The sequence below is a fragment of the Citrobacter sp. C5_2 genome (assembly GCF_014596845.2).
GTDB lineage: Bacteria > Pseudomonadota > Gammaproteobacteria > Enterobacterales > Enterobacteriaceae > Citrobacter > Citrobacter werkmanii.
Genome location: NZ_CP115032.1, coordinates 4,261,106 through 4,376,448, shown reverse-complemented (window position 1 = coordinate 4,376,448; position 115,343 = coordinate 4,261,106). Strand labels below are relative to the sequence as shown.

Here is a 115,343-nt window from a genome sequence, read left to right as displayed (position 1 = left end):
GGGCCACTGTTTCTGGCACGCCGCTTGCTCTGTTAACAGCAGTGGAATCTGTTTTCAGAGGTAAGGATGAAGAGACAGTATATTTTTGCCAGTCACGGCACGCTTGCCAGCGGCGTTTTAAATTCCGTTGAACTGATTTTAGGTAAACGCAATAACGTGCTAACGCTGTGCGCTTATGTTGAAGAAGGTGTGGATTTAAGCCAACAGGTTGATGCGCTGATGGCGCAGATTCCGCAGGACGCTGAGGTGATTGCTCTGACCGATATCTTCGCGGGAAGCGTCAACAATGAGTTCGTGCGCTATTTATCACGCGATCATTTTCACCTGCTGGCCGGAATAAATCTGCCATTGGTGATTGACCTGTTTATGTCGGAAGAGGAGGGCAATGCCGCACAGGTCATTTCCGCCGCGCTGATGAACTCAAAAGAAAATATTCAGTATTGCAATCAGACCATCACCAGCGCCATGCACGGCGATAAAGACTTTTAAGGGGAGGGAGAATCATGATTGTATTTCTTCGCGTGGATCATCGCTTATTACACGGTCAGGTGGCGTTTTCATGGACGCAATATGTTGACGCTGATTGCATCCTTATTGCGAATGACAGCGTACCCAACGATGAATTACGTAAAACGACCATAAAAATGGCTAAGCCACCGGCGGTTAAATTAGTCATTAAAAATATTAACGATGCGATTGAAGCTATTAAGAGCGGCGTTACTGATAAATATAAGCTGTTTATTGTCGTGGAGTCGGTCACCGACGCCTGGCGTCTGGCACGTGAGTTGCCCGAAATAAAAAGCATCAATCTCGGCGGCACCAAAGTCCGTGAGGGAAGCCAGAATATTTCCAAAGCGATCAATCTATTACCGGAAGAAGTGGCCCAACTTCAGGAGCTGGTGGCTGCCGGCGTTGAGGTTGAGATTCGGCTGGTGCCCAACGATCGCAAACAACGCTTTGCCTGAACGGATTACTTCCTGAGGATACATTATGGTAGAGGCACTTTTACTCGGTCTGGTGGCGTTTATCGCGCAGTCTGAATATGCGCTGGGAACCTCGTTGATCTCCAGACCTATCGTGACGGGACTACTGACGGGACTGGTATTGGGGGATATGGAAACTGGTATTGTGATGGGGGCGACGCTTGAACTGGCGTTTATTGGTTCGTTCTCGGTGGGAGCATCGCTGCCGCCGGACGTGGTAACCGGCGGTATTTTGGGCGTTGCTTTTGCGATTAACTCAGGAGCGGGCGCAGAGACCGCATTGTTGCTGGGTCTGCCCATCGCCACGTTGGCGCTTATCGTAAAAAATATCTATAACGGGATGTTCATCCCGCTGCTTTGTCATAAAGCCGATGCGTACGCTGAAGTGGGAAATACCCGCGGTATTGAACGGATGCACTTAATTTCCGGAATTGGGCTTTCGCTGACGTTGGGAATTATTGTCACCGTCTCTTATCTCGCCGGTGTGAATGTGGTGAAAGGTTTTCTCGATGCCATTCCGGAATTTATTAAGCATGGTTTAAGCGTTGCCACCGGGATTATTCCGGCGCTTGGTTTCGCCATGCTGGCACGTTTGTTAATTAACAAAAAAGTGGCCCCTTATTTTTTTCTCGGTTTTGTATTAATGGCGTATTTGAAAATACCAGTCACGGGTATCGCGATTCTCGGCGCGATTGTCGCCGTGGTGATGGTTAATATGCCGAAAATAAATCAATCTCAGACTGCACCCGCACAAGGAGCGCCTCATGACGATGAAGATGATTTCTGAAGACGATCGCCAGCAGGTGGACACCGCAGGAGAAGTGACCGCACGCGATCTCCGCCGTGTTTTCTGGCGCTCCTTCATGATGGAGTTTTCCTGGAATTATGAACGACAGATGAACCTGGCGTTTGCGTATACGCTTATTCCGGTACTGAAAAAGCTCTATACCCGCAAAGAGGATTTGGCGCAGGCGCTGAAACGCCACCTCGCTTTCTTTAATACCACGCCGCATATCGTCACTCTGATCCTTGGGATCACCGTGGCTATGGAGGAGAAAAACAGTCAGCAGAAAGGTATGGATGCGACATCCATTGATAACGTTAAGGCATCGCTGATGGGGCCGTTGGCAGGAATTGGCGACTCCTTTTTCTGGGGAACGCTGCGCCTGATTGCCACCGGTATCGGCACCAGCCTGGCGCTAAAAGGCAATATCCTGGGCCCTATTCTGTTCCTGCTGGTCTTCAATGTGCCGCATATTCTGGTGCGCTGGCTGTTTACACGCTGGGGATATGTGCTGGGCACCGGCGTGCTGCAGAGAATACAGCAAAGCGGCATGATGGAGAGCCTGACTTACGGTGCTTCGATTATTGGCCTGATGGTAGTGGGTGCCATGACGGCGTCGATGATTGATATCACGATCCCCATCACCTTTGGTACGGGTGAGGCGAAAACCCATGTGCAGGACATTATCAACGACATTATGCCCTGCCTGTTACCACTGGTGAGCTTTGCCATCGTTTACTGGCTACTTGGCAAGAAGGTTAAGCCATTAACTATTATTGGCGGTATCGCATTGGTCGGTATTTTGGGTTCCTGGATTGGTCTTTTTTAAGAGGGAAAAATGATGTCACCAACCATGCTGACGTATATCAATGAAGAGTCTGCAACGCTGGTCCGCATCCTGCGCGAATATCGTCAAACGCTGGCCGATATTTCCGACTTTGCGCACCACCGCAAAATAGAACGAATCACGATACTGGCTACCGGTTCGTCATTAAATGCGGCATATTGCGCCCGTTATTTTTTCGAAAAGTTCGCGATAAATATCGATATTAAAGAGCCGTACACCTTTACCCATTATGAGAATCTCGACCCGCAGGCTGACATGGTGATTGCGATTTCACAAAGCGGTAAAAGCGCCTCCACGCTGGATGCCATGCGGAAGGTGCAAGCGCAGGGGATTCCGGTTTTTGCACTGACCTCCGATCGGCAGAGCCCTGTTGGGCTGGCCTGTGACTATCCGCTGGATATTCTTACCGGCATTGAGACGGTCGGATTTGTTACCCGCGGATTCAGCGCCACCGTGCTTAATTTGCTGCTGGTGGCACTACTGCTGGCCCGCCAGCAACAGCGCCTGGATGAGCGCGAAATGGTGGATTATCTGGCGCAGCTTGAGCGCATCGCGGTGGAGATTCCTGACGCGATCGCGCGCACTGAAGCATTTATTCATACGCATCAAACCATATTGCAACAGGGAAAACGGTTTGTCGCCATCGGCTATGGCGCGCTGGTGGGGGTGGCAAAAGAGTTTGAAACCAAGTTCACCGAGACGGTGCGTGTGCCGTCTGCCGGATTTGAGCTTGAGGCATACATGCATGGGCCTTATCTGGAGGCCAATGCGGAGCACGTGATGTTCTTCTTTGACGACGCTAGCGACGAGCGCTCCCGGGCGCTGCGTGGCTATATGTCGCCGGCGGTGGAGCGAGCCTTTAGGGTGACTCTGGCGGCACAGGCGCAGGATGACGAGACGTTGGCTCTTGGTGTGGATGTGGATCATTTTTTATCGCCGCTGTTACTCATTGTGCCGGTACAACTGCTGGCTTTCTATATTGCATCGCTGAAAGGCATCGACCTTTCTGTGCGTATTTTTGACGATTTCGATCGCGTATTAAAAAGTAAAATCTAATTTATCAGGAGAGAAAATATGTTGGGTTTTAATCAGGACGAGTACCTGACGAGTGCTCGTGAGATAATTGCTGCGCGCAAAAAAACAGAACAGGTGGCGGATGATATTCATCAGTCGGGCTTCAGTTCTTTATTTTTTGCCTCCGTAGGGGGCTCATTAGCGCCCATGATGGCCATAAATGAATTCGCCAAAGAATTAACCGGTCTGCCGGTTTATATCGAACAGGCGGCAGAATTAATTCATAAAGGTAATAAACGGCTAAATAAAGATTCGGTGGTAGTGACGCTATCGAAATCAGGCGATACCAAAGAATCGGTCGCTATCGCTGAGTGGTGTAAAGCGCAGGGCATTCGCGTGGTGGCAATTACCAAAAACGCCGACTCACCGCTGGCGCAGGCGGCAACATGGCATATTCCGATGCGCCACAAAAATGGCGTGGAATATGAGTATATGCTGCTGTATTGGCTGTTCTTCCGCGTTCTCTCTCATCATGGTGACTTTGCGGATTACGAGCGGTTTGCCAGCCAGCTGGAGACATTGCCTGAGCACCTGCTGCAGGCGAAGCAGATCTTTGATCCGCAGGCGGACCAGATCGCCAGTCGTTACCATCGCAGTGACTATATGATGTGGGTCGGCGGAGCAGAGATGTGGGGTGAGGTCTATCTGTTCTCGATGTGTATTCTGGAAGAGATGCAGTGGAAACGCACCCGGCCAGTGACCTCAGCGGAGTTCTTTCACGGCGCGCTGGAACTGCTGGAGAAAGATGTACCGCTGCTGCTGGTGAAAGGGGAGGGGAAATGTCGGGCGCTTGATGAACGCGTGGAGCGTTTTGCCGCGCAGATCACCGATAATCTGGTGGTGATCGATCCGGCACGTTACCCGATGCCGGGCATCGACGACGCTTTCCGCTGGATAATGGCGCCTTGCCTGGTCTCGACGCTGCTGGTTGATCGCCTCGCGGCGCACTTTGAGCACTATACGGGCCACAGCCTGGACATCCGCCGTTACTACCGCCAGTTTGAGTACTAACAGAAAAGGGAGCAATGCTCCCTTTTTTTAACCCTGAGCTGCCACCACTTTGATTTCAACCATCCCGATCCCCAGCTTCCGCGGCGAGTGGCCGAGAATATTGCCCTCGTTGGTGGCGACCGGATCGGGTGGGATAATCACCAGCGTATCGGCATCCGCCGGGTTTTCAAAATGTAAGGTAGTGGTGCTGATATCATGGCTTAACACCAGCGTCTGTTCCTCATTGCCAACGCGCACGGGTATCGGGCGATTGGCGTTATCGCCATAGGCTTTGGCGGTGATGACCAGATCGAATTTTTTCGGCAATGGCGCTTTGTATTCGATTTTTACCTCTTCACTGAGCTGCGCATTGGACCAGCGTCCCCAGGATTCGGGGCGTGAAATACCACTAAATTGTTTCACCTCTTCCGGCGCGCCCGCCACGTTAAAGACGAAGCTGTCGGCTTTGTAGCGAATATCGTTATCGACAATTTTCAGCGTATCGACGTTTCCTTTGTAGCGCTCCATGTCGATCACCGTGTCTTTAAAGACGGTTTTGCTTTTCCATTTGGCTTTGTCAACGTGTTGCACAATTTGTTGCCCGCCCAGTTGCCCCTGAGAGACGCACCAGTCGGTGGAAAGCGCCAACTCCGGCGCCCACAGCTGCGCCATTTTGTAGCAGCGATCGACCCAGACAAAGTTATCGCGCGGCGCGAAATCCGCCAACTGGAAGCGCAACGGCGCCGAGTATTCGCTTTCTGGTAGTGGTTCGACGCGTTTATCCGATACGCGCAGCAGCAGTGGCAGGCGGAAATGACTGCCGGAGAACGCGATCATGTTCTTGTCCTGGTCAATGGTGAACTCTTTCATCTCTTTCGGGAAATTCCACAGGCGGATGATATCGGGCTTCCACGCCAGCATTTTTTCTTTGATGTTGAGGAATACTTCCGATACGGATTCGCCCGACAAACTGCTGCGGCCAAGGCCGATAAAGTTATCGCCGCCCAGAATATCCAGCACCGTTGCGCCGTTATCCATCGTGTTACGTTTCACCGCCAGCGTATCCTGTTGCGGTTGGTCGCCGCGTAACACGAAGAACAGGTTGTTGCGATCCTGCTTGTTCAGATACTTCCAGGCGGTGTTGTTCATTGCCAGATGATCGGACGAAACCACGATCACGGTATCTTTAAACCACGGGGATGCTTTGATTTTATTAATAAATTCAGCGATGTTTTCCTGACTGCAGCTCACCGCGCTGAAAGATTGATTGGCCTTACCGTCGATGTCATAACGTTTACGGTTACAGCTACGAGAGATAAATCCATCCGGATGATGGGTATCCACGGTCAGGGTAAACAGTGAAAAACGTTGTCCTGAACGCGATAGTTCTTCAAATTTTTTCCATGCTTCGTCCAGCACGGTGTCATCGTAAAAGCCCCAGTCGTTACGATATGCGGGATCCGCCACCACGCTTTTTAACTCTTCTGCGCCGTACAGATGATCAAACCCGTGAGATTTCAGGAACACATCCTTCCCGGCAAAGCGCAGGTTGGCCCCCTGCACAAAGTAGTTTTGGTAGCCGGAGTTTTTCAGGATATCGCCGAGACAGATATTGTTGGGGAAAAAGCTGGAAACCGATGCCGAGGCGTTGCCTTCAAATGGCGCAAATAACGGGATGCCACATTGCGAAGCGACCATGCCAGCGATGGTGTAATCCGTCCCTGGTAGCTGCATGGTGTTGCTGAAATCCATGCCTTCGTTTTTCAACGCGCCGAGCTCCGGGGTCAGATCCGGGAACGCCTCGTTATTAAAGTAGGTGCGTTCGAGACTTTCGCCATAGATATAAACCAGGTTCAGCTTCGGATGAGGGATGGTTTTCGACGGCTCTTTATAATAGGTCAGGAAATCCGGATCGCCATCGCGCGACTGAGATTTCACCAGTTCAGTTATCTGGTGAAACGCCGGGCTGGCGTCAACGGAGGCCAGCGCCAGCAGCAGGGCCAACAGGCTGTAACCCACGTGATGCGGGTGATGGCGACGGCGGCGAAGGATCCAGCCGAGGGCGACGAAGACGGTCGTCAGCGCCAGCGCAATGCCGACGCCAGGCAGAATATATTTCCCGATACCTGCGCCGGTCAGGCTGTTGGTCAGAGTATAAAGCACCGCGTCGTTGATTCCGTCGCCGGTGAAATAGTCACTGGCATACAGTGTGATATTTAAGACAATAAAAATCCCCAGCACCGTTAACGTGGCGGCAAACCACCAGGTATTGCGACCCGCTTTCCAGGCATAAATCAGCACTGAAGCGAGAAACAGAGTGATGGAGATTAATTCTGACACGGTCGATCCTCAGTAAACCGGGCACATGCCTGGCAGGCTAATCATTTGGTAAGAGAACAATGTAATAGCGTTGTTATATTGCTGCAATTGTAGTGACATTAAATTACGTTGTTATTCAGAATTGGTTTAGATATGCGCGTTTTTGGCGGGTAATTACGGCTTTCGTGATGGCGGTCTGTATCGGCAGGAATAGGGGGATGCCGCGCAGGGGATACGCGGCATTTAATGCCTCAGGAAATGAAGTTCATACCCTGTTTTAACACCAGATCGCAGGCCTTGGTTTTTACCTGCTTCGCCAGCGAGCTATTACCAATCGTGTTCAGGTCCAGCTGTTGGCCATCTTTGGCGTTGAGCAGGCCCTGAATGCCGTCCATGTAATTGGTGTCTTGTTTCTGCTCTGGGGCACTGAGGCCGAGTTTATCCAGCACCTGGTTTTTGACATTTTGCGCGTCGGTGACCGAGGCCAGTTTCTGTTTGGCGCAATAGTCCAGGATCCCGGCGGCGTTATTCATGCTGCTTGAGGTCAGTGACTGATTGCTGCCATTCAGCAGACTGGTCAGGGAGGAGAGCGACGAGCTGCCCTGCGAGCCGGAGCTTTGTTTGCTCAGTTCGCTGGCCGCGCTGGAGAGCGAGTCCTGCCAGGAGGCGGCAAAAACGCTGGTGGAGATGAGCGTACTGGCGGCAAGCGCACAGCACAGCAGACGTTTGGTTGTTTTCATCATTATATGCAACTCGTGTTATGCCTTTTCAGCGCAGTATAGCGCTGGCAGCTTTAGGAGTGGTCCTAATACGTTAATACTCTTTTCCTGTTACCCGGCTACGGTAGCTGTCCCAGTTAAAAATCACCCACAGGCTGTTACCGAGACGCATGCGATCCATCACGCGCTCACCCAGCAGTTTGTTCATTTCATCCATATTGCTGTTGGTTAACATACCGGTCGGGCGTTTTGAGGACGATCGGCGATCGACGATCTGATTGATGATCACTTTTTCATAGCGGGATTCGGTCTGCATGCCGATCTCATCGATCACCAGCAGATCTACATTGCTAAGATCGTTGAGCAACTGTTCTTCGCTGGTTTCACGGTTACTAAAGGTTTCTTTCATCGCCGACATGATATCAGCCACGGTAATGATCAGTACCGACTTACCGCGGAGCAGCAGTTCGTTGCAGATAGCTGCCGCCAGATGGTTTTTGCCGGTGCCGGGTTTGCCCGAGAAAATAAAGCTGGCGATGTTGCCGTCAAACTCATCAACGTACTGGCGGGCTTTGCTCAGGGCGTTCATCTGACCTTCGCATTCCACCCGATAGTTATCGAATGAACAGTTTTGGTGCAGCGGACGGATACCGGAGCGGTTGAATGTGCGCTGCATTTTCATGGCCCGGTTTTCGCGGGCCAGCGCTGCGGCACGAATTTCACCTTGCTCTTTTTGCCATGCCAGTAGCTCTTCGCCCGTTTTAAAGGCAGGCTCGACATTGGGCGGCATCATTTTTTGCAGACGTTTCATCAGATCGCCAACGTTTTTCATCGTTATCCTCTAAAACCTGGTGGAATATGGCTGTCAGGTTCGCTGACACTGTTCACATCGCGCTTTGGCATTCCGCCATTGCTGGCCCGGCCAATCTGGATGCTACGCGCCAGTTTTTGCTGCCACTGAATATGGTGAAAGACTTTGCCTTCTGCCTGCCAGTAGGCGACGAATGAGGCCAGTTCCTCGGCGGTGACCGGTTCTCTTAACGCCACGCCCCACAGAGCGGCCTGGCGCTGAAAGTCGGCATCGGGCTGCCAGTCAGCGTACATCGCAAATTTCCCCATTGGCACGGCCACGGGCGCAGCTTGCGGCTCTTCATAAAATTGCGCATCCAACGTCACATCGCTTCCTGGACGTGACAGCTTCTCTTCAAGCGCCAACAACTGAGCCAGTCGCGCAGGCGTCAGCGCGTAAAACGCTGGCGCATTGTTGGCGAATACCGCTACGGCGCCACCCGCAGACTTTGCCAGTACCGCGTGGTGATCGTGTAGTAAGGCGTCAATGCTGATGACGTCCGGCGTCAAAATTTTGCAGGGCATAATGTTTCTCAAAACTGAACAACAACCGAGAAGGGACTGCTTTTATAGTAACACAGAGAACCATGAGAGCAGCAGATGAGGGGGAGATTCCCCCTCTGCGAGGCGCTAAGTAATTACCGCGCTAGACGCGTGGGCGTTTGCGATACAGCCATAAGCCTGGTACGGATAAGCCGATAGAGAGCGCACCAACAATTGATGAAGCTTTCAGGAAATTGGTTAACAGGGTAATCATCAGCGCTTCGCTATAGCCGAAATGGCCAATTTTTACCGCGGAGATCATGGCGGTGTAGGCGGAGATCCCGGGGAACATAGGGATCACAGCCGCAACGGTGAAAACTTTCGGATGCGCCAGATACCAGCGCGACCACTGGATCCCAATGCAGCCAATCAGCAGCGACGCCATAAAGGTTGACCATTCAATATTAAACCCTGCGCTCATCATCACCATTCGTGAACCATGGCCCAGCGCGCCGAGTAACGCACACCAGGGAAGCGCGCGGTGCGGGACGTTAAACACCATGGCAAAGCCCAGAGCCGGGATCGCCGACAGGATCATGTCCTGTATCAGCGCCAGAATGAAATCGATCACGCCCATCCGCGCAGCCCCCATAAGGTCATCGACATAACCACCCCAATGCAGGTTGCCAACGTCAGGAGACTGGCAATGGCCCAGCGAGCCAGCCCGGTATTAATGTGCCCCTTAAACATATCCGCGACAGAGTTGATCAACGGAAAACCCGGAACCAGCAGCAGCACGCTGGCAGCCATGGCGATGGTTGGGGTGTGATTAAAGGTCGGCAGCGTCAGCAACAGGCCGGATATTGTGGTCGCTACAAAGGCAGTGATACAAAAGTTGATTTGCGGATGCAAATGCCGTGACGCCAGAATCTGGCGGATATACATCGCCACCATGCTGGCGAAAAAGGTGATCACCGCGCCGTCCCATCCGCCGTTATTGAGTTTGCAAAAGCAGGCGCAGGACAAACCGACCATCAATGCGACCAGCCATCTTGGATAGCGTAGCGGCTTAATCTGGCTGAAGCGCTTCTCAACGCCTTTTAGATCCAGTAGTTTGTGTTCCGCTAAAATAACGATGTGCTGCACTTCCGTCACGACGTGCATGTTAATGCCGCGATCATGATTTTTTCGGGTCGACGTCAGGCATTGCCCATCTTTAATGGTAGTCAGGACAATCGCGTTGGAGGAGATGGCGCTTTCTACGCTATCCATGCCAAGCGCCAGGCCGAGGCGAGTGGATAACTCGTCAACCAGCGCGCTTTCTGCACCATGCTGGAGTAAAAAAAGCCCACATTGTATACATAACCGTGTAACCGTTCGCTGTGACGACTGCTCTGTTTGCATGGTTCGCTCTGACTGAAAAGGATCTCATTGAATAGTGAATGTCTTCTTTTTATCATGAAGCATGAGCCAGTTGGCTCTGGCAAGATCAATCTTTGTGTTGAAAAAAGACGCAGGTCGTACTCGCTTACATGCCTTACCTGCTAATCAATAAAAACAGTATCACATGATAAGATAGTTTTATTTATCAGGATGGCAAATACGTAAGCAATTCTAATGTTCTATTTTAGTTCTTTTAATTGTACATAGAATGTATTTATGCGTAATTTTGTAATAACGGTTCAATAGTTTGAACGCTATTGGGATTATAGCGCCATTATTTTAATGTTTGAATGAAATCCAAGGATAAACAATTCACCTCGTCTATTGTTTAGGGATTTTCTGTTAATTAATACGTTTAATTTATCAGGGATCTTCTAATAAATGCGAATACGGACTGGTGAATGTGGAGGGGATATGTTGCCAGGACGCTGCAAAAACGCAATTATTATTAGCAAATTACCGATCGTACAAACTGGGCTTAAAGGTGTAATGCAAGAACAGTTTGCTGATTACGAATTGACTTACTGTCGTTCTGTTGAAGAACTGACATTGTTGCAGTTGCGGTGCGCTGACTTGGTGATTGCTGATTTATCAGCAGACTGCAATCATCCTCGCTCAGTTTGCGAACAATTTTATTCTTTATTATCTCAATACCGTGATATTCATTGGGTGTTTCTTGTCTCTCGTGTTTTTTACCCTCTCGCCATCGAACTGCTGATGTGCCCGATCAGTTCACTGTTATCTGATGCTGAGCCGATTGAAAGTTTAGTGAATGTAATTCACGCGGGAAATACCCGAGCTGAGAGGATAAGTAAATCTCTGATTTCCCCTCCCGTAATGCCAGAGTTGGCTGACAATAGCGCCCGCTCAATTGCACTTACTCTCTCGGAGAGGAAAGTGCTGAGACTCCTGGGAAAAGGTTGGGGAATTAACCAGATTGCATCGTTACTTAAGAAAAGTAATAAAACAATCAGCGCCCAAAAGAACAGCGCCATGCGTCGCTTATCAATACATAGCAATGCAGAAATGTACGCATGGATAAATAGTTCTCAAGGATCGCGAGAACTGAATTTACCTTCAGTATATGGGGAGACCACGGAATGGAAAGCAGAAGCATTAAAAGAAACGTCGCACTTGTAGAAAAATGTGCGATGAGTCGTGTGGGTATTGAGAGTTTATTTAATACCATGCCGGATGACCAATACGCACTTCATCTCTTTTCGAACCAGCCTGCTTTTAGTCAGGCGATGTTAAAAATGTCATTTTCGGCAGTAATTTTTTCTCTTTCTGCTATCAGAACCGATCGCAGAGCAGGACTCGCCTATCTGACGGAGATGGCGATAAATTTCCCTCGCATCAGGCGTGTGGTGATTGCCGATGACGATGCTGAGGCACGTTTAATTGGCTCTCTGTCACCATTGCCGCTGGATGGGGTCGTTAGCAAAGCCTCTTCGTTAACTGTGCTGCAGGAAGCTTTGTTTACGTCGTTGAATTGCCCTACCCGGACAACCGAAAGCGCGAAAAACCATTGGTTTATCAATCAAAGCCGTGTGCTTAGCCCCACAGAACGAGAAATACTGCGTTTTATGTCAAATGGCTATTCGATGCCGCAGATTGCCGTTCAGCTTGAACGGAATATTAAAACCATTCGGGCGCATAAATTTAACGTAATGTCCAAGCTGGGCGTGAGCTCAGATGCGGGTTTACTGGATGCTGCCGATATCCTGCTGTATCTGCGCGCAGGCGAACCGACACCCATTCTACAAGCGGCGTCGTGACGGCCAACGTAGACGTATTTTGTGTCGGGTTCAGTCACCGGCCCGGGGCGTGAAACATCATTGGCACACATCAACCCAGGTGGCTGACGTTAGCTCAGCCATCCTTTCCGGCGTGATGCGAACAGCGCTGTGAATGGCCCCTGCCGCAGGCAGCACTTCAGCATAGTGCTTCAGAGAGACATCGCAATAAACCGATATCGGTGTTTCCAGCCCGAAAGGACAAACGCCGCCAACGGGGTGACCCGTCGCATTCACGACCTCATCACTACTCAGCATACGGGCTTTGGCGCCGAATGTGCTCTTTAGCTTTTTATTATCCAGCCGGGCATCGCCTTTGGCGACGACCAGAATGATGTCGTTCTTCACTTTTAGCGAAAGTGTTTTCGCGATCTGACCGGGTTCGACATTATGGGCTTTTGCTGCCAGCTCGACGGTTGCCGTGCTCTGATCTAATTCGATGATCTCAATATCTGGGGCATGTTGCGCCAAAAATTGGCGTACTGATTGCAAACTCATTCTTCTCTCCAAATCGCCTACGGGCAGCTCCATACAGCAGAAAACCGCATGGCGTAATTTGTCATAGGGGCAAGCTCGCTGTAAATATTTTATTGTAACAACATGGCAACATTGGCAGTTTTTCGATCATCTTCACAATCAAGGAAACCGGTTACAGTAACCGGTTGCAGAATGTTGAAATGACGATTAATACTGAAGTTGTCACTTCCTCTGTATCACATAATAAGAGCCATCTATGAAACTTAACTCAAAATGCAGTAGCGCTGGTGTTCTTCCCGGCACGGTTGCGAAAAAGTGTAATGAGCTTTGCGTGGTGGTGTTGATGCCTGCATGGCTGCAGGGTTTTGCGCAACGGGAGAGCGGCTATGTCTACTAATCATGCTGTGTTTAATGTGATTTTCCGTTTTGTTGAAAACTACGTCAGCCCTGTCGCCGGACGAATCTCTTCACAACGTCATGTGATGGCAATCCGCGATGGGTTTATTTCGGCTATGCCCTTTATGATCGTCGGTTCATTTCTGCTGGTTTTCGCCTACCCGCCATTTTCTCCTGATACCACATGGGGATTTGCCCGTGCATGGCTGGATATGGCAAAACAGTTTGAAGGCCAGATCCTCACACCGTTTGATATGACGATGGGGATCATGTCGGTCTACATCTGTGCGGCTATCGCTTATAACCTGGGTAAGCACTATGTGAAGTCGCATCAGTTAGATCCGTTTATGTGCGCAATGCTGTCCATCATGGCTTTTTTGCTGATTGCCGCGCCGAAAACCAAAGGCGCGATGCCCGTCGATAGCCTGGGTGGGACGGGGATTTTCACTGCTATCCTCGTGGCGATTTACTGTGTGGAAATGATGCGTTTCCTGAAGGCGCACAACATCGGCATCCGTTTACCCGATCAGGTGCCGCCAATGATCAAAAACTCCTTCGATCTGCTGATCCCGGTGCTGGTGGTGGTGCTAACGCTGTACCCTCTGAGCCTGGTGATACAGTCGCAGTTTGACATGCTAATTCCGCAGGCCATTATGGCTATCTTTAAACCACTGGTATCCGCTGCTGATTCTCTCCCGGCGATACTACTGGCCGTGCTGATTGGTCATCTACTGTGGTTTGCTGGGATCCATGGTGCGGCGATTGTTTCGGGGATGCTGCAAATGTTCTGGCTAACCAATCTCGGAATGAATCAGTCGGCGCTGGCACAGGGCGCACCTTTGCCACATATCTTTATGGAAGCATTCTGGACGTTTTTCATCGTGGTTGGTGGGTCCGGCGCGACGATGGGGTTAGTGATTTGCTATCTGCGCAGCCGTTCGGCGCATTTACGTTCGATTGGGCGTTTGAGTGTGGTCCCCAGCATTTTTAATATTAACGAACCGGTGATTTTCGGTACGCCGATTGTCATGAATCCCGTGTTCTTTATCCCGTTTCTGCTGGCCCCGATGGTGAATGCGGTGCTGGCCTGGGCGGCGATGAAGCTGGATTTAATTGGACGGGTGATTTCCGTCGTTCCCTGGACGGCCCCGGCACCGGTTGGCGCGGCATGGGCGTTAGGCTGGGATTATCGCGCGGCCATCCTGGTCGTCCTGCTGGCGTTGGTGTCGGCGATCATCTATTTCCCATTCTTTAAGGTCTATGAAAAGCAGCTATTGGCGCAGGAAAAAGAAGAAGCACAGCGTATAGAAGAGGAAAACCAGCAGGTTGCATAAATTGTTGACGAGGGGCTACGGCTCCTCGCTTACTTCAGCGTACAGTCACCGCATTGCTGAACGTCGGGCAGGCGGTAACGCTGGCAGCAGGTTCTGCGCACCAGTAATCCTTCGCGTGGAACAACGGTACGCCACAACGGATTATCCTGACCGCAGGAGAGTTGTTTCTCAAAAAAGCAGGTTTGCCGCAGTGAGTTCAGCAGCTCTTCACCTAACAATGGCTTCATTTCCGTTAAATACCAGTGAATTAAATATCCGGTATTGCTCCAGATAAGCCTGGCGTTGATCTCGCCTGTTGCTTCCAGCGCCTGCACAACCGGCGTTAGTGCCGAGAGAATCAGCGTTTCCATGCGTTGTTGAGGCGACAGGGCTGTAGTCTGGTGATCCTGGTGGACGTCAATCCAGAAGCAGGCTGCACGGCCCGTTTCGTGAAACTCAACGCGCATGTGTTCAGGTGAGACGTCAATGGCCTCTTTTTGCGTTAGCAGGGCTACCATGAGTGGGGGCATCATCAGCCCGATATACCATTGCGCCCAGAGAGAAATCAGCGGCTTATTTTCGCGTGTCAGCGTGGGCTGGTTGCGATAGATATGGTCTGAATAAACGGCCAACAGCGAACTGAGCGTCGCTGGTTGCGTCCATTCATGTAGCGTCATCGCGCCCGGTACGGGGATTTCGTCAAGACGAATAAAGTCCAGCAGGTGCTCACGAGTTTGGGCTATCGTTTCGCGTACAGCAGCAGCCAGCGAGGGCATCTTTGCTGGAAGGTGGCTACGCCAGATGACATCTTCAACGATCGGTGCGGAACGATAAGCCATGGCAATATAAGGATGTTAATCTAAATGATAATGATTGCTAATCCTATAGTTGACGATGAACGATGGCAAGATCTTTGTCGCGATGACGGATGCCACCGCACAGATAGCTCAGAGTGAAGGGCGGTTTACCCTCAGTTCATCGCTGACCAGCGTGTTATTACGCCCAAGATTTTTCGCCTCGTACAGGGCTTTATCCGCTCTGGCGATAGCGGCCTCAATATCCTGCTCTACCAGCGGCGCAATGCCGATACTGACGGTCACGTTGGTTGCCACGTTTTCGTTAAACATGTGGGGTATTTTAAGGTCGTACACTTTCTGACGAATACGCTCGGCGGCGGCCTGTGCCTGCTGCGGATCGATTGCGGTCAGCAAAACCATGAATTCTTCGCCGCCGAATCGCGCCACCACATCCCGGGATCGTACGGAATCTCGAATGGCGGCTGAGACGCGGATCAGCGCCTGGTCGCCCATCATATGCCCGTAATGATCGTTATAGGCTTTGAAGTGGTCGATATCCAATAACAGCACGTAGTGTTTCGAGTTGCTCAGCGCCAACAGCGTATCGAGTCTGTGTTGCAGTCCCCGGCGGTTATACAAACCGGTAAGCGGGTCAAGCATGCTGAGTCCGTTGAGCGTTTCCCGTTCCTCAAGCAGTTTGTACATCAACTGCTGGGCGAAACCATCGTAGCGCTTTTGTATCACATGTTGGATGGCGATCCCGGCCATCGGTAACGCCATAAAATAGAAAATTCGTAAACTATGCTCGTTGCCGCTAAGCCATAAACAGACGGCGACGGAGGGGAGAGAATGAAGCGTAAACGCGATGATATTATTGGCGAAAGCAATAGATCCAATAAACAGCACGCTGAGCAGTGCGATTAACAGAAAATAATAGTCATTATGACCGAGAGTGGAATATTTCTGAAAAATATGGAATGCCCATAACAAGCCAAAGATTATTGAAATAAAAGGGAGATTAATTTTTTTATCCGTGTATTTACCATGCCATATAAGCAGCAGCGTACTGGTGATCAGTATCAGCAGAGCCGGTACAGATAAGGCTTTGACGGCAAAAAGTGGGAAAAAAAGCGTAAACAGCGCGGAGACTGCGTTGAGAAGCAGAAACAAACGCAAAGAGAGTTGATATTTTTTAGTGCGCAGAGTTCGCCAGGATTGTACTGTCATAGTAAATATTGTTAGTTATCTGTAATATACGAAGATGTGTTGGTAAATAAAACAAATAACGAACGGGGTATCATTCGCTGAGGTCTTTATTTTTAGTTGAAGCGTTAACCGGCGAGCAATTTATCACCTTAGATTATTCATGTCATCAATCGTTAAGTAAAACTCATATAATTGATAGTGCCTCCCAGCTGACAAATGAGAAAATATATCATATGATATTGGTTATCATTATCAATGTCGTAGGTGGAACCATGTTGCAACGTACGCTGGGCAGTGGATGGGGAGTTCTGCTGCCGGGGATACTCATTGCCGGGATGGCATTTACCGACCTGTCGGTCAATGTATGGAAGGTAATGATTGTATTAGGATTACTATTGACTTCGCTCATGCTATACCACAAGCGCTTACGGCATTTTATTCTGTTACCTTCATGTGCAGCGCTGATTGGCGGCATTGTGCTGGTAATGATGAACTGGAATCAGGGATAAGCAAAACAGGGAATAAGAGAAGGAAATAAGATAATTGGTGCGAGGGGGGGGACTCGAACCCCCACATCCTAAGGACACTAACACCTGAAGCTAGCGCGTCTACCAATTCCGCCACCTTCGCACAGTCATCTTATTTTTTTGATATCGCCTCGTTGGTGCGAGGGGGGGGACTTGAACCCCCACGTCCGAAAGGACACTAACACCTGAAGCTAGCGCGTCTACCAATTCCGCCACCTTCGCCCAGTGCGAGCAATATCAACGTGGATTATGGTGCGAGGGGGGGGACTTGAACCCCCACGTCCGAAAGGACACTAACACCTGAAGCTAGCGCGTCTACCAATTCCGCCACCTTCGCATACCATCGACACTCAAAAAGTATCGTTACCACGGAGGCGAATTCTAGAGATTTTATGCAGGGCGTCAACAGTTAATTATCGAACTTAACGTGATTGCCGAAAAAAAAGGCGTTTCTACGGTTTTTGGCGTTTTATCCAGGCCGGATAAGCAATAGCGCTATCCGGCGTTGCTCAGTGTCACGTCTGGCGGCAGCGTAAATGCCTTATCCAGCCTTGATCAGTTAGGCTTTTTTCGCCTGACGCGTCATGATGGTGCGATAGACCTTGAAGCGTCCGGTCTGTGCGATAACTTCATGGAATCCGAATACCTCATCCAGCACCTTCGGATAGGGCAGGAAGGCGTTCGCCACGATACGCAGTTCACCGCCGCTGTTGAGATGACGCACCGCGCCGCGAATCAGCGTTTGCGCGGCATCGAGGCTGGTCTGCATCCCATCATGGAACGGTGGGTTGGAGATGATCATATCAAAGCGGCCCGTAACGTCAGAAAAAACGTTGCTGGCGATCACATCACCTTCAATACCGTTGGCGGCAAGCGTGGCGCGGCTGGCTTCAACAGCGGCCGCACTTACATCACACAGGGTTAAGCGGACTTTGGGCGAATGGCTGGCTAAAGCGACGGAGAGTACGCCCGCGCCACAACCGACATCCAGAACTTTACCTTTGGTATGCGGCGTCAGTGTGGAGAGCAGCAATTGGCTGCCAACATCCAGGCCGTCACGGCTGAATACGCCCGGCAGCGTTTTGATGGTCAGATTATCAACCTGATATTCATCCCAGTATTTTTCTGCATCAAAGACCGGCTGTTTTTCCAGACGACCGTGGTACAGGCCACAGCGACGCGCGCTGTCGACTTTATTCAGCGGTGCGTATTCGGCCAGCATCTGCTCTGCGCTACGTACGCCGCTGCGGTTCTCACCCACAACAAAAACATCGCTGCCCACCGGTAACAGCGACAAAATGTTCATCAGCTGGAACTGCGCTTCCGGCTTATTCTTCGGCCAGTAGTAGATTAGCGTATCGCTATCGGCAACGTCATCGGCCTTAGCGACGAGGCTGAAACGGACGTTGTCACCCATCTGGCGGTTCAGCACCTGCCAGTGGTGAAGTTGTTGAGTGTGCGCACGGCTGGCGGCGCTTTCGAAGTGGGCAGGCAGATCATCCTGCAAATCACCGGCAAACAGAATACGGCTTTGTTCGAAATCATCACTGTGGCGCAGCAAGACTTCACTTGCCGGGGTAAAAGCAGACATGGAGTGCTCCTTAAATTGTACAGCCGGGGATTATAGTTGTTTGATGGCACGGATTCGACAAATTTGCTATATTTGCGCCCCTGATAGACAGGAGTGTTTCGCTATGACATCCCGACGAGACTGGCAGTTACAGCAACTGGGCATTACGCAGTGGTCGCTGCGTCGTCCTGGCGCACTGCAGGGCGAAATCGCGATCTCCATTCCTGCGCATATCCGTTTAGTGATGGTTGCTGCACAGCTACCCGCGCTAACCGAACCGTTAATGAGCGATATTTTACGCGCAATAACCGTCAGCCCGGATCAGGTTTTACAATTGACGCCTGACCGTGTCGCCATGCTGCCGCAGGGCAGTCGCTGTAATAGTTGGCGGCTGGGAACCGAAGAGCCGCTGCTGCTGGAAGGCGCTCAGGTCGAGAGTCCTGCGTTTAATGAATTACGGGAAAACCCAGCGGCCCGCGCCGCGTTATGGCAACAAATCTGCGCATATGAACACGATTTCTTCCCTCGAACCGACTGATTTACCTGCAGCATTTCAGATTGAAAAACGCGCCCACGCTTTTCCGTGGAGTGAAAAAACATTTGCCAGCAACCAGGGCGATCGCTACCTCAATTTTCAGTTGAGGGTTGACGACGTGATGGCCGCCTTTGCGATTACGCAGGTGGTGCTGGATGAAGCTACGCTGTTCAATATCGCCGTCGATCCTGACTTTCAGCGCCAGGGCCTGGGGCGCGAGCTACTAGAGCACCTGATCGATGAGCTGGAAAAGCGCGGCATTTTGACGCTGTGGCTGGAAGTGCGTGCCTCAAATGCTGCCGCTATCGCGCTGTATGAAAGCCTGGGCTTTAACGAGGCGACGATCAGGCGCAATTATTATCCGACGGCCGATGGTCATGAAGACGCCATTATCATGGCATTGCCAATCAGCATGTAAGACAAGGTGTAATGATGAAGAAGTGGGACTGGATTTTCTTTGATGCCGACGAAACGCTGTTTACGTTTGACTCGTTTACCGGCTTACAGCGGATGTTTCTCGACTATAGCATTACCTTTACCGCTGAAGATTTTCAGGACTACCAGGCCGTGAATAAACCGCTATGGGTGGATTATCAAAACGGCGCGATTACGTCATTACAATTGCAGCATGCCCGTTTCCAGAGCTGGGCTGAACGCCTGAAGGTCGAACCAGGCCAGCTTAATGACGCATTTATCAATGCGATGGCTGAGATCTGCTCGCCGTTGCCAGGGGCGGTCTCTCTGCTCAATGCGATTCGTGATAAAACGAAAATTGGCATCATTACTAACGGCTTTACGGCGTTGCAGCAAATCCGCCTTGAGCGGACGGGGCTGCGCGACTATTTCGATCTGCTGGTGATTTCTGAGCAGGTTGGGGTGGCAAAACCCGATCCCCGTATTTTTGACCATGCGCTGGAGCAGGCGGGCAATCCTGACCGTTCCCGCGTGCTGATGGTGGGCGATACCGCAGAGTCCGATATTCTTGGCGGCATTAACGCCGGGCTATCCACCTGCTGGCTAAATACGCACCATCGCGAGCAGCCAGCTGGCATTCAGCCGACCTGGACGGTCGCGTCATTAAGCGAACTGGAGCAGCTCCTGTGTAAACACTGATTGCCTCCCCCCCGTTGATGGGTAAAATAGCCGCAATTTTTCGTATTCAACTTGCACGGCCCGTTGCCGTGCTTACCTAAGAAGATTTGACTATGACGTTGTCTCCTTATTTGCAAGAGGTGGCCAAACGCCGCACTTTTGCCATTATTTCTCACCCGGATGCCGGTAAAACGACCATTACTGAAAAGGTGCTGTTATTCGGACAGGCGATTCAGACCGCCGGTACGGTAAAAGGCCGTGGCTCCAGCCAGCATGCGAAATCTGACTGGATGGAGATGGAAAAGCAGCGTGGTATCTCCATTACCACCTCTGTAATGCAGTTTCCGTATCACGACTGCCTGGTGAATCTGCTGGACACCCCGGGGCACGAAGACTTCTCCGAAGATACTTATCGTACCCTGACGGCGGTAGACTGCTGTCTGATGGTTATCGACGCCGCGAAAGGCGTTGAGGATCGTACCCGCAAGCTGATGGAAGTTACCCGTCTGCGCGATACGCCGATCCTGACCTTTATGAACAAACTCGACCGTGACATCCGTGACCCGATGGAGCTGCTGGATGAAGTCGAGAACGAGCTGAAAATCGGCTGTGCGCCGATCACCTGGCCGATTGGCTGCGGGAAGCTGTTCAAGGGCGTTTATCATCTTTATAAAGACGAAACTTACCTGTACCAGACGGGTAAAGGCCACACCATTCAGGAAGTGCGTATTGTTAAGGGGCTGAATAACCCGGAACTCGATGCCGCCGTAGGTGAAGATCTGGCGCAGCAGCTGCGCGACGAGCTGGAGCTGGTGCAGGGCGCGTCTAACGAGTTCGACCATGATCTGTTCCTCGCGGGCGAAATCACCCCGGTCTTCTTCGGTACCGCGCTGGGTAACTTCGGCGTTGACCATATGCTGGACGGCTTAGTGGAGTGGGCGCCTGCGCCGATGCCGCGTAAAACTGATACCCGCACCGTGGAAGCCTCAGAAGAGAAGTTCACCGGCTTCGTGTTTAAAATCCAGGCCAACATGGATCCGAAACACCGTGACCGCGTGGCGTTCATGCGCGTGGTTTCCGGTAAGTACGAGAAAGGCATGAAAATGCGTCAGGTACGCATTGGTAAAGACGTGGTGATCTCCGATGCGTTGACCTTTATGGCCGGTGACCGTTCTCATGTGGAAGAAGCGTATCCGGGCGATATTCTCGGTCTGCACAACCATGGCACTATTCAGATCGGCGATACCTTCACCCAGGGTGAAATGATGAAGTTCACTGGTATTCCGAACTTCGCGCCGGAGCTGTTCCGTCGTATTCGCCTGAAAGATCCTTTGAAGCAGAAACAACTGCTGAAAGGGCTGGTTCAGCTGTCGGAAGAGGGTGCGGTGCAGGTCTTCCGTCCAATTGCTAATAACGATCTGATCGTGGGCGCTGTTGGTGTGCTGCAGTTCGACGTGGTGGTTTCGCGTCTGAAGAGCGAGTACAACGTTGAAGCGATTTATGAGTCTGTCAACGTGGCGACCGCGCGCTGGGTAGAATGTTCTGACGTGAAAAAATTCGAAGAATTTAAGCGTAAAAACGAAGTTCAGCTGGCGCTGGATGGCGGCGATAACCTCACCTATATCGCACCGACCATGGTTAACCTGAATCTCACCCAGGAACGTTACCCTGACGTTCAGTTCCGCAAAACGCGCGAACACTAATCGCCTTCCGGGGCACGGTATTCGCCGTGCCCTGCAACTTTCCCTGTCTTTTAAATCCCTTGCGGAATGTTCTTAAAACCTCTCGTTTTTCTGTTGTTTGCCTGTTTTTTAGTCAATCCGGACTGCGATCACGAAATCCTGAACTATATTTAACAATGTGATGACATAAATATCGGCGTTAAATGCTTTTTAGGCTGCCTGTTGCAGCTTCTATTGCTGATATTTATTCCACTTACAAGATTAGTTGCTGGTTAACGCCGTTTTACGGCAGACCATCGCTTTTAGCAAAACATACAGGAATACATCGATGACAATGACAGGACTTAAGATTTCTAAAACGCTGCTGGCCGTGATGCTGACCTCCGCTGTTGCAACGGGTTCTGCTTTTGCAGAAAACGCCACGACGGATAAAGCGCAATCTGGTGTCGAAAGTGCGGGGCAGAAAGTCGATAGCTCTATGAACAAAGTCGGTAATTTCATGGATGACAGCACTATCACAGCAAAAGTAAAAGCTGCGCTGGTGGATCACGAAAGCATCAAGAGCACCGATATTTCTGTGAAAACAGACCAGAAAGTGGTGACGTTAAGCGGGTTTGTTGAAAGCCAGGCACAGGCTGAAGAAGCCGTGAAAGTGGCCAAAGGCGTTGAGGGCGTAACCTCAGTGAGCGACAAACTACACGTACGCGACAGCAAAAGCACATCCGTAAAAGGCTATGCGGGCGACACGGCAACCACCAGCGAAGTTAAAGCAAAACTGCTGGCTGATGACATTGTCCCTTCCCGTAAAGTGAAAGTAGAGACCACTGATGGAGTGGTTCAACTTTCCGGCACCGTTGACTCAAAAGCACAAAGCGATCGTGCTGAGAGCATCGCCAAAGCCGTTGATGGCGTGAAAAGCGTCAAAAACGACCTTAAAACTCAGTAATTCGACTTAATTCGTCCTCCTGATGTTTGTCGGGAGGCGTGTTGTGCACCACACTAAAAATATCGCCGATGAGCAACCTGAGCGCTCATAACAAGCGGTGACGTTAACTATGGTAAAGGAGAAGCGCATGTTTCGATGGGGCATCATATTTCTGGTTATCGCGTTAATTGCCGCCGCACTGGGTTTTGGTGGACTGGCTGGTACCGCTGCAGGCGCAGCGAAAATTGTTTTCGTGGTGGGGATCATTCTGTTTCTGGTCAGCCTGTTTACAGGGCGTAAACGACCCTAGTCAGTAAACCGTAAAGATAACTTGCTACCAAGCCAGTCCAGTGGACTGGCTTTTACGGTTTTAGCGTCAGGCAATTTGCGTTACTTTGTTGTTCCAGTACAAAAATAACAGGAAGGCAGAGGTGGGGCAGAGAATACCCGTCACGCTCGGTAATATTGCGCCGTTATCGTTACGTCCGTTTCAACCAGGCAGTATGGCGCTGGTGTGTGAGGGTGGGGGACAAAGAGGAATCTTTACCGCTGGCGTACTGGATGAGTTCATGCGTGCGCAGTTTAATCCCTTTGACCTTTACTACGGGACGTCCGCCGGGGCGCAAAACCTTTCAGCCTATCTTTGTAACCAGCCCGGTTATGGTCGTAAAGTCATTATGCGTTACACCACCCGCCGTGAGTTTTTTGACCCGGTGCGCTTTGTGCGCGGGGGAAACTTAATCGATCTCGACTGGCTGGTGGATTCGACCGCATCCCAAATGCCGCTGGCGATGGATAACGCCGAGCGCCTGTTTGCCTCAGGGAAAGCGTTTTATATGTGCGCCTGCCGGGGTGATGATTATACGCCTGGTTATTTTTCGCCAAACCGGCAAAACTGGCTCGATCTCATTCGCGCCTCCAGCGCTATTCCGGGATTCTACCGCACTGGCGTTGCGCTGGACGGTGTGAACTATCTGGACGGGGGAGTCAGCGATGCCATACCCGTACAGGAAGCGGCGAAGCATGGCGCAAAAACGCTGGTGGTGATCCGCACTGTGCCTTCGCAAATGTACTACACCCCGCAGTGGTTCAAACGTATGGAGCGCTGGCTGGGCGAAAGCAGTCTGCAACCGTTGCTGAATTTGGTCCAGCACCATGAAGCCAGCTATCGCGCGATCCAGAATTTTATTGAAAAGCCGCCGGGTAAGCTGCGAATCTTTGAGATCTATCCGCCTAAACCGCTCCACAGCATGGCGCTGGGCAGCCGTATTCCGGCGCTGCGAGAAGACTATAAGACCGGGCGTTTGTGTGGTCGTTACTTCCTGGCCACCGTCGGCAAGTTGTTGGCGAAAAACGCGCCATTGCCTCGTCAGACGCCGAAGATTGTCGTGCCGGGACCGGTGGTGGTTCCTCCCGCACCGGTGGCCAACGATGCCCACGCGCCCGTGGTGACCAATGCGCCTCAGGCTAACGATACAACGTTTGATAGCGAGGATCTGGCGTGAGTTTTCGTTTCATTGATACACATTGTCACTTTGATTTCCCGCCGTTTACCGATGATGAGCCCGCCAGCATTCAACGTGCCGCGGCGGTCGGTGTGAATTGCATCATTGTTCCGGCGACGCAGGCGGCAAACTTTTCCCGCGTACTGGCGTTAGCGGAAAAGTATCCGCCGTTGTTTGCGGCTTTGGGTCTGCATCCGATTGTTATTGAACAACACGGCGATGACAGTCTGGACCAACTGCAGCAGGCGCTGGATACGCGCCCGCAAAAGCTGGTAGCCGTAGGCGAGATTGGACTGGACCTTTACCGGGACGATCCGCAATTTGATAAACAAGAACGGGTGCTGGACGCGCAGCTTAACCTGGCGAAGCGTTACGAACTGCCGGTGATCCTGCATTCGCGACGGACTCATGACAAGTTGGCGATGCATCTGAAACGCCATGCTCTGCCACGAACCGGCGTGGTGCATGGTTTTTCCGGGAGTTTGCAGCAGGCGCAACGCTTTGTGCAACTGGGGTACAAAATTGGCGTTGGCGGCACCATTACCTATCCACGCGCCAGTAAAACCCGTGAGGTGATGGCGCAACTGCCGCTGGAATCACTCCTGCTGGAAACCGACGCGCCGGACATGCCGCTCAATGGTTTTCAGGGGCAGCTCAATCGCCCCGAGCAGGCCCTCAGAGTGTTTGAGACATTATGCGAACTGCGTCAAGAGCCTGCGGACGTGATAGCAGATGCGCTGTATCGCAATACGACCGCGTTGTTTAATGTGTGATTGTTGGGCGCCGGATGGCGGCTGTGCCTTATCCGGCCTACCTATGATGCCGTCGCATCCGGTAATCACAGATACAGCGCCGGGAAAATCAGGTTATCCACCCCACGCTCGCGCAATCCTGCCGCCAGTTGCTCCACATCCTCTGGCGTTGCGCTCGGCCAGTCTTTTGCTTCGCCATACACCCCATGCGCATGAAAGGCATTCAGTCGCACCGGTACCTCGCCTGACTGCTTAATGAACGCCGCCAGCGCATCAATATGCTGCAAATAATCCACCTGACCGGGGATCACTAACAGGCGTAGCTCAGCAAGCTTTCCCTGCCTTGACAGAAAGGTAATACTTTGTTTAATCAGCGTATTATCTCGACCGGTAAGCTGGCGATGGCACAGGCTATCCCAGGCTTTTAAATCGAGCATTACCCCGTCGCACACCGGCAATAGTTTTTGCCAGCCGGTTTCGCTCAGCATGCCGTTGCTGTCGACCATGCAGGTCAGATGTTGCAGCAGAGGATCGCTTTTGAGCGCGGTAAACAGCGCCACAATAAACGGCAACTGGGTAGTCGCTTCACCACCGCTGACCGTAATTCCCTCAATAAACAGGGCTGCCTTGCGAATATGCTGCAGCACCTGATCAACGCTCATGGTTTGCGCCATCGGCGTCGCCTGCTGCGGGCACAGGCGCAGGCAGGTGTCGCACTGCTGACACACATCGGACTGCCACCATACTTTTCCTGCACTCAGGCTTAGCGCTTCATGCGGGCAATGCAGCACACATTCTCCGCAGTCGTTGCAGCGCCCCATCGTCCATGGATTGTGGCAGTTCTTACAGCGCAGATTACACCCTTGCAGGAACAGAGCCAGGCGGCTGCCCGGCCCGTCGACGCAGGAGAAAGGGATCAGTTTACTTACTGAAGCGCATCTGCTGTTCATGGCTTATCACACGAGGTTGTCGTTCCAGAATGCGTGTATTGCGTGCGGCCTCTTCACCAAGCCAGGTGGTGTTAGTGCGAGATCCTTCGGCACGATATTTTTCCAGATCCGACAGGCGCACCATATAGCCCGTGACGCGGACCAGATCGTTGCCGCTCACGTTGGCGGTGAATTCACGCATTCCGGCTTTAAACGCGCCGAGGCACAGTTGCACCAGCGCCTGTGGATTACGCTTGATGGTTTCATCCAGCGTCAGGATATCGCTGATCCCGGCGTGATAATATGCGTGATGCGGCGCGACGGTTTGCAGGTGGGTGATCGGGTCAGGTTCATCACCATAAGGCAGACGCGCGCCGGGCGTAGTGCCGATGTCAGAACTGATCCCCGACTGCGCATGCAGCATCGCGCGCTGCTGCCAGCCATACTTCACCGGCGTGCGTTCGACAAACTCCGCCAGTTGGGCGCTAATGCGATACCCGAGCTGATTGGCGAACGCATCTTTCCCGTAGCGGGCGCTTTGTCCTGCCTTTTCGCACAGCAGGTTTACCGCTTCCGCCAGACCATACATCCCGAACATCGGCACAAAACGTTCGGGATCAATCAACCCTTCCTGCACGAGGAAGCTATTCTCAAAGAAATGTGATTTCGTGTAGAGGAATTCACATCGTGAATCAATGATGGCGATTTGCTGCTGGCAGTAGTGCGGTAGGGTGCGTGTAAAGAAGTCATCGACAGAGGTGCTGCGCTCTGCGATGGCTTTCAGATTGAGCCTGACCAGCGTGCTGCCGCCCCCGGCGAGCGGTAAAGAGTTGTAACAACTCACGACGCCATACTGACCTTTTGTGAAAATTTTATCATTTGCGGGGCCGTTGGATATGTGCGGCTTACTGCACTCGCAGATATTTTGCGCCACGTTGAGCAGCAGATCATCAGGGGTAATTTGCGGATCATAAATGAATGTCAGATTCGGTGACACCTGCTTTAACTCTGCATCTGCGCGTAAAATTGCGCGGGTGACTGGCGTATCGGCAGGGCCGATATTGGCATGCATAAACGCGTCTGGCAGGGTTCTGTCGAGATAACGCCAGAAACGTTTTATTCGAATATCGATCTCTTCTTGTGTTAGAATTCTAACATATGGTTGCAACAGAGCGTCGAGCTGACCGAGGTAGACCGGCATCGAGGTCACTGACGGAACGTGGTGATACAGGATGGTGAGCAAGGACAACGCATCATCAAGGTCGCTGGCGCCTTCAAGCTCCAGCCATGAGGAACCGTTGGCCAAAAAACGCGCGTAATCAGGCAGCACATAGCGCGGTTTGAACGGGGCATGACCTTCGTACATATCGCAGATCACCCCGTCATCCAGCGCCTGGCGGGCCTCAGCGGACAGTGGCGGATAAGGCAGCGCGTTTTCAGCCTCCAGCGCCAAAAAGTGGCGTTTCTGCTCAGGGCTGAGCGTCGGGCTGGTCACGATTTGTTGGCACCGCTGTTGCAGCGCGAATTCGCTTGAAGTGGGCATCGTTGGTTCCTTTATGTGCCGAAGGTATAGCGCCATTGTAGAAAGCTATGCCGCCGCAACCTTTGATCCGGATGCGTCTGATGCCACCGCAGCTGTGGTGTAAAGGTGAATTATTTGAAGTAGATCTCATTAGAGTGATGCAAATCTGTATGTGGTTTTCATTAACTGTGATGTATATCGAAGTGTAATCGCGAGCGGATGTTAGAATACTAACAAACTCGCAAGGTGAAATTTTATACGGCGATGCCGTTGGAGAATGTTATGACCGATTTAACAGCAAGCAGCCTGCGTGCACTGAAACTGATGGATCTGACCACCCTGAATGACGACGACACCAATGAAAAAGTGATCGCGCTGTGTCATCAGGCGAAGACCCCGGTTGGCAATACGGCAGCAATTTGCATCTATCCACGTTTCATTCCTGTTGCGCGTAAGACCCTGAAAGAGCAGGGCACACCGGATATCCGTATTGCCACCGTCACCAACTTCCCGCACGGCAATGACGACATTGAGATCGCGCTGGCTGAAACCCGCGCGGCGATTGCCTACGGTGCTGACGAAGTTGATGTGGTGTTCCCGTATCGTGCGCTGATCGCGGGTAATGAGCAGATTGGTTTTGATCTGGTTAAAGCCTGTAAAGATGCATGTGCGGCAGCAAATGTGCTGCTGAAAGTGATCATCGAAACTGGTGAGCTGAAAGAAGAAGCCCTGATTCGCAAAGCGTCTGAAATTTCTATCAAAGCGGGTGCTGATTTCATCAAAACGTCTACCGGTAAAGTACCGGTCAATGCGACGCCGGAAAGCGCACGCATCATGATGGAAGTGATCCGTGATATGGGCGTTTCTAAAACCGTTGGTTTCAAACCCGCTGGCGGCGTGCGTACTGCAGAAGATGCACAGCAGTTCCTGGCGATTGCTGACGAACTGTTTGGTGCTGACTGGGCAGATTCCCGCCATTACCGTTTTGGCGCATCCAGCCTGCTGGCGAGCCTGCTCAAAGCGCTGGGTCACGGCGACGGTAAGAGCGCAAGCAGCTACTAAGTTTGAATTGCCCATCGTAGGCCGGATAAGGCGTAAGCCGCCATCCGGCATCAATACGACTAGCCGGGGAGCGCACTGCTTACCCGGCCCATAATCGGGAGGTTACCGTGTTTCTCGCACAAGAAATTATTCGTAAAAAACGTGATGGTCATGCGCTGAGCGATGAAGAAATTCGTTTCTTTATCAATGGGATTCGCGACAACACTATCTCTGAGGGGCAAATCGCCGCCCTGGCGATGACCATTTTCTTCCACGATATGACAATGCCTGAGCGAGTTTCGCTGACCATGGCAATGCGTGATTCAGGAACCGTGCTGGACTGGAAAAGCCTGCAACTGAACGGCCCGATTGTGGATAAACACTCTACCGGCGGCGTGGGCGACGTAACGTCGCTGATGTTAGGCCCGATGGTGGCAGCCTGTGGCGGCTATATTCCGATGATTTCCGGGCGCGGCCTGGGTCATACCGGCGGTACGCTCGATAAACTGGAAGCGATTCCTGGGTTTGATATCTTCCCGGACGACGCGCGTTTCCGTGAAATTATTAAAGATGTGGGTGTGGCGATTATTGGGCAAACCAGCTCGCTCGCACCGGCGGATAAACGTTTTTATGCCACCCGCGATATTACCGCGACGGTGGATTCCATCCCGCTGATTACCGGCTCTATCCTGGCGAAAAAGCTGGCGGAAGGGCTGGATGCGTTGGTGATGGATGTGAAAGTAGGCAGCGGCGCGTTTATGCCGACCTATGAACTTTCTGAAGCCCTTGCCGAAGCAATTGTCGGCGTGGCGAACGGGGCGGGTGTACGTACCACCGCGCTGTTAACTGATATGAACCAGGTGCTGGCTTCCAGCGCAGGTAACGCGGTAGAAGTCCGCGAGGCTGTTCAGTTCCTGACAGGTGAATACCGTAATCCACGTCTGTTAGATGTCACCATGGCGCTGTGCGTGGAAATGCTGATCTCCGGCAATCTGGCGAAAGATGACGCCGAAGCCCGTGCGAAATTGCAGGCGGTGCTGGACAACGGTCAAGCGGCGGAAATTTTTGGCCGTATGGTTGCGGCGCAGAAAGGCCCGACCGACTTCGTCGAAAACTATGCGAAGTATCTGCCGACGGCAATGCTCAGCAAAGCGGTATATGCTGATACTGAGGGTTTTGTCAGCGCGATGGATACCCGCGCGTTGGGTATGGCAGTCGTTTCCATGGGCGGTGGACGCCGTCAGGCATCGGATACCATCGATTACAGCGTCGGCTTTAGCGACATGGCCCGTTTGGGCGACAGCGTAGACGGACAGCGTCCGCTGGCAGTGATCCACGCGAAAGATGAAGCCAGTTGGCAGGAAGCGGCGAAAGCGGTCAAAGCGGCAATTAGCCTTGACAATAAAGCGCCAGAAATTACACCGACAGTCTATCGTCGTATAACCGAATAACTGTATACTGATCTGATCGCTTTTTTGCGGCGCAGATGTATGGAGAACAAGATGAAACGTGCATTTATTATGGTGCTGGACTCCTTTGGTATTGGTGCGACTGAAGATGCGGATCGCTTTGGCGACGTAGGCTCAGACACTATGGGACACATTGCAGAAGCCTGTGCGAAAGGTGAGGCTGACAATGGTCGCAAAGGCCCACTGAATCTGCCTAACCTGACCCGTCTGGGCCTGGTGAAAGCTCACGAAGGTTCTACCGGTAAAATTGCTGCTGGTATGGACGGTAATGCGGAAGTCATTGGCGCCTACGCATGGGCGCATGAACTCTCTTCCGGGAAAGATACGCCGTCTGGCCACTGGGAAATCGCCGGAGTGCCGGTTCTGTTTGACTGGGGTTACTTTAGCGACCACGAAAACAGCTTCCCGCAGGAACTGCTGGATAAGCTGGTAAAACGTGCCAACCTGCCGGGTTACCTCGGTAACTGCCACTCTTCCGGTACCGTGATTCTGGATCAACTGGGCGAAGAACATATGAAAACCGGGAAGCCGATTTTCTATACCTCCGCTGACTCCGTGTTCCAGATTGCCTGTCATGAAGAGACCTTTGGCCTGGATAAACTCTACGAGCTGTGCGAAATCGCGCGTGAAGAGCTGACCGAGGGCGGTTACAACATCGGTCGTGTTATCGCGCGTCCGTTTATCGGTGATAAAGCCGGTAACTTCCAGCGTACCGGTAACCGTCATGACCTGGCCGTTGAGCCGCCAGCGCCGACCGTGCTGCAGAAACTGGTTGACGAGAAAAAAGGTCATGTTGTGTCTGTCGGTAAGATCGCGGATATTTACGCCAACTGCGGTATCACCAAAAAAGTGAAAGCGACCGGCCTGGATGCGCTGTTCGACGCCACGATTAAAGAGATGAAAGAAGCGGGTGACGAGACCATTGTCTTCACTAACTTCGTGGACTTCGACTCTTCCTGGGGTCACCGCCGCGACATCGCGGGCTATGCCGCTGGTCTGGAACTGTTTGACCGCCGTCTGCCGGAGCTGATGGAGCTGGTGGGTGAAGATGACATTCTGATCCTCACCGCCGACCACGGCTGCGACCCGAGCTGGACCGGTACCGACCATACCCGTGAGCACATTCCGGTGCTGATCTACGGTCCGAAAGTGAAACCGGGCTCTTTAGGTCACCGTGAAACCTTCGCGGATATCGGCCAGACGCTGGCGAGCTACTTCGGTACGTCGCCAATGGAGTACGGTAAAAACATGCTGTAATGCCCGTTGCCGGATGGCGCTACGCTTATCCGGCCTACCAGGAATCGTTTGTAGGCCGGATAAGGCGCAGCCGCCATCCGGCAAAAACAACAATGTAAAAGGAACTGAAGATGGCAACTCCACATATTAATGCAGAAATGGGTGATTTCGCTGACGTCGTATTGATGCCGGGCGACCCGCTGCGTGCAAAACATATTGCTGAAACTTTCCTCGAAGATGTTCGTGAAGTGAACAACGTTCGTGGCATGTTAGGTTTCACCGGTACTTACAAAGGCCGTAAGATTTCTGTTATGGGCCACGGTATGGGTATCCCATCCTGCTCCATCTACACCAAAGAGCTGATCACCGATTTCGGCGTGAAGAAAATCATTCGCGTCGGCTCCTGCGGCGCTGTGCGTATGGACGTCAAACTGCGCGACGTGGTGATCGGTATGGGCGCCTGCACCGACTCCAAAGTGAACCGTATCCGTTTTAAAGATCATGACTTTGCGGCTATCGCTGACTTTGACATGGTACGTAACGCGGTTGATGCGGCAAAAGCGCTGGGCGTTGACGCGCGCGTAGGCAACCTGTTCTCCGCTGACCTGTTCTACTCTCCGGACGGCGAAATGTTCGACGTGATGGAAAAATACGGCGTACTGGGCGTGGAAATGGAAGCGGCGGGCATCTACGGCGTTGCTGCTGAATTTGGTGCGAAAGCGCTGACCATCTGCACCGTGTCCGACCATATTCGTACCCACGAGCAGACCACGGCCGCTGAGCGTCAGACGACCTTCAACGACATGATCAAAATCGCGCTGGAATCTGTTCTGCTGGGCGATAAAGAGTAAGAGTGTGTGATGCCCGGTGGCGCTGCGCTTACCGGGCCTCGCGATCGTAGGCCGGATAAGGCGTAGCCGCCATCCGGCTTTTTTTATTAACGCACCGCTCCGGCAATCCACGCCGACAGTTCTCGTAGTTCTTTTTCTTGCTCCGGGAAATCAACCAGTAGCGCCTCGCACTCCTGTTGCAGCATATCCGCGCGATACAAACACCCTTGCAACCGCCCCGCCAGCGCTTCCAGTGGCGCGGGATTGAGGCTGTCGGTAAAGACCTGTGCACGGGTGATATGACCTTTTTCGACGTCGAAGTGTAGCTCGACGCCGCCCCAGGTGAAACGCTCGTCCAGCAGATGGCTGAACGCTGGCGCCTGGCCGAAATTCCACTCCCAACTACTCTGGCGTGCAAAGGTTTCGGCAAAATTCGGCAGATCCGGCGTTTTATCCGGGGATATTACTTCTGCTTCGACGCGCTCGCCGTAATGGGCGAAAAAGGCGTCCGTGACCGCCTGGCAGACCTGTTCATGGGTGATGCCCGGTAATAGCTCGGTAAGATTGGCCACGCGGGAGCGAACGGAGGTAATCCCTTTCGCCGCGAGTTTCTTTTTATCCGGATTCAGATAGTTCGCCAGGCGGCTGAGGTCTGCATTCAGCAGCAGCGTACCGTGATGGAAGCCGCGATCTTTGGTTTCGCGATAGGCTGAACCAGAGACTTTGCGATCGCCGTCCGGCGTTTTCACCACCAGATCGTTGCGTCCCGAAGCATCGGCCATAACGCCCAATGAATTCAAAGCATTGAGTACGATAGCGGTAGAGATAGTTTTGTCGTATTCCGGTTTGCCGGCCATAAAGGTAAAGCAGGTATTGCCTAAATCATGGAACACCGCGCCGCCGCCGCTGCTGCGACGGGCAAGCCGCACGTTATCCTCTTCCATACGGCGGGTATTACACTCTTTCCATGGGTTTTGCGCCCGGCCAATCACCACCGTATCGGCGTTACGCCATAAGAACAGAACGCGTTGCGTAGCGGGCATCTGGCGAAATATGCACTCTTCAACCGCCAGGTTAAACCACGGATCGTAAGAGTCTGAGATAAGCAGACGCAGGGTAGTCATAGCGATTTCCTTTTCTTAATCATCTTTATCTTCTTCCTGCACCGGTTTGTTGGCGGTAAGCAGGAACGGCGATTGTTGCCAGCGGGTGCGCTTACCTTGCAGTAAGGTGCGGGTCAGCACCACGCCAATCGCCAGTGACAGGAGCAGCATAAGGCGTAGAATGTTGGTGGTGTTATCCACCTGTTTGGCCTCGGTGGCGAGCGTGTGGGTATCCAGCGTCAGGCGCAGATAGCCCAGTGGACCATTTTTGCCTTGAATGGGTTCGACAATCTGCTGGTTAAAATAGCCCCCGGCTTTTTTACCGTCCAGCGCCAGTCGGTCACGAACGTTGACGCTCTCACCGGTACGAGTAATCAGGTCTCCCTGTTCATCGTACACGCCCGCATCCAGAATACGGCTGCTTTCCGTCAGTTGCGTGAGCACTGCTTTAATGCGCTTTTCATCCGGCGTTTCGGTATGCATCAGCGGCGCGACGTTTAATGCGACCTGACGTGCCAACGTACGGGCCAGCTCTTCCAGTTGCGGATTACGTTGTTGCTGGTGGCTTTGACTAAACCAGGATGCGCCCTGCATCAGGGCGACGAGCAGCGCCAGGCAGGACAATACAATCACTGCACGATGTAGTCGGAATTTCAGTTTTGTGCGAGCCATATTCCACCTGCTGAAAATTTGAGACTTAATGTTGCCAGAAGCGCTGGTTACAGGGTAGCCTCATGCGTTATTTTCCCCTGGATGATTCCGACCCGAACGATTTTACAGGAGCTTTAATGCCTAACATTACCTGGTGCGATCTACCTGAAGATGTCTCTCTGTGGCCAGGTCTGCCCCTCTCTTTAAGTGGCGATGAAGTCATGCCGCTGGATTACCACGCGGGCCGTAGTGGCTGGCTGCTGTATGGTCGCGGGCTGGATAAACAACGTCTCACGCAATACCAGAGCAAACTGGGCGCGGCGATGGTGATCGTGGCCGCCTGGTGCGTTGAGGATTATCAGGTGATTCGCCTGGCGGGTTCGTTAACGCCGCGTGCGGCAAAACTGGCGCATGATGCCAAACTGGATGTTGCGCCACTCGGCAAGATTCCACATCTGCGTACGCCGGGTTTGCTGGTGATGGATATGGATTCAACGGCGATCCAGATCGAGTGCATTGATGAAATCGCGAAGCTGGCCGGCACCGGTGAGATGGTTGCCGAAGTCACTGAACGTGCGATGCGCGGTGAACTGGACTTTACCGCCAGCCTGCGCAGCCGTGTGGCAACGTTGAAAGGCGCGGATGCCAATATTCTGCATCAGGTACGCGAAAATTTACCGCTGATGCCTGGTCTGACTCAACTGGTGTTGAAGCTGGAAACGCTGGGCTGGAAAGTGGCTATCGCCTCCGGCGGGTTTACTTTCTTTGCGGATTATCTGCGTAATAAGTTACGTCTGACGGCGGCTGTAGCAAACGAGCTGGAGATCATGGACGGGAAATTTACCGGCAATGTGATCGGCGATATCGTCGATGCGCAATACAAAGCCAATACGCTGACCCGTCTGGCGCAAGAGTATGAGATCCCGATGGCGCAGACGGTGGCGATCGGCGACGGCGCGAACGATCTGCCGATGATCAAAACCGCAGGGTTGGGCATTGCGTATCATGCCAAACCCAAAGTGAATGAAAAGACAGAGATTACTATCCGTCACGCCGATCTGATGGGGGTGTTCTGCATTCTCTCCGGCAGTATGAACCAGAAATAGTGTTGATGCCGGATAAGCGTCAGCGCCATCCGGCAAAAGCGTTAACGAAAGAGGTAAAACGTGGCAAAAGCTCCAAAACGCGCCTTTGTTTGTAATGAATGCGGGGCCGATTACCCGCGCTGGCAGGGGCAATGCAGCGCCTGCCAGGCCTGGAACACCATTACCGAGGTGCGCCTTGCCGCGTCGCCGACGGTGGCGCGTAACGAGCGGCTCAGTGGCTATGCCGGGAATGCGGGTGTCGCAAAAGTGCAGAAGCTGTCTGACATCAGCCTTGAGGAATTGCCGCGTTTTTCCACCGGATTTAAAGAGTTTGACCGCGTGCTGGGCGGTGGGGTGGTACCTGGCAGCGCTATTCTGATTGGCGGTAACCCTGGCGCGGGCAAATCGACGTTGCTGCTGCAAACGCTGTGCAAGCTCGCCGAGCAGATGAAAACGCTGTACGTCACCGGCGAAGAGTCGCTACAGCAGGTGGCGATGCGCGCGCATCGGCTTGGCCTGCCGACGGCGAATCTGAACATGCTGTCGGAAACCAGCATCGAACAAATTTGCCTGATTGCCGAAGAAGAACAGCCGAAGCTGATGGTGATCGACTCCATTCAGGTGATGCACATGGCGGATATTCAGTCTTCGCCGGGCAGCGTGGCGCAGGTGCGCGAAACGGCCGCTTACCTGACGCGCTTTGCCAAAACGCGCGGCGTGGCGATTGTGATGGTAGGTCATGTGACGAAAGACGGATCGCTGGCCGGGCCAAAAGTGCTGGAGCACTGTATCGACTGCTCGGTGCTGCTCGACGGCGATGCCGACTCCCGTTTCCGTACCCTGCGTAGCCATAAAAACCGCTTTGGCGCGGTGAATGAGCTGGGCGTCTTTGCCATGACCGAGCAGGGCCTGCGTGAAGTCAGCAACCCTTCCGCTATCTTCTTAAGCCGTGGCGATGAAGTTACTTCCGGTAGTTCGGTGATGGTGGTCTGGGAAGGTACGCGTCCGCTGCTGGTAGAGATTCAGGCGCTGGTCGATCACTCAATGATGGCGAACCCGCGTCGCGTGGCGGTCGGTCTGGAACAGAACCGTCTGGCGATTCTGCTGGCGGTGCTGCATCGTCACGGCGGCTTGCAGATGGCGGATCAGGATGTGTTCGTCAACGTGGTCGGTGGTGTCAAAGTCACCGAAACCAGCGCCGATCTGGCGCTGCTGCTGGCAATGGTCTCCAGCTTACGTGACAGACCGCTACCGCAGGATTTAGTGGTCTTTGGCGAAGTGGGACTGGCGGGCGAGATTCGCCCGGTGCCGAGCGGCCAGGAACGTATTTCTGAAGCGGCGAAGCATGGCTTCCGTCGGGCGATTGTGCCTGCCGCCAACGTCCCGAAAAAAGTGCCGGAAGGGATGCAGGTTTTTGGCGTTAAAAAGCTTGCAGATGCGTTAAGCGTGTTTGACGACTTATAATCCTCTGTATGCAGTGATGTTGTATAATTTGCCGGATGGCGACGCAATGCGTCTTATCCGGCCTACGGATTGATATTGTAGGCCTGATAAGCGAAGCGCCATCAGGCAGTGTTACACGATTTTTCCAGCAGGAGGCTCTTGTGTCATCGTTCGACTATCTCAAAACCGCCATAAAGCAAAAGGGCTGTACCCTGCAACAGGTGGCGGATGCCAGTGGCATGACCAAGGGATATTTAAGCCAACTGCTGAATGCCAAAATCAAAAGCCCCAGCGCGCAAAAGCTGGAGGCGCTGCACCGTTTTCTCGGGCTGGAGTTTCCGCGCCAGCAGAAAAATATCGGTGTGGTATTCGGTAAGTTTTATCCGCTGCACACCGGCCACATCTATCTTATCCAGCGTGCCTGTAGTCAGGTCGATGAGCTGCATATCATCATGGGTTATGACGATACGCGCGATCGCAGCCTGTTTGAAGACAGCGCCATGTCGCAACAGCCGACGGTGCCCGATCGTTTACGTTGGCTGCTGCAAACATTTAAATATCAGAAAAATATCCGAATTCATGCCTTCAACGAAGAGGGCATGGAGCCGTATCCGCACGGTTGGGACGTGTGGAGCAACGGCATCAAAACGTTTATGCAGGAGAAGGGGATCCAGCCAAACTGGATCTACACCTCTGAAGAGTCAGATGCCCCGCAGTATCTGAAACATCTGGGGATCGAAACGGTGCTGGTGGATCCGAAACGGACGTTTATGAGCATCAGTGGCGGGCAAATCCGCGAAAACCCGTTTCGCTATTGGGAGTATATTCCCACCGAAGTGAAGCCGTTTTTCGTGCGCACCGTGGCGATCCTTGGCGGGGAGTCGAGCGGAAAATCCACGCTGGTGAACAAGCTCGCCAATATCTTTAACACCACCAGTGCGTGGGAATACGGGCGTGATTACGTCTTCTCCCATTTGGGCGGCGACGAGATGGCGTTGCAATATTCCGACTACGATAAGATTGCCCTCGGACAAGCGCAATATATTGATTTTGCTGTCAAGTATGCCAATAAAGTGGCGTTTATCGATACCGATTTCGTGACCACTCAGGCATTCTGTAAAAAGTACGAAGGGCGTGAACACCCGTTTGTGCAGGCGCTGATTGATGAGTACCGTTTTGACCTGGTGATCCTGCTGGAAAACAACACCCCATGGGTGGCGGATGGTTTGCGTAGCCTTGGCAGCTCGGTTGACCGAAAAGCGTTTCAGTCGCTGCTGGTCGAGATGCTGCAGGAAAACAATATCGATTTCGTGCACGTTCAGGAACCTGACTACGATGGTCGATTCCTGCGCTGCGTGGAGCTGGTGAAAGAGTTGATGGGCGAGCAGAGATAGGTTAAATGCCGGATAGCGCCGCGCTTATCCGGCCTGGAAGTTGCATTAACCTCGTAGACCGGATACGGCGCTTAACGGTAATTACTTAGAAATACGCTTGTACTTGATACGCTTCGGCTCCAGAGCATCTGCGCCCAGCGTGCGTTTCTTATACTCTTCGTATTCGGTAAAGTTACCTTCGAAGAACTCAACCTTACCTTCATCCTGGTAGTCCAGAATGTGGGTGGCGATACGGTCGAGGAACCAACGGTCGTGCGAGATAACCATCGCGCAGCCCGGGAACTCCAGCAGGGCGTTTTCCAGCGCGCGCAGGGTTTCGATATCCAGGTCGTTGGTCGGTTCATCGAGCAGCAGCATGTTGCCGCCAACCTGCAGCAGCTTCGCCAGGTGCAGACGACCGCGCTCACCGCCGGACAGTTCGCCCACGCGTTTACCCTGATCCACGCCTTTGAAGTTAAAGCGGCCTACGTAGGCGCGGCTTGGCATTTCGGTGTTGCCGATCTTCATGATATCCAGCCCGCCGGAAACTTCTTCCCACACGGTTTTGCTGTTATCCATTGCGTCACGGAACTGGTCAACGGAGGCCAGCTTCACGGTTTCGCCCAGCGTGATGGTGCCGCTGTCAGGCTGTTCCTGGCCGGACATCATGCGGAACAGCGTCGATTTACCCGCGCCGTTCGGACCGATGATGCCGACGATAGCGCCTTTCGGTACCGAGAAGCTCAGGTCGTCGATCAGCACGCGATCGCCGTAGGATTTACGCAGATTGCTGACCTCAACGACTTTATCGCCCAGACGAGGTCCAGGTGGAATAAACAGTTCGTTGGTTTCGTTACGCTTCTGGTATTCGGTGTTATTCAGCTCTTCAAAGCGCGCCAGACGGGCTTTGCCCTTAGACTGGCGGCCTTTCGCGCCCTGACGCACCCACTCCAGCTCTTTCTCGATAGATTTACGACGAGCGGCTTCCTGAGAAGCTTCCTGCGCCAGACGCTGATCTTTCTGCTCCAGCCAGGAGGAGTAGTTGCCTTCCCATGGAATACCTTCGCCGCGGTCCAGCTCCAGAATCCAACCCGCAACATTGTCGAGGAAGTAACGGTCGTGGGTAATCGCCACGACGGTACCCTCGAAGTCGTGCAGGAAGCGTTCCAGCCAGGCGACGGATTCGGCATCCAGGTGGTTGGTTGGTTCGTCGAGCAGCAGCATGTCTGGTTTTTCCAGCAGCAGGCGGCACAGCGCGACGCGGCGGCGTTCACCACCGGAAAGGTTCTCGATTTTGGCATCCCAGTCCGGCAGACGCAGGGCGTCAGCGGCACGCTCGAGCTGCACGTTCAGGTTATGGCCGTCGTGCGCCTGAATAATCTCTTCAAACTTGCCCTGCTGCGCGGCCAGTTTATCGAAGTCGGCGTCCGGTTCTGCGTACTTGGCATACACTTCATCCAGGCCTTTCAGGGCGTTAACGACTTCGGCCACCGCTTCTTCAACAGACTCACGGACGGTGTGTTCCGGGTTCAGTTTTGGTTCCTGCGGCAGGTAGCCGATTTTAATGCCCGGCTGTGGGCGAGCTTCGCCTTCGATTTCGGTATCAATGCCGGCCATGATGCGCAGCAGGGTAGATTTACCCGCGCCGTTCAGACCGAGTACACCGATTTTGGCGCCAGGGAAGAAGCTCAGTGAGATGTTTTTAAGAATATGACGTTTCGGCGGAACGACTTTGCCGACACGATGCATGGTATAAACGAATTGAGCCACGTGGACTTCGCCTCTTTTATAGTGATGAATAGAGTTATCAAAAGCGAAGTGTAGCCTTTTTCATTGCCCAATCCCAGCCAGCAGATCTCACTCGCAACAAAAGTAAAAAAGTGTCCGTGACGTGGCGCATTCTGCAATGTCTGGTTAGCATGAATGAATTAAGCGGCATGATGCTGCACAGACGTAACATGACAAGAGGAAGAGCTTGTGGACAAAGCCAAACAATTTACCTGGCGCCTGCTGGCGGCCAGCGTATGTCTGCTGACGGTCAGTCAAGTGGCGCGAGCCGATTCCCTGGATGAGCAGCGCAATCGCTATGCGCAAATTAAGCAGGCCTGGGACAACCGACAGATGGATGTCGTAGAGCAGATGATGCCCGGCCTGAAGAACTATCCTCTGTATCCCTATCTGGAATATCGTCAGATTACTGACGATCTGATGAATCAGCCGACTATTACCGTCACCAATTTTGTGCGCGCCAACCCGACGCTGCCCCCGGCGCGTACTCTGCAATCGCGTTTTGTGAATGAACTGGCGCGACGGGAAGACTGGCGTGGACTGCTGGCGTTTAGCCCGGAAAAACCGGGTACCACGGAAGCGCAATGTAACTATTACTTCGCGAAATGGAGTACCGGACAAACCGAAGAGGCCTGGCGGGGCGCGAAAGAGCTGTGGCTGACCGGGAAAAGTCAGCCGAACGCCTGTGACAAATTATTCGGCGTATGGCGCGCCTCAGGCACTCAGGATCCGCTGGCTTATCTGGAGCGTATTCGTCTGGCGATGAAAGCGGGCAATACGGGGCTGGTCACCGCGCTGGCCGGGCAAATGCCTGGGGAGTACCAGACGATTGCGTCGGCAATCATCGCGCTGGCTAACGATCCAAACACCGTAATGACCTTTGCGCGCACCACTGGCGCAACGGATTTCACCCGGCAGATGGCGGCGGTGGCTTTTGCCAGCGTGGCGCGTCAGGATGTCGAAAACGCCCGCCTGATGATCCCCTCTTTGGTGCAGGCGCAGCAGTTAAATGACGAGCAGACTCAGGAGCTGCGCGACATCGTCGCCTGGCGTCTGATGGGCAATGACGTCACCGACGAGCAGGCGAAATGGCGTGATGATGCGATTATGCGCTCAAATTCCACCTCGCTTGTGGAGCGTCGCGTGCGGATGGCGCTGGGAACTGGCGATCGTCGCGGCCTGAATACCTGGCTGGCGCGTCTGCCGATGGATGCAAAAGAAAAAGACGAGTGGCGCTACTGGCAAGCGGATCTGCTGCTGGAGCGCGGACGCGAGGCGGAAGCGAAAGAGATCCTGCATCAACTCATGCAGCAGCGCGGTTTCTACCCGATGGTGGCGGCGCAACGCCTCGGCGAAGAGTACGAGCTGAAGGTGGATAAAGCGCCAGCGAACGTTGACTCTGCGCTGACTCAGGGACCGGAAATGGCGCGCGTACGCGAGCTGATGTACTGGAATCTGGATAATACCGCGCGCAGTGAATGGGCAAATCTGGTCACCAGCCGCACCAAGTCCGAGCAGGCGCAGCTGGCGCGCTACGCGTTTAACAATCATTGGTGGGATCTGAGCGTACAGGCGACGATCGCCGGTAAACTATGGGATCATCTGGAAGAGCGCTTCCCGCTGGCCTATAAAGATCTGTTTACCCGCTATACCAGCGGGAAAGATATTCCGCCAAGTTATGCGATGGCGATCGCGCGTCAGGAAAGCGCCTGGAACCCGAAAGTGAAATCGCCGGTTGGCGCCAGTGGGCTGATGCAGATTATGCCGGGCACCGCAACGCACACGGTGAAAATGTTCTCGATTCCGGGTTACAGTAGTCCGAGTCAACTGCTGGATCCTGATACCAACATCAACATTGGCACCAGCTATTTGCAGTATGTTTATCAGCAATTTGGCAATAACCGCATCTTTGCATCGGCGGCCTATAACGCCGGACCGGGGCGTGTGCGCACCTGGCTGGGCAATAGCGCAGGTCGGATCGATGCCGTGGCGTTTGTCGAAAGCATTCCGTTCTCAGAGACGCGTGGTTATGTGAAGAACGTGCTGGCTTACGATGCGTACTATCGTTATTTCCTTGGCGATAAACCGGAGCTGATGAGCGACGCAGAATGGCAACGTCGTTACTGATCGCATCGGTTGTGTTATGCTATCGTACTCGTTAGAGAGTACAAAAAGGGGAGGCAAGCACGCTTCCCCCACAACGATGGCGATATCTTATGACTCAGCAATCACCCTATTCAGCAGAGATGGCAGAACAGCGTCACCAGGAGTGGTTACGTTTTGTCGACTTACTTAAACACGCCTATGAGCAAGATTTACATCTGCCGCTACTCAATTTGATGTTGACGCCGGATGAGCGCGAAGCGTTGGGCACGCGCGTGCGTATCATTGAAGAGCTGTTGCGCGGCGAGATGAGCCAGCGCGAGCTGAAAAATGAGCTTGGGGCGGGCATCGCCACCATTACGCGCGGTTCGAACAGCCTGAAATCCGCGCCGGTGGATCTGCGCCAGTGGCTGGAGCAGGTACTGCTCGGGAAAAATTGATCCGCCGGATGCGGCTTTGCCTTATCCGGCCTACGATTGAACATCCGGCACAATGCTATAAATACACCGCGTTATGAAACGGACTAAGCGCCAGAATGACCGCCTGATGGTAAACGCTTGAGCGCGTCAGCTTACCCGCGGTAAATACGCCAATCGCGCCCTCTTTACGACCAATCTCATCAATGCCTGTGTACTGCGACATCACCGGGCCAAGCGCTTCTCCCTGGCGGACTCTGTCGAGAATAACGGCGGGCAGCGGCAGCGTGGCCGATCGCGCTTCACCGCGCTGAACGCCGTTATCAATTACCACCCAACTGAAGGTGGCGTCATCGTCAATTCCAGCTTCGATGGCTACCCAGAAATCAGCTTGTGGATGCAGGCGGCGCGCATTATCCACGCGATTTCGTGCGCCAGTGCGCGTTTCCTGGCTTCCAAAAGGCTGTTCCGGTACGCCGCTCTCGACGGCGACGGGTTCGATATGGCAGGATCCTTCCCCGAAAATCTCTTCAAATGCCCGGAGAATTGCCTGAATTTTGGCAGGATTGGTGGTAGCAGAGATAACCTTGTGCATAATAAAGCTCAGTTTGAAAATTCATCGCATCGCAGTATAACGGAAAAAAAGCATGTTACAGGTATACCTTGTTCGCCATGGTGAAACGCAGTGGAACGCCGAGCGACGTATTCAAGGCCAGTCAGACAGCCCACTGACCGCTAAAGGTGAGCAGCAGGCCATGCAGGTTGGTGAACGCGCCCGCTCATTGGGTATTACGCATGTCATCAGTAGTGATTTAGGTCGTACACGACGCACAGCAGAAATCATCGCTCAGGCTTGTGGTTGTGATATCACTTATGACTCCCGGCTGCGTGAACTGAATATGGGCGTGCTGGAAAAACGTCATATCGACACGCTGACGTCTGAAGAAGAGGGCTGGCGTCGTCAGTTGGTGAACGGTACGGTTGATGGGCGTATTCCGGAAGGGGAATCGATGCAGGAGTTGAGCGATCGCGTCAACGCGGCGCTGGCAGCCTGCCTGGACCTTCCGCAGGGGAGCCGCCCACTGTTGGTGAGCCACGGTATCGCGCTGGGCTGCCTGGTGAGTACGATTCTGGGATTGCCGGCATGGGCCGAACGTCGCCTGCGTCTGCGCAATTGCTCTATTTCCCGCGTTGATTACCAGGAAAGTTTATGGCTTGCGCCGGGATGGGTGGTTGAAACGGCAGGGGACATCTCACATCTGGACGCCCCTGCGTTGGATGAGCTGCAGCGTTAGCGGCGAATCGGTATCAGGAATTCGCAGCGCAGGTTGATCGGGCGATCTCCCGCTTTGGCATCTTCTGCCGGGTAGTATCGCTCGATATCCTGCCCTTTACGGCGGGTCAGGTTTAGCATCGGCATGCAGGTGCCGTATACCGTCAGGATAAACTCCTGTACGCCAGTCCCCAGCCCTTCATAGGTAAACATCACGTACTCGCCGCCCTGCAGCAGGATAGGCTGCGCCGACGGTACATAGCCATTGGCTTGTTCCGGCGTCAGTGCCGTGGTGTAAAACACTTCTTGTTCGTCGTCCTTTTCAATGCTCGGACGCGTTTCGTTCAGCCCGTACAGCACCGGCGGGATTGAAGGCGCATGGCCAAGGAAGTCGCGCCAGAACTGAATACGCATTTCATGACGGAAATCTGAAATCTGTTCCAGCGAGCAGGAATAGCTTTGCGTGGTGCCCAGCAGTTGCGTATCTTCCAGCGTCACAAACTCGTGCGCAGGCATAGCAAATTCACCGAGTCGCATTGGCGGGCGAATACCAAAAGCGCTCCATTCCGGCGAGCGGCGATACAGCGCTGGCGTCTGAGAAAACTGTTTCTTGAACGCGCGGGTAAAGGTTTGTTGAGAGTCGAAGCGGTATTGCAGGGCAATATCCAAAATAGGGCGCGCAGTCAGGCGAAGCGCCACTGCGGATTTCGATAAACGACGGGCGCGGATATAGGCGCCAATAGCATGGCCCGTCACGTCCTTAAACATTCTCTGCAGGTGCCACTTGGAATAGCCTGCTTTTGCCGCCACATTGTCAAGCGACAAAGGCTGATCCAGATGACCTTCCAGCCAGATTAATAGGTCGCGAATAATGCCAGCCTGATCCATAAAATATCCTCATCCTTTCAACAACGAGTACCTGACGTCAGGTATGAGGATAATAGCATTTTTTGTTGTTTTAGCATTCAGTGTTTTTTTTGCTCATAAATGCTTTTTTTGGACATTCGAAAGCGTGATTATTGTAATCCTGTGATCTGTATACGTTTTATCTTAGAATGTCGAATAATTACCCAGAGTAACTTTTAAGAATGGTAACAATATGAAATATAAGAGCTTAGCCATTTCCTCAATTTTGCTGATGTTGGCGCAAGTCGCCCATGCGGAGCAGATTGGATCTGTCGATACGGTGTTCAAAATGTTTGGGCCGGACCATAAAATTGTGGTCGAGGCGTTTGACGATCCGGATGTGACCAATGTGACCTGCTACGTGAGTCGTGCCAAGACCGGCGGCATCAAAGGTGGGTTGGGGCTGGCTGAAGATACCTCTGATGCCGCCATCTCCTGCCAGCAGGTAGGACCGGTGGAACTGAGCGACAGAATCAAGAACGGTAAAGCGCAAGGCGAAGTGGTGTTTAAAAAACGGACCTCGCTGGTGTTTAAGTCCTTACAGGTCGTACGTTTTTATGACGCAAAACGTAATGCGCTGGCCTATCTGGCCTATTCAGATAAAGTGGTTGATGGATCGCCCAAAAATGCCATCAGCGCTGTGCCCATTATGCCGTGGCGGCAATAACAAGGAAGCAAAATGCAACAGCCGTTGATCTGGTTGGTTGAGGATGAGCAGGGCATCGCGGATACGCTTATTTACATGCTGCAGCAGGAAGGCTTTCGCGTAGAAGCGTTTGAGCGCGGGCTGCCGGTGCTGGAAAATGCGCGCCAGAGATGCCCCGATGCGATAATTCTGGACGTCGGCCTGCCGGATATCAGTGGTTTTGAGCTGTGTCGACGCCTGCTGGAACGCCATCCGGCGCTGCCGATCCTCTTTCTCACCGCGCGCAGCGATGAAGTGGACCGCCTGCTGGGGCTGGAGATCGGCGCGGATGATTATGTTGCCAAACCCTTCTCGCCGCGTGAGGTGTGCGCCCGCGTACGTACACTGCTGCGGCGGGTGCAAAAATTCGCCTCTCCTTCCACAACGACGCGCTGCGGGGATTTTGAGCTTAATGAGCTGGCCGCGCAGATTACCTGGTTCGGTATACCGTTAACTCTGACGCGCTATGAATTCCTGTTGCTGAAAACACTGCTGATGTCGCCGGGGCGCATTTACTCTCGCCAGCAATTGATGGATTTAGTCTGGGCCGATGCGCAGGACACCTTCGACAGAACGGTCGATACCCACATCAAAACGCTGCGAGCCAAACTACGGGCGATCAACCCTGAGATCTCGCCCATTAATACGCATCGCGGTATGGGATACAGCCTGAGGAGCGTCTGATGCGCATTGGTATGCGTTTGCTGCTCGGCTATTTCCTGATTGTCGCCGTTGCCGCCTGGTTCGTGTTGTCGATCTTTGTGCAGGAAATTAAGCCTGGCGTCCGCCGGGCGACTGAAGGCACATTGATTGATACCGCCACGTTGCTGGCTGCGCTGGCGCGTGATGATTTACTCTCTGACGCGCCCGCCAACGGTAAGCTGGCGCAGGCATTTTCCCAACTGCATAACCGCCCATTCCGTGCCAATATCAGCGGCATTAACAAAGTGCGTAATGAATACCATGTCTATATGACGGACGCGCAGGGTAAGGTGCTGTTTGATTCCGCTAACCAAGCGGTCGGCCAGGACTATTCCCGTTGGAATGACGTGTGGTTAACGTTGCGTGGGCAGTATGGCGCCCGCAGTACGTTGCAAGATCCGAACGATCCGGAAAGTTCGGTAATGTACGTTGCCGCGCCGATCGTTGACGGCGGGCGTATTATCGGGGTGCTTAGCGTTGGCAAACCCAATGCGGCGATGGCGCCGGTGATTAAACGCAGTGAACGGCGGATGCTGTGGGCCAGCGCGGTATTGCTGGGGATCGCCTTAGTGATTGGCGCGGGGATGGTATGGTGGATCAACCGTTCTATTGCCCGACTGGCGCGCTATGCCGATTCCGTTACTGAGAATCGCCCCGTCCCACTACCTGATTTAGGCAGCAGCGAGCTACGTAAACTGGCGCAGGCGCTGGAAAGTATGCGTCTGAAGCTGGAGGGTAAGAATTATATTGAGCAGTACGTTTATGCGTTAACGCATGAACTCAAAAGTCCGCTGGCGGCCATTCGCGGCGCGGCGGAAATTTTGCGCGAAGGCCCGCCGCCGAACGTGGTGGCGCGTTTTACCGATAATATTCTGGTACAAAATGCGCGCATGCAGGCGCTGGTTGAAACCTTGTTACGCCAGGCGCGGCTGGAGAATCGCCAGGACATTACGTTGACGCCGGTGGCGGTAGATGCGCTGTTTGCCCAGCTCAAAGAGGCCCGGAGCGTGCAACTGGCGGCAAAAAACATCACGCTGACCATTATGCCTTCATCGCTTAGCGTTGATGCCGATCCCGCGCTGCTGGAGCAGGCATTGGGGAATTTGCTCGACAACGCTATCGACTTTACGCCGCAGGACGGGACGATTGTGCTCAGCGCGCATCAGCACGAGGATCAGGTCACGTTGCAGGTTACCGACAGCGGCAGCGGGATCCCTGACTTTGCGTTGCCGCGTATTTTTGAACGCTTCTACTCGCTGCCCCGTGAAAATGGGCTTAAGAGCAGCGGATTGGGACTGGCGTTTGTCAGTGAGGTTGCGCGACTGCATGCAGGCTCGGTGACCTTACGCAATCGACCGGAAGGTGGGGCACAGGCTTCGTTTACGCTTCACCGTCACTTCACATAACTTCAAATTCCCCGCACATAGCTGTTCTACCTTGCTGGTATTGCAAAGGAGAACGCTATGTTGAAATCACCCCTGTTCTGGAAAATCGTCACCTTAGGTGGCGCCATGCTGTTGCTGTTAATTCCCCTGACAATGGTCAGGCAGATAATCGTTGAGCGATCGGACTATCGCCATGACGTTGAAGATGCAATCCGCCAGAGCACCAGCGGACCGCAAAAGATGGTCGGCCCGTTGATTGCCATTCCGGTGACGGAACTTTATACCGAGCTGGAAGAGGGTAAAGAGGTCCAGCGTAAACGCAGCTATATCCATTTCTGGCTACCGGAATCGTTGGTCGTCGAGGGAAGCCAAAACGTTGAAGCGCGTAAAATTGGTATTTATGAAGGCCAGGTCTGGCATAACGATTTGGCGGTGAAAGCCGAGTTTAACGCTGAACGTTTGAGTGATTTAAACCATCCTAATGTCAGTATCGGCAAACCGTTCATAGTGGTGGGCGTGGGGGATGCGCGTGGGATCGGCGTGGTGAAAGCCCCCCTGGTCAACGGCACGTCGCTGGCCGTGGAGCCAGGAACAGGTCTGGCGGGTCGTGCTCAGGGGATCCATATTCCGCTACCCAACGCGAGCTGGACGGCGCAAAATCTCAGCATGGCGCTGTCGCTTAATTTGAGCGGAACCGGCGACTTCTCCGTCGTTCCGGTTGGCCGTAACAGTGAAATGACCTTAACCAGCAATTGGCCGCATCCCAACTTTCTTGGGGATTTTCTTCCGGCTAAGCGCGAAATCAGTGAGTCTGGATTCAATGCCCAGTGGCAAAGCAGCTGGTTTGCTAATAACCTCGGCGAACGCTTTGATGGTGAAAAGATTGGCTGGGAGGGAATGCCTGCATTTAGCGTCGCTGTCGCCACCCCTGCGGATCAGTATCAATTGACGGACAGGGCGACAAAATATGCCATTTTGCTGATTGTGCTGACCTTTATGTCTTTCTTTGTGCTTGAAAGCATGACCAGCCTTCGACTGCACCCGATGCAGTACCTGCTGGTGGGGTTATCGCTGGTGATGTTTTATCTGTTGCTGCTGGCGTTGTCAGAACACATTGGTTTTACCGCCGCGTGGATTACGGCAAGCCTTGTGGGCGCATTGATGAACGGTGTATATCTGCAGGCGATATTACAGGGTTGGCGCAAGAGTATTTTGTTCACCGTAGCGCTGCTGGGGCTGGATGGCGTGATGTGGGTGTTGCTCCGTTCGCAGGACAGTTCTTTACTGCTTGGCACCAGCGTGCTGTTATTCGCGCTGTGTGGCGTGATGTTCCTGACGCGTCATCTTGACTGGCACTCGCTGGCGCAGCCAAAACCAATGTCGAAAGCGCTTCCTGAGCCGCAACCCGATGAGAGTGATGAATTACGTATATGGAAATAGCGGAGCGGTGAAATGAAAAACGGCGCATAAAGCGCCGTTTTTATACATGTAAGGATCGAATTAATCCTGCAGGTCGCCGCAGAAACGGTAGCCTTCACCGTGGATGGTAGCGATGATTTCTGGCGTATCCGGCGTTGATTCGAAATGTTTACGAATGCGGCGGATAGTCACGTCAACGGTACGGTCATGTGGCTTCAGTTCGCGACCGGTCATTTTTTTCAGCAGTTCTGCGCGAGACTGGATTTTGCCAGGATTCTCACAGAAGTGAAGCATGGCGCGGAATTCGCTGCGTGGCAGTTTATACTGCTCGCCATCAGGACCAATCAGAGAGCGGCTGTTGATGTCCAGCTCCCAGCCATTGAACTTGTAGCTCTCGACGCTACGGCGTTCTTCGCTGACGGTACCCAGATTCATGGTACGCGACAGCAGGTTACGAGCACGGATAGTCAGTTCGCGCGGGTTAAACGGTTTGGTGATGTAATCGTCGGCGCCGATTTCGAGGCCGAGAATTTTATCGACTTCGTTATCACGGCCCGTCAGGAACATCAGCGCAACGTTAGCTTGTTCGCGGAGTTCGCGCGCTAACAGGAGACCATTTTTCCCAGGCAGATTGATATCCATAATCACAAGGTTGATGTCATATTCAGAGAGAATCTGATGCATTTCCGCGCCATCTGTCGCTTCGAATACATCATAGCCTTCTGCTTCGAAAATGCTTTTCAACGTGTTGCGTGTTACTAACTCGTCTTCAACGATAAGAATGTGCGGGGTCTGCATGTTTGCTACCTAAATTGCCAACTAAATCGAAACAGGAAGTACAAAAGTCCCTGACCTGCCTGATGCATGCCGTAAATTAACATGATCGGCGTAACATGACTAAAGTACGTAATTGCGTTCTTGATGCACTTTCCATCAACGTCAACAACATCATTAGCTTGGTCGTGGGTAGTTTCCCTCTGGACCCGACAGTGTCAAAAACGGCTGTCATCCTAACCATTTTAACAGCAACATAACAGGCTAAGACGTACCGGACACCCAATAAAACTACGCTTCGTTGACATATATCAAGTTCAATTGTAGCACGTTAACAGTTTGATGAAATCAACGCATCCAAATGTTTGCTTTCATCACAAAATTGCAATATTACAACTAGTTGCACGAGCTAATTAATAAATGTAATGAATCCAACCAATGCTATCCATTTTAAATTAAATTATCATGGATAAACAGCAGGATATGCAACTTTTGTTAACATAAAAAGCAATAGTACAGGTTGGAAATAGTTTAGCATTTTTTATTGGATGCGAAATCCTTTTTCAGTGATTTCTGTTAAAAATATGTAAATTCGCGCTGCGTAATATGTTGATGTGCGTCACATTATTACCTGCCGACTGGCCAAAAGAGTATCGAAATGCGTTTAACAATTATTCTGGTTGCCCCTGCCAGAGCGGAAAATATTGGTGCGGCTGCCCGCGCGATGAAGACCATGGGATTCACTCAATTGCGGATCGTGGACAGCGAGGCCCACCTGGAGCCTGCAACGCGATGGGTCGCACATGGTTCGGGCGATATTATTGATAATATTAGCGTTTTTCCAACGCTAGCCGAAGCGTTGCACGACGTTGATTTTACCGTGGCGACCACGGCGCGCAGTCGGGCGAAGTTTCATTATTACGCCACGCCGGTCGAACTCGTTCCTCTGTTGCAGGAAAAATCCGCGTGGATGGATCACGCCGCGCTGGTGTTTGGGCGCGAAGATTCCGGGCTGACCAACGAAGAATTAGCACTGGCGGATGTCCTTACCGGGGTACCGATGGTGGCTGACTACCCTTCACTCAATCTGGGACAGGCGGTGATGGTGTATTGCTATCAATTAGCAGGTTTAATACAACAACCGGCCAAAAATAATGAGGTAGCGGATGAACTTCAGTTGCAGGCATTGCGTGCGCGCGTTTTACGTTTATTAGCCACGCTGAACGTTTCTGACGACATCAAACTCACCGACTGGCTGCAACAGCGAATGGGCTTATTAGGGCAGCGAGACACGGCAATGCTGCACCGTTTTTTACATGATATAGAAAAAAACATAACAAAATAAAATGCTGGTTAATGTTTTATCATTGGCGTTTTGTTTTGGTTTCAAGTGGGTCGGACATGCTGTATTGGTTGAAAGTAAAAGGGCAAGCAGTGGCTCATGAACAAGTTTCGGAATGTGATCAATTTAAAAATTTATTGACTTAGGTCAGCAGATACTTTAACCCTAAAAGAATACAAGACAGACAGATAATAATTACAGAGCACACAACATCATGAAACGCATCAGCATCACCATTACCACAACCATCACCATTACCACAGGTAACGGTGCGGGCTGACGCGTACAGGAAACACAAGAAAAAGCCCGCACCTAAACAGTGCGGGCTTTTTTTTCGACCAAAGGCAATGAGGTAAACCATGCGAGTGTTGAAGTTCGGCGGTACATCAGTGGCAAATGCAGAGCGATTTCTGCGGGTTGCCGACATTCTGGAAAGCAATGCCAGACAGGGGCAGGTCGCGACCGTTCTCTCTGCCCCTGCCAAAATTACCAACCATCTGGTGGCGATGATTGAAAAGACCATCGGTGGTCAGGATGCTTTAGCCAACATCAGCGATGCCGAACGCATTTTCTCAGAGCTTTTAGCTGGTCTTGCCGCCGCGCAGGCGGGTTTCCCGCTGGCTCCGCTCAAAGCCTTGGTTGAACAAGAATTTGCTCAGATTAAGCACGTCCTGCACGGTATCAGCCTGTTGGGGCAGTGCCCGGACAGCATCAATGCCGCGCTTATCTGCCGTGGCGAAAAAATGTCGATCGCCATCATGGCTGGCCTGCTGGAAGCGCGCGGGCACAACGTGACGGTCATCGACCCGGTTGAGAAACTGCTGGCGGTTGGCCATTACCTCGAATCTACTGTTGATATCGCCGAGTCTACGCGCCGCATTGCCGCCAGCCGTATTCCAGCGGACCATATGATTCTGATGGCCGGATTTACCGCCGGGAATGAAAAAGGTGAGTTAGTGGTGCTGGGGCGTAATGGCTCTGACTACTCCGCCGCCGTACTGGCCGCCTGTTTGCGTGCGGACTGTTGCGAGATCTGGACCGATGTCGACGGCGTATATACCTGCGATCCGCGTCAGGTACCCGATGCCCGACTGCTGAAGTCGATGTCTTATCAGGAAGCGATGGAGCTTTCTTACTTCGGCGCTAAAGTACTACATCCGCGCACCATTACCCCTATTGCCCAGTTCCAGATCCCGTGCCTGATTAAAAATACCGGCAATCCGCAAGCGCCCGGTACGCTGATCGGTGCCAGCAGTGATGACGACGACTTGCCGGTAAAAGGCATTTCTAACCTCAATAACATGGCGATGTTTAGCGTCTCCGGCCCTGGAATGAAAGGTATGGTGGGCATGGCGGCGCGCGTTTTCGCCGCGATGTCGCGTGCAGGCATCTCGGTGGTGCTGATCACGCAATCCTCTTCTGAATACAGCATCAGCTTCTGTGTCCCGCAGGGCGACTGCGCGCGTGCGCAGCGCGCGATGCAGGATGAATTCTATCTCGAGCTGAAAGAAGGTCTGCTGGAGCCGCTGGCGGTGACTGAGCGTCTGGCTATCATCTCGGTGGTTGGCGACGGTATGCGCACGTTGCGCGGCATCTCGGCGAAATTCTTTGCCGCGCTGGCTCGTGCGAACATCAATATCGTGGCCATCGCCCAGGGGTCTTCTGAGCGTTCTATTTCGGTAGTAGTGAACAACGACGACGCCACCACCGGCGTACGCGTGACCCATCAGATGCTGTTCAACACCGACCAGGTGATTGAAGTGTTTGTGATTGGCGTCGGTGGGGTGGGCGGTGCGCTGCTGGAGCAGCTTAAACGTCAGCAAACCTGGCTGAAAAACAAGCATATCGATTTGCGCGTGTGCGGCGTGGCGAACTCGAAGGCCCTGCTGACCAACGTCCACGGTCTGAATCTGGAAAACTGGCAGTCTGAGCTGGAGTGTGCGAAAGAGCCTTTCAACCTTGGGCGTTTAATTCGTCTGGTGAAAGAATATCATCTGCTCAATCCGGTGATTGTCGACTGTACCTCAAGCCAGGCGGTGGCGGATCAGTATGCCGACTTCCTGCGCGAAGGCTTTCATGTGGTCACCCCGAACAAAAAGGCCAATACGTCGTCGATGGATTACTACCATCAACTGCGTTTTGCTGCGGCGAAGTCGCGACGTAAATTCCTGTACGACACCAACGTGGGCGCGGGCTTGCCGGTTATTGAAAACCTGCAAAACCTGCTCAGCGCAGGTGATGAACTGCAACGATTCTCCGGCATCCTTTCCGGTTCGCTGTCGTTTATTTTTGGCAAGCTGGATGAAGGCATGAACTTCTCGCAGGCGACCACTATGGCGCGTGAGCTGGGCTATACCGAGCCCGATCCGCGTGATGATCTTTCCGGTACAGATGTGGCGCGTAAGCTGCTGATCCTGGCCCGTGAAACCGGCCGTGAGCTGGAGCTGTCTGACATTGTCATTGAACCGGTCCTGCCAACAGAATTTGATGATTCCGGTGATGTTCCCGCGTTTATGGCGAAGTTGTCGCAACTGGATGACGCCTTTGCCGCGCGCGTGGCGAAAGCTCGTGATGAGGGGAAAGTATTGCGCTATGTTGGCAATATTGAAGAGGACGGCGTCTGTCGCGTGAAAATTGATGCAGTAGACGGCAACGATCCGCTGTTCAAAGTGAAAAACGGTGAAAACGCGCTGGCGTTCTATAGCCATTACTATCAGCCGTTACCGTTGGTGCTGCGCGGATACGGCGCAGGTAATGACGTAACGGCGGCGGGTGTATTTGCCGACCTGCTACGTACCCTTTCATGGAAGTTAGGAGTCTGACATGGTAAGAGTTTATGCCCCGGCTTCCAGCGCCAATATGAGCGTCGGATTTGATGTGCTCGGGGCGGCGGTAACCCCCGTAGACGGTTCGCTATTGGGCGATGTGGTCTCTGTTGAGCCAGCCGACCAGTTCAGTCTGAATAATCTTGGGCGCTTTGCTGACAAACTGCCTTCTGAGCCGCGAGAAAATATCGTCTATCAGTGCTGGGAGCGATTCTGTCAGGAACTGGGTAAAACCGTTCCGGTGGCAATGACGCTGGAAAAAAATATGCCGATTGGCTCCGGGTTAGGTTCCAGCGCCTGTTCCGTTGTGGCGGCGTTAGTCGCCATGAACGAGCACTGTGGGAAACCGCTCAACGACACGCGCCTGTTGGCGATCATGGGAGAGCTGGAAGGACGTATCTCCGGCAGTATTCATTACGATAATGTTGCCCCGTGCTTTTTGGGCGGTATGCAGTTAATGATCGAAGAAAACGGCATTATCAGCCAGCAGGTGCCAGGCTTTGATGAGTGGCTGTGGGTACTGGCGTATCCGGGGATTAAAGTGTCGACGGCGGAAGCGCGGGCCATTTTACCTGCGCAGTATCGCCGTCAGGACTGCATCGCCCACGGGCGGCATCTGGCAGGGTTTATCCATGCCTGCTATTCCCGTCAGCCTCTTCTGGCCGCGAAGCTGATGAAAGATGTCATCGCTGAGCCGTATCGTACCCGCTTGCTGCCAGGCTTCAGCCAGGCGCGTCAGGCGGTAGCGGAAATCGGCGCGTTGGCCAGCGGGATCTCCGGGTCAGGACCGACGCTGTTCGCCTTGTGCGATAAGCCGGATACGGCGCAGCGTGTTGCAGACTGGCTGGCTAAACATTATCTGCAAAATCAGGAAGGCTTTGTTCATATTTGCCGGTTGGACACGGCAGGCGCACGGGTACTGGGATAATCAATGAAACTCTATAATCTGAAAGATCATAACGAACAGGTCAGCTTTGCGCAGGCCGTCACGCAAGGGCTTGGCAAGAATCAGGGGTTGTTTTTTCCGCACGATCTGCCGGAATTCAATCTGACAGAAGTGGATGAGATGCTGAACCAGGACTTCGTTAGCCGCAGCGCTAAGATCCTTTCCGCATTTATTGGCGACGAGATCTCGCAGGAGATCCTGGAAGAGCGCGTACGCGCGGCGTTTGCATTCCCGGCGCCGGTTGCTCAGGTTGCAGCGGACATTGGCTGTCTGGAGCTGTTCCACGGTCCTACACTGGCATTTAAAGACTTTGGCGGGCGCTTTATGGCGCAGATGCTGACGCACATCAGCGGCGACAAACCGGTAACGATTCTGACGGCGACCTCCGGCGATACCGGTGCTGCGGTGGCGCATGCGTTTTATGGTCTGCCGAACGTTCGCGTGGTGATCCTCTATCCGAGCGGCAAGATCAGCCCATTACAGGAAAAACTGTTCTGTACGCTGGGCGGTAACATTGAAACCGTCGCTATTGATGGTGATTTTGATGCTTGCCAGGCGTTGGTGAAACAGGCGTTTGATGACGAAGAACTGAAGGTGGCGCTGGGGCTGAACTCGGCTAACTCAATCAATATCAGCCGTCTGCTGGCGCAAATCTGTTACTACTTTGAAGCTGTGGCTCAACTGCCGCAAGAAGCGCGCAACCAGCTGGTTATTTCCGTTCCCAGCGGCAACTTTGGCGATCTGACCGCCGGACTGCTGGCGAAATCGCTGGGCTTGCCGGTGAAGCGCTTTATTGCGGCGACCAACGTCAACGATACGGTTCCACGCTTCCTTGCAGAAGGCGAGTGGGCGCCGAAGGCGACGCAGGCGACGTTATCCAACGCGATGGATGTCAGCCAGCCGAACAACTGGCCGCGTGTGGAAGAACTGTTCCGCCGTAAAATCTGGCGTCTGAATGAGCTGGGGTATGCCGCCGTTGACGATGCTACCACTCAGGATACGATGCGCGAGCTGCATGAAATGGGGTACACCTCAGAACCGCATGCGGCGGTGGCTTACCGTGCGCTGCGTGACCAGTTGAATCCTGGCGAGTATGGCTTGTTCCTCGGCACCGCGCATCCGGCGAAGTTTAAGGAAAGCGTTGAAGAGATTCTAGAGCTTACGCTGGCTCTGCCAAAAGAGCTGGCGGAGCGCGCTGATTTGCCGCTGCTCTCTCATCACCTGCCTGCTGATTTTGCTGCGCTGCGTAAGCTGATGATGACCCGCGGTTAACGGTGGTGCCCGTTGGCGCTGTGCTTAGCGGGCATACAAAACCTGTAGGCCGGATAAGGCGTTAGCCGCCATCCGGCATGTACACTACTGCTCGTGGCGTTTAAACACCAGTTCGCCATTCCCTGACGCTTCCTCATCAAAGAAATAGCCTTCACTGTTAAATGCCATCAGTTGATCTGGCTGAGTTAAGCGATTTTCAATGATGTAGCGGCTCATCAGGCCACGCGCTTTTTTAGCATAAAAGCTGATGACTTTGAACTTACCGTTCTTCTCATCGAGGAAGACCGGTTTGATAAGTTCGGCGTTCAGCTTTTTCGGCTTCACAGATTTAAAATATTCATCTGATGCGAGGTTAATCACCACGCTGTCGCCTTGCGCTTCCAGCGCTTCGTTAAGTTTGTCGGTGATGGTATCGCCCCAGAACTGGTAAAGATCTTTCCCCTTTGGATTAGCCAGACGAATGCCCATCTCCAGACGGTAAGGCTGCATCAAATCCAGCGGACGCAACACGCCGTACAGCCCGGACAACATGCGTAAATGCTGCTGAGCGAAGTCAAAATCCGCTTCGCTGAAGGTTTCAGCCTGCAGCCCGGTATAAACGTCGCCTTTAAACGCCAGAATAGCCTGACGCGCATTCTCCGGTGTGAAATCGGGCTGCCAGTCATGGAAACGGGTGGCGTTCAGATCCGCCAGCTTGTCGCTAATTCCCATCAGCTTGCCAATCTGCGGCGCGGAGAGTTGTCGCGCCACGTGAATAAGCTGCTGCGAGTGATCCAGCAGTTCGGGCAGCGTGTGGCGTGTGGTTGCCAGCGGACTTTGGTAGTCGAGCGTTTTTGCAGGTGAAATCAGAATCAGCATATCCAGTCCTTGCAGGAAATTTACTGCGACTTTAGCAAAAAAATGGACAGAATTGATCGATGGTTGCGATTGCCGCGCTAATCACGCGGCGTTTCATCCCAGCTTTCGGGCGCAAGCTGCTGCCTGATATCAGGATAACGGCGCGGATCAAATTCCGGGCGCACCCCGAGTTTACGCTGGCGCAGATAGTCGCTGGCGAGGGTATGGACAATCGGCGAGAGCAGTAAAATCGCCGTCAGGTTAGTGATGGCCATACAGGCCATGATGATGTCGGCAAGTTGCCAGAGCAGCGGGAAGCTGAGTAATGTGCCGCCGACAACGGTGCTCACGGTCGCGATACGTAATAGCCAAATTACCCGGAAATTGTCCAGCTTCAGGAAAATAAGGTTGTTTTCCGCATAGATGTAGTTGGCGACGATAGAGCTAAAGGCAAACAGGATCACAATAAAGGCGACGAATCCGGCGCCCCATTCACCCGTCAGCGAGACCATCGCTCTTTGCAGCAACTGGATGCCTTCAATGGGGATAGAACTGGTGCCATTACCCGCCAGCAGAACGATCATCGCACTGGCCGTACAAAGAATCAGCGTATCGCCTAAAACACCGATCATTTGCACAATGCCTTGTGCCGCAGGATGCGGAGGCCATGACGCAGCCGAGGCGGCGGCGTTCGGGGTTGAGCCCATTCCGGCCTCATTCGAGAACATACCGCGTTGAAAGCCGCTGGCAATGGCCTGGCTTAGCGTATACCCGGCGGCGCCGGCGGCGGCTTCCTGCCAGCCAAAGGCACTTTTAACAATGGTCATGATAATGTCGGGAAGCTGAGCGAAATGCCAAAGGCAGATGACGAGGCTACAACCGACCCACAACAGAGCCATCACCGGAACAAACCATTGCATCAGACGGGCAACGCCTTTAATACCGCCGACGATGACCAGTAATGATGCGATAGCCAGGGCGATACCGGAGAAGAGAGGAGGGATATCGAAAGCAAAAGCAAGTGCGCGCGAGACCGAGTTTGCCTGCACGCTGTTAAAAATCAGTCCATATGCGATGAGTAAAAAGATGGCAAAAAGCACGCCCATCCAGCGCATACCCAGTCCACGCGCCATATACCACGCAGGACCGCCGCGAAACTGTCCCTTGCTGTTGCGTTCTTTATACAGTTGCGCAAGTGAGCATTCGGCAAACGAGGTTGCCATCCCAATGACTGCCGAGACCCACATCCAGAAAACGGCTCCCGCGCCGCCTGCGGCGATTGCCAACGCCACGCCCGCCAGATTTCCGCTGCCGATCCGCGCGGCAAGACTGGTGCATAAAGCCTGAAAGGAAGTTAAACCGCCCGGTTGCGGGCTGATGCTGTTTTTAAGACTTCTGCCAAACTGGCGAATGTAGCGAAACTGGATAAACCCCGTACGCCAGGTGAACCAACATCCTGCGCCAAGCAGGAGGTAGATCATTACCGAGCCCCAGAGTATTTCATTAATAAATGCGAAAAAATCAGGCATTAACATCCCTCTTGTTGATGCCGGTAAGCGCGAATAATCCCATGTAAGCTCTACCAATTATCGACCAGTATATACCTTCTAAGTAGATTGATTACGGGAGTTTATCATAACAACAGGTATATCCCTTAATTGCGCATCTCAGGCTTTGAGCTGCGTAATCAGGGCTGAGCGGCAGGTCGGACAATACAGGCGGTTGCGCTGAGAGTGCGTCGTGCTATCATCAGGGAAGATCGGTTACATCCCCCTAACAAGCTGTTTAAAGAGAATCACTATCATGACGGACAAATTGACCTCCCTTCGTCAGTTCACCACAGTAGTGGCCGACACCGGAGACATCGCGGCAATGAAGCTGTATCAGCCTCAGGATGCCACAACTAACCCTTCTCTCATTCTTAACGCAGCGCAGATCCCGGAATATCGCAAGCTGATTGATGACGCTGTAGCCTGGGCTAAGCAGCAGAGCAACGACCGCGCGCAGCAGGTCGTCGACGCGACCGACAAACTGGCGGTAAACATTGGTCTGGAGATCCTGAAACTGGTCCCGGGTCGCATTTCCACAGAAGTTGACGCTCGCCTGTCCTACGACACCGACGCATCCATCGCGAAAGCAAAACGTCTGATTAAACTGTACAACGATGCTGGCATCAGCAACGATCGCATTCTGATCAAACTGGCTTCAACCTGGCAGGGCATTCGTGCCGCTGAGCAGCTGGAAAAAGAAGGCATCAACTGTAACCTGACTCTGCTGTTCTCTTTCGCGCAGGCGCGCGCTTGTGCAGAAGCTGGCGTATACCTGATTTCTCCGTTCGTTGGTCGTATTCTTGACTGGTACAAAGCCAACACCGACAAGAAAGAGTATGCACCGGCAGAAGATCCGGGCGTGATTTCCGTAACGGAAATCTACGAGTACTACAAACAGCACGGTTACGAAACCGTAGTTATGGGCGCGAGCTTCCGTAACATCGGTGAAATCATCGAGCTGGCGGGCTGCGATCGTCTGACGATTGCACCGGCACTGCTGAAAGAGCTGGCGGAAAGCGAAGGCGCTATCGAACGTAAACTGTCCTTCTCTGGCGAAGTGAAAGCGCGTCCTGCACGTATCACTGAAGCTGAGTTCCTGTGGCAGCACAACCAGGATCCAATGGCTGTAGACAAACTGGCGGACGGTATCCGTAAGTTTGCTGTAGACCAGGGCAAACTGGAAAAAATGATCGGCGATCTGCTGTAATCATTTCGGCGTGGCCCTGACAGGGGTCACGCTACCTCTTCTGAAACCTGTCTGTCCTTCCTTTCGCAGTGTATCATTCTGTTTAACGAGACTGTTTAAACGGAATAATCATGAATACTTTACGCATTGGCCTGGTGTCCATTTCTGATCGTGCTTCCAGCGGCGTTTACCAGGATAAAGGTATCCCGGCCCTTGAAGAGTGGCTGGCATCAGCCCTAACAACCCCTTTTGAGCTGCAAACACGGCTGATCCCGGATGAACAGGCGATCATCGAACAAACCTTATGCGAGCTGGTTGATGAAATGAGCTGTCATCTGGTACTGACGACCGGCGGAACGGGGCCGGCACGTCGCGACGTAACGCCAGACGCTACGCTGGCCGTAGCCGACCGCCAGATGCCTGGTTTTGGTGAGCAAATGCGCCAGATAAGTCTGCACTTTGTGCCAACCGCAATCCTTTCTCGTCAGGTTGGCGTGATTCGCAAACAGGCGCTGATCCTGAATCTGCCTGGGCAGCCGAAATCGATCAAAGAAACGCTGGAAGGCGTGAAAGATGCCGAAGGTAAGGTCATCGTGCCAGGCATTTTTGCAAGTGTACCGTATTGTATACAGCTGTTGGATGGACCTTATGTTGAGACTGCACCGGCAGTAGTAGCATCTTTTCGCCCTAAAAGCGCGATCCGCGATACAAACGCCTGAAAGTAGCCTGGTCGTGATATAAGTAACAATGAAGGTGGAGTATTGAATTGTTTACGATATAGTAATTTTTGATTTACATATATCGACAGACATATTCAATTACTCCACTGACTCATGGTTTGCTATGTCACAACACACTCGACCCCTGAATCGCCAGGATTATAAAACCCTTACGCTTGCTGCCCTCGGCGGGGCGCTTGAGTTTTATGATTTCATTATCTTCGTCTTCTTTGCCGCGGTTGTTGGCGAACTTTTCTTCCCGGCCGATATCCCTGAATGGCTACGTCAGGTTCAAACCTTCGGCATTTTTGCCGCCGGATACCTGGCGCGTCCATTGGGCGGCATCATTATGGCGCATTTTGGCGACCTGGTCGGACGCAAAAAAATGTTTACCCTGAGCATTTTGTTGATGGCGATACCGACGCTGGCGATTGGTTTGTTGCCTACCTATGCCTCAATGGGGATCCTCGCGCCGTTACTGTTATTACTGATGCGCATTTTGCAGGGCGCAGCCATTGGGGGCGAAGTGCCGGGGGCGTGGGTGTTCGTGGCGGAACACGTACCGGAGCGTCGCATCGGTATCGCCTGCGGCACGCTGACTGCCGGGCTTACTGTGGGGATTCTGTTGGGGTCGGTTGTTGCAACGCTGGTGAACACCAGCCTGACGCAGCAAGCGGTGCATGACTACGGCTGGCGTATTCCTTTCCTGCTGGGCGGCGTGTTTGGCCTGGTGGCGATGTATCTGCGCCGCTGGCTGCAGGAAACGCCCATCTTCCTCGAAATGCAGCAGCGTAAAGCGTTGGCGCAAGAGCTACCGGTAAAGTCGGTGGTAAGCAAACATAAAAAAGCGGTGGTCATTTCCATGCTGCTGACCTGGCTGTTATCGGCCGGGATCGTGGTGGTGATCCTGATGTCGCCAGTCTGGCTGCAGAAACAGTATGGCTTTGCGCCAGCATTGACATTACAAGCCAACAGTGTCGCGACCATTATGCTGTGCGTCGGTTGTCTGCTGGCCGGGTTTATTGTCGACCGGGTTGGCGCCAGCAAAACCTTTATTGTCGGTAGCCTGCTGCTGGCCTGTTCGAGCTGGCTTTTCTATCATCTGACCGGTAGCCATCCTCAGCATTTGTTCCTGCTGTATGGGCTGGTGGGCTTGTGCGTTGGCGTGGTGGGGGCTGTGCCTTATGTCATGGTACGAGCGTTTCCAGCGGAAGTCCGCTTTACCGGTATCTCGTTTTCTTACAACGTTTCGTACGCCATTTTTGGTGGTCTGACGCCAATCGCTGTGACGATGTTAATGAGCGTGTCGCCAATGGCTCCAGCCTGGTATGTACTGGCGTTATCGCTGGTGGGGTTAGGGCTGGGGATTTGGCTGCGACAGGATATTTATCATCGCGATACCAGCGTGCAGGGAGAGTTACAGCGCTTGTAAGGAATATCCCCCCGTCCGGGGGGATAGCGTCAGATTAGTGCGCTTCACCAATCGGCAGGATGGTACGGCCAAACTGTTCGTTCAGCACTTCGCCCATCGCCAGGTAAATGGCGCTTGCACCACACACTAAGCCAACCCAGCCAGCAACGTGGATGATCGCTTCGTTACCTGCAATGTTGCCCACGGCCAGCAGCGCGAACAGCACCGTCAGGCTCAGGAAGACAAACTGCAGCGCACGCGCAGCTTTCAGCGTGCCGAAGAACATGAACAGTGTGAACACGCCCCACAGCCCCAGGTATACGCCCAGGAACTGGCCGTTGGTTGCATCCGCCAGGCCCATTTTCGGCATGATCAGGATCGCAACCAGCGTCAGCCAGAACGAGCCGTAGGAGGTAAAGGCGGTTAAACCGAAGGTGTTGCCTTTTTTATATTCCAGCAGCCCGGCAAAAATTTGCGCGATACCGCCGTAGAAAATGCCCATCGCCAGAATAATAACGTCAAAGGCGAAGAAACCCGCGTTATGCAGGTTAAGCAGAATGGTGGTCATGCCAAAGCCCATCAGGCCCAGCGGTGCCGGATTAGCCAACTTAGTGTTGCCCATAATTCCTCAAAATCATCATTGATTGAATGGTGAAATAGTTTCCCCGAATAACGATCACTGTCTTCGGGGCGCGGCATGATAATCAGGGGAGAGCGGACTGTCTATGATCTAACAAAGGGAAAATGAATTATTTTCCCTGTGATGGACATCACGCTTGTGTGTTGTTGATCATTCTGCGCAGACAGGCGATTTGTAGCACCGCCGGAATCGTCACGCGATAGGCGCTGCCGCTCACCGCTTTAACCCCGTTTAAAGCCGCGCCGACCGGGCCGCCAAGCCCAGCGCCGCGTAGCAATCCATGCCCGATGACGCTAACTGCGGCATGGGTACGCAGGATCTGCGTAAGTTGGCCGGAGAGCAAATGAGCAACGCCAGTCGCCAGATGGCGATCCTTCATTAATAGCGGCAGTAACTCTTCCAGTTCAGAGACTTTTGCCTCAACGGCCTGCAAAAATTCCTGCTTATGGTCCGCATCCATTTTTTGCCAGGCATTCCGTAGAAAGTGTTCCAGCAAATACTGTTCAATTTCATACGTGGGCATCGCTTTGTCGGCTTTAAGCTTCAGGCGCTTCGAAACATCCAGCAAAATCGCCCGATACAGCTTTCCATGGCCACGAAGTTTATTGGCAATGCTGTCGCCACCATAATGCTGAAGTTCGCCGGCGATCAGTTGCCAGTTGCGGCGGTGCTGTTCCGGGTGTCCTTCCATCGATTTAAATAATTCGTTGTGGCTCAGAACGCTCGACAGACGGGCTTTCCCTTTTTCATTATGCGTTAACAGGCGAGTAATCGTGGCGAGTTGTTCCTCACTGCAATGCTGCAGAAAGTCGAGGTCGTCGTCATGCAAATACGTGACATTCATGTTTTCTATGGCTTCTGAATAAAAGGGCGTAGTTAGTCGTCGCCGATGACTTTAAGCGTCGCCATGTCAGAGGAGTTTACCGACTGGCCTGAAAAAGTGATTTTGGATACGCAGCGTTTATTGTCGTTGTCGCTATTAATATTGATCCAATTAGTGGTTTGTCCCTCTTTAATGGATGACGGGACGTTCAGGCTTTGACTGGAGGTGTGCGCAGCTTTGAAGTAAACGGATGCGCCGTTAAGGTTAATATCGCCTCGATCGGCGGTGAGTTGAATACGCTTCACCACCCGACAAACGGGAATTTTGAGCGTGAGATCGTTAGTTGCGTTGCGGGGCATAGCAATCATCCCCAGAACTTTATGATCGTTAGCGTGAGCGGCGCTGCTCGACACCAGGCCCATAAGCAGGGTGGCGGAAAGGGTTAAAACGGATTTCATGAAATTTCTCTTTGACGGCTGCAAAAGTGCGTGGCTTCGCGCTAGTTTACCGCCGACACAAAAACGATTCATTCACGTAATCTTTTCTTTTTATTACAATTTTTATGTGAATAACAGTGCTTTATTAATTGGCTTCATGAATTAATTTTGATTGGCGATTATTCATTTTTTGTGGTTTTGTGCCTTTTTTCGGCAAATTTATTGCTTCTGCGCTAAAAAAATTTTTCATGCCCCCCTTGATGAAGTGGGTTACGACCCCACTTAGTAGTCAACCGCAGTGGTGAGTCTGAAAAAAAACGATTCAGGGTAGTTGAAACCGCACGTTTCGCCCTTATTACAGATTCACAACCACATGATGACCGAATTTTTAGTGGAGACGTTTAGATGGGTAAAATTATTGGTATCGACCTGGGTACTACCAACTCTTGTGTAGCGATTATGGATGGCACTACTGCACGTGTGCTGGAGAACGCCGAGGGCGATCGCACCACGCCTTCTATCATTGCTTATACCCAGGATGGTGAAACTCTGGTTGGTCAGCCGGCTAAACGTCAGGCAGTGACAAACCCGCAAAACACCCTGTTTGCGATTAAACGCCTGATTGGCCGCCGCTTCCAGGACGAAGAAGTACAGCGTGATGAAGCCATCATGCCGTACAAAATCATCGGTGCTGACAACGGTGATGCCTGGATTGACGTAAAAGGTCAGAAAATGGCACCGCCGCAGATCTCTGCAGAAGTGCTGAAGAAAATGAAGAAAACGGCTGAAGATTACCTGGGTGAACCGGTAACTGAAGCGGTTATCACCGTACCTGCATACTTTAACGATGCTCAGCGTCAGGCAACCAAAGACGCCGGCCGTATCGCAGGTCTGGAAGTAAAACGTATCATCAACGAACCAACCGCAGCTGCACTGGCTTACGGTCTGGATAAAGAAGTCGGCAACCGCACTATCGCGGTATATGACCTCGGTGGTGGTACTTTCGATATCTCTATTATCGAAATCGACGAAGTTGACGGCGAAAAAACCTTCGAAGTTCTGGCAACCAACGGGGATACCCACCTGGGTGGTGAAGACTTCGACAGCCGTATGATCAACTACCTGGTTGACGAGTTTAAGAAAGATCAGGGTATCGACCTGCGTAATGACCCGCTGGCGATGCAGCGTCTGAAAGAAGCCGCTGAGAAAGCGAAGATCGAGCTGTCTTCCGCTCAGCAGACCGACGTGAACCTGCCGTACATCACTGCAGACGCGACTGGTCCGAAACACATGAACATCAAAGTGACCCGTGCGAAACTGGAAAGCCTGGTTGAAGACCTGGTTAACCGTTCTATCGAGCCGCTGAAAGTTGCTCTGCAGGACGCTGGCCTGTCTGTTTCTGATATCAACGACGTCATTCTCGTTGGTGGTCAGACGCGTATGCCGATGGTGCAGAAGAAAGTTGCTGAATTCTTCGGTAAAGAGCCGCGTAAAGACGTTAACCCGGACGAAGCCGTGGCAATCGGTGCTGCCGTTCAGGGTGGTGTATTGACTGGTGATGTGAAAGACGTACTGCTGCTGGACGTTACCCCGCTGTCTCTGGGTATCGAAACCATGGGCGGTGTGATGACGCCACTGATCGCGAAAAACACCACCATCCCGACCAAGCACAGCCAGGTGTTCTCTACCGCTGAAGACAACCAGTCTGCGGTAACCATCCATGTGCTGCAGGGTGAACGTAAACGTGCTGCCGATAACAAAGATCTGGGTCAGTTTAACCTGGATGGTATCAGCCCGGCTCCGCGCGGTATGCCGCAGATCGAAGTTACCTTCGATATCGATGCCGACGGTATCCTGCACGTTTCCGCGAAAGACAAAAACAGCGGTAAAGAGCAGAAGATCACCATCAAGGCTTCTTCTGGTCTGAACGAAGAAGAAATCCAGAAAATGGTTCGCGAAGCAGAAGCGAACGCAGAATCTGACCGTAAGTTCGAAGAGCTGGTTCAGACTCGTAACCAGGGCGACCATCTGCTGCACAGCACTCGTAAGCAGGTTGAAGAAGCAGGCGACAAGCTGCCGGCTGACGACAAAACTGCCATTGAGTCTGCACTGACCGCGCTGGAAACGTCTCTGAAAGGCGAAGACAAAGCGGATATCGAAGCGAAAATGCAGGCGCTGGCTCAGGTTTCCCAGAAACTGATGGAAATCGCTCAGCAGCAGCACGCACAGCAGCAGGCTGGTGCAGCAGGCGCTGATGCTTCTGCAAACAATGCGAAAGATGACGACGTTGTCGACGCTGAGTTTGAAGAAGTGAAAGACAAAAAATAATCGCCCTGATGCAGGGTAGTTAATCGGCACGGGCGTAGAGGTTTCCTCTTCGCCCGTGCTTGTATGTTAAGGGGCTTAAAAAAACCAATGGCAAAGCAAGACTATTACGAGATTTTAGGCGTTTCCAAATCAGCGGAAGAGCGTGAAATCAAAAAGGCCTACAAGCGCCTGGCCATGAAATATCACCCGGATCGCAACCAGGGTGATAAAGAGGCTGAAGCCAAGTTTAAAGAGATCAAAGAAGCGTACGAGATCCTGACCGATGCGCAAAAACGCGCGGCTTACGATCAGTACGGTCATGCCGCGTTTGAGCAAGGCGGCATGGGCGGCGGCGGCGGTTTTGGCGGCGGGGCTGACTTCAGCGATATCTTTGGTGACGTGTTTGGCGATATCTTTGGCGGCGGTCGTGGTCGTCAGCGCGCCTCACGTGGTGCTGATTTACGTTACAACATGGATCTCACTCTGGAAGAAGCCGTGCGTGGCGTCACCAAAGAGATCCGTATTCCGACGCTGGAAGAGTGTGACGTCTGCCATGGCAGCGGCGCGAAGTCAGGTACTCAGCCGCAAACTTGTCCAACCTGTCACGGTTCCGGCCAGGTGCAGATGCGCCAGGGCTTTTTTGCCGTGCAGCAGACCTGTCCACATTGTCAGGGGCGCGGTACGCTGATCAAAGATCCGTGCAACAAATGTCACGGTCATGGTCGCGTTGAGAAAAGCAAAACGCTGTCCGTTAAAATCCCGGCAGGCGTTGATACCGGCGACCGTATTCGTTTAGCAGGTGAAGGTGAAGCCGGTGAGCATGGCGCGCCAGCAGGCGATTTATACGTTCAGGTGCAGGTAAAACAGCACCCAATTTTTGAGCGTGAAGGCAATAACCTGTACTGCGAAGTACCGATTAACTTTGCGATGGCAGCGCTGGGCGGCGAGATTGAAGTCCCGACGCTGGACGGCCGCGTGAAGTTGAAGATTCCGGGCGAGACGCAGACCGGCAAACTGTTCCGCATGCGTGGAAAGGGCGTCAAGTCTGTACGCGGTGGCGCTCAGGGCGATCTGCTGTGTCGTGTCGTTGTTGAAACCCCTGTGGGTCTGAACGACAAGCAGAAGCAGTTGCTGAAAGACCTGCAGGACAGTTTTGGCGGCCCGACCGGCGAGCAAAACAGCCCGCGCTCCAAAAGCTTCTTCGACGGCGTGAAGAAGTTCTTTGACGATTTGACCCGCTGATTCTCTCGACTCAATATTTGATAAAAAGCCTGGGACTGAAAAGTTTCAGGCTTTTTTATTTCTGTTTTCCGTTCGGAAAATCTTTTTTAATTTCAGTCTATTTGTTCGTAAAAACCGATCTATCTATCATGAATAATCTAATTTTAACGAGCTTTTTGAGGGTGTAAGATAGTATTTACGAAGTATTCACCCAATAGAGAGAATAAAAGTGAAACATCTGCATCGTTTTTTTAGTAGTGACGCCTCGGGGGGCATCATCCTGATCATCGCAGCCGTCATCGCTATGTTGATGGCAAATATCGGGGTCACCAGTGGATGGTACCATGCCTTTCTGGAAACGCCCGTTCAACTGCGGGTTGGCGCGCTTGAGATCAACAAAAATATGCTGCTGTGGATCAACGACGCGTTGATGGCAGTGTTCTTCTTGTTGATTGGTCTGGAGGTAAAACGCGAGTTAATGCAAGGCTCGCTGGCCAGTCTGCGTCAGGCGGCATTTCCGATCATTGCCGCTATCGGGGGGATGATTGTCCCGGCGCTGCTGTATCTGGCATTCAACTATGCTGACCCTATTACCCGTGAAGGGTGGGCGATCCCGGCTGCAACGGATATCGCTTTTGCATTAGGTGTGCTGGCACTGTTGGGCAGTCGTGTTCCGTTGGCGCTGAAAATCTTCCTCATGGCTTTGGCGATTATCGATGATCTTGGCGCTATCGTGATCATCGCGCTGTTCTACACCAGCGATCTCTCGCTGCTGTCGCTGGGCGTTGCCGCGTGTGCCATTCTCGTCCTGGCGGCCTTGAATCTGTGTGGCGTGAGACGTACCGGGATTTATATTCTGGTGGGCGTGGTGCTGTGGACGGCAGTTCTGAAGTCCGGTGTGCATGCGACGCTGGCGGGCGTGATCGTCGGTTTCTTCATTCCGTTAAAGGAAAAACACGGACGTTCACCGGCAAAGCGTCTGGAGCATGTTTTGCATCCGTGGGTGGCATACCTGATCCTGCCGCTGTTTGCCTTCGCTAACGCGGGTGTTTCACTGCAGGGTGTCACCATTGATGGGCTGACCTCCGTATTACCGCTGGGGATTATTGCAGGTCTGTTGATCGGTAAACCGCTGGGTATCAGCCTGTTTTGCTGGCTGGCGTTACGCTTAAAGCTGGCGCAATTACCTGAAGGAACGAATTTCCAGCAGATCATGGCGGTCGGGATTCTGTGCGGTATTGGCTTTACGATGTCGATTTTCATCGCCAGCCTGGCGTTTGGTAATGTCGATCCTGAGCTGATTAACTGGGCGAAACTGGGGATCCTGATTGGCTCCTTGCTGTCGGCGGTAATTGGTTACTGCTGGTTACGCACCCGGTTAAACGCATCCGCCTGACAGGATAACCCTTTCGTGACAATTTTCAGGGAGAGAGTATGTCTCATATAAATTACAACCACCTGTATTACTTTTGGCATGTCTATAAAGAAGGTTCGGTGGTTGGTGCAGCAGAAGCGCTTTATCTGACACCGCAGACCATTACCGGGCAGATCAAAGCGCTTGAAGAACGTTTACAAGGAAAGTTGTTCAAGCGGAAGGGGCGTGGGCTGGAGCCAAGCGAGTTAGGCGAGTTAGTCTTTCGTTATGCGGATAAAATGTTCACGTTAAGCCAGGAAATGTTGGATATCGTGAACTACCGCAAAGAGTCTAACTTGCTGTTTGATGTCGGCGTGGCGGATGCGCTATCCAAACAGTTGGTCAGCCGTGTGTTGAATGCCGCGGTGGTGGAAGATGAACAAATCCATCTGCGCTGTTTTGAATCAACGCACGAGATGCTGCTGGATCAACTCAGTCAGCATAAGCTGGATATGATTATCTCTGACTGTCCGATTGATTCTACGCAACAGGAAGGGTTGTTCTCGGTGCGCATAGGCGAATGCGGCGTAAGTTTTTGGTGCACCCAGCCTTTGCCTGAGAAGCCGTTTCCGGCCTGTCTGGAAGAGCGCCGATTGCTGATCCCTGGACGTCGTTCGATGCTCGGTCGTAAGCTGTTGAACTGGATTAACTCACAAGGCTTGAATGTTGAAATCCTCGGCGAATTTGATGACGCAGCGCTGATGAAAGCTTTTGGTGCAACGCATAACGCTATTTTCGTTGCCCCGACGCTCTATTCGAACAACTTCTATGCCGACGATTCAATTGTGGAGATTGGGCGGGTGGAGAATGTGATGGAAGAATATCACGCTATATTTGCGGAAAGGATGATCCAGCATCCGGCGGTGCAGCGTATTTGTAATGCGGACTACTCGGCGCTCTTTACGCCAATGAACAAATGACAGCCATAAAAAAACCCGCTTGCGCGGGTTTTTTCACAAAGCGACAACAAGCAGGCGATTAAGCCAGTTTGTTGATCTGTGCAGTCAGGTTTGCTTTATGACGTGCAGCTTTGTTTTTGTGGATCAGACCTTTAGCAGCCTGACGGTCCACGAGTGGTTGCATTTCGTTAAATGCTTTCAGTGCAGTAGCTTTGTCGCCAGCTTCGATAGCTGCGTATACTTTCTTGATGAAAGTACGCATCATAGAGCGACGGCTAGCGTTGTGCTTGCGGGCCTTTTCAGACTGAACGGCGCGCTTCTTAGCTGATTTGATATTAGCCAAGGTCCAACTCCCAAATGTGTTCTATATGGACAATTCAAAGGCCGAGGAATATGCCCTTTTAGCCTTCTTTTGTCAATGGATTTGTGCAAATAAGCGCCGTTTAAATTGCAGCACTCGTTGCGTAGTGATGGCGCAGGATTCTACCAGCTTGCGTGGCGTGAATACAGCTTTTCCACGAGAAAAATTGCATTGGATTGCCCGTTAAGGTCTGCAATTTGTTTCATAACAATGAAAACCATCCTCTTTCTGTTTCGGAGAAACAATCGCCGGTTAACCTTGACCGCGGTACAGGGTATACTTTCACGATTTTCACTGTTTTGAGCCAGACATGAAGCTGATACGAGGCATACATAATCTCAGTCAGGCCCCGCATGGGTGTGTGCTGACTATTGGTAATTTCGACGGCGTGCACCGTGGCCACCGTGCGTTGCTGCAGGGCTTACGGGAAGAAGGGCGCAAACGCAATTTGCCGGTGATGGTGATGATTTTCGAGCCACAGCCATTAGAGCTGTTTGCAACGGACAAATCACCTGCGCGCCTTACTCGCCTGCGAGAAAAACTGCGTTATCTGGCGGAGTGTGGCGTAGATTACGTATTGTGCGTGCGTTTTGACAGGCGCTTCGCGGCATTAACGGCGCAGACATTTATCAGCGATCTGCTGGTTAAGCGCCTTGGTGTACAATTTCTTGCCGTGGGCGATGATTTCCGCTTTGGCGCTAGCCGTGCGGGCGATTTCTTGTTATTACAGGAAGCGGGCGCTGAGTATGGTTTTGATATCACCAGTACCCAAACCTTCTGTGAAGGCGGTGTTCGTATCAGCAGCACCGCGGTACGTCAGGCGCTGGCTGAAGATAACCTGCAGTTGGCCGAAAGCCTGCTTGGGCACCCTTTTACCATCTCAGGACGGGTGGTGCATGGTGACGAGTTAGGACGCACCATTGGCTTTCCGACGGCAAACTTACCGCTTCGTCGCCAGGTTTCTCCGGTGAAAGGGGTTTATGCGGTTGAAGTGATGGGGCTGGGTGACAAACCTTTTCCCGGTGTTGCCAACATCGGCACCCGCCCGACGGTAGCCGGCGTACGTCAGCAGTTGGAAGTGCATCTACTGGACGTTGTAATGGACCTCTATGGTCGCCATATAGATGTAGTGCTGCGTAAAAAAATTCGCAGCGAGCAGCGATTTGCTTCGCTGGATGAACTAAAAGCGCAGATTGCGCGTGATGAGTTGACTGCCCGCGATTTTTTTGGGCTAACAAAACCGGCTTAATGCCTATACGAGTTTTAAATACGGAACCGAGAATCTGATGAGTGACTATAAATCAACCCTGAATTTGCCGGAAACAGGGTTCCCGATGCGCGGCGATCTCGCCAAGCGTGAACCGGGAATGCTGGCGCGTTGGACTGATGATGACCTGTACGGCATCATTCGTGCGGCCAAAAAAGGCAAAAAAACCTTCATTCTGCATGATGGCCCTCCTTATGCGAATGGCAGCATTCATATTGGTCACTCGGTTAACAAGATTCTGAAAGACATTATCGTGAAGTCCAAAGGACTCACGGGCTATGACTCGCCTTACGTTCCGGGCTGGGACTGCCACGGTCTGCCGATCGAGTTGAAAGTAGAGCAGGAATATGGCAAACCGGGCGAGAAGTTCACCGCCGCTGAGTTCCGCGCTAAATGCCGTGAATACGCTGCTACACAGGTTGACGGTCAGCGTAAAGACTTTATCCGTCTTGGCGTGCTGGGCGATTGGTCGCATCCGTACCTGACCATGGACTTCAAAACCGAAGCCAACATCATTCGCGCGCTGGGTAAAATCATCGGCAACGGTCACCTGCATAAGGGGGCGAAACCGGTGCACTGGTGCGTTGACTGCCGTTCCGCGCTGGCGGAAGCGGAAGTTGAGTATTATGACAAAACCTCCCCGTCCATCGACGTGGCGTTCCACGCCGCCGATCAGGACGCGGTGAAAGCGAAATTTGCCGTTTCTGACGTTAACGGCCCGATCTCGCTGGTTATCTGGACCACCACCCCGTGGACGTTGCCGGCGAACCGCGCGATCTCCCTGGCGCCTGATTTTGACTATGCGCTGGTGCAGATCGACGGCCAGGCCGTGATTCTGGCGAAAGATCTGGTTGAAAGCGTCATGCAGCGCATTGGCGCGGCCGACTACACCATTCTGGGCACCGTTAAAGGCGCAGAGCTGGAACTGTTGCGCTTTACCCACCCGTTTATGGGTTTTGACGTACCGGCGATTCTGGGCGATCACGTCACGTTGGATGCGGGTACCGGGGCGGTACATACCGCGCCTGGCCACGGCCCGGACGACTATGTCATCGGTCAAAAATACGGTCTGGAAGTGGCGAACCCGGTGGGTCCGGACGGCGCTTATCTGGCGGGGACCTACCCGACCCTGGACGGTGTGAACGTCTTTAAAGCCAACGATATTGTTGTCGCTCTGCTGAGCGAAAAAGGCGCGTTGCTGCACGTCGAGAAGATGCAGCATAGCTATCCGTGCTGCTGGCGCCACAAAACGCCGATCATCTTCCGGGCGACCCCGCAGTGGTTCGTGAGCATGGATCAGAAAGGCCTTCGCGCGCAGTCCCTGAAAGAGATCAAAGGCGTGCAGTGGATCCCTGACTGGGGCCAGGCGCGTATCGAATCCATGGTTGCCAACCGTCCTGACTGGTGTATCTCCCGTCAGCGTACGTGGGGTGTGCCGATGTCTTTGTTCGTTCACAAAGACACCGAAGAGCTGCATCCGCGCGCTATCGAACTGATGGAAGAAGTGGCTAAACGCGTTGAAATTGACGGCATCCAGGCGTGGTGGGATCTCGATCCGAAAGATATCCTCGGCGACGAAGCTGACCAGTATGTCAAAGTCCCGGATACGCTGGACGTATGGTTTGACTCTGGTTCCACCCACTCATCTGTCGTAGACGTGCGTCCTGAATTTGCCGGTCACGCAGCGGATATGTATCTGGAAGGCTCTGACCAGCACCGTGGCTGGTTCATGTCATCTCTGATGATCTCCACCGCGATGAAAGGCAAAGCGCCGTATCGCCAGGTACTGACTCACGGTTTCACCGTGGATGGTCAGGGCCGTAAGATGTCCAAGTCTATCGGTAACACCGTTTCTCCGCAGGACGTGATGAACAAACTCGGCGCGGATATTCTGCGTCTGTGGGTGGCGTCTACCGACTACACCGGTGAAATGGCGGTTTCTGACGAAATTCTGAAACGTGCTGCCGACAGCTATCGTCGTATCCGTAACACCGCGCGCTTCCTGCTGGCGAACCTGAACGGGTTCGATCCGGTAAAAGACATGGTGAAACCGGAAGAGATGGTGGTGCTGGACAGGTGGGCGGTAGGCTGTGCGCAAGCGGCACAGGAAGAGATCCTGAAAGCTTACGAAGCCTATGACTTCCACGAAGTAGTGCAGCGCCTGATGCGTTTCTGCTCTGTCGAAATGGGTTCGTTCTACCTCGACATCATCAAAGACCGCCAGTACACCGCGAAAGCGGAAAGCCGGGCGCGTCGTAGCTGCCAGACTGCGCTGTTCCATATCGCAGAAGCGCTGGTTCGCTGGATGGCGCCGATCATGTCCTTCACCGCGGATGAAATCTGGGGTTACCTGCCGGGCGATCGTGAAAAATATGTCTTTACTGGTGAATGGTACGAAGGCCTGTTTGGCTTAGGCGAAACCGAGGCGATGAACGATACCTTCTGGGACGAGCTGCTGAAAGTACGCGGCGAAGTGAACAAGGTTATCGAGCAGGCGCGTGCGGATAAGAAAGTCGGTGGTTCTCTGGAAGCGGCAGTCACCCTGTACGCTGAACCAGAACTGGCGGCGAAATTGACCGCGCTCGGCGAAGAGTTGCGCTTTGTGCTGCTGACCTCTGGCGCGAGCGTTGCGGAGTTTGCCGAGGCGCCAGCTGATGCTCAGCAGAGCGAATTGCTCAAAGGTCTGAAAATCGTACTGAGCAAAGCCGAAGGTGAGAAGTGCCCGCGCTGCTGGCATTACACTACCGACGTCGGCCAGGTGGCGGAACATGCAGATATCTGCGGACGCTGTGTCAGCAACATCGCCGGTGATGGCGAACAACGTAAGTTTGCCTGATGAGTAAGCCTCTTTGTTCAACAGGACTACGCTGGCTGTGGCTGGTGGTAGTCGTGCTGATTATCGATTTAGGCAGCAAGTACCTGATCCTCCAGAATTTTGCTCTGGGGGATACGGTATCGCTGTTCCCGTCGCTTAATCTGCACTACGCGCGAAACTATGGCGCGGCGTTTAGCTTCTTAGCCGACAGCGGCGGCTGGCAACGTTGGTTTTTTGCCGGTATCGCTATTGGTATCTGCGTCATCCTGATGGTGATGATGTATCGCTCGAAGGCGACGCAGAAGCTGAACAACATCGCGTATGCGTTAATCATTGGCGGTGCGCTGGGCAATCTGTTCGATCGCCTGTGGCATGGCTTCGTGGTTGATATGATTGACTTTTACGTTGGCGACTGGCATTTCGCGACATTCAACCTGGCTGATACGGCAATCTGTATCGGCGCGGCATTGATTGTTCTCGAAGGCTTCTTACCGTCGAAAGAGAAAAAAGCCGCATAAAAAAATGCCGGATGGCGCTATGCTAATCCGGCTTACAATCTATCGCGAACCTTGTAGGCCCGGTAAGCGTAGCGCCACCGGGCAAACAGGCGGCAGCAATTTTAAAGAGCAACCTGCATGTCTAAATCAGTACAGAGTAACAGTGCGGTGCTGGTGCACTTCACCCTTAAGCTCGACGATGGCTCCACCGCAGAGTCAACCCGCAATAACGGCAAGCCTGCGCTGTTTCGCCTGGGCGATGGTTCTCTGTCTGAAGGACTGGAACAACACCTGCTGGGGCTAAAAGAGGGTGATAAAACCACTTTTTCCCTGGAGCCGGATGCCGCCTTTGGCGTGCCAAGCCCGGACTTGATTCAGTATTTCTCGCGTCGGGAATTTATGGACGCGGGCGAGCCAGAAATTGGCGCTATCATGCTCTTTACCGCAATGGACGGCAGTGAGATGCCTGGCGTGATTCGTGAAATCAACGGTGACTCGATCACGGTTGATTTCAACCATCCGCTGGCCGGGCATACCGTTCATTTTGATATTGAAGTGCTGGAAGTCGAACCAGTACTGGAGGCGTAAAATGCAGATCCTGTTGGCTAACCCGCGCGGTTTTTGCGCTGGCGTAGACCGCGCTATCAGCATTGTAGAAAACGCGCTGGCTATTTATGGCGCGCCGATTTATGTCCGTCATGAGGTGGTGCATAACCGCTATGTGGTGGATAGCCTGCGCGAGCGCGGCGCTATTTTTATTGAGCAAATCAGTGAAGTGCCTGACGGCGCGATCCTGATCTTCTCCGCCCACGGTGTCTCTCAGGCGGTACGTAACGAAGCCAAAGGTCGTGATCTCACGGTTTTCGACGCCACCTGTCCGTTAGTCACCAAAGTGCATATGGAAGTGGCACGCGCCAGCCGTCGCGGTGAAGAGTCAATTCTGATTGGTCACGCCGGACACCCGGAAGTCGAAGGCACGATGGGCCAGTACAGTAACCCACAGGGGGGGATGTATCTGGTTGAATCACCGGAAGATGTACTGAAACTGACCGTGAAGAATGAAGGTAAATTGTCCTTCATGACACAGACCACGCTTTCCGTTGACGACACTTCTGACGTCATTGATGCGCTGCGCCAACGGTTCCCGAAAATTGTCGGGCCACGCAAAGACGATATCTGTTATGCCACCACCAACCGTCAGGAAGCAGTTCGCGCGCTGGCGGAACAGGCTGATGTGGTGCTGGTGGTCGGCTCGAAAAACTCCTCTAACTCTAACCGTCTGGCTGAACTGGCCCAGCGAATGGGGAAAGCGGCGTATTTGATTGACGATGCGACCGACATCCAGGAAGCGTGGGTAAAAGACGCTAAGTGCGTAGGCGTGACGGCCGGAGCCTCGGCGCCGGATATCCTGGTGCAAAACGTGATCGCTCGTCTGCAGGAACTTGGCGGTGGAGAGGCTATCCCACTGGAAGGCCGTGAAGAAAATATTGTTTTCGAAGTGCCCAAAGAGCTGCGAGTGGATGTTCGTGAAGTAGAGTAAGTCTTTCACGATACGATTATGAGAAGATGCCAGACTTAACGTCTGGCATTTTTTATGGAGAAACCATGCGCTTACCGATCATTCTTGATACCGATCCCGGCATTGATGATGCCGCCGCTATTGCCGCCGCGCTGTTTGCCCCTGAGCTGGATCTGCAACTCATGACCACGGTAGCAGGCAATGTTTCGGTGGAAAAAACCACCCGTAATGCGTTGCAGTTGCTGCATTTCTGGAATGCGGATATTCCGCTGGCGCAAGGGGCATCAATGCCGCTGGTGCGGCCGCTGCGTGATGCTGCTTCCGTGCACGGCGAGTCCGGTATGGAAGGGTATGAATTTGTCGAACACGACCGACAGGCGATGGCAAAACCCGCCTTCCAGGCTATTCGTGACGCGCTGATGCATGCCCCGCAGCCCGTGACGCTGGTAGCGATTGGTCCGCTGACCAACATTGCGCTGCTGCTGACCCATTATCCTGAATGCATATTCAATATTCACCGTCTGGTGATGATGGGCGGTTCAGCCGGGCGCGGGAACTTTACGCCAAATGCCGAGTTTAATATTGCTATCGATCCTGAGGCCGCCGCGAAAGTTTTTCAGAGTGGGCTGGAGATCGTGATGTGTGGGCTGGATGTCACTAATCAGGCCATGCTGACGCCGGAGTATCTGGCGACGCTTCCCGCGCTCAATAAGACCGGCAGTATGCTGCACGCACTATTTAGCCATTACCGCAGCGGCAGTATGAATACAGGACTGCGGATGCATGATCTGTGCGCGATTGCCTGGCTGGTGCGCCCGGAACTCTTTACCCTGCAGCCGTGCTTCGTGGCGGTGGAAACTCAGGGGGAATATACCTCGGGTACCACGGTGGTGGATATTGAAGGACGTTTGGGGCATCCGGCAAATGCCCAGGTTGCACTGGATCTTGACGTTGAGGGGTTCCAGCAGTGGGTGGCAGAGGTGCTGGCGCTGGCGCCATAATCAGGTGTTGTGTAGCGGTACCTTTTCGCCGAGATAATCAATCATCGCCCGCATTCTGGCGGGCATATGTTGATTGCGCGTCCATAGCAGCCACAGTTCCCCGCTGTAGTCGCTGATAAATTCCCATTCCGGCAGTACCTGGACAATCTCGCCATTGGAGAGTGCCGCGCGGGCGGTGAACAACGGCAGGCTGCCGATTCCGAGGTTATTTTTCACCGCATCCAGACGTACGCCGGTATGGTTGGCGGCGTAGCGACCGTGAGTCTGAATGGTCTCCACACGTTCACCGCGGCGAAACTTCCAGCGTGAATCCGCAGGGGTCTCGCCAAGGCTGATACAGCTATGTTCACGCAGTGCCTGCGGGTGCTCTGGCGTACCGTGCTCGCGTAGGTACGCAGCGGTTGCGCATATCACATGGCTGACCGGCATCAGTGGTTTCCCATACAGGCCCGGGGAGGGCGACTGACTGATGCGCAGCGCAAGGTCGACGCCGTCGTCGATTAAATCCATATAACGGTCTTCCAGCCGAAGGCGGACGTCCACCTGTGGGTAGCGCGTAAAGAATTCGGCCATCAGTGGATGAATGACAAATCGCCCCACCGCTTTGGGCACGCTGAGGGTCAGTTGCCCTTGCGCAATAGTTTGTCGGCTGCTGCCTGAGTCGACAGCCATTTGCGCCGCATGCAGCATTTCCTGCGCGTGCGCATACACTATTTTGCCCGTTTCGCTAAGCGCCAGCTTGCGTGTCGTACGGTGCAGCAGTTTGCTGCCCAGCGCCTTCTCGAGGCGTGATGCGCTGCGGCTAATAGCGGAAGGCGTAGCACCTGAGACTTTGGCGGCGGCAGAGAAGCTCCCCTGGTCGATAATCAACACAAAGGTGGCAAGGTCAGGAAGAAGGTTAGGGTTCATTTGTGCATACCAGGCAAAGATGCATTGAACCGGCGCAGGATTATCGCCGTCAGTAAAGTGAATATACTCTTCCTATCAAGATGAGAGCAATCATGACCGAACGTCTTTATTACACCTGTGATAACACCGAAGGCCAGGCCACGGTGATGAGCTGTACAGCGCGAGCGGAAGGAGGCTATGCGGTGGTGCTGGACGGCACGCTATTTCACCCACAGGGCGTTGGGCAACCCGCGGATGCGGGCTGGATTGATGAGATCCCCGTCGAGACGGTGATCGTGCGTGATGACGATGTGCTACATATCGTGGCGACACCGATTGCGCCTGGCGTAATCAGCCTGAGAGTTGATGCGACACAGCGTCAGCTGCATGCGCGGCTGCACTCTGCGGGGCACCTTATCGGGCTGGCGGGTACAGAGTACGGATGGCAACCGGTAAAAGCGCACCACTGGCCTGGCGAAGGGCGGATTACGTTTTCCGCAAAAGGCAGCAGTACGCTGCCGGACGGCGCCTCACTGCTGGCGAAAATCAACGCCTGGCAGGCGGAGGATCTTCCTCGCCGGGTGACATTCGACGGCGGTTTGCGCGAAGTCGGGTTCGGTGAGCTGCCCGCTTACCCTTGCGGCGGTACGCATGTTGCGCGTTTATCCGACATTGGGCAGGTGACGATTACTCAGGTGAAGATGAAAAAAGGGCAGATGATCGTCACCTACACGCTCGTGCCATAAAACCGCACTCGCGAAAATATCTACGCAGATTGGCTGGTTTCTGCTCGGTTTTCCATCGTTTTCCCATCACTTTGCGCCATACTGAGTAAGTTTGACTTCTTTCCAGTGCTCCAGCAATGATTCATCCTGCGGGATGAATCATGTCTTTTACTGATATTCCCCTCTGTTTATCATTAAATTCTAATTATGGGTGTTTTCAGCTAGCGGCCTCCGGGCGTGCTGGTTACTCTGAAAACGATTTACGCAAAATTAACAAAAGAGAATAGCTATGCATGATGCACAAATCCGCGTTGCCATCGCGGGAGCCGGAGGACGCATGGGGCGTCAGTTGATTCAGGCCACACTTGGCATGGATGGCGTACAGCTTGGCGCGGCGCTGGAGCGCGAAGGCTCTTCCTTACTGGGAAGCGATGCCGGAGAGTTAGCGGGAGCCGGGAAAACGGGCGTTACCGTACAAAGCAGCCTTGAGGCGGTGAAAGATGATTTCGATGTTTTCATCGATTTCACGCGACCGGAAGGTACGCTGACGCATCTGGCGTTTTGCCGCCAGCACGGTAAGGGAATGGTGATTGGTACCACCGGATTCGATGATGCCGGTAAACAGGCTATTCGCGATGCCGCGCAGGAGATTGCTATCGTCTTCGCTGCGAATTTTAGCGTCGGCGTTAACGTCATGCTGAAACTGCTTGAGAAAGCAGCAAAAGTGATGGGGGACTATACCGATATTGAGATTATCGAAGCGCATCACCGCCACAAAGTGGACGCCCCATCGGGGACCGCGCTGGCGATGGGTGAGGCGATCGCCGGGGCGTTGGATAAAGATCTGAAAGACTGCGCAGTCTACTCGCGCGAAGGTTATACCGGCGAGCGTGTGCCGGGCACTATTGGTTTTGCGACTGTACGCGCCGGTGACATTGTCGGCGAACATACCGCGATGTTTGCCGATATTGGCGAGCGTATTGAAATCACCCATAAAGCGTCCAGCCGCATGACTTTTGCCAATGGCGCAGTGCGATCGGCGGTTTGGCTGAAATCTAAGTCAAATGGTCTTTTTGATATGAAAGATGTACTTGATTTACGCAGTTTATAGATTTTATTACCCTTCGTGATGTGGTTATGGTGATCGTAATTATTTGATTACATGGGGCAATATTTTATTGCCCTTTAATTTTTTGGCTTTTGGTTTTATTTTTTATCTAAGATGATGTTTATATATGTTTTTATGCTTCATTCTGTTATCTGAATGTAAATTTTGACCAAGTGGTCCACTTTTTTCTCTCGCTGCTCCCGTTTTTACACTCTTTATCTACCGCAAGCGTTTTCCACCCTGAGTTAGCTGATCTTTTTGCCTGTTAAATCGAGGGATTTATCCCAGTGGCGTAAAATAATAATAAAAATTGCCCTTTTGGGTAGACTTTTACGTGGGCTATCTCTAGAATGCCGCCGTTTGCCAGAAATCCATAGGTAAGCAAATTTGCATTGATTCATGAGGTGTTAATGAATTAATATGCAAATAAAGTGAGTGAATATTCTCTGGAGGGTGTTTTGATTAAGTCAGCGCTATTGGTTCTGGAAGACGGAACCCAGTTTCACGGTCGGGCCATAGGGGCAACAGGTTCGGCGGTTGGGGAAGTCGTTTTCAATACTTCAATGACCGGTTATCAAGAAATCCTCACTGATCCTTCCTATTCCCGCCAAATCGTCACTCTTACTTATCCTCATATCGGTAATGTCGGCACCAATGAAGCCGATGCAGAATCTTCTCAGGTACATGCGCAAGGCCTGGTCATCCGCGACCTGCCGCTGATTGCCAGCAACTACCGCAACACCGAAGACCTCTCTTCTTACCTCAAGCGCCATAATATTGTGGCGATTGCCGATATCGATACCCGTAAGCTGACGCGACTGCTGCGCGAGAAGGGCGCTCAGAACGGCTGCATCATTGCAGGTGATAATCTGGATGCTGCGCTGGCCTTAGAAAAAGCCAAAGCGTTCCCGGGCTTAAATGGGATGGATCTGGCAAAAGAAGTGACCACCGCTGAATCCTACAGCTGGACTCAGGGTAGCTGGACGCTTTCGGGTGACCTGCCGGAAGCGAAGTCTGCAGAAGAGCTGCCGTTCCACGTGGTGGCCTACGATTTTGGCGCCAAGCGCAACATTCTGCGTATGCTGGTGGATCGCGGCTGCCGCCTGACGGTGGTACCGGCGAAAACCTCCGCGGAAGATGTTCTGAAGATGAATCCGGACGGTATCTTCCTGTCTAACGGCCCAGGTGACCCGGCCCCGTGCGACTACGCCATCGAAGCCATTGAGAAATTCCTCCAGACCGATATTCCGGTATTTGGCATCTGCCTCGGCCATCAACTGTTGGCGCTGGCGAGCGGTGCGAAGACCATCAAGATGAAGTTTGGTCACCACGGTGGTAACCACCCGGTGAAAGACATGGATAAGAATGTGGTGATGATTACCGCGCAGAACCACGGCTTTGCGGTGGATGAAGATTCGCTGCCAGCCAACCTGCGCGTAACCCACAAATCCCTGTTCGACGGAACCCTGCAAGGGATTCACCGTACCGATAAACCGGCGTTCAGCTTCCAGGGCCACCCGGAGGCGAGCCCAGGCCCGCATGATGCGGCGCCGCTGTTCGACCACTTTATCGAGCTTATTGAGCAATACCGTCAGTCCGCGAAATAATCAGGAGTAATAAGAGCCATGCCAAAACGTACAGACATAAAAAGTATCCTGATTCTGGGCGCGGGCCCGATTGTTATCGGTCAGGCGTGTGAGTTTGACTACTCCGGCGCCCAGGCGTGTAAAGCGCTGCGCGAAGAGGGTTACCGCGTTATTCTGGTGAACTCTAACCCGGCAACCATTATGACCGACCCGGAAATGGCCGATGCGACCTACATCGAGCCGATCAACTGGGAAGTGGTACGCAAAATCATCGAAAAAGAGCGTCCGGATGCGGTTCTGCCAACCATGGGCGGCCAGACCGCGCTGAACTGCGCGCTGGAGCTGGAGCGTCAGGGCGTGCTGGAAGAGTTCGGCGTGACCATGATTGGTGCGACCGCTGATGCGATTGATAAAGCAGAAGACCGCCGTCGTTTCGACGTGGCGATGAAGAAAATCGGCCTCGACACCGCGCGTTCCGGTATCGCGCACACCATGGAAGAAGCGCTGGCGGTTGCCGCTGACGTGGGCTTCCCGTGCATCATCCGTCCATCTTTCACCATGGGCGGCACCGGCGGCGGTATCGCCTACAACCGTGAAGAGTTCGAAGAAATCTGCGAACGCGGCCTGGACCTCTCGCCAACCAACGAGCTGCTGATTGATGAATCGCTGATCGGCTGGAAAGAGTACGAGATGGAAGTGGTGCGTGATAAAAACGACAACTGCATCATCGTCTGCTCTATCGAAAACTTCGATGCGATGGGCATTCACACCGGTGACTCGATCACCGTTGCTCCGGCGCAGACCCTGACCGACAAAGAATACCAAATCATGCGTAACGCCTCGATGGCGGTACTGCGTGAAATCGGCGTAGAAACCGGCGGTTCCAACGTTCAGTTCTCGGTGAACCCGAAAGATGGTCGCCTGATCGTTATCGAAATGAACCCGCGCGTCTCCCGCTCCTCGGCGCTGGCGTCGAAAGCCACCGGCTTCCCGATTGCCAAAGTGGCGGCCAAACTGGCGGTGGGTTACACCCTCGACGAACTGATGAACGACATCACCGGTGGGCGTACTCCGGCCTCCTTCGAGCCGTCTATCGACTACGTTGTCACCAAGATTCCTCGCTTCAACTTCGAGAAATTCGCCGGTGCGAACGACCGTCTGACCACCCAGATGAAATCCGTCGGCGAAGTGATGGCGATTGGCCGTACGCAGCAGGAATCCCTGCAGAAAGCGCTGCGCGGCCTGGAAGTAGGCGCCACCGGTTTCGACCCGAAAGTGAGCCTCGACGACCCGGAAGCACTGACCAAAATCCGTCGCGAGCTGAAAGACGCGGGCGCCGAGCGCATCTGGTATATCGCCGATGCCTTCCGCGCGGGCCTCTCCGTCGACGGTGTGTTCAACCTGACCAACATCGACCGCTGGTTCCTGGTACAGATTGAAGAGCTGGTACGTCTGGAAGAAAAAGTGGCGGAAGTGGGCATCAACGGCCTCGACGCTGACTTCCTGCGTCACCTGAAGCGCAAAGGCTTCGCCGATGCGCGTCTGGCAAAACTGGCGGGTGTGCGCGAAGCGGAAATCCGCAAGCTGCGCGACCAGTACAACCTGCACCCGGTCTACAAGCGCGTGGATACCTGCGCGGCGGAATTCGCCACCGATACCGCCTACATGTACTCTACCTATGAAGAAGAGTGCGAATCTAACCCATCCGTCGACCGCGACAAAATCATGGTCCTCGGCGGCGGTCCGAACCGTATCGGCCAGGGGATCGAATTTGACTACTGCTGCGTCCATGCCTCGCTGGCGCTGCGCGAAGACGGTTACGAGACCATCATGGTCAACTGTAACCCGGAAACTGTCTCTACCGACTACGACACCTCCGACCGTCTGTACTTCGAGCCGGTAACGCTGGAGGACGTACTGGAAATCGTGCGCATCGAGAAGCCGAAAGGCGTCATCGTGCAGTACGGCGGCCAGACCCCGCTGAAACTGGCGCGTGAACTGGAAGCCGCAGGCGTACCGGTTATCGGCACCAGCCCGGACGCCATCGACCGCGCGGAAGACCGTGAACGCTTCCAGCACGCGGTTGACCGTCTGAAGCTGAAACAGCCAGCCAACGCCACCGTGACCGCCATTGAACAAGCGGTTGAGAAGGCGAAAGAAATTGGCTACCCGCTGGTGGTGCGCCCGTCCTACGTACTGGGCGGCCGCGCGATGGAAATCGTCTACGACGAAGCCGACCTGCGTCGCTACTTCCAGACCGCGGTTAGCGTCTCCAACGACGCGCCGGTGCTGCTGGACCGCTTCCTCGACGATGCCATCGAAGTGGACGTTGACGCCATCTGCGACGGCGAAATGGTGCTGATTGGCGGCATCATGGAGCACATCGAGCAGGCGGGCGTACACTCTGGCGACTCCGCCTGTTCTCTGCCTGCCTACACGCTGAGCAAGGAAATTCAGGATGTGATGCGCCAGCAGGTGCAGAAGCTGGCCTTCGAACTGCAGGTGCGCGGCCTGATGAACGTGCAGTTTGCGGTGAAAGACAACGAAGTCTACCTGATTGAAGTCAACCCGCGTGCGGCGCGTACCGTACCATTCGTCTCCAAAGCCACCGGCGTACCGCTGGCGAAAGTGGCGGCGCGCGTGATGGCCGGCAAATCGCTGACCGAGCAGGGCGTGACCAAAGAAATTATCCCGCCGTACTACTCGGTGAAAGAAGTGGTGCTGCCGTTCAACAAATTCCCGGGCGTTGACCCGCTGTTAGGGCCAGAAATGCGCTCTACCGGGGAAGTGATGGGCGTGGGCCGTACCTTCGCGGAAGCGTTCGCCAAGGCACAGCTGGGCAGTAACTCCACGATGAAGAAACAGGGCCGTGCGCTGCTCTCGGTTCGCGAAGGCGACAAAGAGCGCGTGGTGGACCTGGCCGCTAAGCTGCTAAAACAGGGCTTCGAGCTGGATGCGACTCACGGTACCGCGATTGTGCTGGGTGAAGCCGGTATCAACCCGCGTCTGGTGAATAAGGTGCATGAAGGTCGTCCGCACATTCAGGACCGTATCAAGAATGGCGAATACACCTACATTATCAACACCACCGCAGGTCGTCAGGCGATTGAAGACTCCAAGCTGATTCGCCGCAGCGCCTTGCAGTACAAAGTGCATTACGACACTACCCTGAACGGCGGTTTCGCAACGGCCATGGCGCTGAATGCGGATGCCACCGAGAAGGTGACCTCGGTGCAGGAAATGCACGCGCAGATCAATAAATAATAAACAGAAGGTTCGGTGATATTTGCGTTAATCGGATCTGCAATATAAATTTGAAACGGTTCCTGAGAAGGAGCCGTTTTTTTACCCTATCAGGTCATTCCTGGAGATGTCCGTTTCCTTAACCACATTTTCAATGTAATAAGCACGATATTGCTCACACTAATCAACATTCAAGTCGCATACTATCTTTATATCCACAATTTTAATATGGCTTAGTTTTTATTAATTTGGACAGGCCGTAGCCAGATTTTTAATTTGTGAAATGGTGTGCTTATGTGTGAAAAATATGTTGAAAGACCGCTTTATTTGTTAATTGCTGACTGGATGATGGCAGAGGACCGATGGATCACTGCCAAGGAGATTTCCCGTCAATTTGATATTGAACACTGCAAAGCAATTAATACGCTCTCCTATATTCTGTCAGAAGTTGGGGAAATTGTTTGTGAAGTGAAGATGATCCCTAACCAGATTGCAGGACGAGGCTGTCAGTGCCAGCGTCTGGTGAAAGTCGTGAGTATTGATTCTCATCTCTATCGCCGATTGAATCATAATTTGCAGGAAAGAAAAGTGAGTGTGGCGAAAGCGCCGCGACTGTCTGCCGTTCCCCCAACAGAGCTCAACCGTGAGCAGAAATGGCAGATGATGCTGTCAAAAAGTATGCGTCGCTAATGGTTAGTTTGCCTGATGGCAGCGTTAACGGGGATTGACGCGTAGGCCGGATAAGCGTCAGCGCATCCGGCATCAATTATTGGGCTGATTTTGGCTTCACGTCCGTCGTGCCTTTCAGGCGCGGCCGGTTTTTTTCGACCTGGGTTAACGGCTTCGTTTCAGATAGCCCCGTTCGACAGCGGACCGCAAGATCCTGATATTCTTTGGTGTTGAGGCGTTTCCAGTGCAGCTCCTGGTCTGTGACCTGGCGTAGTACTCGCGCAGGTGAACCCACCAGCAGTTGCCTTGCCTCACCCTGAAATCCGGCTTTGACGAAACTCATGGCGGCGACAATGCTCTCTTCGCCAATCACTGCGCCGTCCATAATCACGCTGTTCATGCCGACCAGGGCGTCCCGGCCCACCACGCAGCCATGCAAAATAGCGCCGTGGCCGATATGACCGTTCTCATGCACGATGGTATCGGTATCGCAGTAGCCATGCATAATGCAGCCATCCTGCAGATTAGATCCTGCCTTAAGGATCAGGCGCCCATAATCCCCACGCAATGACGCGAGTGGGCCAATATAAACACCAGCACCCACGATGACATCGCCAATCAGCACGGCGCTGGGATGGACAAACGCGTCCGGGTGTACCACCGGGATCAGTCCTTCAAAGGCGTAATAGCTCATGGTTGTACCTCGGTTTTTTTGCCGGACGACGGCGTAAACACCTTATCCGGCATAGTCACATTAACGACCTTTCCACACCGGATCGCGTTTTTCGGCAAATGCCTGCGGTCCTTCGAGCGCATCTTCCGAATGCAGTACCGACGGATAATGCTTCAGTACGCCGCTGCGGATGTAGCGGTAGCCTTCTTCTACCGGCATTTCGCTGGTCGCACGATAAATCTCTTTCAGCGCCGCGATTGCCAGCGGGGCGCTATTAACCAGTTGTTGCGCCAGTTCGCGCGCGCTATCCATCAGTTCGCTCTGGCTGACAACGCGGTTCACGATCCCCCAACGCAGCGCTTCTTCGGCGCTCATTCGTCTACCGGTCATCACCATTTCGTTGACGATAGCCGGTGGCAACAGCTTAGGCAGGCGCAAAACGCCGCCGCTGTCAGGCACGATGCCGAGCTTGGCTTCCGGTAGCGCGAAGCTGGCGTTTTCCGCGCAGACAATAAAGTCCGCTGCCAGCGCCAGCTCAAAACCGCCGCCAAACGCATAGCCGTTTACCGCGGCGATGACCGGCTTATCCAGATCAAATATTTCGGTTAAACCGGCAAAGCCGCCGGGACCAAAATCGGCATCCGGCGCTTCACCTTCCGCTGCCGCTTTTAAGTCCCAGCCAGCAGAAAAGAATTTCTCCCCGCCGCCAGTAATGATTGCTACGCGTAATTCCGGATCGTCACGGAAATTAAGAAAAGCCTGGCCCATTGCAAAGCTGGTTTTGGCGTCAATGGCATTGGCTTTAGGTCGGTCGAGGGTAATTTCCAGGATCGGGCCATTACGGGTCAGATGTAATGATTCACTCATGGTTCATCTCCAGATAAATAGTTTCCCGGCGGGAGGGATTCCTGCCAGAAGGTTTATTTCAGATTTTTTTTGATTATTTTTCCTGAACAGTTGCGCGGCAGGTCGGTTCTGATCTCCATAAAAGAGGGAACCTTGAATTTCGCCATATTGTTTTCGCAGAAGCTGAAAAACTCGGCTTCGCTTAATGTTTCACCTTCATTAAGGACAATAAACGCTTTAATGGCTTCATCACGGATCGCGTCTTTAATACCAACAACCACAATGTCCTGAATTTTCGGATGCGCAGAAATAATATTTTCCAGCTCGACGCAGGAGACATTTTCCCCGCCGCGTTTAATCATGTTGCAGCGTCTGTCGACAAAATAGAAATAGCCATCCTCATCCTGGTAACCCGAATCACCGGTATGTAACCAGCCCTCTGGTTCCAGCGCCCTGGCGGTTGCTTCCGGCTGCATGTAATACTCTTTGAAGATGGTCTTGCCGGGGACGCCTTTAATACAGATTTCGCCAATTTCTCCGGCGGGCAGCGGACGATTTTGATCGTCGCGAATTTCAGCTTCATAGCTAAATCCTACGCGACCAATGGAAGGCCAGCGTCGTTTGTCTCCGGGACGGTCGCCAATAATTCCGACAATGGTTTCAGTCATACCATAAGAGGTCAGCAGCCTGACGCCAAAGCGTTCGATAAAGGCGTCTTTTTCCTGCGCGGATAGATTGAGATAGAACATCACTTCGCGCAGATGATGCTGCCTGTCCGTTGGCGCGGCGGGCTGGACCATCAGCGTGCGGATCATCATCGGGATGCACTCGGTCACCGTCGCCTGATATTTACGTACCTGATCCCAGAACGCCCGGGCGCTGTACTTCTCCAGGAGCACAAAGGTGCTGCCGGCGGAAAAGGCCGGCATTGCGGCGGTACACTGACAGTCGATATGAAAAGCGGGCATCACCGTCATGTATACGTCATCATCGCGCAGGGCGATTTGCCAGGCAGAGTAATAGCCCGCAAAGCGCAGGTTATAATGGGTAATCACCACCCCTTTTGGACGCGAGGTGGTACCGGAGGTAAACAGAATTTCCGCCGTATCGTCAGTGGATAACGCAGGCGTATAGCACAGGGTGGTCGACTGACGAGCCTGCAGTTGGGTAAAGTGGCTCACGCCATCGTCAGCCGGAAGCTGCTCGCCAATCAGACAGATATGATTAAGCGGAGTGCTATTTTCCTGGCGTATTTCACGGTACATAGGATAAAACTGGGCGCTGGTAACCAGCAGGCTCACCTGGCTGTTTTGCAGGATCCAGGCACTTTCTTCGCCCAGTAAGCGAGCATTGATCGGCACCATAATGGCGCCGATTTTTGCCAGTCCAAACCAGCAAAAGATGAATTCCGGACAGTTATCCAGATGCAGTGCGACCCTATCGCCCTTGCGGATCCCTAAGGAATGAAAAAGGTTCGCCGTGCGATTAATCTCTTCATTGAGCGAGGCATAGCTAAATTGCCGAACGATTCCTTCACAGGATTCGAAAATTAACGCCGTTTTATTTCCGTACACCCCGGCCAGGTCGTCCCACATCTGACGTAAGTTTTGTCCGCCAACGATATCCATATTGCTTTATCCACTGAAATCAGGCGTGAGCGCTAACCCACGAGCGGGTTAGCGCGTCGCGTTTATTCCTCAACCCTGGCCAGGCCTTTGCCGACCAGCTCATTTATGTCTGCTTCGCTATAACCAATGTTTTTCAGAATGGCGGCGGTATCCATGCCGTGTGATGGCATGCCACGCCAGATTTTCCCCGGGTTGTTTTTAAATTTCGGCATGATGTTCGGCCCTTTGCAGGTGCGGCCGTCCATTGTTTGCCACTGAGTAATGGATTCGCGAGCAACGTACTGCGGATTGCCTTCCAGTTCCGGAATGGTTAGCACCTTCGCACAGGCGATATTCAGCTCAGCAAAGCGCGCCTGGACTTCGGCGATGGTATGCGCTGCCAGCCAGGCGTCCAGTTTCTCTTCGACGAGCGGGCCGTAAGGGCATTCCACGCGATGGATGAGCTGCGTGCCTTCCGGAACTTCCGGCGTACCGAGAATGTGCGCCAGGCCGATATCTTTAAAACACTCATTGATTTGCGTGATGCCGACCAACTCCATGACGATGTAACCATCGGCGCATTTATACAGGCCGCAACCGGCGTAGTAAGGATCTTTCCCTTTCGTCATACGTGGACAGATTTCGCCGCCGTTGAAGTAGTCCATCATGAAGTACTGACCCATGCGCAGCATCACTTCGTACATGGCGATATCGATGCTTTCACCTTTACCCGTTTCGCGCACTTTGTGCAGGGCCGCCAGCGCCGCTGTCGTCGCGGTCATCCCGGAGAAGTAATCCGCGGTATACGGGAAGGCTGGCATCGGTTGGTCAACGTCGCCGTTTTGGATCAGATAACCACTGAACGCCTGCGCGATGGTGTTATACGCCGGAAGATTGGTGTACTCCTCCGTACCAAACTGGCCAAAACCGGAAAGGTGGGCAATGACCAGTTTCGGGTTATGTTCCCACAGCACTTCATCAGTAATACCGCGGCGTGCAAAGGCCGGGCCTTTACTGGCTTCAATGAAAATATCGGTGGTTTCCATCAGTTTCAGAAACGCTTCCCGACCTTCATCTTTGAAAATATTGAGCGACAAGGCGTGCAGGTTGCGGCGTGAGAGCTGCGGGTAGTTAGGCTGTACGCGGATGGTATCGGCCCATGCGACGTTTTCAATCCAGATAACCTCGGCGCCCCATTCGGCGAACATCTGTCCGGCGAATGGACCGGCGATTTCGATCCCTGAAAAAACAACGCGTACTCCAGCAAGAGGGCCAAAGGTTGGCATTGGTAAATGATTCATAATTTTTCTCCTGGCATTTATGGGGGCCATGTAGGCCGGATGGCGACGCGAGCGTCTCATCAGGCCTACAGGTTGCGCCGTTCTATCGGTATTGCTTGAGTACCGCACGGCCTAACGTCAGGATCTGCATTTCATCAGAACCACCAGAAACGCGGTCAACACGCAGGTCACGCCAGAAACGCGTGATGCGGTGGTTGCCCGCGATACCAACACCTCCCAGTACCTGCATGGCGGTGTCTACCACTTCAAACGCGGCGTTGGCGCAGAAGTATTTGCACATTGCCGCGTCGCCGGAGGTAATAGTGCCGTTATCTGCTTTCCACGCGGCTTCCAGCAGCATGTTTTTCATGGAGTTCAGTTTGATCGCCATATGCGCAAACTTCTCCTGAATCAGCTGGAAGCGGCCAATAGTTTCACCAAACTGCACGCGCTGATTAGCGTAACGCGCGGCATCTTCAAAAGCGCACATTGCGGTGCCGTAGTTGGTCAGCGCGACGAGGAAGCGCTCATGGTCAAACTCTTCTTTCACGCGGTTGAAGCCGTTACCTTCCCGACCGAACATGTCTTTTTCGTCCAGTTCAACGTCGTCAAAGGTGATTTCACAGCAGCTATCCATGCGCAGACCGAGTTTCTCCAGTTTGTTGACCTTGATACCCGCTTTGCTCATGTCGACAAACCATTCGGTGTAAACAGGCTTATCCGGCGATGCACCGTCTCTCGCCATGACCACGATGTACGGGGTATAGGCGCTACTGGTGATAAAGCACTTACTGCCATTAAGATAAACCTTACCATTTTTGCGTGTATAAGTGGTTTTCAGACTGCCGACATCCGATCCCGCTCCCGGTTCGGTGATAGCAGAGTTCCACATCTGCTTACCGGTACCCTGGAACGCCATGATTTTATCAATTTGCTCCTGAGTCCCTTCACGCAGGAAAGTGTTAAAACCTCCCGGCAATTGGTACAACACGTAAGTTGGTGCGCCAAGACGTCCCAGCTCCATCCAGACGGCGGCGACGGTAACAAAACCCGCTTCCAGACCGCCATGTTCTTCCGGGATCAGCAGGCTATCAATGCCCATATCCGCCAGCGCTTTTACAAAACGCTCAGGGTAGACGCTGTCACGATCGCACTCGGCAAAATAAGCTTCCCAGTTCTCACTGGCCATCAGTTCACGAATACCGGCGACAAACAGTTCCTGCTCGTCATTTAAGTTGAAATCCATCTTTCAGCCTCTTGATCAATTGGGTTAATAAGAATTACTTGTCTTTCCAGTGCACTTTGGCGTCTTTAATAAAGGACAGCGTCACCATAATGTTGACGAAGAACAGCGGGCATCCTCCGGCGATAATTGCGGTCTGAATCGGCTTCAACCCACCCAGTGCCAGCAGAACGATACCGATGATGCCGACCAGCACCGACCAGCCGATACGCACTAACAGAGGCGGTTCTTCACCATCGCGAACTTCGCGACAGGTGGACATCGCCAGGGTGTAAGAGCAGGCGTTAATCAGCGTTACGGTGGCGATAAAGCAGAGGATAAAGAAACCCCACATGGTGGCGGTGCTGAGCGGTAAGGCGGCCCAGGTTTCGATAATGGCGCGCGCCACGCCGTGTTGTTCAATCAACTGCGGAATGTTGAGGATGTTTTTATCCATCAGCAGCAGCGTGTTGCTACCAAGGACAGTCCACAGGATCCAGGTAGACGCGGTCAGGCCCAGTACCATCCCGAAGCACAGTTCGCGTACGGTACGACCACGAGAAATACGGGCCAGGAAGATACTCATCTGGATGGCGTAAATTACCCACCACGCCCAGTAGAAAACGGTCCAGCCCTGCGGGAAGCCGCCTTTACCGATGGCATCGGTATAGAACAGCATCCGTGGCAGATGCATCAGCAACATCCCGACGGAGTCGGTGAAGTAGTTCATGATGAAGCTGGCGCCGCTGACGATAAACACCCAGCCGAGCATCAGGAAGCTCAGATAGCTACGTACGTCACTGGCGATCTTGACCCCTTTTTGCAGGCCACAGGCCACGCAAATGGCGTTCAGAATGATCCAGCAAGTAATGATGATGGCGTCGAGTTGCAGCGTATGCGGAATACCGAACAGGTACTGCATACACTCGGTGACCAGCGGGGTAGCCAGACCGAGGCTGGTGCCCATTGCGAAGATCAGCGCCACCAAGTAGAAGTTATCAACGATGGTACCGAACAACCCTTTCGCATGTTTCTCACCGACGAGCGGTACCAGCGTGGAGCTGGGACGGATGACATCCATCTTACGTACAAAGAAGAAGTAGGCGAAGGCTACAGATAGGAAGCTATAGGTTGCCCACGGCAGCGGCCCCCAGTGGAACAGGCTGTACGCCAGACCTATCTCTTTCGCGCCCGTGGAATTTGGTTCCAGGCCGAACGGCGGGGTGGAGATATAGTAGTAGATCTCAATAGAGCCCCAGAACAGCACCGCAGCGGATGTACAGGACGCGAACATCATAAAAATCCAGCTGGCGGTGCTAAACTCCGGTTTTTCGTCACCTAATCTCTTTTTGGCATAGGGGCCAAAAACCAGCCAGAACCAGCCGAATAGCATGATGACCATATACCATTCAAATGCCCATCCCCAGACGTTGGTGACATAACTGAATACCGCATTAATAACGACGTTAGCGGCATCAAGATCTCTTACTGTTAGCCAGCAAAGTATTCCGACAATTATTAATGGCGGAAAAAAAACCTTCGGTTCAATTCCCGATTTTCTCTTTTCATTTTTCATAAGTGAATTCCAGTGTGAAAACGAAATTTATTTAGCGTGCCCGTTTTTGAACGTTTGTTTATTTATTATTAATGGTTTGTTGATAACTTATTAACCTCTGGGACACCTCAACGAGTAACTCATAATGGGTATTCATTTCGCGTGATTCTGTTACCTTGATCACACTTTTTTGTGCTGGTTATTTTGTCTTGAAATATCTGTTTTTTATTTATAAATCATATGGTTGTCATTGGTTTTTTAACTTTTTTAAGTGTCTGGCGTTCAATATTGTTGAACCAGCAAGCAATATTGAAAATTTTCATATTTGACGTGTTTCTTTCAATATTGGTGAGGCATGTAACACTATTGAAAGTTACGAATTTCAATGTGTGACATTTTCAATATTGGTGATTAAGGTTTTATTTCCGAATTAAAGAGCGTGATATCTGTATTTAACACCGCCGATATAAATACGTTTCCTTCATGATTTCTGGAGATGCAATGAAGATAATTACTTGCTACAAATGCGTACCTGATGAACAGGATATTGCGATTAATAATGCTGATGGTTCACTCGATTTCAGCAAAGCGGATGGCAAAATCAGCCAATATGATCTGAATGCAATTGAAGCTGCTTGCCAGTTAAAACAGCAGGTGGGAGAAGCTCAGGTTGTCGCCATGAGCGTTGGCGGCAAAGCGCTGACTAATGCAAAAGGGCGCAAAGATGTCCTTTCTCGTGGCCCTGATGAACTGATTGTGGTGATTGACGATCAATTTGAGCAGGCGCTGCCGCAACACACCGCTACCGCGCTGGCCGCCGCGGCGCAAAAATCAGGTTTCGATCTGCTTATTTGCGGCGACGGTTCTTCCGATCTTTATGCTCAGCAGGTTGGTTTGCTGGTGGGTGAAGCGCTGAACGTTCCGGCGATTAACGGCGTGAGTAAGATCCTCTCTCTTACTGACAGTACGCTGACGGTAGAACGCGAACTGGAAGATGAAGTTGAAACGCTGAGCATCCCGCTCCCGGCGGTGATCGCGGTTTCCACCGACATCAACACTCCACAAATCCCTTCGATGAAAGCCATTCTTGGCGCGGCGAAAAAACCGGTTCAGGTCTGGTCGCCTGCGGATATCGGGCTGAACAGCGTACCCGCGTATTCCACACAACAGGTTGCCGCACCGAAGCAGCGCGAGCGTCAGCGTGTGGTGATTGAAGGTGACGGTGAAGAACAAATCGCCGCGTTTGTCGAGAATCTGCGCAAAATCATTTAATTATCAGGGGATGTTATGAACAAATTTTCCAGTGTCTGGGTATTCAGCGATACCCCTTCTCGTCTGCCCGAACTGATGAGTGGCGCGCAGGCTGTAGGTGAAAAAGTTAATGCGTTCGTACTGAACGAAGCGGATAGCGCGACAGCATGTCATTTGGGCGCGGATCATGTCTGGCTGCTCAGTGGCAAACCAGAAGACCGCATGATCGAAGACTACGCTGATGTGATGGCTGAGACTGTTCGTCAGCATAGCGAGGGCGGCGCGGTGCTGCTGCCGAATACGCGCCGGGGCAAACTGTTGGCGGCAAAGCTGGGCTTTCGCTTGTCGGCTGCGGTTTCCAACGACGCCAGCGAAGTCGCCCTGCAGGATGGAAAAGCGGCGGTTAAGCATATGGTCTACGGCGGTCTGGCGATAGGGGCAGAAACCATTGCTTCGCCGTTCGCTGTGATCACGCTCAGCAGCGGAACGTTTGACGCACAAGACCCGGACACTTCTCGCAGCGGTGAGATGCACACCGTGCAGTGGCAGGCTCCGGCCATTGCCGTGACCCGCACCGCAACCCAGGCGCGTCAGAGCAACAGCGTCGATCTCGATAAAGCGCGTCTGGTGGTCAGTGTGGGACGCGGTATCGGTAGCAAAGAGAATATCTCGCTGGCCGAAGCGCTGTGCCAGACGATTGGCGCTGAGCTGGCCTGTTCTCGCCCGGTAGCGGAAAACGAGAAGTGGATGGAGCACGAGCGCTACGTCGGTATCTCCAACCTGATGCTCAAGCCTGAACTGTATCTGGCGGTGGGGATCTCCGGGCAGATCCAACACATGGTCGGCGCCAACGGCGCGCAGACGATTTTCGCCATCAATAAAGATAAAAATGCGCCGATCTTCCAGTATGCGGATTTTGGCATCGTTGGCGATGCGCTGAAGATCCTGCCTGCGCTGACGGCTGCCTTAGCGCGATAAATCATTTCGGGCAGGATGCGAAGGTATCCTGCCGCTGACAGGAGTACGTATGTCCGAAGATATCTTTGATGCCATCATCGTGGGTGCAGGTCTGGCCGGTTCGGTTGCGGCGCTGGTGCTTGCTCGCGAAGGTGCACAGGTGCTGGTTATCGAGCGCGGCAATTCTGCTGGCGCGAAGAATGTCACCGGTGGGCGTCTGTATGCGCATAGCCTGGAACGCATCATTCCCGGCTTTGCGGATCAGGCCCCCATTGAACGCATGATTACCCACGAAAAACTCGCCTTTATGACCGACAACGGGGCGATGACTATCGACTACTGCAATGGTGAAGAGGCCGCCGCGTCGCAGGTTTCTTATTCCGTCTTGCGCAGTAAATTTGACGCCTGGCTGATGGAGCAGGCCGAAGAGGCGGGGGCGCAACTGATCACCGGTATTCGCGTCGATAACGTCGTTCAGCGCGAGGGTAAAGTCGTGGGCGTGGAAGCCGATGGCGATATTCTGGAAGCCAAAGTCGTGATCCTCGCCGACGGGGTGAATTCTCTGCTGGCTGAAAAGCTGGGCATGGCCAAGCGTGTTGAGGCATCGCATGTTGCCGTCGGCGTGAAGGAACTGATCGAATTGCCGAAGTCGGTAATTGAAGATCGTTTCCAGCTACAGGGCAACGAAGGCGCCGCCTGTCTGTTTGCCGGGGCGCCAACCGATGGTCTGATGGGCGGTGGCTTCCTGTATACGAATGAAACAACACTTTCTCTGGGGCTGGTCTGCGGTCTTCATCATCTGAAAGACGCGAAAAAATCGGTCCCGCAAATGCTGGAAGATTTCAAACAGCATCCGGCAGTCGCTCCGCTGATCGCTGGTGGCAAGCTGGTGGAATATGCCGCGCACGTTGTACCCGAGGCGGGAATGAATATGCAGCCTGAACTGGTGGGCGATGGCGTACTGATTGCCGGAGACGCTGCCGGTATGTGTATGAACCTCGGCTTTACCATCCGTGGTATGGATCTCGCCATATCCGCAGGCGAAGCGGCGGCGAAGACGGTGCTTTCGGCGATGAAGCGCGACGATTTTAGCAAGCAGTCGCTGGGTGAATACCGTCAGCATCTGGACGAAGGTCCGATGCGCGATATGCGCATGTATCAGAAACTGCCGGCTTTTCTTGATAATCCCCGCATGTTTACCGCTTATCCCGAAATGGCGGTCAGTATCGCGCGCGACCTGTTCACCGTGGATGGCTCCGCTCCGGTGCCAATGCGTAAAAAAATCCTGCGCCATGCGAAGAAAGTGGGCTTCATCAACCTGATGAAAGATGGCCTGAAAGGAGTGACCGTATTATGACATCTCCCGTCAATGTGGACGTCAAACTGGGCGTCAATAAGTTCAATGTGGATGAAGATAGCCCACACATCATTCTCAAAGCCGATCCTGATAAACAGGCGCTGGAGGTGCTGATTAAGGCCTGTCCGGCGGGACTGTATAAAAAGCAGGACGACGGTAGCGTTCGTTTTGATTACGCCGGGTGCCTGGAGTGCGGAACGTGCCGGATCCTCGGCCTTGATACGGCGCTGGAAAAATGGGAATACCCACGCGGGACGTTTGGCGTGGAGTTCCGCTACGGCTAATAAGTACGAGGTTGTGCACCCGTAGGCCGGATAAGATGCGGTAGCATCGCCATCCGGCAATCATGTGGTGCCAATGCCGGATGGCGGCGTAAACGCCTTATCCGGCCTACAGATGACGCTTTGCCCGTGTTGAAACAGGACATCACCATGCAGCAGCCCAGGAACTTTGATGACATCAAATTTACCTCTATTCACCGCAGGATAATGCTATGGGGAAGCGGTGGGCCGTTTCTGGATGGTTATGTGCTGGTAATGATTGGCGTGGCGCTTGAACAACTCACGCCAGCATTGAAACTGGATGCTCAGTGGATTGGCTTGCTGGGTGCGGGCACGCTGGCCGGACTGTTTGTTGGTACGTCGTTGTTTGGCTACATTTCTGATAAGGTCGGGCGGCGAAAAATGTTTATTATCGATATCATCGCCATTGGCGTGATATCGGCAGCGACCATGTTCGTTACCTCGCCCATTGAACTCCTGGTGATGCGTGTGCTGATCGGCATTGTGATTGGCGCCGATTACCCGATCGCCACCTCGATGATTACCGAATTTTCCAATACCCGCCAGCGTGCCTTCTCTATCGGTTTTATCGCGGCTATGTGGTATGTCGGCGCAACCTGTGCCGATCTGGTCGGTTACTGTTTGTATGATGTTGAGGGCGGATGGCGCTGGATGCTAGGTAGCGCGGTGATCCCCTGTATTTTGATCCTGATTGGACGCTTCGACCTGCCTGAATCGCCGCGCTGGCTGCTGCGTAAGGGGCGGGTGAAAGAGTGCGAGGCGATGATGATCAAGCTGTTCGGCGAACCGGTGGTGTTCGACGAAGAAGCGCCGCAGGAGACGCGTTTTCTCCAGCTGTTTAATCGTCGTCATTTCCCGTTTGTGCTGTTTGTTGCCGCCATCTGGACCTGTCAGGTGATCCCGATGTTCGCCATCTATACCTTTGGCCCGCAGATTGTTGGGCTACTGGGACTGGGTGCCGGGAAAAGCGCCGCGTTGGGCAACGTGGTGATTAGCTTGTGCTTTATGCTGGGGTGTATTCCGCCGATGTTTTGGCTCAATAGCGCGGGGCGGCGACCGCTGTTGATTGGCAGCTTTATTATGATGACGCTGGCGCTGGCCGTACTGGGGTTCATTCCTGATATGGGGGCGTGGCTGGTGGTGCTGGCCTTTGCCGTATACGCATTTTTCTCTGGTGGTCCGGGGAATCTGCAGTGGCTATATCCCAACGAACTGTTTCCTACCGATATTCGCGCGTCTGCCGTCGGGGTGATTATGTCGTTAAGCCGCATCGGGACCATTGTTTCCACCTGGGCGCTACCGGTGTTCATTAGCAAATACGGCATCAGTAATGTCATGCTGATGGGGGCCGGGATTTCGCTGATTGGCCTGCTCGTGTCCATTGCTTTTGCACCAGAAACACGCGGCCTGACGTTGTCTCAAACCAGTCAGATGACGATTCGCAGTAAGCCCGTGACCAGGGCAGGTTATTAGGAGTGTTCTGTATTTTCCCTGTAACTCAGTCAGTTAGCCTACAGTTAATCTATATTTCACTGAAAACGACTGAAAAGCAGGGAGAACACCATGCAAAAACATATCCTGATCACCTCTATTTTTACCGCAGCAGCACTGTTTACCGTCGCCGGTTGTTCCTCAAACCAGGCGGTGAAAACCACCGACGGCAAAACCATCGTTACCGACGGCAAACCGCAAGTGGATGATGATACTGGCCTGGTGTCATATAAAAATGCGCAAACAGGTAAGACGGAGCAGATTAACCGCGACCAGGTTAAAGATATGAGTGAGCTGGACAACTAACTCAGATTTTTCCATTTATCTACTCAATAATATTGACTGTTAGCCTGTGGATTAACTGACTAAACTCACTGTTATTACAATAATGCAGTGACACAGGCTAATCATGATTCTCATCATTTATGCGCATCCCTATCCGCAGCATTCGCATGCGAATAAGCGGATGCTTGATCAGGCAAGGACGCTGGAGGGCGTGGAGATCCGCTCGCTCTACCAGCTCTACCCCGATTTCAATATCGATATTGCCGCTGAACAGGATGCGTTGGCACGCGCTGATTTAATTATCTGGCAGCATCCTATGCAGTGGTATAGCACGCCTCCGTTACTCAAATTGTGGATGGATAAAGTCCTCTCTCACGGCTGGGCCTATGGCCATGGAGGAACAGCGCTGCACGGTAAACATCTGCTGTGGGCTGTGACGACCGGCGGCGGTGAAAACCACTTTGATATCGGCTCCCATCCTGGCTTTGATGTACTTTCTCAGCCCCTACAGGCAACGGCTTTATATTGCGGCCTCAAATGGCTGCCGCCGTTTGCGATGCACTGTACGTTTATTTGTGATGATGAAACGCTGCAGGCGCAGGCGCGCCACTATAAACAGCGTCTGCTGGAGTGGCAGGAGGTGCATCATGGATAGTCATACGCTGATACAGGCGCTGATTTACCTCGGTTCGGCGGCGCTGATTGTCCCCATCGCCGTACGGCTGGGCTTAGGGTCAGTTCTGGGCTATCTCATCGCCGGGTGCATCATCGGTCCTTGGGGCTTGAGGCTGGTGACAGATGCCGAATCAATCCTCCATTTTGCCGAGATCGGCGTGGTGCTGATGTTGTTTGTCATCGGCCTGGAACTGGATCCGCAACGTTTGTGGAAGCTGCGAGCCTCGGTGTTTGGCGGTGGTGCATTACAAATGGTGGTTTGCGGGGGGCTGATCGGTCTGTTCTGTATGTTCCTCGGCCTGCGCTGGCAGGTAGCGGAACTGATCGGCATGACGCTGGCGCTTTCCTCAACGGCCATCGCTATGCAGGCGATGAATGAACGTAACCTGATGGTGTCGCAACTCGGACGCAGCACATTTGCCGTGCTGCTGTTCCAGGATATCGCCGCTATTCCACTGGTCGCGATGCTCCCATTACTCGCGGCGAGCGGCGCATCGACAACGCTTGGGGCGTTTGCGCTCTCTGCGCTTAAGGTGGCGGGGGCACTGGTGCTGGTGGTGCTGTTAGGTCGCTATGTGACGCGTCCCGCCTTACGTTTTGTTGCCCGTTCAGGCCTGCGGGAAGTGTTTAGCGCCGTCGCGCTATTCCTCGTTTTTGGCTTCGGTCTGCTATTGGAAGAGGTCGGACTGTCGATGGCGATGGGGGCGTTCCTGGCCGGTGTGCTGCTGGCCAGTTCTGAGTATCGCCACGCGCTGGAAAGCGATATTGAACCGTTCAAAGGACTGTTGCTGGGACTGTTCTTCATCGGCGTGGGGATGTCTATCGATTTTGGCACGCTGGTAGATAACCCATTACGCATCGTTATTCTGCTGGTCGGTTTCCTGGTTATCAAAACCGTCATGCTGTGGCTGATAGCGAAACCGTTGCAGGTGCCGAATAAGCAACGTCGCTGGTTTGCCGTATTATTAGGGCAGGGCAGTGAATTTGCCTTCGTGGTGTTTGGCGCGGCGCAAATGGCAGACGTGCTTGATCCTGATTGGGCGAAATCGCTGACCCTGGCTGTCGCGTTGTCGATGGCGGCGACGCCGATTTTACTGGTGATTTTGACACGACTGGAAAAATCAGCGACCGGTGAAGAGCGGGAAGCGGATGAAATCGACGAAGAACAACCGCGAGTGATCATCGCCGGGTTTGGGCGATTTGGTCAGATTACCGGTCGTTTACTGTTGTCGAGCGGCGTCAAAATGGTGGTTCTTGATCATGACCCGGACCATATCGAAACGCTACGAAAATTCGGCATGAAGGTTTTCTATGGCGATGCGACCCGGATGGATCTGCTGGAGTCTGCAGGGGCGGCTAAAGCAGAAGTCATTATTAACGCCATTGACGATCCGCAAACCAGCCTGCAATTAACCGAAATGGTGAAGGAGCATTTCCCTCATCTGCACATTATTGCCCGCGCGCGCGATGTGGATCATTACATTCGCCTGCGCCAGGCAGGGGTGGAAATGCCGGAACGTGAAACCTTTGAAGGCGCGCTGAAGACCGGGCGTCTGGCGCTGGAAGGTCTTGGGCTTGGTCGCTATGAAGCGCGTGAGCGGGCCGACGTATTCCGCCGCTTCAATATGCTCATGGTTGAGGAGATGGTGAAAGGGGAAAATGACGCGATTTCCCGCGCAGCGGTTTATAAACGCACCAGCGCAATGCTGAGTGAAATTATTGCGGAAGATCGCCAACACTTATCGTTAATTCAACGCCATGGTTGGCAAGGCACGGATGAAGGTAAACATACGGGCGACGTCGCCGATGAGCCGGAAGTGAAACCGTCAGCATAGAGTAAAAAATGTGATGTTCTGCAAACTTTACTGCTAATTGGCTGTTTTTGAACTACTGTAATGCTGGCGTACCACCTTAAATAGGTCGGTTCGCCAGCAGAACGGAAAATTTTCATGCTCATCCTCTTTCCGCCAGTCGACGAAAGATTGCGCTTTCCGTATAGTGGCGACAATTTTTTTGTATCCGGGAAACATTCAATGATCAGTCTGATTGCGGCGTTAGCGGTAGATCGCGTCATCGGTATGGAAAACGCCATGCCATGGAACCTACCTGCCGATCTCGCCTGGTTTAAACGTAATACCTTAAACAAGCCGGTTGTCATGGGACGCCATACCTGGGAATCCATCGGACGACCGTTGCCAGGGCGTAAAAATATTGTCATCAGCAGCAAGCCAGGCACCGACGATCGCGTGCAGTGGGTGAAGTCTGTTGATGAAGCAATAGCGGCCTGCGGCGATGAACCTGAAATTATGGTGATTGGCGGTGGACGCGTGTATGAGCAGTTCCTGCCGAAAGCGCAAAAACTGTATCTGACACACATTGATGCGGAAGTTGAAGGGGATACGCATTTCCCGGACTACGAACCGGACGACTGGGAATCGGTGTTTAGCGAATTTCACGATGCCGACGCACAAAACTCCCACAGCTACTGCTTCGAGATTCTGGAACGTCGTTAATACTGTAAGTGCCGGATGGCGGCGAAACGCCTTATCATCCAGCTAATGTAGGCCGGATAAGGTGCGAGCACCGCATCCGGCAAACGACTATCAGGCGTTGACCGCCTCGCCGGGATCCAGATTCAGATGGCGATTTGATGGCTGTACAAAGTACCGTTTGTCTTCCCAGCGCAGACAGGTGAGGTCTCCCCCCCAGCAACATCCCGTATCCAGCGCGTAGATACCTTCAGGCGTGCCTTTCCCCTCCAGCGATGCCCAGTGCCCGAAAGCAATGCTATAGGCTTCACTGACAGGTCCAGGAATGGCAAACCAGGGCTTCAGTGGAGCTGGCGCATCTTCTGGCGACTCTTTGCTGTACATATCCAACTGACCGTTGGGGAAGCAGTAGCGCATGCGGGTAAATGCGTTGGTAATAAAACGCAGGCGCGCCAGTCCCGTGAGTTCCGGTGTCCAGTTGTTTGGCATGTCGCCATACATGGCGTCGAGGAAGAAGGGATAAGAGTCGCTCGACAATACGGCTTCAACATCGCGGGCGCAATTCCTCGCTGTCTGCAGATCCCATTGTGGGGTAATACCGGCATGCGCCATCACCAGCTTCTTCTCTTCATCAATCTGCAAGAGCGGCTGGCGGCGTAACCAATTAAGCAACTCATCCGCGTCCGGTGCTTCGAGCAGCGGTGTGAGCCGGTCTTTCGGTTTGTTACGACTGATACCGGCAAATACGGCCAGCAGGTGCAAATCGTGATTGCCAAGGACTAACCGCACGCTATCGCCCAGCGATTTCACGTAGCGTAAAACGTCCAGAGAGCCTGGCCCACGCGCGACCAGATCGCCAGTGAGCCATAGGGTGTCTTGTTCGGGGTTGAAGTCTACCTGGTGCAGCAAGGCGATCAGTTCATCGTAACAACCGTGAACGTCGCCAATAAGGTATGTCGCCATAGTTATTGTTTTAGTGAATGAGTGTTGGAACGGCGAGCCGAAACACGGGAATGTCGATGGTAAAGGCGATGCCTTGTTCATCGATCATTTCGTAATGACCCTGCATGGTGCCCAGCGGTGTTTCAATAACCGCTCCGCTGGTGTACTGATACTCTTCTCCAGGTGCGATGTGGGGCTGAACGCCAACCACACCTTCGCCCTGAACTTCGGTTTCGCGGCCATGACCATTAGTGATCAACCAATAACGCCCCAACAGCTGCACAGGCGCTCGCCCCAAATTGCGGATAGTCACGGTATAAGCAAAAACGTAACGTTCATCATCAGGTGAGGATTGCGCCTCAATGTAGACGCTTTGTACCTGAATGCACACTCGGGGCGAATTGATCATCTTTAACTCTCCTTCGATGGCGCGTTTTCTGACAGATAGTTAGCCATCCGGCAGTATTGCGCGACAGAGATATTTTCCGCTCGCATCGCCGGATCAATACCCAGCTCGGTCAGGACCTCAACGCTAAACAGGTTGCCGAGGCTGTTACGTACCGTTTTACGGCGCTGATTAAACGCTTCGGTGGTAATACGGCTCAGCACGCGGACATCTTTAACCGGATACGGCATCGTCGCATGAGGAACCAGACGCACAACGGCGGAATCGACTTTAGGCGCAGGCGTGAATGCGGATGGCGGTACTTCGAGTACCGGGATCACATTGCAATAATATTGCGCCATGACGCTTAATCGACCATACGCTTTACTGTTTGGCCCTGCAACCAGACGATTGACCACCTCTTTTTGCAACATGAAATGCATGTCGGCAATGGCATCAGTATAGGTAAAAAGATGGAACATCAGCGGCGTGGAGATGTTGTACGGCAGGTTGCCGAAAACGCGCAGCGGCTGGCCCATCGTTTGTGCGAGTTCGCCGAAGTTCATCGTCATGGCATCTTGCTGATAAATCGTCAGCTTTGGCCCTAAAAACGGGTGAGTTTGCAGGCGCGCGGCAAGGTCCCGGTCCAGTTCAATGACCGTGAGCTTGTCCAGACGTTCGCCTACTGGCTCGGTCAATGCTGCCAGGCCCGGGCCGATTTCGACCATTGCCTGACCCTTCTGCGGATTGATAGCAGAGACAATACTTTCGATCACAAACTGATCGTTAAGGAAGTTTTGCCCGAAACGTTTACGGGCTAAGTGGCCCTGATGGACTCGATTATTCATTAGTATTAACAATCATTTTGATGGCGAGATTAAGCGCCGTAATAAAACTGCCGACATCTGCTTGCCCACGACCCGCAAGTTCAAGCGCGGTGCCGTGATCGACAGATGTGCGAATAAAGGGCAGGCCCAGCGTGATATTCACCCCGCGACCAAATCCCTGGTATTTTAGCACGGGGAGGCCCTGATCGTGGTACATTGCCAATACGGCATCCGCGTGGTCGAGATATTTGGGCTGAAACAGCGTATCTGCAGGCAGTGGGCCGATTAGTTTCATCCCCTGCGTACGCAGTGCATCGAGGACCGGAATGATGGTGTCTATCTCTTCCGTCCCCATATGTCCGCCTTCACCAGCATGCGGGTTAAGACCACACACCAGAATATGCGGGTCGGCAATGCCGAACCTGGTGCGCAAATCATGATGCAGAATGCCGATCACTTCTTGCAATAGGGCGGGCGTAATGGCGTCGGCAACGGCTCTGAGCGGCAAATGCGTGGTGACCAGCGCCACGCGCAGCTCCTCCGTCGCCAGCATCATCACCACTTTCTTTGCCTGTGAGCGCTCTTCAAAAAACTCGGTATGCCCGGTAAACGGCACGCCAGCGTCATTGATTACGCCCTTGTGGACCGGACCGGTAATCAGCGCCGCAAATTCACCTTGCAGACAGCCATCACAGGCGCGAGCCAGCGTATCCACGACATATTGCCCATTTTCTACCGCCAACTGACCTGCGACTACAGGTGCTCGTAGCGCAATCGGTAACAGCGTCAACGTACCTGCTGATTGCGGTCTGGCTGGAGTATCTGAAGAGTAGGGGAGGAGTGAAAGCGGTAAACCGAGCATCGCTGCCCGGTCACTGAGAAGAGCGGCATCCGCACAGACGACGAGTTCTACGGGCCACTCACGCTGTGCGAGCTGAACCACGAGGTCTGGGCCAATCCCGGCGGGTTCGCCGGGAGTGATGACAACGCGTTGAATACGAGTCATTAGTTGCTCAGAATTTTAACGTATGCGCTGGCGCGCTGTTCCTGCATCCAGGTCGCTGCTTCTTCCGAGAATTTACGGTTCATCAGCATACGGTAGGCACGGTCTTTCTGCGCTGCGTCAGTTTTATCCACATTACGCGTGTCCAGCAGTTCGATCAGATGCCAACCGAAAGAGGAATGCACCGGGGCGCTCATCTGGCCTTTGTTAAGTTTGGTCAGCGCATCGCGGAAAGCAGGATCGAAAATATCCGCTGCAGCCCAGCCCAGATCGCCGCCCTGGTTGGCAGAACCGGGATCCTGAGAAAACTCTTTTGCTGCTGCCGCGAAGGTGGTTTTACCACTCTTAATATCTGCCGCGATTTGTTCCAGTTTCAGACGCGCTTGTTGATCGGTCATGATCGGCGATGGCTTTAGCAGAATATGGCGGGCGTGCACTTCAGTCACGGAGATGCTCTGGCTTTGACCACGCATATCGTTGACTTTCAGAATGTGGAAACCCACGCCTGAACGAATAGGGCCGATGATATCGCCTTTCTTCGCGGTGCTTAACGCCTGAGCAAAGATGCCCGGCAGTTCCTGAATACGTCCCCAACCCATCTGGCCGCCTTTCAGCGCCTGCTGATCGGCGGAGTAAGTGATGGCCAGTTTGCCGAAATCGCTACCGTTACGCGCTTCATCAACAACAGAGCGCGCCTGGCTTTCAGCCGCGTTTACCTGCTCTGACGTTGGGTTTTCCGGTAATGGGATCAGAATGTGGCTCAGGTTCAGCTCGGTGCTGGCATCGTTTTGGTTGCCAACCTGCTGCGCCAGAGCATCCACTTCCTGCGGCAGAATGGTGACGCGACGGCGAACTTCGTTGTTACGCACTTCGGAGATGGTCATCTCTTTGCGGATCTGGCTCCGATAGGTCGAATAGCTTAAACCATCCTGTGCCAGACGGCTGCGCATCTGATCCAGCGTCATGTTGTTCTGCTTGGCGATGTTGGCGATAGCCTGATCCAACTGCTCGTCAGAAATTTTCACACCCATCTTCTGACCCATCTGCAGGATGATTTGATCCATGATCAAACGTTCCAGGATCTGATGACGCAGCGTGGCGTCGTCTGGTAACTGCTGACCAGCCTGACCCGCATTAAGTTTTACTGACTGCATTAAGCCATCGACGTCGCTTTCCAGAACGACGCCGTTATTGACGACGGCTGCGACTTTATCGACTACCTGTGGGGCAGCGAAACTGGTATTCGCGATCATGGCGATACCGAGAAGCAGCGTTTTCCAGTTCTTCATACTTTTTCCATTTCAATTAACCGCAATGCGGATTACGTGTAAATTAATCAGATCACAAAGAGCTTTGATACGGCAAAATGTTCGAACGCAACATTTGGTTGGTGCCGAGACCGTAGTTGGAGCTCAGGCCGCGGAGTTCGATATTAAAGCCGATCGTGTTGTCATAAATTGCATGTTGCTGGGTGTTATCCCAACCGTTCAGCTTACGTTCGTAGCCGAAGCGAATGGCGTAACAGCAGGAGTTGTACTGTAAGCCCAGCATAGAGTCTGCTTCTTTGTTCACGTTGGTATCGAAGTAGTAAGCACCGACAATCGACCAGCGATCGGCGATCGGGAAGCTTGCCACTGCGCCCACCTGCGAAATCCCGTTCTTATACTGATCGGCCGTCGAGTAGTAAGAAGGCAGGGTTGCCTGGATATACTCTGAACTGGCATAACGGTAGTTCAACTGCAGCATACGGTTTTCGTCGCGGCGGTATTCGATACTGCTGCTGCTGGTGGCGATGCTATCCAGACGCGTGTCGTACTGGATCCCACTACGCAAACCCCAGCGATCGGAGATGCGCCAGTAGGTGTCTCCCGCCCAGACCAGCGAACCCGTTTTGTCGTCATTCTCCCATTTAATGTTGTCATCGCCAGTGCGAGACTCAGTGAAATAGTAGATTTGACCCACAGAAATATTAAAACGTTCAACGGCCGCGTCATCATAAACGCGAGATGTGACCCCGGTCGTTACCTGGTTAGCGGAAGCAATACGGTCCAGACCGCCATAAGTACGGTCGCGGAACAGGCCGCTGTAGTCAGATTGCAGCAGGGACGAGTCATAGTTATAGATATGGCTTTGGTCGCGATACGGGACGTACAGGTACTGGGCGCGCGGCTCCAGCGTCTGGGTATAGCCCGGCGCCAGCATTTGCATGTCACGCTCAAATACCAGCTTGCCGTCAACTTTAAATTGCGGCATGACGCGGTTGGCGGAATCATCCAGCTTGGTGGCGTTATTGGTGTTGTACCAATCCAAGTTGGTCTGTTGATAGTGCGTTGCCAGCAGTTTCGCTTCGGTATTGATACTACCCCAGTTATTCGACAACGGCAGATTGATGGTCGGTTCAAGGTGAACACGCGTAGCTTCCGGCATGTTGTCATTGGTGTTAACGAAATGGACCGCCTGGCCATAAATACGGGTATCAAACGGACCGACGTCATTCTGGTAATAGTTGACGTCTAACTGCGGCTGCGCAGAGTAACTGTTACTGTTTGCGGAATCGAAGACCTGGAACTGCTTGGTCGAAACCGTGGCGTCAAAGTTCTGTACCGCATAGCCGACGCTGAATTTCTGCGTGGCGTAGCCGTCGGTACTGGAGCCGTATTTGTTATCAAAATCATTAAAGTAACTGGTATCGCTGACCTTGGTGTAGTCGATGTTGAAACGCCACACCTGGTCCATGACGCCAGAGTGCTGCCAGTAGAACAGCCAGCGGCGTGAGTTGCTGTCCTTCGGATTATCATCTTCGTACACTTTATCGGAGTTCAGATAGTCGAACTCCATCAGGCCTGCGCCCGCCTGGGTGAGGTAGCGGAATTCGTTCTCCCACATGATGCCGCCACGACGGTGCATATAATGCGGCGTGATGGTGGCGTCCATATTGGGCGCAATGTTCCAGTAGTACGGGAGGTAGAACTCAAAATAGTTATTAGTAGAGTATTTTGCGTTCGGGATCAGGAAACCGGAACGGCGCTTATCGCCGACGGGCAACTGTAAATAGGGGCTGTAAAAGACCGGAACCGGACCCAGTTTAAACCGGGCGTTCCAGATTTCCGCGACCTGTTCTTCACGATCGTGGATGACTTCGCTACCGACGACGCTCCAGGTATCGGAACCGGGGAGACAGGAGGTAAAACTACCGTTTTCCAGAATAGTATAACGGTTTTCCCCACGCTGTTTCATCAGGTCGGCTTTCCCGCGTCCCTGACGACCTACCATCTGGTAATCCCCCTCCCAGATGTTGGTATCTTTGGTATTCAGATTAGACCAGCCCTTCGGTCCCTTCAGAATCACCTGATTGTCATCGTAGTGGACATTACCCAACGCATCGACGGTTCGTACTGGCTCCGGCTGACCTTCTGCCTGCTTCTGGTGAAGCTGAACTTCGTCGGCCTGCAGGCGGCTATTACCCTGCGCTATATCCACGTTGCCGGTAAACACCGCGTCATCCGGGTAATTCCCTTTCGCGTTGTCGGCATTAATGGTGACGGGTAATTCATTGGTTTCGCCCTTCACCAGAGGACGGTTATAGCTCGGCACGCCCAGCATACACTGTGAGGCGAGATCGGCTGCCAGGCCCTGTTGGCTATAAAGGGCGCTGGCAATCATGGTGGCCAGAAGAGTGGGAATACGTTTTTTCATACGTTGTATTTATTGTTCCATCATCGGTAGCGTCGCGCGTGACAAACGGTCACAGCCTAACTTATCTCATCTTCACTGCGCTAGTGTTAATCCTGCCCATTTAGGCATCCGTGGTGTTAGGCACGGCATTGAATGACAGGTATGATAATGCAAATTATAGGCGATGTCCCACAATTGACCGCAGCCGTAAAACGGTAAAAGCAGCTTATATTGTGGGACATAGCCTGGCTGAGAGCACAAAGATTTGGGGAGTCTATGCAGTATTGGGGAAAGATAATTGGTGTAGCCGTGGCTTTAATGATGGGCGGCGGCTTCTGGGGTGTGGTTCTGGGCCTGTTAGTCGGCCACATGTTCGACAAAGCCCGCATGCGCAAAATGGCGTGGTTTGCCAACCAACGTGAACGCCAGGCGCTTTTTTTTGCCACCACTTTTGAGGTGATGGGACATCTGACCAAATCCAAAGGTCGTGTCACGGAAGCCGATATTCATATCGCCAGCCAGTTGATGGATCGGATGAATTTGCACGGTGATTCCCGTACTGCCGCGCAACACGCCTTCCGGGTGGGAAAATCAGACAATTACCCGTTACGTGAAAAGATGCGTCAGTTCCGCAGCGTCTGTTTTGGTCGATTCGATCTGATCCGCATGTTTCTGGAGATTCAGATCCAGGCGGCATTTGCCGACGGGTCATTGCACCCTAACGAGCGTGAAGTACTGTATGTGATTGCTGAAGAGTTGGGGATTTCGCGTACCCAGTTTGATCAGTTTCTGCGCATGATGCAGGGCGGGGCACAGTTCGGCGGCGGATATCAGCAGCAGTCCGGTGGTGGCGGCTGGCAGCAGGCACAACGAGGCCCGACGCTGGAAGACGCCTGCAATGTTCTCGGTGTAAAAACAACCGACGATGCGACCACCATTAAGCGCGCTTATCGTAAACTAATGAGCGAACACCATCCGGACAAACTGGTGGCGAAAGGTTTACCGCCAGAAATGATGGAGATGGCCAAGCAGAAGGCGCAGGAAATTCAGAAGGCGTACGAGCTGATTAAAGAGCAGAAAGGATTTAAGTAAAGTGAATTGCCGGATGCGGCTTGCGCCTTATCCGGCCTACGTTAATGAATGTAGGCCGGGCAAGCGAAGCGCCCCCGGCATCAATTGGCTCTGCGTTTAAAAATCCGCCGGGACTTTAAACGTCATGCTGTTGCCGTATGCGGGATGGGTGATGGTTAACATCTCTGCGTGCAGCAGCAGGCGTGGCGCTAACGCCAGGGCTTCTGGCGGAGCGTAGAAGCGGTCGCCGAGGATCGGATGCCCTAATGCCAGCATATGCACACGCAACTGGTGGGAGCGTCCGGTTATGGGTTTGAGCACCACCCGGGCGGTGTTATCCGCTGCGAACTCGACCACTTCATACTCTGTCTGCGCGGATTTCCCGGTCTCATAACACACTTTCTGCTTTGGCCGGTTCGGCCAGTCGCAAATCAGCGGTAAATCAACCAGTCCCTCGGCAGGCGCCGGATGTCCCCATACGCGTGCGACATACTGCTTTTTCGGTTCGCGCTCGCGAAACTGGCGTTTGAGTTCACGCTCTGCCGCTTTAGTTAGCGCGACTACAATCACGCCGCTGGTTGCCATATCCAGACGATGTACGGATTCAGCCTGTGGGTAGTCGCGTTGAATACGCGTCATCACGCTGTCTTTGTGCTCATCCAGACGACCCGGCACGGACAACAAGCCGCTCGGCTTGTTGACCACCATAATGTGCTCATCCTGATACAGGATAACCAGCCAGGGTTCCTGCGGCGGATTGTAGTTTTCCATCCCCATGTATGGCTCCGTTACTGGTGCGTCACGACGATCAGACGCAGGGCATCCAGACGCCAGCCCGCCTGCTCCAGGCTTTCCAACACCTGCTGGCGGTTGCTTTCAATGGCGCTCAGTTCGTCATCACGGATGTTCGGGTTAACGGCACGTAGGGCTTCCAGACGCGACAGTTCTGCTGTCAGCTTCTCATCCGCTTCTTTGCGCGCCGCGTCGATCAGCGCACGGGCGGATTTTTCCACCTGCGCCTCACCCAACTGCAGGATGGCATGAACATCCTGCTGCACGGCGTTGACCAGTTTGCTGCCGGTGTGGCGGTTAACGGCGCTGAGCTGACGGTTAAAGGTTTCGAATTCAACCTGCGCGGCAAGGTTATTGCCGTTTTTATCCAGCAGCATGCGTACCGGCGTTGGCGGCAGGAAGCGGTTCAACTGCAGCTGTTTCGGCGCTTGCGCCTCTACAACGTAAACCAGTTCAACCAGCAGAGTGCCGACCGGTAACGCTTTGTTTTTCAATAAAGAAATAGTACTGCTTCCGGTGTCGCCGGACAGGATCAGATCCAGACCATTGCGGATCAGCGGATGCTCCCAGGTAATAAACTGCGCGTCTTCACGCGACAGGGCGACATCACGTTCAAACGTAATGGTGCAGCCATCTTCCGGCAGGCCAGGGAAATCAGGTACCAGCATATGATCGGACGGCGTCAGCACGATTAAATTGTCGCCACGGTCATCCTGATTAATACCGACGATATCAAACAGGTTCATGGCAAAGGCGATCAGGCTGGTGTCGTCATCCTGCTCTTCAATACTTTCGGTAAGTTGCTGAGCTTTTTCACCACCATTGGAGTGAATTTCCAGCAGGCGATCGCGGCCTTGCTCCAGTTGGGCTTTCAGCGCCTCGTGCTGCTCACGGCAGGTTTTGATCAGGTCATCAAAGCCATCGGTATTTTCCGGCTCAGCCAGGAAGCCGATCAGATTGTTGTATACCGTGTCATAGATAGTACGTCCGGTTGGGCAAGTGTGTTCGAACGCATCCAGACCTTCGTGGTACCAGCGCACCAGCACGGATTGCGCGGTTTTTTCCAGGAACGGTACGTGGATCTGAATATCATGTGCCTGGCCGATACGGTCCAGACGACCAATACGCTGTTCCAGCAGGTCCGGGTTGAACGGCAGGTCGAACATCACCAGATTGCTGGCGAACTGGAAGTTACGCCCCTCGGAGCCGATTTCAGAACACAGCATCACCTGGGCGCCGCTATCTTCTTCGCTAAACCAGGCCGCCGCGCGGTCACGTTCAATAATCGACATTCCTTCATGGAACACGGCGGCGCGGATCCCTTCGCGTTCGCGCAGGACCTGCTCCAGTTGCAGCGCGGTAGTCGCTTTCGCGCAGATAACCAGCACTTTTTGCGAACGGTGGCTGGTCAGGTAGCCCATCAGCCATTCCACGCGCGGATCAAAGTTCCACCAGGTGCCGGTATCGCCTTCGAATTCCTGATAAATCTGTTCCGGGTAGAGCATGTCGCGAGCCCGGTCTTCCGCACTCTTACGCGCGCCCATAATGCCGGAGACTTTTATCGCGGTCTGGTATTGGGTCGGCAACGGTAATTTGATGGTATGCAGTTCGCGTTTCGGGAAGCCTTTCACACCGTTACGGGTGTTACGGAACAGTACACGGCTGGTGCCATGGCGGTCCATCAGCATCGAAACCAGTTCCTGACGCGCGCTCTGGGCGTCTTCGCTGTCGCTGTTTGCTGCCTGCAATAATGGCTCAATATCCTGCTCGCCAATCATGTCGCCTAACATGTTCAGCTCATCGTTACTCAGTTTATTGCCAGCCAGTAGCATGGCGACGGCATCAGCGACCGGACGGTAATTTTTTTGCTCTTCAACAAACTGGGCGAAATCGTGGAAACGGCTTGGATCCAGCAGGCGCAGACGTGCAAAGTGGCTTTCCATACCCAGTTGTTCTGGCGTAGCGGTCAACAGCAGGATACCCGGTACGCGTTCAGCCAGCTGTTCAATGGCCATATATTCCCGGCTGGGCGCATCTTCGCTCCACACCAGGTGATGGGCTTCGTCGACAATCAGCAGATCCCATTCGGCGTCACACAGGTGCTCCAGACGCTGTTTACTGCGACGGGCAAAGTCCAGCGAACAGATAACTAACTGTTCGGTTTCAAATGGGTTGTAGGCGTCGTGTTGCGCTTCTGCATAACGCTCATCATCGAACAGCGCAAAACGCAGGTTGAAACGGCGCAGCATTTCGACCAGCCACTGGTGCTGTAGCGTCTCCGGGACGATGATCAGTACGCGTTCAGCGGCGCCAGAAAGCAGTTGCTGATGCAGGATCATCCCGGCCTCAATGGTTTTACCTAAACCCACTTCGTCAGCCAGCAAAACGCGCGGGGCGTGACGACGACCAACATCATGAGCAATGTTGAGCTGGTGGGGGATCAGGCTGGTACGTTGGCCGCGCAAACCACTCCATGGCATACGGTACTGTTCGCTCTGAAATTTACGCGCGCGATAGCGCAGCGCAAAGCGGTCCATACGGTCAATCTGACCGGCAAACAGACGATCCTGTGGTTTGCTGAATACCAGTTTACTGTCGAGCAGCACTTCACGCAGCGTTACACCGGTTTCTTCGGTATCAAGGCGGGTTCCGATATAGGCAAGCAGGCCGTTTTCTTCTTTTACTTCATCGACATGCAGTTGCCAGCCTTCATGGCTCGTTATCGTATCGCCAGGATTGAACATCACGCGGGTCACGGGAGAATCACTGCGCGCATACAGACGGTTTTCGCCCGTCGATGAGAAAAGTAAAGTGACGGTTCGCGCATCCATGGCGACAACAGTACCAAGTCCCAGTTCGCTTTCTGTATCGCTGATCCAGCGTTGACCAAGTGTAAAAGGCATATATGTTCGGCTCTATATCTTTAATTGCAGGCAATACTCGTCATTTTCCGGGCTAACCCGGTTTTTGAGAGCATACGACCCCGCTACCAGGCTAATAAATCAGTGGTAGTGGTGTTAAATGGGTCCAGGAATGGAAAGGGCGCTATGGTACTGGATGGCGGCGGTTTCGTCACGCGTCAAAATAACCCCAGTTGCCCTGTGAGTAGTGTAGCAAAGTTATCATCGATAAAGGGAAGTATTCCCTCGGCAACCGGTTGTATCTGACGGGTCAGATAGTGCTCATAATCGAGAGCAGATTGCTGATAATCCACAGGTTCAGGGCCGTTTACTGTCCAGACATATTTAATGGTGCCACGGTTTTGGTACTGTGGCGCGCGACCTCGTTTTATATTCTGCTCATCAGCCAGTCGTGCCGCACGGACGTGTGGCGGAACATTACGCTGGTATTCACTTAATGGGCGGCGCAGGCGTTTGCGGTACACCAGTTGTGCATCCAGTTCACCTGCCATCAGACGGTCGATGGTCTCGCGGACAAACTCCTGATACGGCTCGTTACGAAAAATTCGCAGGTACAGCGCCTGCTGGAATTGTTGCGCCAGCGGTGTCCAGTCGGTGCGAACCGTTTCCAGTCCCTTAAACACCATGCGTTGTTCAGCCCCTTCCTGAATCATCCCGGCGTAACGCTTTTTACTACCGGTATCCGCACCGCGAATAGTCGGCATCAGAAAGCGACAAAAGTGGGTTTCAAACTCCAGCTCCAGCGCGCTGGTCAGATTTTGTTGCTTTAGCGATTGCGCCCACCACGAGTTGACATGGCTCACCAGCTCCCGGCCAATCCGGGCGGCATCATCTTCTGAGTGCGCCTTTTTAAGCCAGACAAAGGTCGAGTCGGTATCACCATAGATGACGTCGTAACCCTGAGCCTCAATTAACGCTTTGGTCTGGCGCATGATCGCATGGCCGCGCATCGTGATTGATGAGGCCAGTCTCGGGTCGAAAAAGCGACAGGCGGTAGTACCCAATACGCCGTAAAACGCATTCATGATAATTTTCAGCGCCTGCGAGAGCGGTTTATTCCCGTGGCGTTTTGCTTCTTCACGCCCGTGCCAGATCTGAGTAACGATCTCCGGCAGGCAGTGTTTTTCGCGTGAGAACCAGGCGTCAAGAAAACCTTCGGTGCTGTGCTCCCGATCCGGGTGCGCCATCCCTTCGATAAGCCCCACCGGATCGATCAAAAATGTACGAATAATTGAGGGGTACAGGCTTTTGTAATCCAGCACCAGAACGGAGTCGTACAATCCCGGGCGCGAGTCCATCACATAGCCGCCGGGGCTGGCGTGCGCGGGAACTTCTCCCAGATTTGGCGCCACGTAACCCGCCCGGTGCATGCGCGGAAGGTAGAGGTGGCCGAAGGCGGCAACCGAACCACCGTGACGGTCGACCGGCAGACCGTTGACCGTTGAGCGCTCCAGCAGAAAAGGCATGATCTCGGTTTTATGAAAAATGCGCGTGACCAGCTCACAGTCTTTGAGATTGTAGGTGGCGAGCGCGGGTTTATCCTGGGCAAACCGACGGTCAATTTCGTCCATTCGGTCCCACGGGTTATCAATCGATTTTCCTTCGCCCAGCAATTCTTGCGACACCGTTTCCAGCGAGAATGACGAGAAATTCCAGAATGCGGATTTGAGCGCTTCAATGCCGTCAATGATCAGTCGACCTTTGGCCTGCGCGAAGAACACGCCGTTTTTGAAGCCATGCTCGCGCCACTCCAGTTCGCTATTATCACGACCAAAACGCAGGGGGATGCGATAACGTTCGGCATGCTTTTGCAGGACGCGTAAATCGAATTGCACCACATTCCAGCCAATGATGACATCGGGATCATGACGGGCAATCCAGTCGTTGAGCTTTTCCAGCAACTGCGGTCGGCTAGCCACGTACTCAAGTTCAAAATCCAGCGCCGAGGCATCGCCGTTTGCCGGGCCGAGCATGTAGACAATACGCTGCCCACAGCCTTCAAGACCGATGCAGTAAAGTTCACCATGCCGCGTGGTTTCGATATCCAGCGATACCCATTTTAGCGGCGGTCGATAGTCCGGGTTTGGCTTCAGGCGGGCATTAATCAGCGTGCCGTTATGTTTGTCGCCTTCGACCCAGATCGGGGACGTGATAAAGCGCTCCATCAGATACCGCTCTGGCGGGCGTACGTCAGCCTCATAAACGGTGATGTCGTTTTCGCGCAGGAGTTTTTCCAGCCGCATAAGCTGGCGGTGGGAGCGGCAATACAGACCCGAAACGGGCTGGCGGTGGAAATCTTGTAGCTGAAGCGGCGTCAGGCGATAGCCGTTCTCTGTACGTAATAATGATGTAACGCGCGGAACTTGACTGCCAGGTATAAACGCGACGGATTCCTGAGGCGCGAGCGTGACCAGCAGCGGCCCGTCGTCTGTCGCCAGCCAGAATGAGACCTCAGTTCCCTGCGGGGTGTCCCGCCAGTGCCGGGTTAAAATAAAGCCTGCCTGCGCCACGCTGTGTATCCATTAAAAAACCAGGCATGATTATAGCCTGGATTGCACGATTGTACTGTTATTTTGTACAGTTGTAAGGTAAAAGTCGCGGTAAGACGCAGTAGCAGTGACAGTAAAATTCTTTTCGGGTACAAAATTTCAGTGTCGAACTATTTAATTTATGAATACAGTTTCTGGTTATACTTCCGTAAATTATTTGATTAGTCTTTTTTGATTATTTATTTAAATTACTGCTTTTTGATTATGTGTTTTTCATAAATTGATAGTCTGCTTCAGGAGTTTTTTCACATTTTCAGAATAGTGCTCAACACATTCTGCTACTTACCCCTCGGTTCAGAAAAAATTACACTTTTTTTAATTTGTTTTTATTCATGGTTAGTGTAACTATTTTAATCGAAGCATTCGGGTTGTCAGGTTGAATATAATATATATTATTGGATTACTATTGTCTGGATAAAAACAGATTTTCGGTACGATTTCGTCGGGAATATCTCTCTGTATAATTTGATTTTTATCTCCTGA

Annotated in this window: 108 protein-coding genes, 3 tRNA genes and 1 other annotated feature; of the genes, 68 read left to right on the top strand and 43 right to left on the bottom strand. The window is 53.1% G+C overall.

All coding sequences use genetic code 11. The annotated features are described in order from the left end of the window. Window positions 1–66 precede the first annotated feature (66 nt). The 6 genes from ICA20_RS21310 to ICA20_RS21285 are packed head-to-tail and all read left to right on the top strand — an operon-like array spanning window position 67 to window position 4,699. Window positions 67–489 (top strand): PTS sugar transporter subunit IIA, encoded by a 423-nt coding sequence (locus tag ICA20_RS21310; protein ID WP_038636967.1) that lies wholly within the window; start codon window positions 67–69, stop codon window positions 487–489. Window positions 490–503: 14 nt separating this feature from the next. Beyond that, window positions 504–965, top strand: a complete 462-nt coding sequence (locus tag ICA20_RS21305) for a PTS system mannose/fructose/N-acetylgalactosamine-transporter subunit IIB (RefSeq protein WP_038636968.1) — start codon at window positions 504–506, stop codon at window positions 963–965. A 25-nt stretch (window positions 966–990) separates the two neighbouring features. Continuing rightward, window positions 991–1,770, top strand: coding sequence for a PTS mannose/fructose/sorbose/N-acetylgalactosamine transporter subunit IIC (locus ICA20_RS21300; protein ID WP_006686564.1), 780 nt, complete (start codon window positions 991–993; stop codon window positions 1,768–1,770). Further along, on the top strand, window positions 1,748–2,596 hold the full coding sequence (locus ICA20_RS21295) for a PTS system mannose/fructose/sorbose family transporter subunit IID (RefSeq protein ID WP_038636969.1): 849 nt from the start codon (window positions 1,748–1,750) through the stop codon (window positions 2,594–2,596). The genes ICA20_RS21300 and ICA20_RS21295 overlap by 23 nt, the downstream gene beginning before the upstream one ends. A 12-nt stretch (window positions 2,597–2,608) precedes the next feature. Beyond that, the gene (locus tag ICA20_RS21290; protein ID WP_038636971.1) at window positions 2,609–3,670 is read left to right on the top strand and encodes an SIS domain-containing protein; all 1,062 of its coding nucleotides are present in this window, start codon (window positions 2,609–2,611) and stop codon (window positions 3,668–3,670) included. 18 nt (window positions 3,671–3,688) lie between these two features. Further along, on the top strand, window positions 3,689–4,699 hold the full coding sequence (locus ICA20_RS21285) for an SIS domain-containing protein (protein WP_038636973.1): 1,011 nt from the start codon (window positions 3,689–3,691) through the stop codon (window positions 4,697–4,699). A gap of 27 nt (window positions 4,700–4,726) precedes the next feature. Here the strand turns inward: ICA20_RS21285 and opgB are convergent, their stop codons facing one another. The 6 genes from opgB to ICA20_RS21255 all read right to left on the bottom strand — a co-directional run bounded on the left by opgB (window position 4,727) and on the right by ICA20_RS21255 (window position 10,452). Beyond that, a complete protein-coding gene (opgB, locus tag ICA20_RS21280) occupies window positions 4,727–7,018 on the bottom strand; it encodes a phosphatidylglycerol--membrane-oligosaccharide glycerophosphotransferase (protein WP_038636975.1) in 2,292 nt (763 codons plus the stop codon). A gap of 230 nt (window positions 7,019–7,248) precedes the next feature. After that, on the bottom strand, window positions 7,249–7,740 hold the full coding sequence (locus ICA20_RS21275; RefSeq protein ID WP_038636977.1) for a DUF2501 domain-containing protein: 492 nt from the start codon (window positions 7,738–7,740) through the stop codon (window positions 7,249–7,251). Between the two features lie 70 nt (window positions 7,741–7,810). After that, window positions 7,811–8,548: a DNA replication protein DnaC gene (gene dnaC, locus ICA20_RS21270; protein WP_038636979.1), complete on the bottom strand. Its 738-nt coding sequence runs from the start codon at window positions 8,546–8,548 to the stop codon at window positions 7,811–7,813. A 2-nt stretch (window positions 8,549–8,550) separates the two neighbouring features. Next, window positions 8,551–9,090 (bottom strand): primosomal protein DnaT, encoded by a 540-nt coding sequence (gene dnaT / locus ICA20_RS21265; protein ID WP_006686572.1) that lies wholly within the window; start codon window positions 9,088–9,090, stop codon window positions 8,551–8,553. A gap of 121 nt (window positions 9,091–9,211) precedes the next feature. Then, entirely contained in the window at window positions 9,212–9,685 is a 474-nt protein-coding gene (locus ICA20_RS21260) for a threonine/serine exporter (RefSeq protein WP_038636981.1), read from the bottom strand. Then, window positions 9,676–10,452 carry a threonine/serine exporter ThrE family protein gene (locus ICA20_RS21255; protein ID WP_038636983.1) on the bottom strand — a complete coding sequence of 259 codons (777 nt, stop codon included), beginning with the start codon at window positions 10,450–10,452 and terminating at the stop codon, window positions 9,676–9,678. The genes ICA20_RS21260 and ICA20_RS21255 overlap by 10 nt, the downstream gene beginning before the upstream one ends. Window positions 10,453–10,905: 453 nt before the next feature. Between ICA20_RS21255 and ICA20_RS21250 the strand changes: the two genes are divergently transcribed. Next, window positions 10,906–11,631, top strand: a complete 726-nt coding sequence (locus tag ICA20_RS21250) for a response regulator transcription factor (protein WP_038636985.1) — start codon at window positions 10,906–10,908, stop codon at window positions 11,629–11,631. Further along, window positions 11,592–12,269, top strand: coding sequence for a DNA-binding transcriptional activator BglJ (gene bglJ, locus ICA20_RS21245; RefSeq protein ID WP_051594501.1), 678 nt, complete (start codon window positions 11,592–11,594; stop codon window positions 12,267–12,269). The genes ICA20_RS21250 and bglJ overlap by 40 nt, the downstream gene beginning before the upstream one ends. Window positions 12,270–12,326: 57 nt before the next feature. On the opposite strand, the gene ICA20_RS21240 is transcribed toward bglJ, so the two are convergent. Next, a complete protein-coding gene (locus ICA20_RS21240) occupies window positions 12,327–12,785 on the bottom strand; it encodes a YbaK/EbsC family protein (protein ID WP_038636987.1) in 459 nt (152 codons plus the stop codon). Window positions 12,786–13,020: 235 nt separating this feature from the next. On the opposite strand from ICA20_RS21240, the gene ICA20_RS21235 reads away from it, so the two are divergent. Continuing rightward, complete coding sequence (locus ICA20_RS21235) at window positions 13,021–13,161, top strand: hypothetical protein (protein WP_165353551.1); 141 nt, start codon at window positions 13,021–13,023, stop codon at window positions 13,159–13,161. After that, window positions 13,151–14,494 carry a PTS sugar transporter subunit IIC gene (locus tag ICA20_RS21230; RefSeq protein WP_032940335.1) on the top strand — a complete coding sequence of 448 codons (1,344 nt, stop codon included), beginning with the start codon at window positions 13,151–13,153 and terminating at the stop codon, window positions 14,492–14,494. Before ICA20_RS21235 ends, ICA20_RS21230 begins: the two co-directional genes overlap by 11 nt. Window positions 14,495–14,523: 29 nt before the next feature. Here ICA20_RS21230 and fhuF read toward each other — a convergent pair whose 3' ends face one another. Together fhuF and ICA20_RS21220 are read right to left on the bottom strand one after the other, a co-directional pair. Beyond that, window positions 14,524–15,312 (bottom strand): siderophore-iron reductase FhuF, encoded by a 789-nt coding sequence (gene fhuF, locus ICA20_RS21225; protein ID WP_038636988.1) that lies wholly within the window; start codon window positions 15,310–15,312, stop codon window positions 14,524–14,526. Between the two features lie 108 nt (window positions 15,313–15,420). After that, complete coding sequence (locus tag ICA20_RS21220; RefSeq protein ID WP_038636989.1) at window positions 15,421–16,497, bottom strand: GGDEF domain-containing protein; 1,077 nt, start codon at window positions 16,495–16,497, stop codon at window positions 15,421–15,423. A gap of 251 nt (window positions 16,498–16,748) precedes the next feature. Between ICA20_RS21220 and ICA20_RS21215 the strand changes: the two genes are divergently transcribed. Beyond that, entirely contained in the window at window positions 16,749–16,985 is a 237-nt protein-coding gene (locus ICA20_RS21215; protein WP_074458506.1) for a DUF1435 domain-containing protein, read from the top strand. A gap of 35 nt (window positions 16,986–17,020) precedes the next feature. On the opposite strand, the gene ICA20_RS21210 is transcribed toward ICA20_RS21215, so the two are convergent. From ICA20_RS21210 to rsmC, 4 genes are all read right to left on the bottom strand, one after another. Further along, window positions 17,021–17,106, bottom strand: a tRNA-Leu gene (locus ICA20_RS21210). A gap of 32 nt (window positions 17,107–17,138) precedes the next feature. Further along, window positions 17,139–17,225, bottom strand: a tRNA-Leu gene (locus ICA20_RS21205). A 28-nt stretch (window positions 17,226–17,253) separates the two neighbouring features. Beyond that, a tRNA-Leu gene (locus tag ICA20_RS21200) sits at window positions 17,254–17,340 on the bottom strand. 222 nt (window positions 17,341–17,562) lie between these two features. Continuing rightward, the gene (gene rsmC / locus ICA20_RS21195) at window positions 17,563–18,594 is read right to left on the bottom strand and encodes a 16S rRNA (guanine(1207)-N(2))-methyltransferase RsmC (RefSeq protein WP_038636991.1); all 1,032 of its coding nucleotides are present in this window, start codon (window positions 18,592–18,594) and stop codon (window positions 17,563–17,565) included. Window positions 18,595–18,697: 103 nt separating this feature from the next. Between rsmC and holD the strand changes: the two genes are divergently transcribed. From holD to ICA20_RS21155, 8 genes are all read left to right on the top strand, one after another. Continuing rightward, window positions 18,698–19,111 (top strand): DNA polymerase III subunit psi, encoded by a 414-nt coding sequence (gene holD / locus ICA20_RS21190; protein WP_038636992.1) that lies wholly within the window; start codon window positions 18,698–18,700, stop codon window positions 19,109–19,111. Then, on the top strand, window positions 19,080–19,526 hold the full coding sequence (rimI, locus tag ICA20_RS21185) for a ribosomal protein S18-alanine N-acetyltransferase (RefSeq protein WP_038636994.1): 447 nt from the start codon (window positions 19,080–19,082) through the stop codon (window positions 19,524–19,526). The genes holD and rimI overlap by 32 nt, the downstream gene beginning before the upstream one ends. A 14-nt stretch (window positions 19,527–19,540) precedes the next feature. Next, complete coding sequence (yjjG, locus tag ICA20_RS21180; protein ID WP_008786125.1) at window positions 19,541–20,221, top strand: pyrimidine 5'-nucleotidase; 681 nt, start codon at window positions 19,541–19,543, stop codon at window positions 20,219–20,221. A gap of 92 nt (window positions 20,222–20,313) precedes the next feature. Further along, window positions 20,314–21,903: a peptide chain release factor 3 gene (gene prfC / locus ICA20_RS21175; RefSeq protein ID WP_006686587.1), complete on the top strand. Its 1,590-nt coding sequence runs from the start codon at window positions 20,314–20,316 to the stop codon at window positions 21,901–21,903. 307 nt (window positions 21,904–22,210) lie between these two features. Then, the gene (osmY, locus tag ICA20_RS21170; protein ID WP_038636996.1) at window positions 22,211–22,828 is read left to right on the top strand and encodes a molecular chaperone OsmY; all 618 of its coding nucleotides are present in this window, start codon (window positions 22,211–22,213) and stop codon (window positions 22,826–22,828) included. A gap of 127 nt (window positions 22,829–22,955) precedes the next feature. Beyond that, entirely contained in the window at window positions 22,956–23,117 is a 162-nt protein-coding gene (locus ICA20_RS21165) for a DUF1328 family protein (protein WP_003019081.1), read from the top strand. A gap of 121 nt (window positions 23,118–23,238) precedes the next feature. After that, the gene (locus ICA20_RS21160) at window positions 23,239–24,312 is read left to right on the top strand and encodes a patatin family protein (protein WP_038636998.1); all 1,074 of its coding nucleotides are present in this window, start codon (window positions 23,239–23,241) and stop codon (window positions 24,310–24,312) included. Further along, on the top strand, window positions 24,309–25,085 hold the full coding sequence (locus ICA20_RS21155) for a metal-dependent hydrolase (protein ID WP_038637000.1): 777 nt from the start codon (window positions 24,309–24,311) through the stop codon (window positions 25,083–25,085). The genes ICA20_RS21160 and ICA20_RS21155 overlap by 4 nt, the downstream gene beginning before the upstream one ends. Window positions 25,086–25,150: 65 nt before the next feature. On the opposite strand, the gene ICA20_RS21150 is transcribed toward ICA20_RS21155, so the two are convergent. Together ICA20_RS21150 and ICA20_RS21145 are read right to left on the bottom strand one after the other, a co-directional pair. After that, window positions 25,151–26,014 carry a YjjW family glycine radical enzyme activase gene (locus tag ICA20_RS21150; RefSeq protein WP_038637002.1) on the bottom strand — a complete coding sequence of 288 codons (864 nt, stop codon included), beginning with the start codon at window positions 26,012–26,014 and terminating at the stop codon, window positions 25,151–25,153. Further along, complete coding sequence (locus ICA20_RS21145; RefSeq protein ID WP_038637005.1) at window positions 25,986–27,536, bottom strand: YjjI family glycine radical enzyme; 1,551 nt, start codon at window positions 27,534–27,536, stop codon at window positions 25,986–25,988. The genes ICA20_RS21150 and ICA20_RS21145 overlap by 29 nt, the downstream gene beginning before the upstream one ends. A 261-nt stretch (window positions 27,537–27,797) precedes the next feature. Here ICA20_RS21145 and deoC point away from each other — a divergent pair, with 261 nt between their 5' ends. The 4 genes from deoC (at window position 27,798) to deoD (ending at window position 32,112) form a co-directional block, all read left to right on the top strand. Beyond that, window positions 27,798–28,577 (top strand): deoxyribose-phosphate aldolase, encoded by a 780-nt coding sequence (gene deoC / locus ICA20_RS21140; RefSeq protein WP_165406788.1) that lies wholly within the window; start codon window positions 27,798–27,800, stop codon window positions 28,575–28,577. A gap of 107 nt (window positions 28,578–28,684) precedes the next feature. Further along, complete coding sequence (deoA, locus tag ICA20_RS21135; RefSeq protein WP_038637008.1) at window positions 28,685–30,007, top strand: thymidine phosphorylase; 1,323 nt, start codon at window positions 28,685–28,687, stop codon at window positions 30,005–30,007. Between the two features lie 51 nt (window positions 30,008–30,058). Continuing rightward, window positions 30,059–31,282, top strand: a complete 1,224-nt coding sequence (gene deoB, locus ICA20_RS21130) for a phosphopentomutase (RefSeq protein WP_038637009.1) — start codon at window positions 30,059–30,061, stop codon at window positions 31,280–31,282. Between the two features lie 110 nt (window positions 31,283–31,392). Next, window positions 31,393–32,112, top strand: a complete 720-nt coding sequence (deoD, locus tag ICA20_RS21125; RefSeq protein ID WP_000224864.1) for a purine-nucleoside phosphorylase — start codon at window positions 31,393–31,395, stop codon at window positions 32,110–32,112. A gap of 86 nt (window positions 32,113–32,198) precedes the next feature. Here the strand turns inward: deoD and lplA are convergent, their stop codons facing one another. Next, the gene (gene lplA / locus ICA20_RS21120; RefSeq protein ID WP_038637010.1) at window positions 32,199–33,215 is read right to left on the bottom strand and encodes a lipoate--protein ligase LplA; all 1,017 of its coding nucleotides are present in this window, start codon (window positions 33,213–33,215) and stop codon (window positions 32,199–32,201) included. A gap of 15 nt (window positions 33,216–33,230) precedes the next feature. Further along, the gene (locus ICA20_RS21115) at window positions 33,231–33,866 is read right to left on the bottom strand and encodes a YtjB family periplasmic protein (RefSeq protein ID WP_038637011.1); all 636 of its coding nucleotides are present in this window, start codon (window positions 33,864–33,866) and stop codon (window positions 33,231–33,233) included. Window positions 33,867–33,982: 116 nt separating this feature from the next. Between ICA20_RS21115 and serB the strand changes: the two genes are divergently transcribed. From serB to nadR, 3 genes are all read left to right on the top strand, one after another. Continuing rightward, window positions 33,983–34,951, top strand: coding sequence for a phosphoserine phosphatase (gene serB / locus ICA20_RS21110; protein ID WP_038637014.1), 969 nt, complete (start codon window positions 33,983–33,985; stop codon window positions 34,949–34,951). Window positions 34,952–35,011: 60 nt separating this feature from the next. Next, a complete protein-coding gene (radA, locus tag ICA20_RS21105; protein ID WP_003829944.1) occupies window positions 35,012–36,394 on the top strand; it encodes a DNA repair protein RadA in 1,383 nt (460 codons plus the stop codon). A gap of 140 nt (window positions 36,395–36,534) precedes the next feature. Continuing rightward, window positions 36,535–37,767 (top strand): multifunctional transcriptional regulator/nicotinamide-nucleotide adenylyltransferase/ribosylnicotinamide kinase NadR, encoded by a 1,233-nt coding sequence (nadR, locus tag ICA20_RS21100; RefSeq protein WP_038637017.1) that lies wholly within the window; start codon window positions 36,535–36,537, stop codon window positions 37,765–37,767. Between the two features lie 81 nt (window positions 37,768–37,848). Here the strand turns inward: nadR and ettA are convergent, their stop codons facing one another. Further along, a complete protein-coding gene (ettA, locus tag ICA20_RS21095) occupies window positions 37,849–39,516 on the bottom strand; it encodes an energy-dependent translational throttle protein EttA (RefSeq protein ID WP_038637020.1) in 1,668 nt (555 codons plus the stop codon). A 207-nt stretch (window positions 39,517–39,723) separates the two neighbouring features. Between ettA and sltY the strand changes: the two genes are divergently transcribed. Together sltY and trpR are read left to right on the top strand one after the other, a co-directional pair. Continuing rightward, window positions 39,724–41,661, top strand: a complete 1,938-nt coding sequence (gene sltY / locus ICA20_RS21090; RefSeq protein WP_038637023.1) for a murein transglycosylase — start codon at window positions 39,724–39,726, stop codon at window positions 41,659–41,661. 89 nt (window positions 41,662–41,750) lie between these two features. Beyond that, on the top strand, window positions 41,751–42,077 hold the full coding sequence (gene trpR, locus ICA20_RS21085; RefSeq protein ID WP_003837292.1) for a trp operon repressor: 327 nt from the start codon (window positions 41,751–41,753) through the stop codon (window positions 42,075–42,077). Between the two features lie 55 nt (window positions 42,078–42,132). Here trpR and yjjX read toward each other — a convergent pair whose 3' ends face one another. Next, complete coding sequence (gene yjjX / locus ICA20_RS21080; RefSeq protein ID WP_038637026.1) at window positions 42,133–42,648, bottom strand: inosine/xanthosine triphosphatase; 516 nt, start codon at window positions 42,646–42,648, stop codon at window positions 42,133–42,135. 52 nt (window positions 42,649–42,700) lie between these two features. Between yjjX and gpmB the strand changes: the two genes are divergently transcribed. Continuing rightward, the gene (gpmB, locus tag ICA20_RS21075; protein WP_038637028.1) at window positions 42,701–43,348 is read left to right on the top strand and encodes a 2,3-diphosphoglycerate-dependent phosphoglycerate mutase GpmB; all 648 of its coding nucleotides are present in this window, start codon (window positions 42,701–42,703) and stop codon (window positions 43,346–43,348) included. Here gpmB and robA read toward each other — a convergent pair. Next, a complete protein-coding gene (gene robA / locus ICA20_RS21070) occupies window positions 43,345–44,214 on the bottom strand; it encodes an MDR efflux pump AcrAB transcriptional activator RobA (RefSeq protein WP_038637031.1) in 870 nt (289 codons plus the stop codon). The two genes, gpmB and robA, sit on opposite strands and share 4 nt — an antisense overlap. A 211-nt stretch (window positions 44,215–44,425) precedes the next feature. On the opposite strand from robA, the gene creA reads away from it, so the two are divergent. The 4 genes from creA to creD are packed head-to-tail and all read left to right on the top strand — an operon-like array spanning window position 44,426 to window position 48,444. Next, entirely contained in the window at window positions 44,426–44,899 is a 474-nt protein-coding gene (gene creA, locus ICA20_RS21065) for a protein CreA (RefSeq protein ID WP_038637033.1), read from the top strand. Window positions 44,900–44,911: 12 nt separating this feature from the next. Beyond that, window positions 44,912–45,601 (top strand): two-component system response regulator CreB, encoded by a 690-nt coding sequence (gene creB / locus ICA20_RS21060; RefSeq protein ID WP_038637035.1) that lies wholly within the window; start codon window positions 44,912–44,914, stop codon window positions 45,599–45,601. Further along, a complete protein-coding gene (creC, locus tag ICA20_RS21055) occupies window positions 45,601–47,025 on the top strand; it encodes a two-component system sensor histidine kinase CreC (RefSeq protein ID WP_038637036.1) in 1,425 nt (474 codons plus the stop codon). Before creB ends, creC begins: the two co-directional genes overlap by 1 nt. A 57-nt stretch (window positions 47,026–47,082) precedes the next feature. After that, on the top strand, window positions 47,083–48,444 hold the full coding sequence (gene creD, locus ICA20_RS21050) for a cell envelope integrity protein CreD (RefSeq protein ID WP_038637038.1): 1,362 nt from the start codon (window positions 47,083–47,085) through the stop codon (window positions 48,442–48,444). A 60-nt stretch (window positions 48,445–48,504) separates the two neighbouring features. Here the strand turns inward: creD and arcA are convergent, their stop codons facing one another. Further along, window positions 48,505–49,221: a two-component system response regulator ArcA gene (gene arcA, locus ICA20_RS21045; protein WP_001194359.1), complete on the bottom strand. Its 717-nt coding sequence runs from the start codon at window positions 49,219–49,221 to the stop codon at window positions 48,505–48,507. Window positions 49,222–49,316: 95 nt separating this feature from the next. Between arcA and yjjY the strand changes: the two genes are divergently transcribed. The 6 genes from yjjY to thrC all read left to right on the top strand — a co-directional run bounded on the left by yjjY (window position 49,317) and on the right by thrC (window position 55,582). Further along, on the top strand, window positions 49,317–49,457 hold the full coding sequence (gene yjjY, locus ICA20_RS21040) for a protein YjjY (protein ID WP_042998021.1): 141 nt from the start codon (window positions 49,317–49,319) through the stop codon (window positions 49,455–49,457). A gap of 398 nt (window positions 49,458–49,855) precedes the next feature. Then, window positions 49,856–50,542: a tRNA/rRNA methyltransferase gene (locus tag ICA20_RS21035; RefSeq protein WP_038637042.1), complete on the top strand. Its 687-nt coding sequence runs from the start codon at window positions 49,856–49,858 to the stop codon at window positions 50,540–50,542. Between the two features lie 206 nt (window positions 50,543–50,748). Next, window positions 50,749–50,875, top strand: a sequence feature (Thr leader region). Then, window positions 50,754–50,819, top strand: a complete 66-nt coding sequence (thrL, locus tag ICA20_RS21030; RefSeq protein WP_032337689.1) for a thr operon leader peptide — start codon at window positions 50,754–50,756, stop codon at window positions 50,817–50,819. It overlaps the preceding feature by 66 nt. Before the next feature lie 23 nt (window positions 50,876–50,898). After that, window positions 50,899–53,361 (top strand): bifunctional aspartate kinase/homoserine dehydrogenase I, encoded by a 2,463-nt coding sequence (gene thrA / locus ICA20_RS21025; protein ID WP_038637044.1) that lies wholly within the window; start codon window positions 50,899–50,901, stop codon window positions 53,359–53,361. A 1-nt stretch (window position 53,362) separates the two neighbouring features. Then, a complete protein-coding gene (gene thrB / locus ICA20_RS21020; protein ID WP_038637046.1) occupies window positions 53,363–54,292 on the top strand; it encodes a homoserine kinase in 930 nt (309 codons plus the stop codon). Between the two features lie 3 nt (window positions 54,293–54,295). Continuing rightward, complete coding sequence (gene thrC, locus ICA20_RS21015) at window positions 54,296–55,582, top strand: threonine synthase (RefSeq protein WP_038637048.1); 1,287 nt, start codon at window positions 54,296–54,298, stop codon at window positions 55,580–55,582. Window positions 55,583–55,666: 84 nt separating this feature from the next. Here the strand turns inward: thrC and yaaA are convergent, their stop codons facing one another. Then, window positions 55,667–56,440 (bottom strand): peroxide stress protein YaaA, encoded by a 774-nt coding sequence (gene yaaA, locus ICA20_RS21010; protein ID WP_038637050.1) that lies wholly within the window; start codon window positions 56,438–56,440, stop codon window positions 55,667–55,669. Window positions 56,441–56,517: 77 nt separating this feature from the next. Further along, window positions 56,518–57,948 (bottom strand): sodium:alanine symporter family protein, encoded by a 1,431-nt coding sequence (locus ICA20_RS21005; RefSeq protein WP_038637052.1) that lies wholly within the window; start codon window positions 57,946–57,948, stop codon window positions 56,518–56,520. Window positions 57,949–58,222: 274 nt separating this feature from the next. Here ICA20_RS21005 and tal point away from each other — a divergent pair, with 274 nt between their 5' ends. The 3 genes from tal (at window position 58,223) to ICA20_RS20990 (ending at window position 61,306) form a co-directional block, all read left to right on the top strand. Further along, a complete protein-coding gene (gene tal, locus ICA20_RS21000) occupies window positions 58,223–59,176 on the top strand; it encodes a transaldolase (protein ID WP_038637054.1) in 954 nt (317 codons plus the stop codon). A gap of 110 nt (window positions 59,177–59,286) precedes the next feature. After that, window positions 59,287–59,874, top strand: coding sequence for a molybdopterin adenylyltransferase (mog, locus tag ICA20_RS20995; RefSeq protein WP_038637056.1), 588 nt, complete (start codon window positions 59,287–59,289; stop codon window positions 59,872–59,874). 124 nt (window positions 59,875–59,998) lie between these two features. Then, a complete protein-coding gene (locus ICA20_RS20990; protein ID WP_038637058.1) occupies window positions 59,999–61,306 on the top strand; it encodes an MFS transporter in 1,308 nt (435 codons plus the stop codon). Between the two features lie 34 nt (window positions 61,307–61,340). Here ICA20_RS20990 and satP read toward each other — a convergent pair whose 3' ends face one another. The 3 genes from satP to ICA20_RS20975 form a co-directional block, all read right to left on the bottom strand. Then, window positions 61,341–61,907, bottom strand: coding sequence for an acetate uptake transporter (gene satP / locus ICA20_RS20985; protein ID WP_006686623.1), 567 nt, complete (start codon window positions 61,905–61,907; stop codon window positions 61,341–61,343). 148 nt (window positions 61,908–62,055) lie between these two features. Next, entirely contained in the window at window positions 62,056–62,769 is a 714-nt protein-coding gene (gene msyB, locus ICA20_RS20980) for an acidic protein MsyB (RefSeq protein ID WP_038637060.1), read from the bottom strand. Between the two features lie 32 nt (window positions 62,770–62,801). Beyond that, on the bottom strand, window positions 62,802–63,206 hold the full coding sequence (locus ICA20_RS20975) for a DUF2541 family protein (RefSeq protein WP_038637062.1): 405 nt from the start codon (window positions 63,204–63,206) through the stop codon (window positions 62,802–62,804). A gap of 384 nt (window positions 63,207–63,590) precedes the next feature. Here ICA20_RS20975 and dnaK point away from each other — a divergent pair, with 384 nt between their 5' ends. The 4 genes from dnaK to nhaR all read left to right on the top strand — a co-directional run bounded on the left by dnaK (window position 63,591) and on the right by nhaR (window position 69,047). Beyond that, window positions 63,591–65,513: a molecular chaperone DnaK gene (gene dnaK / locus ICA20_RS20970; RefSeq protein WP_038637064.1), complete on the top strand. Its 1,923-nt coding sequence runs from the start codon at window positions 63,591–63,593 to the stop codon at window positions 65,511–65,513. Window positions 65,514–65,600: 87 nt separating this feature from the next. Then, window positions 65,601–66,734: a molecular chaperone DnaJ gene (gene dnaJ, locus ICA20_RS20965; RefSeq protein ID WP_032940353.1), complete on the top strand. Its 1,134-nt coding sequence runs from the start codon at window positions 65,601–65,603 to the stop codon at window positions 66,732–66,734. A 208-nt stretch (window positions 66,735–66,942) separates the two neighbouring features. Next, window positions 66,943–68,109 (top strand): Na+/H+ antiporter NhaA, encoded by a 1,167-nt coding sequence (gene nhaA, locus ICA20_RS20960; RefSeq protein ID WP_038637066.1) that lies wholly within the window; start codon window positions 66,943–66,945, stop codon window positions 68,107–68,109. A 38-nt stretch (window positions 68,110–68,147) separates the two neighbouring features. Next, window positions 68,148–69,047, top strand: a complete 900-nt coding sequence (nhaR, locus tag ICA20_RS20955) for a transcriptional activator NhaR (protein ID WP_038637068.1) — start codon at window positions 68,148–68,150, stop codon at window positions 69,045–69,047. 58 nt (window positions 69,048–69,105) lie between these two features. Here the strand turns inward: nhaR and rpsT are convergent, their stop codons facing one another. Beyond that, the gene (gene rpsT / locus ICA20_RS20950) at window positions 69,106–69,369 is read right to left on the bottom strand and encodes a 30S ribosomal protein S20 (RefSeq protein ID WP_038637070.1); all 264 of its coding nucleotides are present in this window, start codon (window positions 69,367–69,369) and stop codon (window positions 69,106–69,108) included. A 105-nt stretch (window positions 69,370–69,474) separates the two neighbouring features. Here rpsT and ICA20_RS20945 point away from each other — a divergent pair, with 105 nt between their 5' ends. From ICA20_RS20945 to rihC, 7 genes are all read left to right on the top strand, one after another. Beyond that, window positions 69,475–69,690 carry a DUF2575 family protein gene (locus tag ICA20_RS20945; RefSeq protein ID WP_071888087.1) on the top strand — a complete coding sequence of 72 codons (216 nt, stop codon included), beginning with the start codon at window positions 69,475–69,477 and terminating at the stop codon, window positions 69,688–69,690. 7 nt (window positions 69,691–69,697) lie between these two features. Continuing rightward, window positions 69,698–70,636, top strand: a complete 939-nt coding sequence (gene ribF / locus ICA20_RS20940; protein ID WP_038637072.1) for a bifunctional riboflavin kinase/FAD synthetase — start codon at window positions 69,698–69,700, stop codon at window positions 70,634–70,636. Between the two features lie 37 nt (window positions 70,637–70,673). Further along, complete coding sequence (ileS, locus tag ICA20_RS20935; RefSeq protein WP_038637074.1) at window positions 70,674–73,490, top strand: isoleucine--tRNA ligase; 2,817 nt, start codon at window positions 70,674–70,676, stop codon at window positions 73,488–73,490. Next, complete coding sequence (gene lspA, locus ICA20_RS20930; RefSeq protein WP_003018932.1) at window positions 73,490–73,987, top strand: signal peptidase II; 498 nt, start codon at window positions 73,490–73,492, stop codon at window positions 73,985–73,987. Before ileS ends, lspA begins: the two co-directional genes overlap by 1 nt. Window positions 73,988–74,104: 117 nt before the next feature. Continuing rightward, window positions 74,105–74,554 (top strand): FKBP-type peptidyl-prolyl cis-trans isomerase, encoded by a 450-nt coding sequence (fkpB, locus tag ICA20_RS20925; protein ID WP_038637078.1) that lies wholly within the window; start codon window positions 74,105–74,107, stop codon window positions 74,552–74,554. Window position 74,555: 1 nt separating this feature from the next. Next, window positions 74,556–75,506 (top strand): 4-hydroxy-3-methylbut-2-enyl diphosphate reductase, encoded by a 951-nt coding sequence (ispH, locus tag ICA20_RS20920; RefSeq protein WP_038637079.1) that lies wholly within the window; start codon window positions 74,556–74,558, stop codon window positions 75,504–75,506. A gap of 65 nt (window positions 75,507–75,571) precedes the next feature. After that, window positions 75,572–76,486 (top strand): ribonucleoside hydrolase RihC, encoded by a 915-nt coding sequence (gene rihC / locus ICA20_RS20915; RefSeq protein ID WP_038637081.1) that lies wholly within the window; start codon window positions 75,572–75,574, stop codon window positions 76,484–76,486. Here rihC and ICA20_RS20910 read toward each other — a convergent pair whose 3' ends face one another. Continuing rightward, a complete protein-coding gene (locus ICA20_RS20910) occupies window positions 76,487–77,395 on the bottom strand; it encodes a LysR family transcriptional regulator (RefSeq protein ID WP_038637083.1) in 909 nt (302 codons plus the stop codon). It abuts the gene before it with no gap. A gap of 92 nt (window positions 77,396–77,487) precedes the next feature. Between ICA20_RS20910 and ICA20_RS20905 the strand changes: the two genes are divergently transcribed. From ICA20_RS20905 to caiF, 5 genes are all read left to right on the top strand, one after another. After that, window positions 77,488–78,120, top strand: a complete 633-nt coding sequence (locus ICA20_RS20905; RefSeq protein WP_038637085.1) for a serine-tRNA(Ala) deacylase AlaX — start codon at window positions 77,488–77,490, stop codon at window positions 78,118–78,120. A gap of 268 nt (window positions 78,121–78,388) precedes the next feature. Then, a complete protein-coding gene (gene dapB / locus ICA20_RS20900) occupies window positions 78,389–79,210 on the top strand; it encodes a 4-hydroxy-tetrahydrodipicolinate reductase (RefSeq protein WP_038637087.1) in 822 nt (273 codons plus the stop codon). 455 nt (window positions 79,211–79,665) lie between these two features. Further along, window positions 79,666–80,814: a glutamine-hydrolyzing carbamoyl-phosphate synthase small subunit gene (gene carA, locus ICA20_RS20895; protein ID WP_038637089.1), complete on the top strand. Its 1,149-nt coding sequence runs from the start codon at window positions 79,666–79,668 to the stop codon at window positions 80,812–80,814. An 18-nt stretch (window positions 80,815–80,832) separates the two neighbouring features. Continuing rightward, window positions 80,833–84,057: a carbamoyl-phosphate synthase large subunit gene (gene carB, locus ICA20_RS20890; RefSeq protein WP_038637091.1), complete on the top strand. Its 3,225-nt coding sequence runs from the start codon at window positions 80,833–80,835 to the stop codon at window positions 84,055–84,057. Window positions 84,058–84,330: 273 nt separating this feature from the next. After that, the gene (caiF, locus tag ICA20_RS20885) at window positions 84,331–84,726 is read left to right on the top strand and encodes a carnitine metabolism transcriptional regulator CaiF (protein WP_038637093.1); all 396 of its coding nucleotides are present in this window, start codon (window positions 84,331–84,333) and stop codon (window positions 84,724–84,726) included. 76 nt (window positions 84,727–84,802) lie between these two features. Here caiF and caiE read toward each other — a convergent pair whose 3' ends face one another. From caiE to caiT, 6 genes are all read right to left on the bottom strand, one after another. Next, window positions 84,803–85,399: a carnitine operon protein CaiE gene (gene caiE, locus ICA20_RS20880; RefSeq protein WP_038637095.1), complete on the bottom strand. Its 597-nt coding sequence runs from the start codon at window positions 85,397–85,399 to the stop codon at window positions 84,803–84,805. Between the two features lie 60 nt (window positions 85,400–85,459). Continuing rightward, on the bottom strand, window positions 85,460–86,245 hold the full coding sequence (gene caiD / locus ICA20_RS20875) for a crotonobetainyl-CoA hydratase (RefSeq protein WP_038637097.1): 786 nt from the start codon (window positions 86,243–86,245) through the stop codon (window positions 85,460–85,462). 53 nt (window positions 86,246–86,298) lie between these two features. Beyond that, window positions 86,299–87,852, bottom strand: a complete 1,554-nt coding sequence (gene caiC, locus ICA20_RS20870; RefSeq protein WP_038637099.1) for a crotonobetaine/carnitine-CoA ligase — start codon at window positions 87,850–87,852, stop codon at window positions 86,299–86,301. Between the two features lie 62 nt (window positions 87,853–87,914). Then, complete coding sequence (gene caiB / locus ICA20_RS20865; RefSeq protein ID WP_038637101.1) at window positions 87,915–89,132, bottom strand: L-carnitine CoA-transferase; 1,218 nt, start codon at window positions 89,130–89,132, stop codon at window positions 87,915–87,917. An 82-nt stretch (window positions 89,133–89,214) separates the two neighbouring features. Continuing rightward, a complete protein-coding gene (caiA, locus tag ICA20_RS20860) occupies window positions 89,215–90,357 on the bottom strand; it encodes a crotonobetainyl-CoA dehydrogenase (protein ID WP_003018898.1) in 1,143 nt (380 codons plus the stop codon). Between the two features lie 34 nt (window positions 90,358–90,391). Beyond that, window positions 90,392–91,909, bottom strand: a complete 1,518-nt coding sequence (caiT, locus tag ICA20_RS20855) for an L-carnitine/gamma-butyrobetaine antiporter (RefSeq protein WP_038637104.1) — start codon at window positions 91,907–91,909, stop codon at window positions 90,392–90,394. A gap of 480 nt (window positions 91,910–92,389) precedes the next feature. Here caiT and ICA20_RS20850 point away from each other — a divergent pair, with 480 nt between their 5' ends. From ICA20_RS20850 to folA, 9 genes are all read left to right on the top strand, one after another. Continuing rightward, the gene (locus ICA20_RS20850; protein ID WP_038637105.1) at window positions 92,390–93,160 is read left to right on the top strand and encodes an electron transfer flavoprotein FixA; all 771 of its coding nucleotides are present in this window, start codon (window positions 92,390–92,392) and stop codon (window positions 93,158–93,160) included. A 15-nt stretch (window positions 93,161–93,175) separates the two neighbouring features. Further along, the gene (locus tag ICA20_RS20845) at window positions 93,176–94,117 is read left to right on the top strand and encodes an electron transfer flavoprotein subunit alpha/FixB family protein (protein WP_038637106.1); all 942 of its coding nucleotides are present in this window, start codon (window positions 93,176–93,178) and stop codon (window positions 94,115–94,117) included. A 49-nt stretch (window positions 94,118–94,166) separates the two neighbouring features. Next, window positions 94,167–95,453, top strand: coding sequence for an FAD-dependent oxidoreductase (locus ICA20_RS20840; RefSeq protein WP_038637107.1), 1,287 nt, complete (start codon window positions 94,167–94,169; stop codon window positions 95,451–95,453). Further along, the gene (gene fixX, locus ICA20_RS20835) at window positions 95,450–95,737 is read left to right on the top strand and encodes a ferredoxin-like protein FixX (RefSeq protein WP_000203731.1); all 288 of its coding nucleotides are present in this window, start codon (window positions 95,450–95,452) and stop codon (window positions 95,735–95,737) included. Before ICA20_RS20840 ends, fixX begins: the two co-directional genes overlap by 4 nt. 147 nt (window positions 95,738–95,884) lie before the next feature. Then, entirely contained in the window at window positions 95,885–97,228 is a 1,344-nt protein-coding gene (locus ICA20_RS20830; RefSeq protein ID WP_038637109.1) for an MFS transporter, read from the top strand. A 90-nt stretch (window positions 97,229–97,318) separates the two neighbouring features. Next, window positions 97,319–97,552 carry a YgdI/YgdR family lipoprotein gene (locus ICA20_RS20825; RefSeq protein ID WP_003018880.1) on the top strand — a complete coding sequence of 78 codons (234 nt, stop codon included), beginning with the start codon at window positions 97,319–97,321 and terminating at the stop codon, window positions 97,550–97,552. Between the two features lie 103 nt (window positions 97,553–97,655). After that, complete coding sequence (gene kefF / locus ICA20_RS20820) at window positions 97,656–98,186, top strand: glutathione-regulated potassium-efflux system oxidoreductase KefF (protein WP_038637110.1); 531 nt, start codon at window positions 97,656–97,658, stop codon at window positions 98,184–98,186. Then, the gene (kefC, locus tag ICA20_RS20815; RefSeq protein ID WP_038637111.1) at window positions 98,179–100,041 is read left to right on the top strand and encodes a glutathione-regulated potassium-efflux system protein KefC; all 1,863 of its coding nucleotides are present in this window, start codon (window positions 98,179–98,181) and stop codon (window positions 100,039–100,041) included. Before kefF ends, kefC begins: the two co-directional genes overlap by 8 nt. A 198-nt stretch (window positions 100,042–100,239) precedes the next feature. Beyond that, window positions 100,240–100,719: a type 3 dihydrofolate reductase gene (gene folA, locus ICA20_RS20810; RefSeq protein ID WP_003018873.1), complete on the top strand. Its 480-nt coding sequence runs from the start codon at window positions 100,240–100,242 to the stop codon at window positions 100,717–100,719. A 90-nt stretch (window positions 100,720–100,809) separates the two neighbouring features. On the opposite strand, the gene apaH is transcribed toward folA, so the two are convergent. Genes apaH through lptD form a run of 6 tightly spaced genes read right to left on the bottom strand, consistent with a single transcriptional unit; the run spans window position 100,810 to window position 107,548 of the window. Beyond that, entirely contained in the window at window positions 100,810–101,658 is an 849-nt protein-coding gene (gene apaH / locus ICA20_RS20805; protein ID WP_038637114.1) for a bis(5'-nucleosyl)-tetraphosphatase (symmetrical) ApaH, read from the bottom strand. Window positions 101,659–101,668: 10 nt separating this feature from the next. Next, a complete protein-coding gene (gene apaG / locus ICA20_RS20800) occupies window positions 101,669–102,046 on the bottom strand; it encodes a Co2+/Mg2+ efflux protein ApaG (protein ID WP_038637116.1) in 378 nt (125 codons plus the stop codon). A 2-nt stretch (window positions 102,047–102,048) separates the two neighbouring features. After that, complete coding sequence (rsmA, locus tag ICA20_RS20795; protein WP_005124503.1) at window positions 102,049–102,870, bottom strand: 16S rRNA (adenine(1518)-N(6)/adenine(1519)-N(6))-dimethyltransferase RsmA; 822 nt, start codon at window positions 102,868–102,870, stop codon at window positions 102,049–102,051. Further along, window positions 102,863–103,855 (bottom strand): 4-hydroxythreonine-4-phosphate dehydrogenase PdxA, encoded by a 993-nt coding sequence (gene pdxA / locus ICA20_RS20790; protein ID WP_038637118.1) that lies wholly within the window; start codon window positions 103,853–103,855, stop codon window positions 102,863–102,865. Before pdxA ends, rsmA begins: the two co-directional genes overlap by 8 nt. Then, entirely contained in the window at window positions 103,855–105,141 is a 1,287-nt protein-coding gene (gene surA, locus ICA20_RS20785) for a peptidylprolyl isomerase SurA (protein ID WP_038637121.1), read from the bottom strand. Before surA ends, pdxA begins: the two co-directional genes overlap by 1 nt. Window positions 105,142–105,193: 52 nt before the next feature. Beyond that, window positions 105,194–107,548 carry an LPS assembly protein LptD gene (gene lptD / locus ICA20_RS20780; protein WP_038637125.1) on the bottom strand — a complete coding sequence of 785 codons (2,355 nt, stop codon included), beginning with the start codon at window positions 107,546–107,548 and terminating at the stop codon, window positions 105,194–105,196. Window positions 107,549–107,803: 255 nt separating this feature from the next. Between lptD and djlA the strand changes: the two genes are divergently transcribed. Then, window positions 107,804–108,619, top strand: coding sequence for a co-chaperone DjlA (gene djlA / locus ICA20_RS20775; RefSeq protein WP_003845702.1), 816 nt, complete (start codon window positions 107,804–107,806; stop codon window positions 108,617–108,619). A 96-nt stretch (window positions 108,620–108,715) separates the two neighbouring features. Here djlA and rluA read toward each other — a convergent pair whose 3' ends face one another. The 3 genes from rluA to polB all read right to left on the bottom strand — a co-directional run bounded on the left by rluA (window position 108,716) and on the right by polB (window position 114,821). Beyond that, on the bottom strand, window positions 108,716–109,375 hold the full coding sequence (rluA, locus tag ICA20_RS20770; protein ID WP_038637129.1) for a bifunctional tRNA pseudouridine(32) synthase/23S rRNA pseudouridine(746) synthase RluA: 660 nt from the start codon (window positions 109,373–109,375) through the stop codon (window positions 108,716–108,718). An 11-nt stretch (window positions 109,376–109,386) separates the two neighbouring features. Continuing rightward, window positions 109,387–112,293, bottom strand: coding sequence for an RNA polymerase-associated protein RapA (rapA, locus tag ICA20_RS20765; protein ID WP_038637132.1), 2,907 nt, complete (start codon window positions 112,291–112,293; stop codon window positions 109,387–109,389). Between the two features lie 176 nt (window positions 112,294–112,469). Next, window positions 112,470–114,821 (bottom strand): DNA polymerase II, encoded by a 2,352-nt coding sequence (gene polB, locus ICA20_RS20760; protein ID WP_038637136.1) that lies wholly within the window; start codon window positions 114,819–114,821, stop codon window positions 112,470–112,472. Window positions 114,822–115,343 lie beyond the last annotated feature (522 nt).

Coding starts and splice junctions, on each gene's coding strand:
- creB (WP_038637035.1), top strand. CDS start 44,912: ATGCAACAGCCGTTGATCTGGTTGGTTGAGGATGAGCAGGGCATCGCG.
- fkpB (WP_038637078.1), top strand. CDS start 74,105: ATGTCTAAATCAGTACAGAGTAACAGTGCGGTGCTGGTGCACTTCACC.
- ribF (WP_038637072.1), top strand. CDS start 69,698: ATGAAGCTGATACGAGGCATACATAATCTCAGTCAGGCCCCGCATGGG.
- djlA (WP_003845702.1), top strand. CDS start 107,804: ATGCAGTATTGGGGAAAGATAATTGGTGTAGCCGTGGCTTTAATGATG.
- ICA20_RS20845 (WP_038637106.1), top strand. CDS start 93,176: ATGAACAAATTTTCCAGTGTCTGGGTATTCAGCGATACCCCTTCTCGT.
- ICA20_RS21035 (WP_038637042.1), top strand. CDS start 49,856: ATGCGTTTAACAATTATTCTGGTTGCCCCTGCCAGAGCGGAAAATATT.
- ICA20_RS21150 (WP_038637002.1), bottom strand. CDS start 26,014: ATGAACAGCAGATGCGCTTCAGTAAGTAAACTGATCCCTTTCTCCTGC.
- osmY (WP_038636996.1), top strand. CDS start 22,211: ATGACAATGACAGGACTTAAGATTTCTAAAACGCTGCTGGCCGTGATG.
- caiE (WP_038637095.1), bottom strand. CDS start 85,399: ATGAGCTATTACGCCTTTGAAGGACTGATCCCGGTGGTACACCCGGAC.
- dnaJ (WP_032940353.1), top strand. CDS start 65,601: ATGGCAAAGCAAGACTATTACGAGATTTTAGGCGTTTCCAAATCAGCG.
- ICA20_RS21165 (WP_003019081.1), top strand. CDS start 22,956: ATGTTTCGATGGGGCATCATATTTCTGGTTATCGCGTTAATTGCCGCC.
- tal (WP_038637054.1), top strand. CDS start 58,223: ATGACGGACAAATTGACCTCCCTTCGTCAGTTCACCACAGTAGTGGCC.
- ICA20_RS20840 (WP_038637107.1), top strand. CDS start 94,167: ATGTCCGAAGATATCTTTGATGCCATCATCGTGGGTGCAGGTCTGGCC.
- rluA (WP_038637129.1), bottom strand. CDS start 109,375: ATGGGGATGGAAAACTACAATCCGCCGCAGGAACCCTGGCTGGTTATC.
- caiA (WP_003018898.1), bottom strand. CDS start 90,357: ATGGATTTCAACTTAAATGACGAGCAGGAACTGTTTGTCGCCGGTATT.
- rimI (WP_038636994.1), top strand. CDS start 19,080: ATGAACACGATTTCTTCCCTCGAACCGACTGATTTACCTGCAGCATTT.
- dnaC (WP_038636979.1), bottom strand. CDS start 8,548: ATGAAAAACGTTGGCGATCTGATGAAACGTCTGCAAAAAATGATGCCG.
- ICA20_RS21250 (WP_038636985.1), top strand. CDS start 10,906: ATGTTGCCAGGACGCTGCAAAAACGCAATTATTATTAGCAAATTACCG.
- deoB (WP_038637009.1), top strand. CDS start 30,059: ATGAAACGTGCATTTATTATGGTGCTGGACTCCTTTGGTATTGGTGCG.
- thrB (WP_038637046.1), top strand. CDS start 53,363: ATGGTAAGAGTTTATGCCCCGGCTTCCAGCGCCAATATGAGCGTCGGA.
- ICA20_RS20975 (WP_038637062.1), bottom strand. CDS start 63,206: ATGAAATCCGTTTTAACCCTTTCCGCCACCCTGCTTATGGGCCTGGTG.
- ICA20_RS21285 (WP_038636973.1), top strand. CDS start 3,689: ATGTTGGGTTTTAATCAGGACGAGTACCTGACGAGTGCTCGTGAGATA.
- satP (WP_006686623.1), bottom strand. CDS start 61,907: ATGGGCAACACTAAGTTGGCTAATCCGGCACCGCTGGGCCTGATGGGC.
- rihC (WP_038637081.1), top strand. CDS start 75,572: ATGCGCTTACCGATCATTCTTGATACCGATCCCGGCATTGATGATGCC.
- thrA (WP_038637044.1), top strand. CDS start 50,899: ATGCGAGTGTTGAAGTTCGGCGGTACATCAGTGGCAAATGCAGAGCGA.
- mog (WP_038637056.1), top strand. CDS start 59,287: ATGAATACTTTACGCATTGGCCTGGTGTCCATTTCTGATCGTGCTTCC.
- lspA (WP_003018932.1), top strand. CDS start 73,490: ATGAGTAAGCCTCTTTGTTCAACAGGACTACGCTGGCTGTGGCTGGTG.
- ICA20_RS21230 (WP_032940335.1), top strand. CDS start 13,151: ATGTCTACTAATCATGCTGTGTTTAATGTGATTTTCCGTTTTGTTGAA.
- rapA (WP_038637132.1), bottom strand. CDS start 112,293: ATGCCTTTTACACTTGGTCAACGCTGGATCAGCGATACAGAAAGCGAA.
- ICA20_RS21295 (WP_038636969.1), top strand. CDS start 1,748: ATGACGATGAAGATGATTTCTGAAGACGATCGCCAGCAGGTGGACACC.
- ICA20_RS21115 (WP_038637011.1), bottom strand. CDS start 33,866: ATGGCTCGCACAAAACTGAAATTCCGACTACATCGTGCAGTGATTGTA.
- yjjX (WP_038637026.1), bottom strand. CDS start 42,648: ATGCACAAGGTTATCTCTGCTACCACCAATCCTGCCAAAATTCAGGCA.
- dnaK (WP_038637064.1), top strand. CDS start 63,591: ATGGGTAAAATTATTGGTATCGACCTGGGTACTACCAACTCTTGTGTA.
- ICA20_RS20850 (WP_038637105.1), top strand. CDS start 92,390: ATGAAGATAATTACTTGCTACAAATGCGTACCTGATGAACAGGATATT.
- ispH (WP_038637079.1), top strand. CDS start 74,556: ATGCAGATCCTGTTGGCTAACCCGCGCGGTTTTTGCGCTGGCGTAGAC.
- deoD (WP_000224864.1), top strand. CDS start 31,393: ATGGCAACTCCACATATTAATGCAGAAATGGGTGATTTCGCTGACGTC.
- ICA20_RS21290 (WP_038636971.1), top strand. CDS start 2,609: ATGTCACCAACCATGCTGACGTATATCAATGAAGAGTCTGCAACGCTG.
- creC (WP_038637036.1), top strand. CDS start 45,601: ATGCGCATTGGTATGCGTTTGCTGCTCGGCTATTTCCTGATTGTCGCC.
- ICA20_RS21235 (WP_165353551.1), top strand. CDS start 13,021: ATGAAACTTAACTCAAAATGCAGTAGCGCTGGTGTTCTTCCCGGCACG.
- caiF (WP_038637093.1), top strand. CDS start 84,331: ATGTGTGAAAAATATGTTGAAAGACCGCTTTATTTGTTAATTGCTGAC.
- apaG (WP_038637116.1), bottom strand. CDS start 102,046: ATGATCAATTCGCCCCGAGTGTGCATTCAGGTACAAAGCGTCTACATT.
- creD (WP_038637038.1), top strand. CDS start 47,083: ATGTTGAAATCACCCCTGTTCTGGAAAATCGTCACCTTAGGTGGCGCC.
- arcA (WP_001194359.1), bottom strand. CDS start 49,221: ATGCAGACCCCGCACATTCTTATCGTTGAAGACGAGTTAGTAACACGC.
- fixX (WP_000203731.1), top strand. CDS start 95,450: ATGACATCTCCCGTCAATGTGGACGTCAAACTGGGCGTCAATAAGTTC.
- ileS (WP_038637074.1), top strand. CDS start 70,674: ATGAGTGACTATAAATCAACCCTGAATTTGCCGGAAACAGGGTTCCCG.
- msyB (WP_038637060.1), bottom strand. CDS start 62,769: ATGAATGTCACGTATTTGCATGACGACGACCTCGACTTTCTGCAGCAT.
- pdxA (WP_038637118.1), bottom strand. CDS start 103,855: ATGACTCGTATTCAACGCGTTGTCATCACTCCCGGCGAACCCGCCGGG.
- ICA20_RS21300 (WP_006686564.1), top strand. CDS start 991: ATGGTAGAGGCACTTTTACTCGGTCTGGTGGCGTTTATCGCGCAGTCT.
- deoC (WP_165406788.1), top strand. CDS start 27,798: ATGACCGATTTAACAGCAAGCAGCCTGCGTGCACTGAAACTGATGGAT.
- ICA20_RS20990 (WP_038637058.1), top strand. CDS start 59,999: ATGTCACAACACACTCGACCCCTGAATCGCCAGGATTATAAAACCCTT.
- ICA20_RS21220 (WP_038636989.1), bottom strand. CDS start 16,497: ATGACAGTACAATCCTGGCGAACTCTGCGCACTAAAAAATATCAACTC.
- kefC (WP_038637111.1), top strand. CDS start 98,179: ATGGATAGTCATACGCTGATACAGGCGCTGATTTACCTCGGTTCGGCG.
- yaaA (WP_038637050.1), bottom strand. CDS start 56,440: ATGCTGATTCTGATTTCACCTGCAAAAACGCTCGACTACCAAAGTCCG.
- surA (WP_038637121.1), bottom strand. CDS start 105,141: ATGAAGAACTGGAAAACGCTGCTTCTCGGTATCGCCATGATCGCGAAT.
- caiB (WP_038637101.1), bottom strand. CDS start 89,132: ATGAATCATTTACCAATGCCAACCTTTGGCCCTCTTGCTGGAGTACGC.
- caiT (WP_038637104.1), bottom strand. CDS start 91,909: ATGAAAAATGAAAAGAGAAAATCGGGAATTGAACCGAAGGTTTTTTTT.
- fhuF (WP_038636988.1), bottom strand. CDS start 15,312: ATGGCTTATCGTTCCGCACCGATCGTTGAAGATGTCATCTGGCGTAGC.
- ICA20_RS21305 (WP_038636968.1), top strand. CDS start 504: ATGATTGTATTTCTTCGCGTGGATCATCGCTTATTACACGGTCAGGTG.
- yjjG (WP_008786125.1), top strand. CDS start 19,541: ATGAAGAAGTGGGACTGGATTTTCTTTGATGCCGACGAAACGCTGTTT.
- caiC (WP_038637099.1), bottom strand. CDS start 87,852: ATGGATATCGTTGGCGGACAAAACTTACGTCAGATGTGGGACGACCTG.
- thrC (WP_038637048.1), top strand. CDS start 54,296: ATGAAACTCTATAATCTGAAAGATCATAACGAACAGGTCAGCTTTGCG.
- dapB (WP_038637087.1), top strand. CDS start 78,389: ATGCATGATGCACAAATCCGCGTTGCCATCGCGGGAGCCGGAGGACGC.
- ICA20_RS20905 (WP_038637085.1), top strand. CDS start 77,488: ATGACCGAACGTCTTTATTACACCTGTGATAACACCGAAGGCCAGGCC.
- yjjY (WP_042998021.1), top strand. CDS start 49,317: ATGACTAAAGTACGTAATTGCGTTCTTGATGCACTTTCCATCAACGTC.
- ICA20_RS21255 (WP_038636983.1), bottom strand. CDS start 10,452: ATGCAAACAGAGCAGTCGTCACAGCGAACGGTTACACGGTTATGTATA.
- rsmC (WP_038636991.1), bottom strand. CDS start 18,594: ATGTCTGCTTTTACCCCGGCAAGTGAAGTCTTGCTGCGCCACAGTGAT.
- caiD (WP_038637097.1), bottom strand. CDS start 86,245: ATGAGTGAATCATTACATCTGACCCGTAATGGCCCGATCCTGGAAATT.
- carB (WP_038637091.1), top strand. CDS start 80,833: ATGCCAAAACGTACAGACATAAAAAGTATCCTGATTCTGGGCGCGGGC.
- creA (WP_038637033.1), top strand. CDS start 44,426: ATGAAATATAAGAGCTTAGCCATTTCCTCAATTTTGCTGATGTTGGCG.
- ICA20_RS21310 (WP_038636967.1), top strand. CDS start 67: ATGAAGAGACAGTATATTTTTGCCAGTCACGGCACGCTTGCCAGCGGC.
- ICA20_RS21260 (WP_038636981.1), bottom strand. CDS start 9,685: ATGGGCGTGATCGATTTCATTCTGGCGCTGATACAGGACATGATCCTG.
- trpR (WP_003837292.1), top strand. CDS start 41,751: ATGACTCAGCAATCACCCTATTCAGCAGAGATGGCAGAACAGCGTCAC.
- ICA20_RS21215 (WP_074458506.1), top strand. CDS start 16,749: ATGTTGCAACGTACGCTGGGCAGTGGATGGGGAGTTCTGCTGCCGGGG.
- nhaR (WP_038637068.1), top strand. CDS start 68,148: ATGTCTCATATAAATTACAACCACCTGTATTACTTTTGGCATGTCTAT.
- gpmB (WP_038637028.1), top strand. CDS start 42,701: ATGTTACAGGTATACCTTGTTCGCCATGGTGAAACGCAGTGGAACGCC.
- lptD (WP_038637125.1), bottom strand. CDS start 107,548: ATGAAAAAACGTATTCCCACTCTTCTGGCCACCATGATTGCCAGCGCC.
- holD (WP_038636992.1), top strand. CDS start 18,698: ATGACATCCCGACGAGACTGGCAGTTACAGCAACTGGGCATTACGCAG.
- prfC (WP_006686587.1), top strand. CDS start 20,314: ATGACGTTGTCTCCTTATTTGCAAGAGGTGGCCAAACGCCGCACTTTT.
- serB (WP_038637014.1), top strand. CDS start 33,983: ATGCCTAACATTACCTGGTGCGATCTACCTGAAGATGTCTCTCTGTGG.
- ICA20_RS21275 (WP_038636977.1), bottom strand. CDS start 7,740: ATGATGAAAACAACCAAACGTCTGCTGTGCTGTGCGCTTGCCGCCAGT.
- apaH (WP_038637114.1), bottom strand. CDS start 101,658: ATGGCGACATACCTTATTGGCGACGTTCACGGTTGTTACGATGAACTG.
- ICA20_RS21240 (WP_038636987.1), bottom strand. CDS start 12,785: ATGAGTTTGCAATCAGTACGCCAATTTTTGGCGCAACATGCCCCAGAT.
- ICA20_RS20910 (WP_038637083.1), bottom strand. CDS start 77,395: ATGAACCCTAACCTTCTTCCTGACCTTGCCACCTTTGTGTTGATTATC.
- ICA20_RS21145 (WP_038637005.1), bottom strand. CDS start 27,536: ATGCCCACTTCAAGCGAATTCGCGCTGCAACAGCGGTGCCAACAAATC.
- bglJ (WP_051594501.1), top strand. CDS start 11,592: ATGGAAAGCAGAAGCATTAAAAGAAACGTCGCACTTGTAGAAAAATGT.
- ICA20_RS20825 (WP_003018880.1), top strand. CDS start 97,319: ATGCAAAAACATATCCTGATCACCTCTATTTTTACCGCAGCAGCACTG.
- dnaT (WP_006686572.1), bottom strand. CDS start 9,090: ATGCCCTGCAAAATTTTGACGCCGGACGTCATCAGCATTGACGCCTTA.
- rsmA (WP_005124503.1), bottom strand. CDS start 102,870: ATGAATAATCGAGTCCATCAGGGCCACTTAGCCCGTAAACGTTTCGGG.
- ICA20_RS20830 (WP_038637109.1), top strand. CDS start 95,885: ATGCAGCAGCCCAGGAACTTTGATGACATCAAATTTACCTCTATTCAC.
- folA (WP_003018873.1), top strand. CDS start 100,240: ATGATCAGTCTGATTGCGGCGTTAGCGGTAGATCGCGTCATCGGTATG.
- ICA20_RS21005 (WP_038637052.1), bottom strand. CDS start 57,948: ATGCCTGATTTTTTCGCATTTATTAATGAAATACTCTGGGGCTCGGTA.
- lplA (WP_038637010.1), bottom strand. CDS start 33,215: ATGACTACCCTGCGTCTGCTTATCTCAGACTCTTACGATCCGTGGTTT.
- kefF (WP_038637110.1), top strand. CDS start 97,656: ATGATTCTCATCATTTATGCGCATCCCTATCCGCAGCATTCGCATGCG.
- robA (WP_038637031.1), bottom strand. CDS start 44,214: ATGGATCAGGCTGGCATTATTCGCGACCTATTAATCTGGCTGGAAGGT.